The sequence below is a fragment of the Bradyrhizobium sp. RDI18 genome, assembly GCF_043203335.1.
GTDB classification, from domain to species: Bacteria; Pseudomonadota; Alphaproteobacteria; order Rhizobiales; family Xanthobacteraceae; genus Bradyrhizobium; species Bradyrhizobium retamae.
Window position 1 is genome coordinate 392,258 of the sequence record NZ_JBICRN010000008.1, and the last position, 108,480, is coordinate 500,737.

The following is a 108,480-nucleotide window of genomic DNA, read 5'->3' on the forward strand; positions in this document are numbered from 1 at the left end:
GACGGCCAGTGCCCGGTTCAGCTTGATCAGCCTCGGGGCGGCGACCGGGGTAGGGGCCACCCGGGCGAAAAAGTTCGCCGGCAACGCCGAATAGGTGTTCTGGAACGGGAAATGAATGGTCATGACCTAAAGATAGGCGCAGCCCCGGAATAGGCAAACGCTCCAGACGCCGGCCTGCCGAAATGGCCGTTTTTGAGCCGAAAACAGCCCCGCCATTGGTTGCCGCCCCGGCTGCGTCGGGTAAACCCTCCGCAACTTCGGACTGGCTTTGGCCCCCGATTCTCAACCTCCGACATCTGTTTTGGGACTTCCATGCATCGCTACCGGTCACATACATGCGGCGCGCTCCGTGAGAGCGACATCGGGCAGATCGCCCGTCTTTCCGGCTGGTGCCATCGCATCCGCGATCATGGCGGCGTGCTGTTCATCGATTTGCGCGACCATTACGGTATCACCCAATGCGTTGCCGACCCGGACTCGCCGGCGTTCAAGGAAGTGGAAAAGTTCCGCTCGGAATGGGTGGTGCGGATCGACGGTAAGGTGCGCCGCCGTCCCGAGGGGACCGACAATCCGGAACTGCCGACCGGCAGGGTCGAGGTTTACGTCAGCGAGATCGAGGTGCTCGGCCCGGCCGGCGAACTGCCGCTGCCGGTGTTCGGCGAGCAGGAATATCCCGAAGACATCAGGCTCAAGTACCGCTTCCTCGACCTCCGTCGCGAGAAGCTGCACCAGAACATCATGACCCGCGGCGCGATCGTGGATTCCATGCGCCGGCGGATGAAGGAGCAGGGGTTCTTCGAGTTCCAGACCCCCATCCTCACCGCGTCCTCGCCGGAAGGCGCCCGCGACTTTTTGGTGCCGTCGCGCATCCATCCGGGCAAGTTCTATGCGCTGCCGCAGGCGCCGCAGCAGTACAAGCAGCTCCTGATGATGAGCGGCTTCGACCGCTACTTCCAGATCGCGCCGTGCTTCCGCGACGAGGACCCGCGCGCCGACCGCCTGCCGGGCGAGTTTTATCAGCTCGATGTCGAGATGAGCTTCGTCACGCAGGAAGACGTGTTTGCGGCGATGGAGCCGGTTGTCACCGGTGTGTTCGAGGAGTTTGCCAAGGGCAAGCCGGTCACCAAAGGCTGGCCGCGGATTCCATTTGCGGAAGCCTTACGCAAATACGGCACCGACAAGCCGGACCTGCGTAACCCGATTGTGATGCAGGACGTCTCCGAGCATTTCCGCGGCTCCGGCTTCAAGGTGTTCGCGCGGATGTTGGAAGATCCCAAAAACCAGGTCTGGGCGATCCCCGGCGCGGGCGGCGGCAGCCGCGCGTTTTGCGACCGCATGAATTCCTGGGCGCAGGGTGAAGGCCAGCCCGGCCTCGGCTACATCATGTGGCGCGAGGGCGGCGAGGGCGCGGGTCCGCTCGCCAACAACATCGGTGCGGAGCGGACGACGGCGATCCGCGACCAGCTCGGCATGAAGGAGGGCGATGCTGCCTTCTTCGTCGCGGGCGATCCGGAAAAATTCTGGAAGTTCTCAGGCCTCGCTCGCACCAAGGTGGCCGAGGAGTTGAACCTGATCGACAAGGATCGGTTCGAGCTCGCCTGGATCGTCGACTTCCCGATGTACGAGTACAACGAGGAAGAAAAGAAGGTCGACTTCTCGCACAACCCGTTCTCGATGCCGCAGGGCGGCCTCGATGCGCTCAACGGGCAGGACCCGCTGACCATCAAGGCGTTCCAGTACGACATCACCTGCAACGGCTACGAGATCGCCTCCGGCGGCATCCGTAACCACAAGCCGGAAGCGATGGTGAAGGCGTTCGAGATCGCGGGCTATGGCGAGAAGGACGTCGTCGAGCGTTTCGGCGGCATGTATCGCGCATTCCAGTACGGCGCGCCGCCGCATGGCGGCATGGCGGCTGGCGTCGACCGCATCGTGATGCTGCTCTGCGGCACCACGAATCTGCGCGAGATCTCGCTGTTCCCGATGAATCAGCAGGCCGTGGACCTCCTGATGGGCGCGCCATCGGAGGTCACCACAAAGCAGCTCCGCGAGCTCCACATCCGGCTCAACCTGCCGGATAAGTAGTTCACAGCGCCGTAGTGCTCTCGATCCGGAACTTCGAGAGCGCGTCAAGCGGGTCGAGTTTCAACGCCTGGAAGAGCTGCATCGCTGACACCTTGCCAACCGGCGTGAGCTTGAGCGTCAGCGTCGTCCGCGGCGTTTCGATAAAGCGCGCCAGCGCCTCGGCGGCGGCCACAGCATCGGCATCGCTGGCCCCCGACGTCGTTGCGCTGTTTCTGATGTCGTCAACGATCGCTTTTCGTGCCGCGTCGCGGCTGATGTTTTGCGTCCTTGCATAGTGGGCGACTGCGAGATCGACGCCGCCCAAATCGCGCAGCGTGAGCTCGATGGTGCCGGCCTCGATTTTCGTCGCCATGGCGGCTGCCTGAAGCGGATTGATCGAGAAAACCTCGCGCGGCACGTTCGCGAGCGAAACTCTTGCCGACGCTTTCAGCATGCCGCCAAGCTCGACCGTTGCCGGCTCCAGCACGAATGAGCGTGATGCTTCGGTCCACGCCGTGCCGAGATCGAGATCGATCGCCATCTTGTCGAGGCCCGCGGCAATCAGCATTCGCTGGCCGGGATGCGTTGTGTCGAGTGGGCCGGACATCTTCGCGGTCAGGCGCGCCTTGCTCGGGATCGGCCCGACGAACTGTCCCCAATCGAGGCTGACGAGGTCGACGTTGAGCGGTCTACCGGTGTTCTTGTAGGGCGCAGTGAAGCCTTTGAGCTCGGCGCCCTCGATAAGGGAGATCATACCGAGCGCCAGGTCAGGCGATGGCGGTTGCGCCGGATTCGAGAACTGCGCGGTCATTCGCAACAAGCCGGCGATATCCACGCTCTTGAGGGCGAAGCGGCTGAGCTTGACGGGGCCCTGCGGCGTGCGGCCGTCAAAACCCTCGACCGCAAATTCCCCGGTCTTTCCGTTCTCCAGACTGAAGCGCATCGAGGCGAGCTTGAAGCCGCCCTCCGGCATTTCCATCGAAAAGCCGCGCATCTCGGCATTTCCGATACGCACGCCCTCGTAGATTTTGGCCATCCTCTCCATCATTTCGCGCGCCTGCGCCGGCGTGGGCTGGGCCGTGCCGGACGGTATCGTTGCCAGCAGCGCAGCCAACTGCAGCCGCGAGGGCCGCGCCCCGATGTCATCGGCCGTCAGTCCCTCGATACGCACCACCGGACCTTGCCCCGAGGTGATCGTATAGGCGCCGGCGCTAATCTGCCGGTAGACGCGATAGTATTGGTCGTCATTGGCGCGCTTCGGATCGAGGATGGCTGCGGCGGCTAGCGTATCGACGTCCTGCGCAGCGAGATTGGCCAGGTCACCGGTCACCTTCTCGGGCTTGCCCTTCGGTTGCGAGGTCGCTGTGAACGTCATTCGATCGATCGTAGCAGCGGCGATCCTGCCGGCCTTGATGTCGCGCAGCGCAAGATTGGAATAGGCGAATTCTCCCTTCCCCAGCGCCGGGTTTCCGGAGTTCATGGTGCCGGCAACACTAGGTGCCGTGATCGAGGAGGCGGTGAGTGCACCAAACTGTTCGATAAGCAATCGATACAGGTCTATCGTCGACGAGGACGCCGGTGGCCGCGGCAGGCTTGCCGGACCGGAAAAATCTTTCGCCGCGATCCGCGGCATCTTGTAGGTGACTTGCCAATCTGCCCCTGCCGGCATGCTGGCATTGATTTCGAGGTCGATCGCCTCGATCGTATCGGCCGAAAAGCGCGTCGCATCCGGCTGGCCGAGCCCGGAGGCGGTAATGCTGGCAACCTTCACGCGCATCGGCGGCTGCGTTGCCGATTCAGTCGCAATATCGTCTACCCTGAGCGTGCGGCTCTTCAGGTCGAACGACACCTTGCCGTGGCTGGCCTTGCCGCCGCTGGCTCTGATCTGCTCGAACGCGGCGTCGACCTCGCGCGTGATTCGATGCTGGGTGTAGTACTCGAAGCCGAAGAAGCCGCCCACCGCGATCACGACCGCGGCGACCAGGCCCAGCAATATCTTTACCATTAGTTGTGCTCCGGACGCCGACGTTGCAGGAGGCAAATTTGCCACATTGTCGGCCAAGGGGACGGGGTAGGGAGACGAATATGCTACCGGATTTGCCGCTCTTCGTCGATGAGCCCCTGTTGACGGCGGCGTTCTCGGATGTTGCATCCAAGTGGTCGCCCGTGCTTCACATCCCCCTCATTTTGCCGGAAAACTGACCCTGATCTGGAAGTATCAATAAGACAAGAGTTCGGGACCGGAAACGCGGGAGCCTACATGTCGTCCTTTTCTGAAGATCTGCGCTCTGCGGCGCTGGCGTATCATCGGCTGCCTCGGCCCGGTAAACTCGAGATCCAGGCGACCAAGCCGCTCGCCAACCAGCGCGACCTCGCGCTGGCCTATTCGCCGGGCGTGGCGGCGGCCTGCACCGAAATCGCCAACAATCCGGCCGAAGCGGCGTCGCTGACCTCCCGCGCCAATCTGGTCGCCGTGGTCTCCAACGGTACCGCGGTGTTGGGGCTCGGCAACATCGGTCCCCTGGCTTCCAAGCCCGTGATGGAAGGCAAGGCGGTCCTGTTCAAGAAATTCGCCGGGATCGACGTGTTCGACATCGAGATCGCCGCCGACACCATCGAGCGCGTGGTCGAGACGGTCGCGGCGCTGGAGCCGACTTTCGGCGGCATCAATCTCGAGGACATCAAGGGACCGGAATGTTTTGAGATCGAGGCGCAGCTCAAGGAGCGCATGAAGATCCCGGTGTTTCATGACGACCAGCATGGCACGGCCATCATTGTGGGAGCCGCCATCGTCAATGGGTTGCTGCTGAACGGCAAGAAATTACCCGATGTGAAGATCGTCTGCTCCGGCGCCGGTGCTGCGGCGATCGCGTGCCTCAATCTGTTGGTGTCGCTGGGCGCACAGCGCAAGAACATCTGGGTCTGCGACATCGACGGCGTCGTGCATGAGGGGCGCAACACACTGATGGACCGCTGGAAGGCGGTCTATGCGCAAAAAACGAGTGCGCGCGTGCTGGCGGACGTGATCGGCGGCGCGGATATTTTCTTAGGTTTATCCGCGCCCAACGTGCTGACATCAGACATGGTAAAGTCGATGGCGGACCAACCGTTGGTGATGGCGTTGGCCAATCCGACCCCGGAGATCATGCCGGACGAAGCCCGGAAGGCGCGCCCCGACGCGATGATCTGCACCGGGCGTTCCGACTTTCCGAACCAGGTCAACAACGTCCTGTGCTTTCCGTTCATCTTCCGCGGGGCGCTCGATGTCGGCGCCACCGGGATCAACGAGGAAATGAAACATGCCGCCGTCGACGCCATCGCGCAGCTCGCCCGCGATCCGCCGTCGGATGCGGTGGCGCAGGGTTTTGACAGTGGTGAGACGCAAGGCTTCGGCCCGGGCTCGTTGATCCCGAGCCCGTTCGATCCGCGGCTGATCCTGCGCATCGCGCCGGCAGTGGCGCGAGCCGCCATGGAATCCGGCGTGGCGACGCGCCCGATCACGAATTTCGAGGAATATACCGCGCTGCTGGAGCGCTTTGCCTTCCGCTCCGGCCTCGTCATGAAGCCGGTGTTCGCCAAGGCCAAGACCCAGCCGGTCCGCGTGATCTATGCCGAGGGCGAGGACCAGCGTGTGCTGCGCGCGACGCAGGTCGTGCTGGAAGAGAAGCTGGCGCGGCCGATCCTGGTCGGGCGGCCTTCCGTGGTCGAAGCCAGGATCAAGCGGTTCGGCCTTTCGATCAAGGCCGGGCAGGATTTTGACCTCGTCAACCCGGAAGACGATCCGCGCTACCGGTCCTACGTGCAGACCTATATCGACGTGGCTGGAAGGCGCGGCGTGACGCCCGAGGCCGCGCGCACCGTGGTTCGCACCAACAACACCGTGATTGCCGCGCTGGCAGTGGTGCGCGGCGAGGCTGACGCCATGATCTGCGGTGTCGAAGGCCGCTATATGAGCCATCTGCGCCATGTTCGCGAGATCATCGGCTTCCTGCCCGGCGTCAGCGATTTCGCGGCGCTGGCGATGATGATCACCAGCAAGGGTTCCTATTTCATCGCCGATACCCAGGTGCGTCCGAATCCGAGCGCCGAGGAGTTGGCGGAGGTGGCGTCGCTGGCGGCAACCCATGTCCAGCGGTTCAACATGAAGCCACGCGTCGCCTTCGTGTCACATTCCGACTTCGGCAGTTATGATACGGAATCCTCGCGCAAGATGCGCCGTGCCACCACGCTGTTGAAGGAAAAGCATCCGGAACTCGAGGCCGACGGCGAGATGCAGGGCGATACCGCGCTCTCGGCTGCCGCGCGAAAACTCGTGCTGCCGCATTCCAACCTGGAAGGCGATGCCAACATCCTGATCATGCCGAACCTCGACACCGCCAACGTCGCCTACCAGATGATCAAGACGCTGGCGGATGCGCTTCCCGTTGGTCCGATCCTGATCGGCCCGGCACGCCCGGCGCACATCCTCACCCCGGGGGTGACGGCGCGCGGCGTCCTCAACATGACGGCGGTCGCCGCCGTCGAAGCCCAGGAGCGCGCCGGCCGCCAGCAGCCAACCTTGTTCGGATAGATCCGCTTTCAGACTGATTCAAAACCGGGATCCAGCCTTTTGTTCTGACGCGCTTTATTCACACGGGCCACTACCGGCCGCCGGATCAGGCCGGGGGCATGCTTCGCTTGAAAAGCTATGATCAAGAAAGCGCCTTGGTTCTGCTTCTATCAGAAGGTCTGGTTGGGGCGCGCGCAGGCTACTGCGCGGATGGTTTCGATTTGAGCGTTTGAAAAGCGGAGACGAAACGCCCATAATCGTTTCGCGCCGCCTGCTATCTTTGCATGCCATTCAGTGAGGCCGATCCCATGCCAGCGTTAGTTACCTTCGGGCGAGTCCTGTTCGCCGTGCTCTTCATGTACACGGGAGCGACCAAGCTTTTCGCGATACAGCAGACGGCAGACTTCATCGCTTCCAAGGTGACGATTCCGGCGCTGCTTGCGCCCTATACGTCGCAGCTTGAGACCATGGCCGGCATGCCGATGCCGCAATTGCTGGCGGTTGGCGTCGGCGGTTTCGAAATCCTCGCCGGCCTGATGATCGCGGTCAATTTCGGCGCGCGCTTCTTCGCGATCCTCCTGATCTTCTTCGTGCTCGCCACGACCTTCTACTTCCACGATTTCTGGAATCAGCCGGCGCCCGAAAATGCCAAGACGTTGATCGAGGCTCTGAAGAACCTGTCGATCATCGGCGCGCTGTTCATGATCGCAGGCTACGGCAAGGGTCCGCGGCCGAACGAGCCGGCCTACGGGGACATCTAAACCGCGGTCAGAAATTCCGGATCGCAACGCGTGGGCCATCGAGCGCTGCGGCCGCATTCTGCGGCGGCGCGATCTGTTCGATCTGTGCGGTGCGCGCTGCTATCCTGCGCGCCTGCAGCCATTGCGGGAACCACATCGCGATTGCCGGGAAGATCAGCACCAGGGCCACGCAAGCGACCTGCAGCACCATGAAGTCGGCCATGCCGCGGTAGATCAGCCGCAGGTTCCATTCCTTGACGACCTGCTTGAGATAGTAGGCCGACATGGCTACAGGCGGAGACAGGAAGGCGGTTTGCAAGACGACCGCGACGATGCAGCCGAACCAGACCATGTCGTAGCCGAGGCCCTTGGCCACGGGTGCGAGCATCGGCAGGAAGATGAAGACGATGGCCGGCCATTCGAATGGCCAGCCGAGCAGGAAGATCAGGGTCAGGAGCAGGGACATCGTGCCCCAGGAAGGCAGCGGCGAAGCGAGCAGGGCGTTGGTCATCCAGGTCGCCGTGCCAAGCCATGAGAAGACGGCGCCGAATACGTTGGAGGCGACGGCAAGCAACAGCACCATGCTGGTCGTTGCCAGTGTGGCATAACAGGCATCAAGCAGCCCGCGCCATGTGAACCGGCCGTAGGCAATGACGAGGAGGATCGCCCCCAGCGCGCCGAACGCCGCTGCTTCCGCGGCGGTCGTGATACCGGCGAGGATGGCGCCGAGGGTCAGGATCGTCAGGATGGTCACCGGCACCAGGCCGACCAGGCACTCCCACAGCACGATCCGCACCGAATCGGGCCGCTCCTCGACCGGCACCGGCGGACCGAGCTTCGGATTGAAGTAACAGCGGATCAAGGTATAGGCGATGAACATCGCGGACAGCAGGAAGCCCGGACCGAACGCCGCCGCATAGAGATCGATGATCGAGATATCGAGCACCGGCGCCATCACAACCAGCATCACCGACGGCGGGATCAGGATGCCGAGCGTGCCGCCGGCGGCAATGGAGCCGGCCGACATCCGCACATCGTAGCCCGCGCGGATCATCATCGGCCCGGCCATGATGCCGAGCAGCGCGACGGTTGCGCCGACAGTCCCCGCGGCGATCCCGAACAGCGTCGCCGTGAGAATGACGACCACGTAGAGCGCGCCATTGAGCGGCGCAAAAAGGTCGCGGAACGCTTTGAACAGGCGTTCCATCAATCCGGCCTGGTCGCAGACGAACCCCATGAGGATGAACATCGGCACAGCGACGAGTTCGTCCTGCTTCATCAGGCCGATGGTCTGCAGATAGGCGAGATTGAAGACGCGCTCGCCCATGCCGACGTAGCCGAACGACAGCGCCAGGAACAGCAGCGTGAAGCTGATCGGCAGGCCGATGAAGATCGCCCCCAGCATCACGAGGAGCATGACAAGTCCGAGGACTTCGAGTCCCATCATATCTCGATCTTTTCCTTGTGCTCGAACTCGCGCCCGAACTGGACCTGGTACCAGCACTTCAGGACCTCGGACACGCCCTGGATCATGAGAAGAAGGGCCGCCAGCGGGACCGTTGCCCGGAAGGGCCACATGATCGCGCGCCAAACGCTTTCCTGCGACCGTTCGCCGGTGTCATAGGAGTGCAAGGCATCGTCATAGCTGATCAGCATGAACGTGATCATGGCCGGATAGAAAAACAACAGATAGGAGATCAGGTCGACGATGCCCTTCTTCCGCTCCGAGTAATTCTCCCAATAGATGTCGGTGCGAACATGCGCGCCCTTCAACAGCGCGTATCCCGATCCGAGCATGAAGGCCGCGCCGTTGACCATGAAGCTGGATTCGTAGACCCAAACGGTTGGCGCGCCAAACCCGTAGCGCATGACGACCTCGTAGGAGATCGTCACCACCAGAAACAACATCGACATGGCAATGAGTTTGCCGGTCACGTCGGTGAAGCGGTCAATCGCCCGGATGATCGAGTAAAAAGCGTGCGGGAATTCGCCGCCCGGATTGCTGGCGACCGACGCACTGGGGTCCGCGGACATGATCGCTCCTCTTCAGGCAATGCTGGCGTCCGGCGGTTCGGACGCCAGCAGCTCCGCTATTACGGAGAGATCATTTCTTGGTCAGGTAGATCTTGTTCTTCCAGTAATACTCGCCGGCAAAGTTGTACGGCGGGAACCAGGAGAGCTTGAACGGCACGATCTGTTCGGCATAGGCCTTCTGACTGTCGATGACCTTCCGATAGAACGGGTTCTTCGCCGCATGCTCGGCCTGAATCTTTTCCCACTCGTCGAGGAAGTTCTTCAGGATCTCGTCGGGCGTGCGATGCATCTGGACGCCCGCCTTGATCAGGTCCTGGCAAGCATGCGCAGTCTCGCGATTGAAGGCGAAGTTACGTTGCGTCGTGGCATAGACGCTCGCCACCTTGATGATCTCCTGCAGGTCAGGCGTGAGCTTCTTCCAGACGTCACCGTTGATCATCAACTGGCCGCCGGTGACGGGCTCGTGCATGCCCGGCGTGTAGTAGTGCTTGGCCACCTGATGCAGGCCGAGCTTCTTGTCTTCCTCGCAGTTGATCCACTCGGCGCCCTCGATCACGCCGCGCTCCATCGCCGGCACGATCTCGCCACCAGGAATGGTGACGACCGAGACGCCGAGCCGGCCGTAGGTCTCCGCGCCGATGCCGTAGATCCGGTACTTCAGGCCCTTGAGGTCGGCGAGGCTGTTGATCTCCTTCTTGAACCAGCCCATCCCCTGCGGGTAATCGGTCGGGATCGGGAAGCCGACGACGTTGAGCTTGAGGACGTCGCGATAGAACTCGTCGAGCAGCTTCATGCCGCCGCCGTCATAGTACCAGGCCCAGTAGTCCGAGCCGTCCATACCGAACAGCGGACCATGCGACATCGGAATCGTCGCGGTGTTGCGGCCGAGGATGTAGCCGAACGGCCCCATGCCGACATCGAGAACGTTCTTGGAAGTGGCGTCGAATACCTCGAACGGCGGCACGATCGCTCCCGCCGGCAGCGTCTCGATCTTGAGGCGTCCGGCCGTCATCTTTTCGACGGTCTCGGCCCACAATTTGAAGATGAGATGGAAGTTAGAGGATGCAGGGTGGGTCGATTGACCCTTCAGCACTAGCGGCTTTTCGGTGGTTTGGGCCTGAACCGGCCCGGTCAAAGCAGTGACGAACCCAAGAGTCACCGCTGCAAGCATGGTTGAAGCGCGCCTCAACATGTCGTGGTCCTCCCGATGATGACGTATGTTTTTCTTTTTTCTTTTCAGGTTGGAACCGCGCCCGCGTGCTGTCAAGCGATCTCTGGCCACGGGTTGGCTTGCGGCGAGATTGATTGGACGAAAGGATGACGCCCTACGCGCCGCGCCGCCACGGCGTGACGGTGACCTCGTGCGCTGCATCAAGCATTTGCGGCTTGCCGGCGCGCAGTCCGTGCGCGGCAAGGATTTCCTGCGGCGAACGGGCAGGGACTCCGGGGAAGCAGGGTTCGCCGCCGGGTAGCCGGACATGCGGCGCTTGCGAGAGCCAGAACACGTCGTAGCGGTCCATGAACATGCCGAACACGCCGGGACCGCCGATTATTGCGACGGTGCCGGTATCCACGCCTGCATGATGGCAGGCGGCTTCGAACGAAGCGCCCGCGGGATTCCACAGCGTAGCTTTCGGATTGGACGGGTCGGGAGCAATCGCCTCGACCTTGCGCGTCAGGATGACCCGCTTGCGCCGCGGCGAGTTCGGCTGATCCTCATAGGAATTGCGGCCGTGCAGGATCAGGTCGGCACGGTCGAGCGCTGCGGTGAAAAACGCCTTGTCGCCCTCGAACTTCAATTCGTCCGGCATGACGTTGCGCGCGTCCGCCAGCATGCCGTCGGCGGAAACGATGACATAGCCTTCGATGCGTAGCGCCGGCACGGGCCTGCGTCGCGCCGCTACTATTCCGAGATCGTCTGGACGACGCTGGAAACCGGGCGCGAACTCACGGTCGGCAGCTTCAGATCCTTGACGATGTCCTCGTCATACTGGGCGATGGTCTGCACCGGCGTCTTGGCGCGCATCGCCACCACCTTGTAGCCGCCGGCCTTCAGCTTCCTCAGAAGCTCGGGCAGGGCTTCCGCGGTGTGCTTCTGGAAGTCGTGCATCAGGATGATGCCTTTGCCGTTCTTCTCGACCTTGCGCATCACGGTGTCGATGATGGTCTGCGCCTTGCTCGCCTTGAAGTCGAAGGAATCGAGGTCGCAGGAGAAAATCCCGATGTTGCGGTCGCCGAGATAGGTCACCATCTCCGGCGGGTGCTGCAGTGCGGGGAAGCGGAAGAACGGCGCCGGCGCCTTGCCGCCCAGTGCCCATTTCACGGCGCTGAAGCCTTTCTCGATTTCGTCCTTGCGCTGCTGATCGTTCAGCTTCTTGTTGACGAGGGCGGCATGCGACCAGGTGTGCGATCCGATCGAATGGCCCGCCGCCATCACCTGCCTGAGGATTTCGGGATAGTAGGTGGCGTGCTTGCCGATCGGGAAGAAAATGCCGGTGGTGCATTCCTCCGCGAGCGTCTTCAGGACCGCAGGCGTATTCACCGGCCACGGGCCGTCGTCGAAGGTCAGCACAACCTCCTTGTCGCGAAGGAAGTCGAGCTCCTTGAAATGCTCGAAGCCGAAGCCGGGTCCGCCGGTCGTGTCGATCTCCACCGTGCGGCCGATGCCAAGCGCGTCCGGATTGTTGCAAGGCGGACGAGTCGAGACAGGCGCTGGCGGCGGAGCGGGAACTGGTGCCGCTGCTGCCTGAGGCGCGGTCACGCCTTTGGCGGGTGGAACCTGCGACCACGCCGCGCTTGATGCCAGCAGCGAAACTGCTGCAACGATCACCCCCGCCCCAATACGCATCCTGTGTTCCCCAAATTAGAATCCCGCACCCGGTCGGTGGCGCTGCCGTCGTCCGGTCTGCCTCCATCCCCGACGCACAGTAGCCTAGTTGGAGCAGGCGCGCCAATGCAACCGTTGCGACGCAGCGGATTTGTCCCCGAGCCGGTTAATTCAGGAAGCGGCCAATGCCCGAGCGATCGCAGTTTTGACCCGTGTATCTACGGGTTCGATGGATTCCGGAAAGACGTCGGCGATATAGCCGTCGCGGCCGATCAGGTATTTGTGGAAGTTCCATCGTGGAACATCCTTCGGTCGCGCCTCTGCCGCCCATCTGTAGAACGGATGCGCGTGCGGTCCCTTGACGACGGCCTTCGCGGCGATCGGAAAAGTGACATGGTGGTTCTGCGCCGTCGCAGTGATTTCTGTCGCGCCGCCCGGTTCCTGGCCGCCGAAATCATTGGAGGGAACGCCGACGATCATCAGGCCGCGGTTGCCGAACTCGGTCCACAATTCCTGCAGGCCGCCATATTGCGGCGTGAAGCCACAGAGCGAAGCGGTGTTGACGATCAGGATCGGTCGGCCGGCAAATTCGGAAAGCCTGATGTCGCCACTGGCCAATCCCGGAAACGAAAACGCGTAAGCCGTGATCCGGCTCATGGCGGCCTGCGCCAGGGATTGCCTGCTCGAGGCCATGCCTGCGATCGCGGCCAGCGCCGCGGTCATCACGCTCCTGCGGTCCATCATGAAAAGCCTCGGGCTGCGGTCCAACCGTGCCAAGCATAGCGCAACGCACGGGCCTTCGCCCCTCAACAGGCCGTTATGGCTGGACCATGCGCAGCGGGACGATGAAGTCGGTGCCTTCGCCGGTTTCGCCGCCCGTGTTGATGCCGTGATCGGACAACACGATCGAGCTGCCGGTGGTCAGCATCTCGGCGATCCGCGCAATCACCTCGGGAGCGACGGCGATGCGGTCCAGCGCCTCGGCCGCAGTGTTCGCCGCTGGCAGCAGCTTTGCTTCAGCGGGCGCTGTGCCGGGCATCCTGCCGCGCCGCGCGGCACGATCGGTGTTATCGATCCGCGCAGCGTTGCGGGCCGTGACCGGCAGCGAGACCACCGACCAGTGCAACAGGTTGGGATCGTTCTTGTCAGCCGCGACGGTGAACACATGGGTGCCAAGCGGCCGGTCGCTCGGCGCAATCGTCACCGGCAAATCGAACTGCGGCTTGAAGCTCTCGCGGACGTACAGCTTGGAATCCTTGCGGCTGACGAACACCGCGATCTGGCCGGGACGCCTGGGCGGTTCGGCCTTGGGACCCTTGTCCGCGCCTGGCAGACGCGCGGTATCCTTCTTGACGTCAGGCACAACAACCGACGCAGCCGGTGTGTCAGCGATCGCCTTCGTGGGCTCACCGGCTGCCGAGATAGCTGGCTCGGATTTCGGCGCGTCCGCCTTTGCCTCCGCGCCCGATGTATCACCGACAGGCGTTGCGTCGGACATGGTCACGACGGCGCTCGTCGGCAGAGTGCTGCCGGCATCCGCCGTGTGGGTCTGTTCGCGCAACGGCGCCGCGTGGCCGACGGTCGATCGGAGTTCGAGGCTTGGCTCCGCTTGGCCCGCGTCCGCGCCCTTGTCGCCCTTCACCGCGGGCGCATCGGTCGTGGGATCGTCGGCGATGAGTGGCTGCGGAACGACTTTCTGCGCCACCAGCAATGGGTGCGAGAAACTGGCAGGCGTGATCTGGCCGGGCGTGATGATGACGCGCGCCCCCATCCGGGTCCAGTTCCACATCTTCACGGCGAAGGCGGTTGGCATACGAATGCAGCCATGCGACGCCGGATAGCCCGGTAGCACGCCGGCATGCAGCGCAATCCCCGACCAGGTGATGCGCTGCATGTAAGGCATCGGCGCGCCGCTATAGATGTTGGAGCGGTGCATCTTGTGCTTCTGGATGATGCTGAATACGCCCATTGGGGTCGGATGATCCTTCGTGCCCGTCGACACCGGGCTTTCGGCGAACAACCCATTGGCGTCGTAGACGCGGACCTTCTGCTGCTCGATCGAGACGGCGATGATCAGCGGTCCCTGCGGTTTGGCGTTGGTTTCCTTGATGGCCGCCTCGGTCTTGGCTGTCGGCCGGCGCACCTTCGGCTTGCGCGGCTGCGCCGGCGGCATCGGCCGGATAATAGCCGGCGTCGGAATCGTGCCAGTAGAACATGGCGGCGGCATCCGCCTGGGAGGCGGCGGCAAAGCAGCCGGCCGCGGTCAGTATCGCAATCTGCCAAAATCGCCGTTTTGAGATCGTCGCGCCCGCAATCTTCGCACTGAACGCTCGATGCCTGCTCACGCGCATAATCCTCAAATCCGGGTACTCGAATCCACTGTCTTGCCTATTCGTTTGTTGTCGCAAAGGCGAAAAGCGTTCACCAGCATAGGCCTTCTAATTGCAGCGCTTTTCGTCCCAACGTAGCAAAAAAGCCTCACATTCCGTTAAACGGCGCCTGATCAATCTGACGCCATCCATAAGGCGATACTGCGGCCTTCAAATCCGCTGCGGCCTTCCTGTTCCACTTTCCGGCACTACATAGGCGGCGAGCCCTTCAGCGGAGATATCAATGACATCCAAGGCCATCGTTAAGCGTGACAAGAAGTGGAGAAGTCTGGCCTTGGTGGTGCTCGCGCTGACATTGTGGCAGGCAGGCCCGGCATCGGCCGCAGAAGAGCCCGACTTGATCTTCCGTCGCTCGACGGTCTTCAAATGGCTGAGCCCCAACGACAAGCTCGCGACCTACGCGGTCGACGACCCCGAGGTTGATGGCGTCGCCTGTCACTTCACGGTACCGGAAAAGGGCGGCTTCAAGGGCTGGCTCGGCCTTGCCGAGGAAGTCTCGGATATCTCGCTGGCGTGCCGCCAGATCGGCCCCATCAAGTTCAAGCACAGTCTGGAGCAGGGCGACGATATGTTCCGGCAGCGCCGCTCGCTGTTCTTCAAGAAGATGCAGATCGTTCGCGGCTGCGACGCCAAACGCAATGTACTGGTCTACATGGTCTATTCGGACAAGCTGATCGAAGGTTCACCCAAAAACTCCACCTCCTCAGTGCCGATCATGCCCTGGGGTGCCACTGAGGCCGCGGTTCAGAAATGCGGTGAATTCATCCAGTAAGTCCGATACCGCACAGATCCGAGATCGGATCCGGGATGAGGGCATCAAGCTTACCGCTTGAGCGGATTGGAATATTGGCGGGCCTCCAGGCCGGGCCCGACCTTGCGGTCGCGGCAGCCGACCAGATGCACGAATTTCTGCGGCGCAGACACATTGCCGCGAAATTCGCCGCCATGTTGCGACATCGCGCCACAAAGGCTCACAGGATGCTCTGAGGCTTTTCCGTGGCGCTCTGTCTTCAGGGAAGGATTGATCCGCTGTTCGGGGCCGTTACTTCCAGACGAATTTTCAGCCAACGGCTGGCCGGGTTTGCGGGTCGGGGTTGCACTGTTGCCATTGCCCACGACTGCTGTCCTTTGCTGAGGAAGGGTCACAACGCACAGGCACGCGGAAGGTTGCGTGGCTTTCGCTGAGTCGGCCGGATCGAAGTCTCGGTTCATCCGATCTGCCAGCGAGCGAGGCGGTTCTCGTCCATTGGACGGGGGCCACCAAAGTGGCCGCAACGGCCAGCTTGCGGAGTTCAGCCCGAGCATTTCAAGTACGAGCGTCCTGGCTGAATTCATTGGATTTTTCCCGCTATTGTTTCGTCCGACAGGGCCGACGAAACAATTCTCCTGCGCGACGAAACCATTTTTCGTTTTTGGCGCAGATGTGTGGAAACAGCCGACAGTTATCAGGTGGCCAACGAGACGGCGGGCACCGCCGGCCACTGATAACCGGAGACAGTCAGATGCGGACCATCAGCTTCATCCTCGCTTTGGCCGTCATTCTGGCTGGTTCCTCGATGGCTGGTTCTTCGGATCAGGGCCTGCCGGGGGTTGGCACCTTCGCCTATAACGGCTCGCCGGTTGCGGCCCCGGCGCCGCTACCGATGGTCGTGGCCGCCAACTGAGCGGCAAAGAGATCGCCGATAAAGGCTCGGTATGTTCGTACGCATCTGCGCTGCTGTAACCTTTGCGTCCCTTCTTCTCGGCGGCGCGGCACAGGCGCAAGTCCAGTTTCAGCCGCCGCAGACCTCGTTCCGTTCCCTCTTCAAGGTGCCCGACCCGCGCGGCGAGTTCGTGCGGCTCTGCGCGCCCCACATGGTCGGACGCTGGGCGCATCCCGAACGCGTTTGCGGCTGCCTGCACGACTACGCCGCCGCGACCGTGGAAGATCCCGACCTGCGCGAAGCGCTGCTGCGCGGCATCAGCGAGACCGGCGTACCGACGATCGAAACCGCATGGGTGCCGGCATCGAAGCGATCCGAGATCGGCCCGACCTTCACCAAGATCGCCAAGCCGACGCTGCAATGCATGTTCGAGCCGGCGACGAACCAGTAAGCTGCTAGATTAGGCTCCGTATCGAGACCGATTGCACAAGGGAGCTGTCATGAAATCTCTTTTGTCGGCCTGATCGGCCTATTGTCGCTGGCCATATCTCCGGCGTTCGCTGCCGACGCAGCGGTGCAGGAGGCCAATAAGAAGACCGTGCTCGAATTTTACGATGCGGCTCTCAATCGGAAGGATTTTGATGCCGCGGCGAAGTTTTTCGGGCCGCATTACATTCAGCACAATCCGACGGCGCCGGATGGCATCGAGGGCTTCAAGGCATTCCTCGGTTTCCTACGCGAGAAATTTCCGGACTCCCGTAGCGAGATCAAGCGCGCTTTTGCCGATGGCGATTACGTGATCCTCCACGTCCATAGCGTGCGCGAGAAAGGCACGCGCGGCCGCGCCATCGTCGACATTTTCAGGCTGGAGAACGGCAAGATTGTCGAGCACTGGGATGTCGTGCAGGAAATTCCCGAGAAGGCCGCCAACAACAACGGCATGTTCTAGGCCGGCGCGGTCGCCGCTAGCGCTTTTTGGTCCCCAGCCGCGGAATGCATTTGCGGGTGCGGAGCACGCCTGACGTCGTCATCTGCGAGCCCTGGACTTCCTTGATTTGTCCCGTCGGACACGACCCATCATCGACCAGGACGCGTTGGCCGAGCCGCAGGTCGACGATATCCTGCTCGCGCGAGACCGTCTGGGCGAGGGCCGTCGTTGCATAGCCGAGCAGGCCCACGATCAATGCACCGGTGACGAGATACGAGACATTGCGATGGCCGGGCATTGGGTATTTCCGTTCGTGAAGTTGATTTGAGCATCGAGCTTAGTGACGTGGCCGCGATTCTGATAGAGCGCGTGCCGGCGCGAGTGGTCAGGTGGCGGCCTTCAGCCGTTTGACCTTGCCAGTTCCACCCTTGTTCGGCTTGCCGTTTGCCTGCAAGGCGGCCAGCGATGACTTCGCGAGTCGTTCGGCCGACGCGATCAGTTGGGGCAGCTTGTGGCCAGCAAAGCCGAGAACGAAGCCTGGAAGCGGACGTGTGCGGAAATAAGTTTCCGCCAGTAGCCAACCCGCGACGCCGGCTTCGGCCTTTGCCTGCGCGGCGATACGCGGATCGACGGATGGATCGAACTGCGCGACCAGATGCAGGCCCTGCGAGGGCATCGGCACCGAGAGTTTTCCCTGCGATGCCGCCGAGAGGGTCGAAGCCAGCACGTCCCGCGCTTCGCGATAGATCCCGCGCACCCGGCGCAGGTTGGCCGCGAACGCGCCGGAATTCAGCATGTCTGCGACGGCGCCTTCGAGCAGCGTGCCGGGAAAGCGGTCGAGCGCGGCACGGGCTGTCGTCACCGGCCCGACGAGCCGCTCGGGCAGCGCGCAGTAGCCGATGCGCAATCCGGGGAACAATGTCTTTGCAAACGTGCCCATGTAGATGACGCGCGAGAGATGATCGATGCCGGCGAGCGACAAAAGCGGCGCGCCGTCATATCGAAATTCGCTGTCATAGTCGTCCTCGATGACGAAGGCATCCGCGTCCCTGGCCCAGTCGAGCAATTCCAGCCGCCGCGGCATCGACATCTGCACGCCGAGGGGAAATTGGTGCGACGGTGTCACGTAGGCCGCGCCAGCCGAAGGAGCGAGGGCCCGGCCCCTGGCCACGATCAGGCCCGAAGCGTCGACCGGCACCGAGATGGGGCGCAGGCCGCAATGCTCGATCGCCCTTCGTGCGGCGGGATAGCCGGGGTCTTCGCACCAGATCTGATCGCCGGATTTCAGGATCGCGCCCAGCACGATCCGTAAGCTATGCTGCGTTCCCGACGTCAGCATGATCTGGTCGGGATCGCAGCGCAGCCCACGCGCCGACAACAAGTGATCGGCGATCGCGGCGCGGAGTTCGTGGCTGCCCCTGGGGTCGCCGTACTGAAGGTGCTCGGCGCCGAAGGCGCGCATGCGCCGGCCGGCAAACGCCCGGAAGCGCTGCAGCGCCCGTTCATCGATGTGCGTGCAACCGAGCGCCAGCGGGCCTTGTTGCGGCGGCTCGATCGCGATCTTCGTCCTGCGAGCGTCATGGGTGCGGGCGGGAATGCGCGCGGCGACGAAAGTGCCGGAGCCGACGGTGGCTACCGCAAATCCGTCCGCGATCAGGCGCTCATAAGCCGACGTGACGGCGTTGCGGCGGAAGCCGGTCTGCTTCGCAAGCGTGCGCGACGGCGGCAGCGGCTCGCCGGGCTTTGCAGTTCCGCCCGTGATGGCGTGGCACAGCGCCTGATAGAGCCGGTGCTGGGAGGAGGCGCCCGGCGTTACGTGGGGGCCGGAGAGATCGAGCGCGAGCTCGGCCTTGCTTCGCGCCGGCGGCGAATTGGTCGGAATTTTTCGCATGGAATTGGCACTATCGCAGACCAAATTGGCCGGTACAACTCTCAATGACCGCTCACCGATCCAACAGGAGCTGCCGTGACCGAAGCCGTGACCGCCGATGTGTATCCGTTATCGCCGCGCAACCAGGTGAAGCGCCGTCATGATCGCGGCTTCTACGACCACGCCACGGTGCACAGCCTGCTTGACGCCTCGATGCTGTGCCACGTCTCCTACGTGATCGACGGCCAGCCCTATTGCACGCCGACATTCTTCTGGCGGGAAGGGAGCAGGCTGTACTGGCATGGCAGCAGCGCCAGCCGCATGCTGCGAAACCAGTCCGAGGGCCAAAGGGTTTGCCTCACGGTTGCGCATCTCGACAGCCTAGTGCTGGCCCGCTGCGGCTTCAACCATTCGGCGGATTACCGCGCCGTGATGGCCTTCGGCACCGCCTATCTCGTCGCCGACGCGCGCGAGAAGGAGCGTGCGCTCGTCGCCATGGTCGACCGGTTCTTTCCCGATCGGACCGCGATGTTAAGGCAAAGCACGGCGCAGGAGGTCAAGGCGACATCGGTAATCGCGATGGAAATCGAGCAGGCGTCCGCCAAGATCAGATCGAAGGGTGTCGCCGACGACGAGGAGGACTATGAGCTGCCTGTTTATGCCGAGCGTATTCCGGTGCACACGGTGCTGGGCCGGCCGGAACCCTGTCCGCGGCTTCTCGACGGCGTCGAGCGACCGGCCTCGCTGAGCGGCTATTCCGAAGGCCGCCTGCTCGAAGATGCATTGCGGGATGCGCATTTTGCGCATTACGCCGGCGGCTGAGATCGGGGTAGGGTGCGCAGTCCCACCTTCCTGAATTTCCTTCACTGGAGCTGCCGCATGACGACCGATACGCAACAAAGAATCCTCGACGCCGTCGACGCCGGCTTTGATGCCCAACTGGCGACGACGAAGGATTTCGTTGCGATCCCGTCGACCCGCGGCGCCGAGGGACCGTGTCAGGACATGATCGGCGATCTCCTGCGCCAGCGCGGCTACGAGGTCGACGACTGGCATATCGACGTCGAGGATTTGAAGGATCTGCGCGGCTTCGGTCCGATCGAACATGATTTTTCCAAGGCGCGCACGGTGGTCGGCACGTACCGTCCCGCGAACATTTCAGGCAAATCGCTGATCCTGCAGGGCCATTGCGACGTGGTGCCGGCAGGTCCCCTCGACATGTGGGAGACGCCGCCGTTCTCGCCCGCCATCAAGGACGGCAAGATGTACGGCCGCGGCGCCTGCGACATGAAATCCGGCACCATCGGCGCGCTCTATGCGCTGGATGCGATCAAGGCCGCTGGGCTAAGGCCAACGGCGCGCATCCATTTTCAATCCGTGATCGAGGAAGAGTCGACCGGCGTCGGCGCGCTCTCGACCCTGCAGCGCGGATATCGCGCGGACGCCTGCTTCATCCCGGAGCCGACTGGCGAGACCATGGTGCGCTCGCAGGTCGGCGTGATCTGGTTTCGCCTGAAGGTGCGCGGCTTCCCGGTGCACGTGTTCGAGGCCGGCGCCGGCGCCAACGCAATCATAGCGGCGTATCATTTGATCCACGCGCTGCAGAAGCTCGAGGCCGACTGGAACGAGCGCGCCAAGTCGGACCGCCATTTCAAGGCGGTCGCGCATCCGCTCAACTTCAACCCCGGCATCATCAAGGGCGGCGACTGGGCCTCCAGCGTACCGGCCTGGTGCGATGTCGATTGCCGCATCGCGGTCCTGCCGGGCTGGTCGATCGCCGAATGCCAGAAGGAGATTTTGGCCTGCGTGTCGGCGGCGGCGCGCGATCACCGATTCCTCTCCAACAACCCGCCGCAGGTCGAATGGTCGGGCTTTTTGTCGGAGGGTTATGAGCTGACGAACTCGGCCGAGCCGGAAGCCGCTTTCGCAAAAGCGTTCGACGCCGTCTATGGCGGCGCGGTGCCGGACCGCGCGTTCACCGCGCTGACCGATACCCGGTTCTACGGGTTGAATTACAACATCCCGAGCCTCTGCTTCGGCGCGAAGGGCGCCGCGATGCACGGCTTCAACGAATATGTCGAGCTGGACTCGCTCCAGAAGTCGACCAAAGCCACCGCGCTGTTCATTGCGGAATGGTGCGGGGTGGAGAAGGTGTAGGTCATTCTCCCGTCGTCCCTGCGAACGCAGGGACCCATACGCCGCGGCCTATCAGTGGCGCGAGATGGTCGTGACCTTCTGCTCCAATTGGCGTCGGTGGTTGATGGTGTGGACGGCCCCCTACGGCATCAGTGTGCCAGAATGAGGTTGTTGCAAATCTCAGACAAGGGAGCCGTCCGTGAAGCAGATTAGTCGCATTGGAATGGATACGTCGAAGTATATTTTTGTGCTGCATGGAGTTGATGCGGCGGAGCAGGTGGTGTTGCGCAAGAAACTTTCGCGCAAGCAGGTGCTGGAGTTCTTTGCCAAATTGCCGCCGACCGTGATCGGGATGGAGGCCTGCGGGGCTTCGCAATATTGGGCGCGGGAGCTTCGCAAGCTTGGCCATGAGGTGAAGCTGATGGCTCCGCAATTGGTGAAGCCCTATGTGACGCGGAACAAGAATGACTGGCGGGATGCGGAAGGCCTGTGTGAGGCGATGAGCCGGCCGAGCATGCGGTTTGTGCCGGTAAAGAGCGCCGAGCAGCAGGCTGCATTGATGCTGACAGGAATCCGCGATGGATTGATCGCCCGGCGCACCCAGTTGACCAACACGATCCGCGGCCATGCAGCGGAGTATGGCCTGATTGCGCCCAAGGGGTTGGACAAGATCGAGCCGTTGTTGGCGCAGATTGCCCAGGACGAGACGCTTCCCGCGATGGCGCGCGAGCTGTTTACGGTGCTGGGCCGCGAATGCATCAGGCTCGAGGGCGAGCTGGAGGCGATCGAGGCCAAGCTGATGGCCTGGCACCGTGGCGATGCCATGGGCCGCCGGCTGGCAAAGATCCCTTCGGTCGGCCCGATCGTGGCGACGGCGCTGGTGATGAAGACACCAGATCCGCGCGCGTTCCGCTCCGGTCGCACTTTGCGGCCTGGCTCGGCCTCACGCCCAAGGACCATTCCACCGCCGGCAAGACCAGGCTCGGCAAGATCACCCGGGCCGGCGATGAGGACCTTCGTCGCCTGCTGGTGATCGGGGCGACCGCGGTGATCCAGCAGGCCAGGCGTGGCCGCGGCCATCACTCGCGCTGGCTGCTGGCATTGATCCAGCGCAAGCCGCCGAAGCTTGCGGCCGTAGCGCTCGCCAACAAGGTGGCCCGTATCGCCTGGAAGCTGATGGTCATGGGGGAGGCGTACGACGCGACGCGGATCAATGCCACGGCGGCAGTCGCCGCTTAAACAGGTCAAACAGGTTGGCCGGCCGGCGGCTCGTCCGCCGACCGACCCGGAAGCTGCAAGAGCAGATGGAGCGATCGATCGAGCAACGATGCGAGACAATCCGTGGGACCCATTGGCCGCCAACAGGCCGCTAGGTTGTTTGGAACTCGCATCGCGCAACCCATCTTGGCCAGCGGTCAACACAACCGCATTCACAGGCCGGACATATGGATGCAAGCGATCCGATCTCACTCAAAAAGCTCTTGTGCCACGGGGGCCGTCCACATATGGGTCCCTGCGTTCGCAGGGACGACGGTTAGACTGTCGATTCCGGCCACAACGCTCTAACAATCGCATCGAGCCCATCCGTCAGCGCCGCCGGTCCCGGCTGCAGGATGATCGTCGACTTGATTTCGACAATGCGATTGTTGCGCACGGCAGGAATCCCGCCCCAGCCCGGACGCTGCCGGATACGCTCAGGCACGACCTTCTTGCCGCACCAGGACGCGAGGATCACGTCGGGCGCAGCGTCACGCACCGTATCCGGCGCAATGATCCGGTCCTTGGCCGCATGCTGAAACCGCAGCTCCGGCAGCGCGTCCTCGCCGCCGGCAATCTCGATCAGTTCGGAAACCCACCCGATGCCGGAGATCAGCGGATCGTCCCACTCCTCGAAATACACCTTCGGCCTGGGCGAGGCGCGGGGCGTTGCTGCGATCCGCGCGAGCCGCTCCTGGAAACTTCTGGCGAGCTGATCGGCACGCTCCGCCGCACCGACCATAGCGCCGAGCGTGCGGATCATCGCGAGGATGCCCGCAATGTCGCGCTGGTTGAAGACATGGACGGCGACGCCCGCGCGCACGAGATCGGCAACGATGTTTGCCTGCAGATCGGAAAAGGCGAGCACGAGGTCGGGCTCAAGCGCCAGAATCTTTGGAATGTCCGCCGATATGAAGGCCGAGACCCGCGGCTTCTCGCGACGGACGCCCGGCGGCCGCACCGCATAGCCGGAAACGCCGACGATGCGGTCCTGCTCGCCGAGCAGGTACAGCGTCTCCACGGTCTCCTCGGTCAGGCAGACGATCCGGCGGGGCGGGAAGTAGCGCATGCCGACGGTATGCCGAATTCCGCGCGCCATGTCACGGCCGCCATTACCTCGGAGGTCATTGCCTGATTTACCGGCAGCCTCCATTCTGTTCAGGAAATCACTTCAAAGAAAAGCCAGAGGACGAATGACGCCGCTCGAAAAGATCCAGTCGATGAAGATGCCGTTCGCGGAACTGAAGGGGGTGACCTTCACGGAAGCCGGACTGGATCGGGTGGTGGCGAAGATGGTGGTGCGGCCGGACCTCTGCACGCTGCGGAACACAATTCACGGTGGCGCGATCATGGCCCTTGCGGATTCAGTCGGCGCTGCCGCGACCGTCATCAATCTGCCCGAGGATGCCAAGGGCACCACCACGATCGAGAGCAAGACCAATTTTATCGGCGGCGCCAAGGAAGGCTCGACGGTGATCGCCACCGCAACGCCGGTGCATCGGGGACGGCGCACGCAAGTCTGGCAGACGCGGCTGGAGACCGAGGACGGCAAGCTAGTGGCGGTCGTCACGCAAACCCAGATGGTGCTGTAGCCTCAGGCCACCTCGACCGTCTGCACGGCGTTCAGCATTCCGGTTTGCGGATGACAATCCGCATATTCGAAAAACTGTTCGTCGGCGCGGGCGACGGTGACCTCGTGGTACAGCCGCAGCTTCGCGGCCGGCCCGAGCGTCGACAGATATTTCATGGCGGCGCCGAATATCCTGACATGGGTCGGATGCGATTCAGCCCAGCGCTCCAGCGCCGACAGGCTCTTCCACCAGCTCATCCCGTAGGACTTTTCGGCTCTCGCGTTGTCGGGGCCGACAACCGTCATGTAACGGTTGGCGTAGCAGCCGATCGAGCGCCCCTGGTCGCGGAGGAAATCCATGCCTTCGCGCAGCACCGGCTCGACATCGCCGAGGTACATCTTGCGCTCCATGGCTTCGGTATCGCCCCAATCCTGGCCCGACCGGATCAGGCAGATATTGTCATGCGGGATGATCCGGACGCGCGCGCCGTCTCGGATCGCGCGTGCCGAGCCCGACGCCGCCATCTCGCTGGTTTGGGACAACGGGATGCGATCGCGCATGCCGCCCCAATAGGCGTGCTCCAAAACCTCGCCGCTCATGCCGTCGGCGAGAACGGCGACGCCTTCGGGCCTTCCGAGCGAAGAGAACAGCGTCTCATAGCCGTCCACGGACGGATAAAGCGCCTCGATGAAGGTACCAAACCCGTTATTGGTCCGCTGCTCGCCGGTCCAGCGCTCGCGCATGGCGGGAAACCAGCGATCGAATTTTTGCTGGTCGTCCCAATAGGCCACCGTGACGACGTTGGTGAAGCCGGCCTCGTCGATATAGGTCGCGCGGTCCCAATGGGAGGGGCCGTCCGCGGCGGCGAACTCCGATGCAAGCCGGATCAGCGCCTGCTCTGCGGCGGTCGAGGGCGCGCCGCTAGTCTGGAGGCCGAAATAGGCCATCACCACCCGCGTCACGCTTGGCTTGTGCCGTGCCACGAAGGACGGGTAGGGCGGCGCATAATCAGTGCCGACGCGGCGGTGGCGGGTTCGCGCGGTTTGCAGATGCGCAGGGATTGCGGATTCCATGGGCCTGCTCCTTCTCGGAAAATGAAGCGCGTCAGGCCTGCAGCCTGATTTCGCTCATGACCTCGGCATCGACGGGAAGCGAGAAATGCTCGACGCGGTTGGCGCGCGTGGTGTTGAGCAGCAGCCGCGTGACGTCGGGCCGCGAATAATGCCCGGCCGGATCGGCGGCGTTCTTCGCTACCCCAATCATGCCGAGGTCGATGTCGGCGTACAGAATGCCTTCCTGGTCGGGCGGAAGTTTCTCGGCTAGCGAACTGCCGTCCGGTCCGTAGATCACGGCGTGGCCGCCGCCGGCATGCAGGAAGGCATGTTTTTCGGGGGTGTCGCAGAGCTCGTCGATCATCGCCTGTGAGACCACCGCGCAGGGACCGAGAAAGAAGCACGAGCCTTCGACCGCATACACCTTGCTGGCGGCGTTGTTGACCTCATGGCCGAGCGCATGCGCGAACGGATCGTACAGCGAAAAGCTCGGCCAGGCGCCGACATGGACCTGTTCGTTCTGGGCGTACATCGCGTATTTCGACAGCGGCTGCAGATGCTCCCAGCAGCACAAGGCACCGAGTCGTCCGACGTCGGCGCGGTCGTGTACGGCGAGATCGCTACCGTCGCCTTCACCGAACACGGTGCGTTCGGCATGGGTCGGACGCAGCTTTCGACGCTTGGCAATGGTCTCGCCGTCAGGGCCGATCAGCCATTGCGCGATATAGAGGCTTCCGCCGTCGCGTTCGGACAGCCCGAGCACGGCGGTCAGCCTGGCGCGCTTCACGGCTTTGCAGATTTTTTCCGCCTGCGGACTGTTGAAGGCGAGCGAATTGTCGAAGTAGCGCTGCACAAAGCCGCGGCCGATCGCCCAGGCCGGCGCGCCGAGCCAGATCTGCCATGGGTAGCCAGGAATAAAGGTTTCGGGAAACGCGATCAGCTTGGCGTCGTTGGCGGAAGCTTCCTCGATCAGCGTGATCGTCTTGTCCACGGTTGCGTCGAGATCGAGAAAAACCGGCGCCGCCTGAACCACCGCCACCTTGTATTTCTGATGAACCAGACCCATCGCATCATCCTCCCGCATTGATGACTGACACTCGCTGACCCCGAGCCTACAGCCATGGCAGCGCGTGCCGCTTGTCCGCGGCGGAACGAAAACTTGTCTTAACCGGCAGGAGGACAGCGCTAAGCGGCGTCCGATGGGTGGGCGCAACGCGAAGAAGAGGTGAGGTCGAAAGACGTTACTTGCCCGGCTGCTCGCGCCATTCGCGCGGCGAGATGCCGAAACGCTGCTTGAAGATTCGGCTGAAATGGGCGAGGTCGTTGAAGCCCCAGGCGAAGGCGATCTCGCCGATGTGCCGGGCCTGGTAGGCGGGGTCGGCAAGATCTCGCTTGCAGCGCTCCAGCCGTTGCGCCTGCACATAGCCGCGGAACGAGGACTGTTCGGCGGCCATCAGATCGCTGGCGTAACGCGGCGAGATCCCGACCGCCGCCGCAGCGCGCGGCAGCGACAGTTCGGGATCGGAAAGATGCGTCAGGATGTGGTTCTTGAGGCGATAGAGCAGCGCCGACCGGTGGACCGATTGATCCGCCAAGCGGGCATGCAGCCGGTCGGCAAGCGTCATCGCGAGCAGGTCGAGCGCCTGGTCGAGCAGGCGGGTTGCGGCGGCGGGATCAACGAGCTCGATGGTTTTGCTCACATTGCGCGCGAAATCATATGTCAGCCGTTCGAGCGGACGATCGCCCGCAAACGTCGTCGCGGTCAGACTATCGAACGAGCCGACGCGTTGTTGCAGCAGTTTGCGGGGCATCTGGAAGATCGTCTGCGAAAAGCTGTCGTCGAACCGCAGCTCGTAGGGGCGGGTGGTGTCGTAAATGACGAATTGTCCGGCGGAGACGACAGCCTCGCGGCCATCCTGGAACACGCCGTTCACGCCATTGTTGCCCAGCGCCATCAGCACGAAATCTTCGCTGGCGCGGGCTATTCGCGACGGCGTGCGGAATACCCGCTGTGCCGTGGAATCGACCTGCGTGAGCGCGATCGGTCCGATTCTGGATTGCGACACCGAGCCCCAAAACGCGCCGCGCATGTCCGATTTGCAGTCGAGCCCGACGAAGGTGTCGCACACGATGTCCTGCCACACCGCAAGCCGGCGCTCCGGAAGGCAAGATCTGGTGTCGAGCATGACAGCCACAACGGGTCTCCACGAACCATCCGGGCGCGTTGCCTGGGCTTGGCGTATTCAAGAATAAGCAAGCTCCATGCCCACTTTGCGCCGGGTGACGAACCTTAACAATTGGTTAATGGTCGGCCCGCTAAATTGCTGGAAATGCTGCCGTTATTTAAGGCAGTATACGGAGCGATCCGGTCTTGAATTCGATGCTGCGCCGCACAATATGGGTGGTCTAGGGATTCGACGCCTCCTCGAGGGTTTTCTCAGAGGAGTTTTGGACTATGTATCTCACCGTTATTGCGGCTGCGCTTGCCGATAGCAGCGTGCGCACGCTGAGCCAGCAGGAAGAACTGCCGCTATTGCGCGATCACCTGCTGCGGCTCGACCGCACCAGCCGCCGCGATCGTTTCCATGGCTTCATGGACGACAGCTTCATCGAGCGCTACGCCGAGAAATGCGCCAATGACGGCACGACGATCATCGCCTTCTTTGAAAACGGCGTGGTTCGCGGAGCGGCGGAGTTGCATCCGCCGGACCAGTCACCGGATTCGCTTCCTGAGATAGCCTTCAGCGTCGAAACCTCCGTGCGGCGTCGCGGCGTCGGTAGCATCCTGTTCCGCAAGCTGATCAAGGAAGCACGCGCCAAGGGCTATAAAAGTCTGCGGATCACCACCGGCGCGCAGAACGAGGCGATGCGGGCGCTCGCCAGCAAGTTTGGCGCGCAGCTTGTATTCCGCCACGGCGAATCCACCGGCACGATCGATCTGACGAAGTATGATCAGGCCGAACTTGCGACGTCCTGGATCGAGAGCGTGCTGAAGACGACGCGTGCGGTGGTGGCTTTCAACCGCGCTTATCGGCGAATGCTGCTTCGTATGGCCGGGACCGCCCCGTCCGAGTGGGGGCCTCTTAAGCCGATCCGTACGTTCAATCTGGAGAATTGCCCAAAGGCTTGGGCAATTTCTTGGGCAATTCTCTGCGCAAGTCAGGCAATCGCCGGCTGTTCAGGTGCCGGTACGCTTGTCGTTACCGAAGCGCCTGACGACGCGGCGCTCGACCACGACCGAACGCTGCGCGCCTTGCTCGCCCGCAATGACGCGGGTGGCCGATCGCGCCAGCGCGCGGCCGGTCTTCTTCACTTCAGCCAGCACTTCCTCATAGGGCAGGCCCATCAGCGCGGCGGCGATTTCCGCCTGCTGCTGCTGATCGTCGGTGATCCCGACCGCGGCGAAGATTGCTTCCTCCAGCGTCGGCGGATCCCGCCGGACGCGTCGTGTGCCGTATTTCGTGTTCCAGTCTTCGCTCATAAGGCGCCTCGCATTTGATGCGGAGATACCTAGGTGCCCTAATGTTGCATTGCAATATGAATTTCGCTCGGCAATACAGCCATGCGTCTAAAATCTTTCAAGTCCGGTAGCGCTGTACGGTTCGGTGTCACCGTGCTTGCCATCATGGCGAGGGATTGCCGGCGGCAGCCAGATCCAGCGGCTGTTGCGGCCAGCGCTTCAACGCGGCATGGCCGGCATCAGTCAGCAGGTAGATGCCGCGCTCGGCGCGATCGAACCAGCCATAAACATTATGCAAGAGGATTTTTCCGGCATCGGGAATCTCCCCCCGCAAATCCCTGACGCGCCGCGGCCCGCCTGACAGCGCGAAGGCACAGGCCAGCGCCTGCTGGCGGTACGCCGTCATGATCGGCGCGCGCGTCGATCCACCCATGGCGGGATCGCCCTTGCGCTTCTGGTGTTCCGCGATCAGCCGCGAGCGCTTTTTGGGATCGCGGCGGGGCGCTGATGTCGGCGGCTTGACGAGCACTTCCACATCGCCGGTATTGGTGACAGCGAGCATGCCGAAGCCAAGCCGGCGGCAAAGGTTGCGATACCGCGCGTCGCTTTCGCGGCCTTTGCCGCGGGCGGATAATTTAGCCGCAAGCCAGACCTCGTCGGCGGCGCCGGCGCGATCGACTGCCTGCAGGATCAGTTCCAGATTGAAGGAGAGCTTCAGTTCGCCGATCACCACGATCGGCGGATCGTCGCCACTCAGCGCCACGAGATCGCAGCCGCCGACCTCGCCTTTGACGGCGAAGCCGTGCTTTTCGAGGAAGCGTTTGACGGGAAGATAAAGTGCGGTTTCCAAGGCAGGCTCCGGCGGCGCTGGCTGCCGCGACTCAACACGCCGAGCCTAGCCCAATTCCGGCAAAGCGTTTGATCGGATAGCCCCGGAGTGGCTATTGTCGGAGCGGGGACAAGGCCAGCGGCAATTGAGGGAACCTGCGAATCGATCGTTCGCTGGCCAACAGGCATTTGCCGCTCCCACAGCGAGTAGGCGTGTTGCAAGGGCTATACAAATTCCGCTTCACCACGGCGCGCGGCACGGGCAGCGGCGTGATGTTTGCGACATCGGGCGGCAGACTGTATGGCGGCGATTCCGGCTCTTCCTTTGTCGGTCACTTCACCGAAGCCGATGGCATTGTCACTTGCGAGGTTACGATGTCGCGCCATTATCACGATCCCAAATACGTTCCGATGTTCGAAGTTGAACATGCCGTGATGAATTTCAGGGGTGCGCCCCGCGGCGAGGAGTTTCATTTTGAGGGCGGCAGCGCGGCCTTGCCCGGCGTCCATTTCACGACCGTTCTGAGCCCTATCGATGATACCGACGCGCCGCTGCCCGGTGCGGTCGGCCCTGACGGGATCGGAAACGGACTGTATTCCATCCACATCCGTATGCTCGACGGAATCGATGCCGGCAACACCGGTGTCATGATGCTGCAGGACGGCCGCATCAGGGGTGGCGACGCGTTCTTCGACTATGTCGGCGCGTACACGTCGGCGAACGGCAAATGGAAGGGCGAACTCGTCAACCGCGAGCATACCCCGGCCCAGGGCGAACGGCCCGTGTTCGGCGGCCACGAGGTCGGCATCGGCTTTTCAGGCACGTACGATAGCGAAGGCGCGGAAGGCGAAGCCACCGCGCTCGCCGGCAAGCGCAGCATCCGCTTCAAGGCGGTGCTGCGAAAGCTTGTGGATGTTGAGGGCTAAACCCTCCCGTTCACCGGCAGCAGCGCGCCGGTGACGGCGCTTGCGGCGTCGCTGGCGAGGAAAAGGATCACGTCGGCTAGTTCCTTCGGCGTCACCCATTTGGTGAAATCGGCGTTCGGCATGCTGGCGCGATTGGCCGCGGTGTCGATGATCGACGGCAGCACGGCATTGACCGTGATCTTGCCCTTGAGCTCGGCGGCGAGCGCCTCGGTGAGGCGGTGTACGCCGGCTTTTGAGGCGGCGTAGGCGCCCATGCCACTGCCTGCCTGCAGCGCGCCCATTGCGCCGATATTGACGATGCGGCCCGCGCCCGATGCGGCGAGATGCGGGATCGCCGCGCGCGAGGCGTTGAGCGCGGTCATGACGTTGAGCGCATACATCCGTTGCCAGGTCTTGGGATCACCCTCTGCCACCGTCTCAAAGGCAAAGCCGCCGGCGATGTTGATCAGCGCGTCGAGCTTGCCGAAATGTGCGGCCGCGGCGTTGATGGCCTTTTTGGCTACTGCGGCATCGGTGAGGTCGACGCCGCCGAGTTCGAACAGATCCGCCGTGGCCGGTACTTGCGTCGGGGCATGGTCGACGCTCGCAATTCTTGCTCCCAACGCCAGCGCTTCGTCCACGACCACCCGCCCGAGCGCACCGAGCGCGCCCGTCACGACAATGACTTTTCCGTCCATGAAGGGCCTCCGCATGCGGATGAGGGAGCGCACCCTATCAGGAGATTTTCAATTCCAATGCGGCGAATTTCTGCATGACCGTCGGTCTCGCCAGCCCAAATTGTCGCGGCCCGCGCTGGCTGGCGGTAGCGAGCTACGTAGGGGTAGAGCCAAATCGATAAAATTTGCCGGAGTTCTGTAAGCCGTTTGCAGAATCCATTCGGTACAACAGGACTCCAACAAGAAGGCAGGGGGATTTGTCATGGGTTTGCCGGATCATGGTTTACCGCTTGTTCAGCTCAAGGAGCAGCGGCGCGACCTGGTTGTAGCGCTGCAGAATCGCAGCGGTCCGGTCTCAAGCTGGGAATTGATGCAGATCGCAGCGATCCAGCAGGCGATCTCGGCATTCGAGGACGTCATCGCCGATCTCGACGCCGAACTGGAAATGGAAGCGGCGGCCTGAGCCGATAAGCGCGCAGCTTTGGCCGCCACGGTCTGCTTTACGACTTGCGCGTGGCGGATAAGATAGCGCACGCGCTACGCTCTCGCATTTCCATTCGCTCTCATCGCATTGCATATTCAGTCATGCGGGCGAACCGCTACGAACTGATTGCAGCCTGGTCACCGGACCGGATGAAGGCTGACTAGATCAGCGCTGCAGATAGCGCGCTTCGAGGTGGACGCGTTCGGCTTTGCCGAGACCAAGACCATCGCGGAGATAGCTTTCGAGATCACCGTAGTCGGCGTCGATGGCCTCGAAGGCGGCGGCGAGAAACGAGGCCTGCACCGAGCCCAGCACCTGCTTGACGTTTTCGGGCAGGTCGCTGCTGTGATTGGGGTCCCTGCGGTAGAAGCGGTTGGTCAGCAGATAGTCTTCCGAGATGATGTCCTCGGAAACGCCAAGCGTATGCAGGATCAGCGCGCACGCAAAGCCGGTGCGGTCCTTGCCGGCGGTGCAATGGATCACCAGCGGCGCGCGATCTTCCAACAGATGGGCAAACAAGCTCCGGAAGTGCTGCGTGTTGTTCTGTACGTAGCTGCGGTAGGAATCGCGCATCACCTCGACGGCGTGGTCCGTCGACAGCGGCGTGCCGGCAGCGGCGATCGCGCGCAGCGCCGCGACCACCGTCGGCTCGACCGGCAGCGAATGAACAGTGATTTCCGGCATGCCGCACAGGGCGACGGCGCGCTCCTCGGTGCCGCGAAAATCGAACGCGCTGCGGACGCCCAGCTCCCGCAGGACGGAGACATCGCCTTCGGTGAGGTGGCCAAGATGGTTGGAACGAAAAATCTGCCGCCAGCGCACGGTCCGGCCGTCGCTTGTGGGGTAGCCGCCGAGATCGCGAAAATTGCTGGCGCCGGCAAGATTGAGATGGCGGGCAGGGGAATCTGACATCATGCAGCAAGGGTTCGGACGGAGAACAAGGGACGGGTGTCGTTCGGCCCCGTCTCGTCTATACTGAACTCGGAAGAGGGCGAAGCATGAATCGGCGGAACATCACGATTTTTGGCGCGGCGCTAGGCCTCGCCGCGGTTGCAACCATGCCGTCACCGGCGTCGGCGCAGTCCAGCTTCCGGAATTATCGCTGCGCCGACGGCTCGCAGTTCACGGTTGGATTTTTTCAATACGACAAGCGTGCCCATCTGCAACTCGACGGCAAGGCGGTGACGCTGCCCAAGCGTTGGGTCTTGTCAGGGTCGCGTTACCAGGGGAAGGGCGTAACCCTGCGGATCACCAAAGCCGGCATCACCACCCTCAAGCACGCCAGGCGGCCGACCACGACCTGCGAGCAGACATGAAAAAGGGCCGAAACGATTTCGTTCCGACCCTTTTCTAGTTCTCCGTCCGCGCCTCGTTTGTCCGGCGCGTCCCTGTCAAACGCCTCCCGGACATCAGTGGTCGCGCCCGCTCTTTTCGTCTTCGATGGCGGCCGCGTGGTACCAGCTATCGCTGCAGTCTGCGACGTTGACCGGCGGGGCGGCATATTCGGTCTTCGCCTCGCCATAGCGCTGTCCCCCGAGAGCCGCACGACCCCCGGTCGGGAATTGGTAGATCCTTGCAGACCCCTGATTAACACCCGTATTCATCATCCCAGTCTCTCCTTCTGCCGCCGCGCGCCCTCCATGGTGCGCCCGACTCGTTCTCTAGTCCTTACAATCCGGGATATTGTCGGTGCCCTCTCTGGGCACAAGATGACTAAGAGAGCGGCAGCGGATGTCTATTTCGTAGGCATTCTTGACGTTGCTTTTTGCGAGGCAGCGAACGAATGGCCAACGCGAGGGCCGGTCGCTAGGTTGCTGGCGGAAGCCAGCCTTCCGTGCGGAGGAGGCGGGAAGGTGCCGCAGCTTTAATCGCGGAACAGCCCTTTGGCGGAAATGCCGGAGAAATAGGCTGGATTCGGGCCTCGAGTGAGGAGTGTCGCTGCCCGCTTGCGCGCCTCACCGCGCTCCTATGTCGCACCTCTTATTTTCGCTGCTGCGGCCGGCGGCCTGTGGATCGGTGATGCCGCACTGCAGCGATTGGCACGCTACATGCTTAGAAGGGAGCGGCCTGACGTGGCCGGGTACACGCATGCGGAGACCTCCAGGGGCTGGGCGTCAAAATCCAGAATTCAAGGCTTCGGTTTTCCGCATTTCATAGCAACTCAAGAGAGGCTCAATGACCAAGTACAAGCTCGAGTATATTTGGCTCGACGGCTATACGCCGACGCCGAGTCTGCGCGGCAAAACGCAGATCAAGGAATTCGACAAGTTTCCGACGCTCGAACAGCTTCCGCTGTGGGGCTTCGACGGCTCGTCCACCATGCAGGCCGAAGGCCACAGCTCCGATTGCGTGCTGAAGCCGGTCGCCGTCTATCCGGATGCTGCGCGGGAAAACGGCGCGCTGGTGATGTGCGAAGTCATGATGCCCGATGGCAAGACCCCGCACCCCTCGAACAAGCGCGCAACCATCCTGGACGATGAAGGTGCCTGGTTCGGCTTCGAGCAGGAATATTTCTTCTACAAGGACGGCCGTCCGCTCGGCTTCCCCTCGGACGGTTATCCGGGTCCGCAAGGCCCGTACTACACCGGCGTTGGCTACAAGAACGTTGGCGATGTCGCCCGCAAGATCGTGGAAGAGCATCTCAACCTCTGCCTCGCCGCCGGCATCAACCACGAAGGCATCAACGCCGAAGTGGCGAAGGGCCAGTGGGAATTCCAGATCTTCGGCAAGGGCTCCAAGACCGCTGCCGACCAGATGTGGATGGCTCGCTACTTGATGCTGCGCCTGACCGAGAGCTACGGCATCGACATCGAATTCCACTGCAAGCCGCTCGGCGATACCGACTGGAACGGCTCGGGCATGCACGCCAACTTCTCGACCAAGTACATGCGCGAAGTCGGTGGCAAGGAATACTTCGAGAAGCTGATGGCTGCCTTTGAGAAGAATCTCATGGACCACATTGCCGTCTACGGCCCGGACAACGACAAGCGTCTGACCGGCAAGCACGAGACTGCGCCCTGGAACAAGTTCAGCTACGGTGTGGCTGACCGCGGCGCCTCGATCCGCGTTCCGCACTCCTTCGTCAACAATGGCTACAAGGGCTATCTGGAAGACCGCCGCCCGAACTCGCAGGGCGACCCCTACCAGATCGCGTCCCAGATCCTGAAGACGATCGCGGAAGTCCCGACCGGCGCCAAGGCCGCCGCGGCCTAAGGGACCGACGATACAATCCGGGCTTCCCGGGTTGCAAAGCTGATCCGCCAAGGCACCGCCTTGGCGGATCATTGCGTTTTGATGACACCGCTGCCTTGATGGGTTTGATTCAAATACGACGGTTCAAGGCCGTTCCCCTGCGTCATGAACCGCGCTAGACAACGAGCCGGGTTTGCCGGGGTGACGGCATTGTTTGAGGGATTTTACAAAGTCAGGTTTCAGCTTGGCGCGGCGGTCGGCCGCAGCGTGATGTATGCGCGCGGCGGCAAGATGCTGGGCGGCAATTCGGCCTTTGCCCATATCGGCAGTTACGAAAAACGGGACGATGGCGTCGACATCGTGATCCAGACCGTGCGCCACAACCCGGACCCGAATTACCGCGCGATGGCCGGCACCGACGATGCCACGCTGCTGGCGAAGGGCAGGGCGGACGGCAATCTCTACCGCTTCGAAGGGGGCTTGAAGGAGTTGCCCGGCGTGGCGTTCCGTTCGGTGATGACGCCGATCGAGCAGGAGGCCATCCCGATCGCCGGCAGCGTCGGCGAGGGCGGCATCGTCAACGGCCTCTATTCCATCCACGTACGCCTGCTCGACGGCGTCGAGGGCGGCCTGACCGGCGTGATGCTGCTCAATGACGGGCGCATCCTCGGCGGCGACGCATCCTTCTACTATCTCGGCACGTACACCTCGGAGAACGGTCGCTGGAAAGGCCAGATTCTCAATCAGGAGCACACGCCCGCCATGGGCGAGAACCCCATCTTCGGCGGCCATGAAGTCGGCATCGGCTTTTCCGGCTCCTGCGACGAGCAAGGCGCGCTCTTGGAGGCGACCGCGCTCGCCGGCAAGCGCAGCCTTCGCATGACCGCGGTGCTCAAGCTGATGCGCCGGGTATAGCGGCCGATGGCTGATACCGTGCGCATGCTCTCGACGCTGGCGTTGAAGGGCGCCGTGCAAAGCCTGGGCGGCCAGTATCAGGCGGCCGGCGGCGCACGCATCGACGCCGATTTCGCGCCCACGCTGGCGCTGTTGGACCGGCTGCGCGTGGGCGAGGCCGCGGACGCCGTCATCCTGACCCGCGAGGGGCTGGACGAAGTCGCGCGCGAGGGGCGAGTAGTCCCGCAGACTTGCGTGGACCTGGCTCGCTCCTTTGTCGGCATCGCCGTGAGGGCCGGGACGGCCCATCCCGATATCGCGACCGAGGCGTCGCTGCGCGTGGCGCTACTGGGCGCGCGCTCGGTGGCCTATTCGCGGCTCGGCGCCAGCGGCATTCTGTTCGCAAAACTGATCGAGCAACTCGGCATTGCCGCCGAGGTCAATGCAAGGGCGCAGATCATCCCGCAGGGTTTTACCGCTGAGAAGCTGGTGACCGGCGAGGCCGATCTCGCCGTCCAGCAGATCAGCGAGTTGAAGCAGGTCGGCGGCATCGAGGTGGTTGGAGCCATTCCACGCGACTTGCAAACGCCCGCGGTGTTTTCCGCCGGACGTATGGTAGCAAGCGACAAGCCGGATGAAGCGGACCGGCTGCTGCGATTTCTTGCGTCGCCAGCGGTCGCGCCGGCGTTGCGCGAGAGCGGGCTCGAGCCCTGAACTTCAATCCCGGATCAAGACGACACCGGCGATCAACAGCACTGCGCCTGCGAGCCGCGCGGCGCTCACGGGATGCGGCGTCAGCCCGAACGCGCCAAAATGGTCGAGCGTCACCGCAGCGAGCACCTGGCCGGCAATGACCAGCGCAAACAGCGTCGCTGCGCCGAGCGAGGGCAACAACAGGATCGCCAGCAGGATGAAGGCAGCGCCGAACACACCGCCGGACCACGCATACCACGGCACATCGACCATTGTTTTCCAGGACGGCACGCGCTCGCCGAGCGCGATCACCGCGACGATCATGGTGATGAGGCCGCCCGCATAGCTGATCAACCCCGCCCAGGCCGGCGAGCCTAGCGCCGTGCGCAGACTGCCATTGAGCACCTGCTGGGTCGCGACGCTGACGCCAGCCCCGAGCGCAAGGAGATAGAGGAAGAAATGTTGCACGTGATCCCCCGTTCATTCCACGCCGGCCGAACGATCCCGGCACTGGAAGGTCAGACAACGGGAATAGCCGGAGCGGAACAAGGGGACCCGTGGCGTCATTATTGCGGACGGGGCTCGCAACAAAGCGGTGCTGGCCATGATCCGAAAACTGCAATCGGGCGAATACCGGCTCTATTCCCGCAAAATCAATCCGAAAACCGGCAAGCGCCGTAACCTCGGAACCTTCAAATCGCGTGCGGCGGCGGAAAAGCACGAACGCGCCGTGCAGTATTTCAAACGGCATTGAAACTGCGATAAAACGCGCGCTGGTTCCATCGCGGCGGCGGTGCTAAGCCCGCCCGGACGATTCCGATAGTGCAGGACATTTCGTTGCTGAACGGGCTCTACAAGGTCGAGTACGGCGTGAACGACGCGTTCGGCCGCAGCATCATGTGCATGCACAATGGCAAGCTGTTGGGCGGCAATTCCGCCTTTGCCCATCTCGGCACCTACCAGGAGACGGCTGGGGAAATTATCGGCGAGGTTATCACCCAGCGCCATAATGACGACCCCCACTACAAGCCGCTGATGGACACCGACGTCGCCGCCATCAGCGTGCGCGGCAGGCTGCAGGGCAACAGGATTCGTTTTGAAGGCAGCGCCGCGCTGCGGCCTGGCGCCTTGTTCTGGGCTGAGTTGACGCGGCTCGACGACGAAGCGCTGCCGCCGGTCGGCACTGTCGGGCCGGGCGGCATTGTCAACGGGCTCTATTCCCTCCAGCTCCGCGCGCTCGACGGTATCGAGGCCGGTCTGTCCGGCGTCATGCTGCTGCTGGACGGCCGCATTCTCGGCGGCGACGCTTTTTTCTATTACCTCGGGTCCTACGCTTCGGCCGACGGCCGCTGGAAGGGTGAGATCCTGAACCAGGAGCATACGCCGGCGAAGGGCGAAAACCCTGTGTTCGGCGGCCATGAGGTGGGCATCGGCTTTACCGGCACCTGCGACGAAGCCGGCGCTGAACTCGAAGCCATTGCGCTGGCGGGCAAGCGCAGCCTGCGCCTGGCTGCCACGCTGAAACTGATGCGGCCGGTCTAACGTCGTTTGCGCCGCGCGAAAAACCAGCCGGTGAGGGCCACGGGCGCGCCAACCGCGATCCACGAAAAATAACGGCCGGCTCCTTCCGAAAGCAGCGCCGTCAACAACCCAGCGATCGACAGCACCCCGATCAGCAGTGGACCGCCATACACGGTCCACCAGCCGCCACTGGAGCGCAACTTGCGTGCGTCGGTCATCGCGACGGCTGCAACGCAGGCTGTCCCACGATCGCGTGGCTGCGGTGCTTGCGGCGTTTGACCACCCACAGATAGAGCCCGCTGACGATGACGACGATCGTCATGATGTCGAGCAGGGCCCAGATGATCTTCAGCGGCATGCCGCCATAATCACCGAAGTGCAGCGGTTGCGACACGAGCAGCGCCTTGAGATAGACCGGAAGATCGCGCGCGTCGGAAACTTCGCCGGTTTCGCCATCCAGCAGCACCGGCTTCAGCAGCCGCGACGTCAGCGGCGTGTCGCCGCGCATGAACACCGCGAAATGATGCGAGCTCGTGAACGGGGTGCCGGGGAAGGCAACGAAGGAGACGTTCATGTCCGGCGCGGCCTTACGCGCATTCTCAAGCGCTACATCAAGCGAGGCGAGATGGACTGGCGGCGGCTTGCCGGCGTAGGATTTGACCATATCAGTGAGCTCGTTGGCCTTCCACTGGCTCAGCATCACTTCCGCAAGCGTATTGATGACACCGGTGGCGCCGACCACCAGCGCCCATGCGATGGTTACAGCGCCCAGAAGGTTGTGCCAGTCGAACCAGGCAATGCGGCGCGACTTGTCCCTGAGGGTGCCGAAGCTCAGGCGCCGCGTGAACGGCCAGTACAGCACCACGCCTGAGACGATGGCGACCAGGAACAGGAATCCCATGGCGCCGAGGAACAGTTTGCCGGGCTGGCCCGCAAACATATCGACGTGGAGTTTGAGGAAGATCAGCATCGGGCCGCCACCGACCGAGCCGAGCGGCTTGGCGGTATGTGCATCATACGCCCTGAGCGTCGCCGCGTCCGGATTGCCGTCGACCTTGTTGTTGGTGAAGGCGATCACGCTGTTCGGTTCGTCCTTGTCCCACAAGATATATTGCAGGACGCGACCGGGATCGTTCGCAAGCGCCGTGCGGGCGATCTCGTCAATGCTCCGTTTCATCGCGCCCGGCTGTGCGATCTCGGGCTTTGGATCGTAGCCGAGCAGCTCATCGATCTCATGATGGAAGATGAGCGGCAGGCCGGTGATGCACAATAGCAGCAGGAACAGCGTCGATATCAGGCTGCTCCAGGTGTGGACCACCGACCAGATGCGAACCGTTCTGGCTTTCAGGGCTGCCTCCCTGCCGTTCACGCTACCATTTGTACGACAGGCTCGCCGTCGCCCGGCGCCGATCGCCGTAGAAGCAGGCGTTCTCCGACGAACAGTTCGCCACATAGATCGTGTCGGCGACGTTGATAACGTTGAGCGCCGCACGCCAGTTCTGCCATTCGTAGTGAACCGTGACGTCGCCAAGCACGACGGAGGGGACCGGCTTCGTATTGATGTTGTCGGCAAAGGAGCCGCCGATATAGCGTACGCCGCCGCCGAGGCCGAAACCGGTCATCGGTCCCTCCTGAAAGGTATAGTCGACCCAGCCGGAGGTCAGTGTCTGCGGCGTGTTTGTGGGGGCCTTTCCGATCAGCGCCGGATTCAGGTCCTTGCTGACGAAAAGATCGTAGGTCGTGAACGCGCCGACCAATTTGAGCCCGGGGAGGGGGTTTGCCACGGCCTCGAGTTCGAAGCCGCGCGACGTGACTTCGCCGTTCTGGGTCGGCAGGAACACGTTGTTCGGATCGGTCGTCAGCGCGTTCTGACGCTTCAAGTCGAACCACGCGAAACCGAAGTGACCATTGAAGCCGTTCGGCTGGAATTTGAATCCGACCTCGGTTTGCTGGCCGGTCTCCGGCAACAGCAACTGGCCGGCATTTTGGCCAATGACCGGATTGTAGCTGGTCGCGTAGGAGACGTAGGGCGCAAGGCCGAAATCGAAATTGTAGATCAGTCCGGCGCGTCCGCTGAACTTGCTGTCTTCGCGGCTCTGCCCTGCGCCGATATGGTTGTCATTGGTGGTCGCAACCCAGTCGTTGCGGCCGCTTAGCACGAGCGTGAAGCGGTCGAGCTTGATCTGATCCTGTACATAGAAGCCAAGCTGCTTCTGGGTCAGTGTCGTATCGGCGATTATATCGCCGCTGAAGGGGGCGTTATACCCGTAGACCGGATTCAGCAGATTGAGTGGAGGAGCGCCGCCAAAACCCTGCCAATCGTCGATGCGGTAATGCTTGAGATCAAGACCGAACAGCGCGGTGTGCCGGAGAATGCCGGTGTTGAAGCGGTATTCGAGCTGGCTGTCGAGGTTGGCCTGATTGGCGATGCCGTGAGTTAGGAAGTAGCCACGTGAGAGGGTCGCGGTGGAAGCATCCCCGTTGTTGATATATCCGAGACCAAACAGGGTCGACAGCGTAACGTCGACATGGGCAAACCGGGCGTTTTGCCGGAAGGTCACGTCGTCGGAAAGGTTGCGCTCGAACTGGTAACCGAGCATTTCCTGCTCACGCTTGAAGGTATCGACACTCGGATCGCTGGCGAACAAACTTGTCGGAATCCGGCCGAAGGGCGCGGCAGTGACGGTGCCGACATAGGGCAGGAAGTTGAGGCTGCGGGTCTCGTTTTTCGAGGCGGAGGCCAGCAACGTGAAAGTGGTGTCGGCGTCAGGCTTCCATGTCAGCGACGGCGCGATGAAGTAGTTATTGTTGGGCGTGAAATCGACCTGGGTGCCGCCGTTCTGGATCTGGCCGACCACACGGTAGAACAGCTTGCCGTTTTCGGGCGCGGTTGCGACCGGGCCGCCAAAATCAAACCCCAGATAGGCATTTCCGAAATTATTGACGCCGGTCTCAAGGTAGCGGATCGGCTCCACCGGGGGCGTCTTGCTGACCGCGTTGACGATGCCGCTGGGGCTGGAGCCGCCATACAGCACGGCAGAGGGGCCACGCAGCACCTCGACGCGGGCGAGGTTGAATGGCTGCAGCTTCCAGCTCGCGTAGGACGTATAGAAGAGCTGTAGTCCGTCGAGGAACAGGCCGACGTCCTCCGACTTGAAGCCACGAATCAGAAACCAGTCGTTGCGGTTATCAGCGCCGAATGTCCCGGCGAGGACGCCCGGGGTGTAGCGCAGGATCTCGTCGAACTTGCCGGGCTTCTGGTCGCGGATCTGTTCGCTGCCGATTACGGAAAGCGACTGCGGCGTCTCCATGATCGGCGTGTTGGTCTTGGTGCCCGCCATCGAGCGGCCGGCGACATAACCTTGGACTGCGCCGCGCGGGTTTTCGACAAAGCCGACGCCGCGTTGCGGCTGTGGTCTGTTGGTTTGCGCTGTCTGCGTTGCGCGCCGTGTCTGGCGCCGTTCCGGCGCTGCGGCGCGACGGCGAGCCTCTGGCGAGGCGACGACGACGGGAGGTAACGACTGCGCCCCGGATTGCGACGAAGAGCTTGACTGCGCGAACGTCGACTGCGGCCACAACGCCAATACGGACACGGTCGCCAACGCGGCGATCCGGAACAAATCACGAGACTTCAAGGTTCACCCCAACCTGCGAGCACTCACGCCGCGCCTTCGGAAGTCGGCCAACGCAACGCGGTGACGCATACGCGAGGTATTACGATTCCTCTAATGGAATGGTTCTTAGAGAGGCTCTTAGAAAGTTTCTAGCAAGCGCCGGGTGATTGATTGATCTGGCATCGACACTTGAGAGCTGTGACGCGACGCTGCAATGCTGGTTCCACGGTGTGCGCCAGATCGGGAATAGGAACAGGCGTTCTGCTGGGGCGTTAACAGCGTGAGCTGATGTTCGAAGGAGAACTTCCGGCAGCCAATGTTCAAGAGTGTCCGTCGGCTACCTAACGGCGAGGCTTATGCTTGGAGAGACCCGTTCAGCCATGACCCGAATTCGCGAGCCCAATGGCGTCGAACCCGAGAAGTCGGAAGACGATATTCAGCGAGAGCAGCTCGGACCGCGCGGCGTGCCTGGCGCCCCCGATCCTGCGAGAATGACGCCTCAACGGGAGAAGAAGACGCCAAAGCACATCGATCCCGGACACACGGCATAGTGCGAAGCGGGAAGGCTCGCGTCGAGGCAAAAAACTCCCGCGGCCTGCCCATCAGGCTAGTTCCCGAGCGCAGTCAGAACTCCCAGATTGGATTCAACCGATCCAGGAGTTCTGTCATGCCCGACCCGATCGCAGCTATCCTTCCGTCGTTATCCTCCGCCCTTGCCGATGTCGTCGCCCGGACAAAGTCCGCGATCGTCTCGGTGCATTCGCACCGCTCGCGGGCCTCGGGCTTCATCTGGAAACCCGGCCTGATCGTGACGGCTGATGAAGCGCTGGCCGATGAAGGCGAAGTCTCAGTCAAATTTGCCGACGGAACGACGCAGTCGGCCAAGATCGCAGGACGCGATCACACCACCGATATCGCGCTGCTCCGGCTCGATACCAAGAGTGATGCCGGCAACACTGCCTCCGTCGCGTTCTCGCCTGTTGTTCCGGATCTGGGCTCGCTGACCGTCCTGGTCGCCGCCGAGCATGGCGTTCCCACGGCGGCGCTCGGCGTCGTCTCGCTGATCGGGGGCCGCTGGCGCAGCCTACGTGGCGGTGAGATCGATGCCAGGATCGAGCTCGACGTGCGGCTGCGCAGCAATCACCAGGGGGACTTGCCGTCAATGCCTCCTGCGAAGCGATCGGCATGGCCGTCCAAGGGTGCGACGCATTCTCGTGATTCCCGGCGCGACGATCGACCGGATCGCGGGAAGGCTTGAAACCCATGGCCGGATTGCGCGGGGCTATCTCGGGGTTGGACTGCAGCCGGTCAAGCTCGACGATGGCGTCGGAGCGATGGTGATGAGTGTTGACAAGTCCGGTCCCTCGGCCGCCGCCGGTGTCCTGCAAGGCGACGTGATCGTCGGCTGGAACAACGAGAAGCTGACCGGCATGCGCTCGCTGATACGATCGCTTGGGCCCGACAGTATCGGCTCCGTCGTCGACATCACAATTCGCCGCGCCGGCCAACCGCTGCAAGTCAAGCTCACGATCGGTGAAAGGCCAGAACCGTGAGCAAGGAGGCCTCGCAGGTCATTGTGGTGGCTATCGAGATCGCCGATCCGGTGCTGGCGGACCGGCTCGCATCTCTGCTCGGCGTCGTTTCCGGGCTTCGTCTGGCGGCGCCCGGAGAGGCAGCAACGGTCGCGCTCATATCACACGATGCGCCGACGGCCGTCGACGTGTCCGATATCGATCTCACGCCACGCGAGCGCGACGTGCTTGTCCTGATGGCCGAAGGCGCATCCAACAAAGCCATTGCGCGCCAACTCGGAATATCCGTGCATACCGCCAAATTCCACGTAGCTTCGCTGCTTGACAAACTTGATGCCACCGGCCGCACCGATGCCGTGGCACATGCCGCGCGACTTGGCGTGATCAACCTGTGATCTCCACGCGCGGCCGGCAATCTCTCGCCTTATCCGCGGCCCTTGTTTGCGGCGTGGTCTTTCAACTGCTCGGTTTGGGACCATTTGCTGTCCTGGCCACGATCGCGCGAATGCTCGGTCTTGTCGCGGTTGGAAAGCACCGCGTTGTCGCCGATCAGATCGTTCTGCACGTCGGTCATGGCGCCGGTCCCGGCGCCTTTGCCCTTCGCGCCAGGGCCCAGATGCTTGCCGTCTCCGTGTGCTCCACGTGTCATGATACTTCCCTATGGCTTTTGAGGCTTGTGGCCGGACTGGCCCGGACGATTGTGCTTGTTGTGCTGGCTTTCCTGGTTGAGTCCGCCGCGGCTTACCGGAAATTCCGATTGACGTGCTTCGCGCTTCGCGGTTTTGGCACCGCCAGCGTGCTGGGTCTGCGCGATCTCCTCCATCTGTCTCGCGTCGGGTACATCAGGCTTCCGTTCAAGAATGCGCATTTGCTGCTCGTGCGTCTTCTTCCCCTGCAGCGGCATTCTCCGCGGACCGCTATCCCGATCGTTTTGCGGCGGTCCGCGGCGGCGGTCGCGGACTTCCGCCTTGTCGATACCACCCTGCGGGTTGGTATCATTCTCGATGTCGCCCTCGAAGGTATTGGCGCCCTCGAATTCCTCGAGTTCGTCGGACGTGACCTGCGCCATCGTCGTTCCCTTCGAGCCCCCGATCAGCGGATTGCGAACAAGATCGACGTTAGTCGGTCTGTTCAGTTTCACATGCTTGGTGCTCATGACGCGTCCTTCGATGCGGGATGGGTGCCACCGCCCTTTCGTTCCGGATCGTGAGTGTGGTGGGTGTCATGTTCGCCGCCACCGCCGGACACGTTGCTGTGCCGGCGCTGCGGATCGTCGGCGGGCGGCTTGCGGGCGTGAAGCGGCGCCTTGGCGTTCTCATGGGAAGCACCCGGGCCGCCCTGGCGAATGCTCGCGGGCGTCTTGGTTGAAGTCGACATGGTGCTCGCTCCTGATTAGCGGTCCTGCTGATAGCCCTGATGAGTCGTGTTCTGAGCGGTATTGCCCTGTTGCCCCTGCTCGCGGGGATTTTCAACGTGGCCGCGGCCCTTCCGAACCTCATGGGCGTTACCGGATTTGGGATCGCCGGTACCCTTGTGGCTTTGATTGTCCGGCGGCACGGGCGGAGGTCTCGTCATTGCTGGCTCCCGTTGTTGATTGCTTTTGTGCTGCAAGACAACGCCCGGCGAACATCGGGGTTCTTGTCGATCTTTGGAACCGCGATCAGATGCCGCATCAGGCCGCCGATGAAACCCGGTTGTTACGGGGCCACAACGCCTGAACGTCTTCCGGAAGCGCGTGGCGCACCTTCTCGACCTGATTGGGATCGACATGATGGTTCAGAACGCGGAACACCGCCTGCGCTGCATCTTTGGAATCGACCGGTTTCTGCGAACTGAGTTCTGCCGAGACGATGGAAAGAAATTCATCTGCCGATCGCCACGCCTTCGGCGTTTCACTCGGTCGCCATTGGTCGTAATAGGTGCCGCGCACCAGTAGTGGAAGCTGCGCGCCAAGATGTGCGGCAAGATTGACCGGAACCCGGTCGCGGATGGTTCGCAATACCGATCCCAGAATATGCCACGCCAGCTTGCGATCGCGCGGCAGGTTTGCCATCACTTCGTCCAACCACGTGTTGGTAATCTGAAGCGTTCTGTCGAATACTTCGAGACCTGTTGCGCTCATTGGAACTCTCCGTCAGTTCATTTGGAGATGATGACGAGCTAACGATGCTGGTAAAGATCGGTTCGCAGCGCTGGAAGGTTTTACCGCCAATACGCGAGCTCGTTCGGCCCCGGGTATGTCTCCTAAGATGCAGTTGCATCGATAATCCAGAACGCCTTCAGGTAGCGTGGCTTGTTGCGGCGGGAATATCTCGGAACCGCTTCCACAAGCACGCTAGATGTCCTAAGCAGCGGCCACAGTGATTTCCTCCCTTCAGGGCCCAATGATCCGTCTCGATAACGTCAGCAAGCAAGTCGGCCACCAGATCCTCTTCATCGAAGCCTCCGCAGCCCTTCAGAAGGGCGAGAAGATCGGCCTCGTCGGCCCGAACGGTGCGGGCAAGACCACGCTTTTCCGGATGATCTCGGGCCAGGAGCTACCCGACGAGGGCCAGGTCTCGCTCGATCGGGGGATCACTATCGGTTATTTCAGCCAGGACGTCGGCGAGATGTCGGGCCGCAGCGCCGTAGCCGAGGTGATGGACGGCGCCGGGCCTGTCAGCGTGGTGGCAAACGAGCTCAGGGAGCTCGAGGCCGCGATGGCCGACCCGGATCGCGCCGACGAGATGGAAGATATCATCGCGCGCTACGGCGAGGTGCAGCACCGCTTCGAAGAGCTCGACGGCTATGCGCTTGACGGCCGGGCCCGCGAGGCGTTGTCGGGCTTGGGCTTCAGCCAGGAGATGATGGAGGGCGACGTCGGGGCGCTTTCCGGCGGCTGGAAGATGCGGGTCGCGTTGGCGCGCATCCTCCTGATGCGGCCTGACGTGATGCTGCTGGACGAGCCGAGCAACCATCTCGACCTTGAGAGCCTGATCTGGCTCGAGCAGTTCCTGAAGGGATACGAGGGCGCGCTGTTGATGACCTCGCATGACCGCGAGTTCATCAACCGTATCATCAACAAGGTCGTCGAGATCGATGGCGGGACGCTCACGACATATTCCGGCAATTACGAGTTTTACGAGCAGCAGCGCGCGCTGAACGAAAAGCAGCAGCAGGCGCAATTCGAACGCCAGCAGGCGATGCTGGCGAAGGAGATCAAGTTCATCGAGCGCTTCAAGGCGCGCGCCTCTCACGCAGCCCAAGTACAGAGCCGGGTGAAAAAGCTCGACAAGATCGAGCGCGTCGAGCCGCCGAAGCGACGGCAGACGGTGGCGTTCGAATTCCTGCCGGCGCCGCGCTCGGGCGAGGATGTCGTCAGCCTGAAGAACGTCCACAAGGGCTATGGCAGCCGCACCATCTATCAGGGCCTTGATTTCATGATCCGCCGCAAGGAGCGGTGGTGCGTGATGGGCGTCAACGGCGCCGGCAAGTCGACGCTGTTGAAGCTGGTGGCGGGCTCGGCCGAACCCGACGATGGCACGGTGGCGATCGGCGGCAGCGTCAAGATGGGCTACTTTGCCCAGCACGCCATGGACCTGCTCGACGGTGAGCGCACGGTGTTCGAATGGCTGGAAGATTCCTTTCCGCAGGCGGGACAAGGTTCGCTCCGCGCGCTCGCGGGCTGCTTTGGTTTCTCCGGCGACGACGTCGAGAAGAAGTGCCGCGTGCTCTCGGGCGGCGAGAAGGCGCGGCTGGTGATGGCAAAAATGCTCTACGACCCGCCGAATTTCCTTGTGCTGGACGAGCCGACCAACCACCTGGATCTCGCGACCAAGGAAATGCTGATCAATGCGCTGTCCGAGTTCGAGGGTACCATGCTGTTCGTGTCGCACGACCGGCATTTCCTCGCGGCGCTCTCCAACCGCGTGCTGGAGCTGACGCCGGAGGGCATCCACCAATTTGGCGGCGGTTACACCGAATATGTCGCGCGCACCGGGCAGGAAGCGCCGGGCTTGCGGTCGTAGCCCGGACGGAGCCAACGGGCTGCATCCACTATTTGCCCACGAGCGGCGCGATGGCCTCGATCTCATTGGTCCAGATGCCTCCCGAATAGTTTGCTGGCAGCCGCGCGAACTGCTCCGGCGTATCGATCCCGGTCGAGAATTCGCCGCCGCGATAGGGGCCGAGCACGAAGACCTCGCTGTTGGCGGCCTTCATGCGGTTGAGGAAGCGGTCCGGCCAACCCCACATCCACGGCGCGACATTGATCGGCAACATCACCATCGCGTTGTGGCAGGCTTTCGGCACCACGCCGCTCCAGCCGTAGCCGATGTAGCCGAGCAGGCAGCCCTTGATCATGGCGCGCGAGATCGTCCGGACATCCGGAAGGCGCTGGCGCACGATCCCGACCGGCTCGTCGCCGCCATAGACCATGATCTGCGCCCGGCGTTCGGCGGGGAGCTTGTCCAGCACGGCTGCCAGTTTCTCGCCCTCGGACGGGTCGCGGCTCTTGACGTTGATTAGCAGCCGCTGTTGCGGAAAGGCCGCCAGCACCTCGGTGAGTGTCGGCATCAGGCCGATGCCCTTGCCGCGAAACGGAAAGGTCTTGCCACCATCGGCTGTATAGCCATGGCCGATATCGAGCTTCTTCAAATAGGCCATGGAGTGTTCGCGCGTGGCGCCGCGCCCGTCGGTGCGGCAATCCAGCGTCCAGTCGTGAAACACCGCGAATTCGCCGTCGGTCGTCGGGTGAACGTCCAGCTCGACGACATCGGCGCCGGCCGCAAGGCTGGCTCGCATCGATCTGATCGTGTTCTCCAGATAGTGATGGCTTGACGGCAGCATTCGCGCCGCCGTGCAGGTGTCGTTCTTCAGCTCGCGCTCGTCGAAGCGCTGGGCAATGCCGCGATGCGCGAGCAGGACGGGCTTGCCCGGCTGATGGGCGGCGAGATGATTGGTGTTGTTGAGGTAGATGGCTGCGCCAAAGACGGCGATCGCCGCCGCCGCATATTTCAGTTTCTTGTTCAAGGCTTGTCCCCACATGCGAGGCGCAGTGGCTAGACACAATTTCTGGTCGATTTGCGGCGGCGGATGGGAGAGGCGCGAAACGCATGCGTTGCATCGCGCCGGAGCCAACCGCGATTTCGTCCGCAATGTCGGCTTTGCCGATTGACGAGCGAATTTACGCCGCACGCACCTCCGAGAGGAAGCGGTTGACTTGTCCGGCGAGATCCTTGGACTGCGAAGATAATTGCTCGGCCGCGCCGAGCACCTGATTGGCGGCGGCGCCGGTATCGTCGGCGGCCTTCTGGACGCCGGTGATGTTGGAATTGACCTCCTGGGTGCCGCGCGCGGCTTCCTGCACGCTGCGGGAGATTTCCTTGGTCGCGGAGCCCTGTTCCTCGATCGCGGCGGCAATCGCGGTTCCGATCTGGTCGATCTCTGCGATCACGTTGGCGACGTTCTGGATCGCCGTCACGGTTTGATCGCTCGCCGCCTGAATGGACGCGATCTGTTCGGAGATTTCGGTGGTTGCCTTGGCAGTCTGGCCGGCCAGCGATTTGACTTCGGAAGCGACGACCGCAAAGCCACGGCCGGCATCGCCGGCGCGCGCGGCTTCGATGGTCGCGTTCAGCGCCAGCAGGTTGGTTTGCGCGGCAATGCTCTGGATCAGCGTCACGACGTCGCCGATCTTCTGCGCGCCCTCGGCGAGCGAGCGGGCGGTCTCACCGGTGCGCCGCGCATTATCGACGGCGCGGGCGGCGATTTCGGTCGATTGCGCGACCTGGCGGCCGATCTCGGAGATCGAGGAGGTCAATTCTTCGGTGGCGCTGGCCACCGTTTGCACGTTGGCCGAGGTCTGCTCGGAAGCGGCGGCGACGATCGCCGCTTGGCGGTTGGTGGCGGTCGCCGTCGACGACATCGACTGCGCGGTGTCTTCCATGACGGACGAGGCGGCCGAAAGTCCGCCGACCAATTCGGTGACCTTGGCTTCGAACACGCGGGTGAGTTCGTCGAGCACCTGGGCGCGGCGCATCTTGCCGTCGCTCTCGGCGGCCTTCTCGGCGGCAAGACGTTCCGCCTCGATCATGTTGTCCTTGAAGACGCGCACCGCCGATGCCATCGCGCCGATCTCGTCGCCGCGGCCGGCGCCGGCGATTTCACCGGATACGTCGCCGCTTGCCAGCCGCGACATGGTGGCGGTGAGGTCGACGATCGGCTTGCAGACGCGGCGGCGTACCATCACGATCAGCATGGCGCTGGCGGCGACAACCGCGATCAGGCCCGCCAGCGCGATCAGGAAGCTGAAGCGCGCGGAGGAATAGGCCTCACTGAGCACCTGCTCGGCGTTGTCGTAGAACGCGTCGCGGACCGTAATGATGGACGCAAGACCGAGTTGCGTCTCCGCGTAGTAGGTTTCCATATCATGTTCATATTTGCCGCTGATGGCGCCATCCTTGACGAGCTTCAGCTCTTTGCCGAAGCGATCGACATAGGCCGCGTTCATCTTGTCGAGCGCCGCGGCCACATTGGCCGGCGTAGAGGGGTTGCCGCGCAATTCCTGCAGCGACATCAGAATCTGATCGTTTCGCCCCTGCGAGCGGCTGATCTCCATCTTCTCGGCTTCAGTGGCTACCCGGTTGGCACCGATGAGATTCTTGTGCAGGCTGGAGTTGAGACCGCCGACGTCGCGTAGCGTCCAGGCGACATTGGCGTAGCTTGCCTGCCGGTAGGCCGTGCCGTCGAGCAGCGCGATCTTGCGCACCTGCTCGTCGAGCAGCGTCGTGACAGCCTTGTTGAAGACGGAGTTGTCGGAGACGATTTTCCTGGCAGCATCGCGGCGGGCTTCCGGCGGACCGGTGAGGGCCTTGTCGATGGCTGCGCGCAGCGCGGCGAACTGGGTATTCAGGGCATCGATGCTGCTCCCGACGGCAGCACTGTCGTCGATTGCGCCCGCCAGGGTCGCCTTGACCCGGTTCATCTTGTCGCGCGCCCCATCGGTGTTCTTGCGATATTTGTCGAGTTCGGCGAGCAGTTTCGGATCTACGGCAGGAGGTCCGAACATGATGTTGGTGGCAAAGCCGCGCTCGGGATTCATGTAGCGCGGGATGTCGCCGACCGCGCGCACCACCTCCAGCCGGCTCTGCGCGACCGAGACCTTGTCCATGGTCTGGTACTTCGAAACCGCCACATAGACGGCGAGCCCGCCGCCGACGGCGGAAAGCGAGACGATGGCAGCGGTGAGGAGGGTACCGATTTTCATGGGATCTTAGGCCATTTGCGCTGGTAACGGATGTGCGGACTGCCAGTATAGGTGGTGCAAATTAATCCAGGGTTACGGTTGCACGTGTTACACCGGGCCCGTTCCAGTTGGTCTTGGCGATGGCGCGTGGTGCCGCGGCCTTAGCGACAGAGGAGCGAGGAAATGAAGATCGTCATTATCGGCGGTACAGGTCTGATCGGTTCGAAATTGGCCCCGTTGCTTGCCTCGCGCAGTCATGAGGTGCTGCAGGCTTCCCCGAGCAGGGGAATCAACGCCGTGACCGGGGAGGGGCTGCAACCGGCGCTGGTGGGCGCCGACATTGTCGTCGACGTCTCGAATTCGCCCTCGTTCGAGGACAAGGCGGTGCTGCACTTCTTCGAGAGCGGAACACGCAACCTGATTGCGGCGGCGAAACGGGCCGGTGTGCGGCACTGCATTGCGCTGTCGATCGTCGGTACCGACCGGCTCGAGAGCAGCGGGTATTTCCGCGCCAAGCTGGCGCAGGAGCGGCTGATCGAAAATTCCGGGCTGGCCTACACGATCCTGCGCGCCACCCAGTTCTTCGAATTCGTCGGCGGCATCGCGGATTCCGGGCGCAGGGACGGCGAGGTTCACGTTTCCAGCCAGTTGATGCAGCCGTTGTTGTCCGACGAGGTCGCGGAGGCGCTGGCCGACGTGACGCTCGGCGAGCCTGCCAACGGCATATGCGAGGTCGCGGGTCCCGAAGCGGCGTCGCTTGCGGATTTCGTCGGCCGCTGGCTCCGCAAGCAAGGCGAATACCAGCAAGATCGTGGCAGGCGTGGACGTGCCGTATTTCGGTGCGCCACTCGCGTTGCGCACGTTGGTGCCGGCCGACGGCGCGCGGATCATGCCGACGCGTTTCGATGATTGGCTGGGTGGGACTGTCAAAACGGCGTGAGCTGTCCGAGGTTATCATTTCCGCGAAGGCGGCGTGTTGAGCACACACACACACCAATCGTCGTCGTTGCGAACGCAGGGACCCATAGCCACCGCTCTCGTTTGCCGATGGGATAGCGGCCCCAGCTTCGTGTCACAATCAACATTTATGGTTATGGGTCGCTGCGTTCGCAGGGACGACGTGGCATCGCGATCTCGCGACGCGTTGCGCCCGAGCTTTGCTCTTCACTTCCCGCCCTCTCGTTTAGAGGGCGCAGGGAAGACCGGGTGCTTGCTGCACCCGCGGTCTCGTGTGCCATTGCGCATAAAGAACACGCACACGAGCATACAGGTACAGCGGGAGCATCCCGGCCTTCCCTGCGCAATGGCTTTACGGCTTACTTCGTGCTCTTCCCGGAGAACGGCTCTTTTTGCCTCCGTCGCTGCGCAAATAGTTTCACGCAGCTTAGCGCCAGCACCGCGACGCCCGAACCACACGACTTCGCCGTACGCCTCCGGCGCGTACGTCTAGCGCGCCATCAGCGTCCATCGCATCTCACCGCACGTTCGTGACGATCGCGAAGCGCCCCTCATCTCGCCGTGAGACGGACGGAGTTATGCGCGTGATTTGGGTGAGAACGAAAGCGGAATATTTTTGATTCCGGGCCTTGACACCATTTCTGAAAATCAGAAGTGATTTGCCCGCGACGGATTGCACTGGGGGTGCGGCTCGTCCAGTCACCGGCTAAGCACTCAGCGCGTTTCCTCTTCCGCGTTCTTCGATGCGGATTTCGGCTGCGGCGCCTTTGAACCCGTTTCCTGACAGGGCAGTTGCGTCCATGAGCCGTCGGCCGCCTGCTGATAGGCATGGCAGGAGGCGGAAGCGGGCGCTTCACTCGTCTTTGCCGGTTGGGAATTCGTGTTGGAGTTTCTGGCGAGCGTCGGCGCTGCCAAAGTGAGGAGGGCGGCCGCCGAACCGAAGAACATCGCTTGCCCTAACCGCATGGAAATTCTCCTTTGTCGAAAACGATGTGTTCTTCCTAAAAAGGATTGTGGAATTTTTTGGGAATGCTGATGGACGTACCGGCACTTGCTTAACGTTTTGCAAACGCCTGAAGGCCGCCGACGCGCTGCAGCGCAAGGCGGATTCTATTCTCGCGGTATGGAACCAGTTTCTTCGGCCGTGCGTTGGCTTGGCATCATGCCGAGAGGCACGACCTCCATGCGTCGGGAAAAGTCACTCTTCAATGCGCTGCTCACCCATTTTCTGATGGGCGTGGCGCTTGGACTAACGCTGGTCCTGTTGCTCGGCCTCATCGATGCCTTCCATGTCAGAGACCTCGTCGCCAAGAGCGGCGCACCTGTTCAGACCACGGTGATGCTGGTGACAACCTACGGGCTAATGTTCGGCATCGGCGCAGCGCTGACCGGTTTGGTGTTGACGCTGGAAGAAGAGAGCTGAGGTCGGACGAAGCGCGCGATCAGCGGCGCAGGCGTGCGATCGTGCCGGCAGTGATCTGCATGGCGACGCCAACCACCCATCCGGCCATGACCGTCCATATCCATGCCACATGCGGATCGTGGCGGAGCACGATAACGCCGACGGAGGCGAACGCCGAGAACGCCGCGAGGAAGGTCCCGATCGCGCTGAGCAGTTCCGGCGTGTCCACTTTGCCGACCCAGACCTCGTCGGTGGGCCGGCCGTTCGATGCGGTGAAGGGCCGTGGCGGCGTATCGATTCCGAGGTAAAAGCCGATGGCGCCACCGACCATCATCAGCAGCAGGAACGCCTGATTGGTGAGTGCGGCGTGGCTCGTCCCTACCAGAGCCGCCACAAACAACCCGCCCGCCGCGCCTGCCATTGCAAGCCCGAGGCGTTCCAGGACGTGGGCGACCTTTCGAATGCGGGTTTGCATGACGGTGAGCCCACCGGTTATGGAAGGGAGCTTAGGACGGTTTCAGGCAAGGTGTAAGCAACCTAGCGCTGCAGATGGTCGTCGAATTGATCCAGCACAATATGCGGTAGGTCTGTAGAATTGGCTCGGCCTGTTTCGATGGGAGATGCGAACATGAGCCTGTTGGGTACGCCATTCGACCCCGCGCGCGAGGCCGCGCTCGTCACCGGCGCGGGCAACGGGATCGGCCGCGCAATTGCGCAGGCGCTGGTGGGCGAGGGCGTCCGCACTGTGTTTGCCGATGTGAACCGGGACACGGTCACGGCGGCAGCCAACGCGTCGCCGCGGCCGGAGCTGGCGCTGCCCTGGGTCGGCGATCTCGCCGATCCCGCGGCGCGCGAGGCTCTGCTGGTTGACGCCGCGTCTGCCGTCGGGCGCGTGACGCATTTCGTGCACAGCGCCTCGCCACCGCGGCGCGAAGCCGATCATGTGCTCGGCGTCACCACGGAGATTTGGGCGCAGATGCACGCGGTGAATCTGGACGCCGGATTCCACCTCGCGCGCGAACTGGCGCGCAAGCTGATCGCCGACAAAACGCCCGGCTCGTTCCTGCTGCTGACCTCGCTGCATGCCGGCACGCCGCGCAACCTGCCGCATTACTCGACAGCGAAGGCGGGGCTTTCGATGCTGGTGAAGGAATTGGCCAAGACGTTCGGCCGCTTCAACATTCGCGTCAACGCCTTGGTGCCGGGCGCGATTGCGGCCGGCGGCTTCGTCGCCGATCCCGCGCTCGCAAGACACATTCCGCTCGGCCGGCTCGGCCAGGCCGAAGACCTTGCGCCGCTGGCGCTGGCGGTGCTGTCGAACCGGATATCGGCCTATGTCACGGGCGCGGCGATCGCGATCGATGGCGGGCTGTCGCTGACGAACTGGTTCGAGCCGCCGGAGTTGGGGGATTTGTAGGATGGGTGGAGCGAAAGCGATACCCATCCTACAAGGCTCAGAAGGCGCCGCCTTGATGCTTCTCGTACCATTTCGGGCCGGGGCCGCGCATGTAGTGCAGCTCGGGGCGATAGCGGTTGCGGGCAAAGTCGAGCAGAACCTGGCATCGCGCGGCGACCTGGTTCAGGTATCGAAGAAGCGATTGCATGGCCAGCATGGCGACCTCTCAATGCGGCTCGCCGAGCACGGACAAAAACGGCAGGGCGAAGATTTCGACGTCGAGGTCGTCGCTCGCATGCAGCGTCCAGTCGCGCCAGTCTTCCGGGCACTGCGCCGTAATCAGCGACTGCACGACGCGGGCGGCGTGGTCACGCGCTTCGGCCAGATTTCCGACGGCAAGGCCACGCTGAACGATGCGTACGCCCTCGGAATTGGAGCAGTGGAAATAGACCAGTGCCATGTCCGACTCCCGCGATTGCGATTCACGCTGAAAAAATATCAGGCGGAAGGCCGGCTTAATATTCGGGGAGATTGCGGGCGGGATATTACGGGGGAGAGCCGCCCCAGGCGGAACCTCGCGATCCCTAGACTTGTCCTAAAATTATCTACTGCGGCAGGAGGAACGAGGTTTTCGGTTCGGTCGTTTTGACGGGGAAGCCTCGACATTCGAATCGCTGCGGCGAGGACGGATGCAACCCCGGGAGAGCAACATGATGTCGGAAATGCAGATCCACACGATTGCACGCCAGATGATGGAAAAGCACGGCCTCACCGCGATCGCGCAGGCCGCACACAATGCGCAGGCTTGCGAGAGCAGTGGCGACATCGAGGAAGCCAAGGAATGGCGTCATATCGAAGACGCCATGAAGCTGATGCGAGGCCCGCATCAGAGCTAGCGGATTTGTCTCGGATGCGGCGCGGCACAGCGCGCGGCATCCGGGACACGCAGTTACCTACCGCAGCGGCATCGGCGGGCGGACCACCGGCTCGCCGTCATCAGCCATGGTTTGCTGCGGCGGTGCCGGCGGCAGCGGCGCAGGAGCGGCGGCTGACGGCGGAGGGGGGACATAGGCGGCCTGAGCCGGTGGATAGTAAGCCGGCTTCGGCTTCCGGACAGGCGCGACAGGCGCATTCGCGGATCGGGGCGACGGCGGCGCGGCTGTTACCCTCGGGCGAAAATTCTGTTCGGGTCGGACCTCAGCAGCCCTCGCTTCCGAAGCTTTCATTTCGGTAGCCTTGGCAAATTCCCGCGCCATTTGCGCCTGGCTTGCCTTGAGCTGCGCGATAGTCGCCTTCAGGTCCTCGACCTGCTGGCCCATCGCGGCGAGATCCTGTGCCATGGATTGCAACTGGGCCGATTCCACGGAGGGAGCAGCCGCGGCAGTAGCCGTGGGTTCGGGTTGAGCCGGTGCTGCCGTTGCCGCCGGCTCCGCTGCGGCCTGATCGGTTGCGGCGGCGGGAGCGGCCGGCGCGGTCGGTTGCTCGGCCACAGCCGGCTTGGCCGCCGAAGGCAAGGCCGCCAGCACGAAGGGCGGCGCCCACTCGGCAGCCATCGCCTTGGCCTGATCGCCATAATGCTGCCAGGCGGCAGCGCCAATGGCGCCGACCAGGGCCAACAGCGCCATCACCACGCGCTTCGTCCATTTGGCCATCGGCCGCTCGCCGGCGGCGTTCAGGCCATCCAGCTTGATCTCCTCGCCCGGTCTGATGTTGTCGGCTTGGACATCGCGCATCGGGACATCGCGCATGTCGGTGGTGCGAAACGTCGGTTCGACCTGCGCCGTTGGCGCGCTGATCGAAATCGCGGGCGCGACGTGAACCTGCGACTTGGCCGCGGCTTGGACTTGCGGCTTTGCCGCGACTTGGGCTTGCGGCGTTGCCGCGACTTCAGCTTGCGGCGCGACATGAACCTGCGGCGCTACCGGATGGACATGCGGCGCTACGGGAGGGGGTGGCCGGATCGTGGGCCAGCGGCGGTGCCTTGTGGGCGTGCGCGGCCAGCACCGTTTCGATCGCAAAAACGTCGTGCGGATCAGCCTCTTTCAGAGTCGGCGTGGATTGCATTGGCGGTCCCTTGCTCAGTCCAATGTCACCCGGATCGGGGCGGCAAGCATGCTCTGCTGCGTGGAAAACCTCTGCCCTGGCCACCACACGGCCAGCGAGGTTTGACCAAAGCAAGGCGAGAGCGTGGAGAGGTTGGGGCCGCGGATCCCCTGCCGGCCTGGAACCCGGGCGCAGCGATCATACCCGCAAGGCGGCCGGCGCGGGCGCGGAGCCTGTCACCGGGCCGCCACGCTACGCGCGGACCCGTTAGCGCTTCTCACCATGAGGGGCTTGTGACGCGGTAAGGTTAGAGGGCGGCGCCTGCAGCGCCAGGCGGATGCCTGGCGTGCCACTTTGGGCCGGGGCCGCGCATGTAGTGCCGCTCGGGACGATAGGGGTCGCAGGCGCGCTCGATCAGGTGGTGCCACCGTGCCACGATCGCATCCAGGCGGCGGAGCAACATGGCAACCTCTCAGTGCGGCTTGCCGAGGACGAAGGCGAAGGGCAGAACGAAGAGCTCCTCGTCGAAATCGTCGCTGACATGCACGACCCAGTCGCGCCAGTCTTCCGCGTCCCGCCCCATGATGAGCGATCGAACGATGCAGGCGGCGCGGTCGCGCGCCTCGGCGAGGTCGCTCACCGCTTCGCCGGATCGGTCGAGCCGGACTTCCCGGGAGTTTGAGCAGTGGAAATAGACCTGGGTCATGTCGGGCCTCCTGTTGCACGCGATCTTCATTGTTGGTCGCAGGTTAGCCGGACAAGGTTCTGGCGCTCCGTGATGCGCGTCACATCGCGTGGTTAGGATTTTGTTAAGACTGTAATGGTCAAATTTTAGGCATGGAATCGCAGCGGAACCGGACCTCCCGAGCCGGCAGTTGCAAGAGAGGGCCGGCGGCGTAACGCCCGTCGGCCTTTTCTCTTTGCGACCCGCAGCAATCGTCCAGCCACCCGCAGCAAATCGTAGCCGGTACTCACGGCGCTGTGAATTCGCCTCCGGAACCAGCATCTTACGTTGCCCGTTCGCTCTTCATGTTCACATGGAGATTGAGCGATGACGAAACTGACACTGCTCGGCGCGGCCGCCATCCTTGCGATGGGGCTCGCGACGCCTGCGCTCTCGCAGGAAGCCACCCAGGAACCCGGCATGATCGGGTTCTCCCACCCGAACTCTGACTATCTGCTTGGCGGATACGGCGTGCGCACGCCGAGCCGATATGACTATAGCTACTACTACGGGCCTCGCGTCTATTACGGCCCGCGCGTGTATCATCGCCCGGCCTATGTCGGCGGACCGGTTGGCTTGGCTGCCGGCGTAGCGGTCGGAACGGCGGCCGCGATCGCGGGTGCGCCGTACGTCGATTCATATGCCTATTATGACGGGCCCGGCTATTGGTAGAGCCGGACTAGCAACTGCAAAGAAGCGGCCGCATGGCCGCTTTTTTGTTGGCTGCTTGGACCTTCGGCGGGTGGCTGCGGCATAGGACAGCGGCAGCGCGAGGAAGATGATCGTGTTCAGCACGGTCGCGCCGAGGACGAGCTCGATCGTCTTGCCAAGGCCATCAAGGCGGCTCAGGCCTTGCATGAGAATGGCGCGCATGGTTCCAGTGTCATCATCATCCAATGCCTGAGGGTTGAGGTCTCATGAGCAACCGTATTCTCGTCCTTTACGGCTCCTACCGTTCCGACCGCATGGGCATTCGTCTCGCGCAGTTCGTCGTCGAGGGGTTTCGCGCGCGCGGCGATGATGTCGAATTGATCGACGCCAAGGCGATCGGCTTGCCGATGCTGGACCGGATGTACAAGGAATATCCGAAAGGCGATGCGCCCGCGGCGCTCGAAGAACTTGCGGGAAAGATCCGCAGCGCCGACGGTTTCGTGTTGGTGACCGGCGAATATAATTGGGGCATGCAGCCGGGGCTGAAAAATCTCACCGACCATTTTCTGGAAGAATGGTTCTGGCGGCCGGTGGCGATCGCGAGCTATTCGGCCGGCCGCTTCTCCGGCGCACGCGCAGCGCTCGCCTGGCACGGCACGCTTTCGGAAATGGGCATGGTGGTGATTTCGAGTTCGGTCGCGGTCGGGCCGATCGCGCAGACGCTGAGCGAAGACGGCAAGCCGATCGGCGAGGGCGGCAAGGCGCTGGCGCACGCGTTTCCGCGCTTCGCCGATGATCTCGTGTGGTGGATGGAGGCGGCAAGGGCGCAGCGGGAGCGCAAGAAGCCGCCGTACTGAGGCATGCCTCGAATGGAGCGCAATGTTGGCGAAAACGCACCCACTTTTCGCCACGGCTGGACAGCAGATTGCGAATTGTCTGCCATCTTCCGCCTTTCTTGAGCTGCCGCAGGCAGCTCGTCCATTCTTCATGCACGGGTAGAATTGATGTCGCCAACGAAAGCGCGCTGCGGCCTGCTTGTTCTTGTGTTGATGGCCGCGCTCTCCGGCCCGGCGGCTGTCGCGCAGAATCTCGATCAGGGCAAACCGGCGTCGAAACTGTTTCCGAAGGTTGCGCGTCCTGCCATCGCAGCCCGCGTGGGCTCGCCAAGGGCCGCTTTCACCTCACGCTCTATTTGTTTTTGCAAAAGCACTATTCCACCGGCGCGAGCTCGGCCTGGGCGCTGACGTCCTATCTGGAATCCATCGATAGCGGAAAGCACGCCGCGGCGAAGCCGCCGGCAGCGTCAGCCGCGTCGCGATCGTCGATGCGTCCGCCGGCGCCGGTGCCGTCGCGATAGGCTTCGTGCGGCGCCATCGCTTGCTCACGGCAACGCTGCGAAATCTCCCCGGCGCGGCCATCTTTTCGACTTTTGCTGGCATAGCATCATGAGCATGTGTGGTGGCGGGGAGTAATGACGATGGTAGTGGCTGAACTTCAGACCAAGGTGGAGAAGTACGAGAGCCGGGCCGGCAAGTGCGAAGCAAAGGCCAAGGAGGCCACGGACAAGGCGCAGCAGGCCTTCTACGAGGGGCTCGCCGGCTATTACGCGAGCCTGGCCACGGATTTCCGCAAGATTCTCGAGAAGCGAACCGCGTAGGCGGCATGATGTGTCGGGCGGATTAGCGTCAGCGTAATCCGCCGGCCTCTTGCGCGCGTGACGAATTGGCGGATTACGCTGACGCTAATCCGCCCCACGAGATGTCACACGCGTATTCACGCCCCGCCGATCGCGCGGGTGATCGTTCCGCCGCCGCCGCAATTGGGGCAGGTAGAGCCGTTGATGCGGCCCTTGCCGTGACATTCGGGGCAGATGTCGTCGCCGGTGCCGGGCGTTCCGGGAGCTGCTTCATCGCCGGGATTGAGCATTGAGTTGGCCGCCTGCATCTGGGCGTTCGAGCGCGATTTTGTGCTCTGCGAGTTTGGCGCCTTGTTCCGCATGGTGCGTGCCTCCTTGAGAGATTTGCGACAACGCCGTTGCGGGGAGGAGGTTGCGAAGGATGCGCAACCTTCGCCGCTGCGAAAGCGTTGGCACGGCATGACGGAACATCCGACGATGCACCCCATGACGGACTTCAACCCATCGGAGCCCGCCGTCCTGCACGACCGCGCGAGCGACCAGATCATCACCTGGATCGGCGATGAGGCCGACGACTACCGCCGCTTCAGCCGCGCGCGCGACGACGGCACGGTGGCGTGGCGGGAATATGTGTTCGACGGCTGGGGGAATGTGATGGGTGGGTGAGAGCGCGCGGAGCAGTGTGCGCGGCATGCAGCCCGCTACTGCCGTTGCCGCGATATCTCCTTGCCGCGTTCGGCGAGCTTCACCATCACCTGCAGCGCCTGATTGGTCGGCGTCGCGATGCCGAGCTCGGCGCCCTTGCGCACCACGTGGCCGTTGAGGAAGTCGATCTCGCTGGGCTTGCCGCGGGCAAGATCCTGCGCGGTGGACGACATCTGGTTCGGCATCATGGCGGGGATGTTCAGGATATGCTCGAGGAGGTCGTCTGGAATCGAAACACCGCTGGCGCGGGCGACGGATATCGCTTCCTGCACCGCGCTTGTGACGACATCCCGCGTGCCTGCGACGTCCAGCATCGGCCCGTAGGAAATGCTCGCCACCGCAGACAGAGCGTTGAAGGCGCAGTTGATGATCAGCTTGCTCCATAGCGTCCGGTCGATGTCGTCGGCGATCGTGATGCCGATGCCGGCGGCCTGAAGCATTTCGGCCAGCGCTGCGCTCGCGGCCGAGGGGCCGATGGCGAGATCGCCGCCGCCGTGATGCCTGACGTGGCCGGGGCCGGCCATCTCGCTGCCGACATAGACGACGACGGGAATGACGGCGTGGCCGGTGACGGCAGAGAGACGCTGTGCATTGTCGACGCCGTTCTGCAGGCTGAGCACGGAGGTTTCCGGCCGCAGTCGTCCGGCGAGCGAGCGGCCGGCCTGTTCGGTATCGGCCGACTTCACGCAGACCAGCACCAGATCGGGCGAGGCGAGGGTAGTCGTGTCGGTCGCGGCGCGGGCGGGCAGGTACTCTTTGAAACCCTTAGTGTCCAGCAAGAGGCCATGGGCGTTGATAGCGTCGACATGCGGCTGCCGGCCGATGAACGTCACGTCATGCCCGGCTTTGAGCAGCAGTCCTCCATAATAGCATCCGACCGCTCCGGCACCGACGACTGCGACTTGCATGGTTTTCTCTCCCGTTCGGCTGAGTGGGTCGGGTAGCTGATCTGAGCCGATGCCGCAATTCTGTGGCTGACCTCCCAATTCCTGTGACCCAATCGCCACACTCGAACCGAATTGCGCTGAGGAAGCCTTCCCCGATCGGGCCGGCCACTCTTCCGCCCGGATTCGGTCCCGCGATCACCCCGTGTTGATTTTCGGCTTGGGCTGGGGCGCGAGCGGGGATTGCAACATGTCTTCTATTGGCTGCATCAGTACTTCGTGCGTCGACGTCAGAGCAGGCCGTACCCGATTTGAAGCGCCATCAATCACGGCCGAACGCGCAAGCAAATTCATCCGGCTGCTTGCGGTCACGCTGGGAGCGGCATTGCTCGCAGCTTGCGCGCAGTCCTCGGTCGTCACCCAAAAATCCGAGCTTCGCGCCAGCCGGCAGGCGTCGCCGGATCAGGATCGAACGACATCGTCCATGATGAAGCGGCGAGTGGCCGCCGTGAGAAAGCACACCCGGTCTGCGTCGCGCAGGGATGCAGGCGGCACCAAGACGGCCTCGCATGGGGTTGCCAGCTTCTACACCGAGGGAACGAAGACCGCGAGCGGCGAAAAGTTCAACACGATGGAAATGACCGCCGCCCATCCGACATTGCCGTTCGGCACCAAGTTGCGCGTGACAAACGTCGCGAGCGGCCAGTCGGTGACGGTACGGGTCAACGACCGCGGTCCCTATGTTCGGGGGCGCGTTGTCGACGTCTCCTATTCCGCAGCCGACGCGCTGGGAATGGTGGGGAAGGGTGTGGCCAAGGTCAAACTCGACGTCGTGCAGTAGCGGCTACCGGATAGTCGCAATACACTCGAATTTGCGCGGCGGATGCGTCAGCAGTTCGGCGCTCTCGACGATGCGCATTTCCTCCATGCCGCTGGCCGCGGTGCGCTCCAGCACAGCGAAGATGGCGGAGGCGGCGTGGCTGAGCGCTTCCGGCGTGTTTGCGCCGCGGAGGCCGGCGGATACCATCAGCGCGGCAAAGAGATCGCCGGTGCCGTTAGGGCTGATCGGCAGTTTCGGCGTGCGTACGCGCCACGCCTTTGCGCGCTCGACGGCCAGCGTCTCGATCTCGCCTTCGGGCGTATCGGCCAACTCGGCGCTGGTGACGACGATTGTCCCGCGCGCCATGAACGCGCGCGCTGCCTTTACCACCTGATCGATCATCGTGGCTTTCGTTCCGCACAGCCATTCCAACTCGAAATGATTGGGCGTGATGATGTCGGCGAGCGGACACAGAAGATCGCGCACCAGCGGGGGGATGTCGGCGTGAACGAACAGGCCGCGGTCGCGATCCCCTAACACGGGATCGCAGCAATAGCGCAGCGCGGGATTTTTCGCCTTGGCGCGCGCGACGAAGTCCGCGACCGCGTTGGCGTTCTCGGCCGAGCCGAGATAGCCCGATAAGATCATTTGCGCGCTATCTACCGCACCGCGCTCCTCGATGCCGCGCAGGAGATCGGCGACGAGATCTGCATCGAGCACGCGGCCGCGGATGGTCGGATAGCCCGGCCGGTTGGAAAGCAGCGTGGTCGGCACCGCCACCACGTCGATGCCGTGCATCTGCATCGGAAACACCGCGGCGCTGTTGCCGACATGGCCGAAAGCGACCTGCGACTGAATCGAAATCACGTTCATGCGGATAAGTCTGGGAAATGCCGAATTGCCGGGCGGGAACCTGCCGAGATTAACACATTGGTTATTTGTTTGCGGGCATTTTCACGATCCTATTCAACAAAGAGGCACCATGTCTGACATCACCATTCCCGGCGGGCGGATTCGTTCTTTCGTTGAGCGGATCGAGAACATCGACAGCGAATTGCAGGAGCTGAACGAGCAGAAGAAGGAAGTGTTTTCGGAGGCCAAGGGCGAAGGGTTTGACGTGAAGATCCTCAAGGAGATCATCAAGCTGCGCAAGCAGGACCAGGACGAGCGCGACGAGCGCGAAAGCCTGCTCGATCTCTACATGCGCGCCATGGAAACCGCGCCGCCGGAAAAGGAAGCGAAGGCGGCTTGATGCTGCCGGCACATTTCTAAAATGCGCTCACTTTTCGTCATGGCCGGGCATAGCCGTCCAAAGGACGGCGTCGCCCGGCCATCCATGTCTTTTCTTCTTGAAGCAAACACGCTTGTCTACAATTTTATCAGTTCGCGGGAGCCACCGGTAACGCCTCGCGCCTAGGTGTGACACCTTCAAGGGTTACACCAATGTATGTTGTCCGAAATTCCTCGCGCGCGCTGTTCGCGGCACTGATACCGCTCGCGGTGATGCACGCCGTCCTGCTTGCCATGGCCGTGCTCACGACGCAGACTATGCCGGCGCAGGCCATCATGCTGCCGCCGGACAAACTCCTGGTTTCGTACGCCGGCCGTCTGGCGCTGGATGTGGTCCTGCTGTTCGCCGGTCATTCGGTGCTGCGGCAGTTCAAGATCTGCAACCGGGTCGCCTATGCGCTGATCGGCGGCGTCATGGCTGCAACGAGCTACCTGCTGGCCATGCGCAACGGCCTGTTGCTATTCCCGCCGCCGCCCGGCAGCGAAATCACGGCGGGCTTGCTGCCGACCGCGGCAGGTATGCTCGCCGGCTTCCTCTATGGCCAGTTCGCCGGACTTGAGGCCATCGCCGCAACTCCGCAGCCCGCGGCTGCAGCTACCGAGATCGCTGCGAGCCCGCCGCGCGTATTCGACGGTCCGGTCCGTGTTCGCTCTTCGGTTGGCGCGATCGCGATCGCCGTGACCGTGCCGGCTGCGCTTTCGGCCATACTGGCGTTTATGGTCATAGCGCTTTTAGGAGCAGGCCCTGGCTCGATTATCACCGCGGCACTTCCCGCACAGGTGTTCCTGACGGTTTTGATCGCGACCACCGTACCATCGGCTATCCTTGTGCTCGCCGTCCATCACATTGCAAGGGCGTTTGGCCGCAGCCGCGGAGGCGAGTATGCGGCGATCGGAAGCCTGGTAGCCGCAGGATGCGTCGCGCTGCTCACGCCGATCATATCCGGAATGATAGTCCTGCTGCTGCCGGCCGCCCTCGTCAACGGCGCCATCATGGGCGCGCTGTACCGCCACTTTGCCGGAATTGAGCCGGTGCCCTTGCCGGAAGTTGTGATCGCAACCGACGCGCAGGCGTTGGTCGGCGCCGATCATCCGTCCAGACGCCAACACGGCGTTATTCTCTCCAACTAGCGCTACTCGCATTTCAGAGGGATCACGATGAAGGGACTCACCGCCATCGCCGTGGCCGGACTGATGTCAGCAGCCGGCGTACTCTGGTTTCAGACCAGTCCGAATGTGGTCGCGATAAAGACGACCCCGATGCAGCCGAACCCCAACATGCCAACCTTCAAGCAGGTGCAGGACGAGGTGAGGCGGGAGAAGGTGGGGCAGTAGGAAGACTTGGGGGCCGGCGAGATTGCCACATCGACCAAGCAACCGTCGATTGGATGGAAGTCATTTCATCGCGTGGACGGAATCAGCATCGGATCCGAGTGCCGCCGGAACTGGGTGGGACCGACCGGCCGTTTCTCAACAAACAGACGTATCGCGGTACCGTGACAGGTAAAGCGCCCTGATCTCGATCGGCCTGAGTTGAAAATCCCACCGAACCTTTGCGGCTGATCGTGCGACCAACGGCCGGTTCCGCATTCTATCCTCGCATGTGTGCATTGCAACAATGCGCTATTGCAGCGCAGCAAAATGACTATTAGGTCCATATTTCAAGTTACCTATGGAGAACTGAAGTGAAGAAGATTTCCCTGTCCATCGCTGCCGTCGCTCTGCTCGCGATTCCGGCTGCAACCGGCGCTGTCGCGGCCGAGTTGCCGGCTTTTGAAAAAGGCGGGCTTTCCGGTTTCGGCCGTGCAGGTTCAGGCGCTGGGCGCTGAAAACGTCCAGGAAGCATCGCCGGTCGCAGATTCGGCCACGCCGTTTCAGCTCCGCGTCCTGACGCCGCGGAACAGGATCACGACCGCACAAGGCAAGACCGACACCACCGGTCGCGCCATTCGCTGAGCGCAGCCGTTTGATCGGCGCTTGAGCTGGCGCTGACTGAGCGCCTTGCCCCAGGTTTCAAAAGCCCGCGATGTTCTCGCGGGCTTTTTTCGTGATGCGTGAGTAGTGCGGGTCAGCGATAGCGTAACCCGCCGATCGCTTGGGCAACGGCGGATTATGCTGACGCTAATCCGCCCTACGCCTTGCTCCGCGACATCCGGCGCAAGCACGAAGCGAACGTGTTGTTAAGAATTGGCCCGCGCTGATTTATCGCGATTCCGATTCGTTCTTTGCGAACAAAATGGAGTCGGATGGAGAACGAAGCTGTCGTGCTGGGCTCGGACCGATGACCACCAAGAGCGAATAGGCTAGCCTCGCTTGAGCCGACATCCTCCAGCGAGCGCTTGGCCATGCACATTCTTCGCCCCCAGTTTCGCATCGAGGAGAGCCGCGCGCTCGCGTTCGCGGCCGAGCGCGGCTTTGGCGTGATCGTCGCCGCGGACGAGCGCGGTCCGCGCGCCTCGCACGTGCCGTTTGTGCTCAAGCCACGTGACGATGGCGTGATCGTCCAGATCCACCTAACGGCCAAGAATCCGCTTGTCGGGCTCGCCGACGGCAACAGGCGCTTTCTCCTGATCGTCTCCGGCGACGACGCCTATGTCTCCAACGACTGGTATGCCTCGCGCGACAACGTCTCGACCTGGCTCTACGAGGCCGTGCATCTCGCAGGCGTCGCGTACTTGGCCGAGCGCGACGAGAACCGCGCCCACGGCGACGCGCTGCTCGCGGCCGCCGAGGCGCGGCTGCCGAAACCGCCCTGGGACCTTGCTAGAATGGAGCCCACCAAACGCGAGACGATGCTCGCCTCGATCCGCGTCATCGACCTCGTCGTCGATGAGATCGAAGGACAGGCAAAGCTCAACCAGCACAAGAGCGATGAGGATCACGTGGCGGTCGCGAACCAGCTCGCGCGGACGGAGGAGACGGGGAGCAGAAGGCTGTCCGGGAAGATGCGGGCGTTGCGGCCGGGGCTGGGGTATGACGTTGAGCAGTAGCGCGGATGAGTCAACGGGTCGAGCGCGGCATCGGTGCTACGCAAGCACGAAGCAAACGCGTTGTTAAGAATTGGCTCGCGCTGATTTTGCACGATTCCGATTCGTTCCTTGCGAACAAAATAGAGTCGGATGCAGAACAAAGCTGTGTCGCTGCTTGTCTCTCCGCTTCAGGTGAGCATCGGCTGGCGTTATGATCATCCGACAGCGCAGGGCGCGAATTCATGGCGAAGAAAACGGGCAAGCGAGCATCGCGACATACGGTCCTCGTGATCGACATCGGCGGTTCGCGCGTGAAGGTCATGACGAGCAGGGAGCGAACAAGGCGCGCGTTTGCGTCCGGTCCTGATCTTTCCGCGAAAGTTATGGTGAGGAAGGTCAAGGCGCTGACGAAAGACTGGTCCTATGACGTCATCGCGGTCGGATATCCGGGACCTGTGGTCAACAACCGGCCCTTGTCGGAGCCTCACAATCTCGGTCTCGGGTGGGCCGGTTTCAATTTCGAAAAGGCCTTCGGCCGCCCGACCAAAGTCGTCAACGATGCGCTGATGCAGGCGATCGGCAGCTACCAGGGCGGCCGGATGCTGTTCTTAGGGCTCGGAACGGGTCTCGGCTCCGCGATGATCGTGGACGGCATTCTGGAACCGATGGAGCTCGCTCACCTGCCTTACCGCAACGGCAAGACGTTCGAGCAATGCGTCGGCGCCGCAGCTCTCAAGCGCATTGGCAGGAAGAAATGGCAACGCGCGGTCGATGACGTCCTGAAGCGTCTGCTCGCTGCACTGGAGCCGGATTACGTCATGCTGGGCGGCGGAAACGCCGACAAGGTCGACAAGCTGCCGCGCAAGGTCCGGCTCGGCGCCAACACCAACGCGTTCGAGGGCGGATTTCGGCTGTGGAAGAAGGGGGTGGTCAAACCGCGCGGTGCACGCCGATAGAGAATGCCGTCCTGGCGGCGTCAGTGAGTAGGGGCAGGCTATTGAGGGTCAGGGTCCGGTCGTTCGGTCGATTGTTCGACCTCTTGCCCACAAGCGCCCTGAAACGGCCGGGACACTGCCGCCACCTGGTTGCCTGGGATGTCGGATGGCCGCGTGATCCTGCGCTCGTAGTGGGAGGCCAGTTGCAGCAGCCGCCTCTTGACCAACGGGTCAGCTTGTTCGGCGAGGGCCCTGACGGTCCTTGCCCTTTCCCTGCAAAACTCGTCGTCCATATCCGTCCCCGGAATTCGAGCACCATGGGCGAAAGTGTAGGGTAGGTGGCTTGAACCGCGTATGGGCCAGATCACAGATCCGGGTCGAGTGCCCCGGGGGGGTAGCCGCGACATCGTCGGGGCTTTTGTTTTAGTGAGCGGGTTTCCAGCATCGCGCACAGCACGTAAGCTGTGTCAGCCGAACGCGCCCCACCTCTCGTCAGAGATCATTGCGGAACGCCGATCGAAGACCGGAGCGAAGGAAGAACAGCGAAAAGCTGCGACGCGGCGCACAGTCTTGGAAGGGAGGACACCGATGCTGCCATCCGTGAACCGCCGTCGCGCGCTCGCGCTCGTTAGCTCTTTCGTTGCCGCGCCGTGGCTTATGCCGCGTATGGGCCGCGCGGCAGAGGCCTGGCCGATCCGGCCCGTGAAGTATGTCAACGGCTTTCCGGCCGGCGGCGCCACCGACACGCTCTCGCGCCTGCTCTGCCAGAAGCTGAACGAATTGTCCGGCCAGTCCTTCGTGGTCGAGAACAAGGCCGGCGCCGGCGGCGTGCTGGGCGCGGATGCGGTCGCGAAAGCGCCGGCGGACGGCTATACGGTCGGCCTCGGCGGCATCGCCTCCAACGTGCTGGCGATCGGCAGCTACGCAAAACTGCCGTATCGTCCGCGCGAGGATTTCACCTTCATCTCCGGCATGTGGCAATTGCCGAACATCCTGAGCGCGAAGAAGGACCTGTTCTCCGCGGACCTGAAGGAATTGCTCGCGGCGTTCAAGAAGGAGCCGGGCAAATACACCTACGCCTCCGCAGGCTTCGGCACCACGCTGCATCTCTCCGGCGAGATGCTGAACAGCATGGCCGGCGTCCAGGTCCGCCACGTGCCCTATCGCGGCGCAGCTCCAGCGCTGAACGATTTGCTCGGCGGCAATGTCGATCTGCTGTTCGACAATCTGCCGGGCTCGCTGCCGAGCGTGCGCTCCGGCGCGATCCGGCCGGTCGCTGTCACCGCGAAAAAGCGGATCGCGGAGCTTCCCGACGTGCCCGCAATGGCCGAACTGTTGCCCGGCTACGAGATGACTTCATGGACCGCGCTGATCGGCCCCGCCAACATGCCACCCGATCTCGTCGCGCAGATCAACGCCCTCACCGCAAAAGCGCTGAAGGATCCTTGGCTGCAACAGCGCTACGCAGACCTGGGGGCCACAACCTGGCCGACCACGCCGCAGGAGATCTCGGCTTATCGCGACAGCGAGGAAGCGCGGCTATTGCCGATCATGAAGGCAGCCGGGATCAAGCCGGAGGGTGGGTGAGGGGATGGGTGTGGTCTCCGAGGCTCGCCTGCCAAGATCGCGCTGAGAGTTTATCGCGCTGAGAGTTTGCGCAGATGGAGCCCATCCCAAACAGGAGCGCCGCGTCTCGCGCCTGCGAGAAGCCTGCATCCTTCGGCTAACGCGATCACCCCTCAGGGAACGCCTGTTTCGCTACGGCGTTTCTGCTCGTGAGGAGGAACTCGCCATGAAGTTAAGAGCATTGTTTATTGCAGCAGCCGTGCTGCTGATGCCGGCCGCCGCACTCGCGGCGCCGGGCATCGTGACCACCACGGTCAGCCTGAAGGCAGGGCCCGGTGAAGGCTTTCCCACGGTCGACCGCATTCCAGGCGGCACCCGCGTCAACATCCACGGGTGCTTCAGAGGCAAGGCCTGGTGCGATGTGAGCTGGTCGGACGATCGTGGCTGGGTGTCGTCGCGATATCTCCAATATCTCTATCGCAACCGCTACGTCTATCTGCCCGACTATGTCGACGAGATCGACGTTCCCATCGTGCCGTTCGTGCTGACCTCGTACTGGTCGAGCCACTATGCGGCACGTCCCTGGTATCACCGCCGCGCCCACTGGAGCGGCTACTGGCAATCGCATGAGCGTGTCGCGACGCGGTTGACGGTCGACCGCTCGGCGGCCCGGATCGGCCGCGCGGCGGCAGCGCGCGACGCTGCGTTCCCCGAGGCAAGGACGCGTGCAAATGAGCGTATCGGTGTCGAGGAGAGGTCGCGTGCCCGTGTCGAGGAACGGACGCGCGCCGGTGTGACGGAGCGAAGCCGCGCCGGCGTGACGGAGCGTGTGACGCGGGAGAGGGACATCGCGACGCGTGGCGCACGCGAAGGGCGCGAACGCGCGGTGGTGCAGGACCGCATGACGCGCGAGGACGCGCGGACGGCGCGTGAGAGCGCGCGGATGACGCGTGAGAACGCAAGAGCGACGGTGCGCGAGCAGCCGATGGCTCGCACCCGCCCGCAGACGCCACCGGTCATGGCGCGCGGTCATGACGAACCGCGTGCGGCTGCGCCGCGGGTCGAGCGTGCCACGCCCCGCATGACGCAGCCCGATGCGGCGCGCGGTGGTGGCGGCCCGCCGAACGTACGCGCGCAGCAGATGCCGGCCCCGGCCGCCCCGCGCGCAGCAGCGCCCGCGACGCCGCAGGGCGGCGGTGCGCCGCAGATCGCACCGCGCGGTGGCGGCGGACCAGGCGGTGGCGGAGGCCACGGTCAGGACAGGCGCTGATCAACGAAAGCCCGGCCTTGAGCCGGGCTTTTTGCTCAGTCCAACCGCGAAGGAGTATCCGATGAAATCGCTCTTGCTGCTCACGGCGAGCGGTCCGCTGCTCATTCTCACATCGCACGAGTCTTTACGCGATCAGACGCTCCTAGAGGTGCTCAAGCAAAAAGGCATCGGCAAGTTCGTCGCGTTTGAGGTTCCAGTGTCGCTCGCCAGGGAGCGCTACGGCGGGCATTTTCAGGCGGTCGAGAGCAATCTGCACGAGACTGATGATCTGAGGATCCTCGACTTCAACGGCCAGCGGATCTTTCAGCTCTTCCGTTTCGATGAACTCGGTTCACCGATCCTGCAAGAACAGCGAGTGTAAGCCGGATGAGCCAACGGATCGCGCGAATGCGCGTATTACGGTGATACTGTCACCGCATTTTCGGATGCTTGTCCGGGCTACGCTTGGCTGCTTTGTTTCTCTGCTCCAAACGTAATAAGGCGAGTTGGTTAGCGAGCGGGAACCGCCGCGAAATCGCCTCAACTGCCGAAATTTCATGCTGTTCCGCGATCTCTGGTGTCGGAACACATTACCCCTGCCGCTCGTTTAACCGCCGTAACAGCTCAACGCGTTCGACAGGAGTAGTCCATGCGAAATGTCATTCTTCCAATCGTCACTGCCTTGGCGCTTGGCGCAGCGGCACCTGCCGTCGCCTTCGATTCCGGTGACCAGATCTCGATGGAGACCGCGCTCGACGTCGCGACCGGTCTCGGCGTCATGACGGTGTCCTACACCCAGTTCCAAGGCAATCAGTGGGAGATCAAGGGCCGCGACCGCGCGGGCCGCTGGATGGAGGTCTATGTCGACTCGCGAACCGGCGAGGTGCGCCATCTCAATCGCGGATGGTAGTTGCGTTCTCACCGGCGAGTAACGAGTAGCAAGCAGCCTGCATGAGCCAACCGGGTCGCGCATTCACGCGACCCGGTTGCTCGTCCGGCTCCGCTGTTAACGCCACATGCTGCGCATGCGTTCACGAATATCCATCTGCACGCTTTGACTTGGCGTCGGGCGTGCTGCCGTTGTCGCCGCCGGCCAGGTCTGCCGATCGAATAGTTTTACCAGGTGATCCGGGATGAAGCGCGTCCGCGACGCATAGACATGGCGGTCGCCGCGTGCCTGCTGACCGTGCACGAAGAAGCGCTGCGGCACGATCAGATGCAGATCGTCCTTGGCGCGCGTCATCGCAACATACAGAAGACGTCGCTCTTCTTCGAGTTCAGCCGTTGTGCCGGCGCCGAGGTCAGACGGCATGCAGCCATCGACGACGTTCAAGGCGAACACCGACTTCCATTCCTGCCCTTTTGCAGAGTGGATGGTCGACAGGATCAGATAGTCTTCGTCTCGCAGTGGTGGCCCGGAGCGATCGCTGGTCGCGTCAGGCGGATCGAGCGTGAGCTCGGTCAGGAAGCGCTCGCGGGAAGGATAGCCCGATGCGATCTGCTCGAGCTGCAGCAGGTCGGCCAGCCGCACCTCGGCATCCTCGTGGATTCGCTCCAAATGCGGGGTGTACCAGAGCCTGATCCGTTCGATATCGGACGGCCATTCCGAATAGCGGAGGTTGGCAAGCGTTTCGACAAAGGCGGTCCAATCATGGCCGGCCCGGGGCGGCGTGGGAAGCGCTGCGAGCGCGGAAATCGGATCGGCCATTACAGTGGTTTGATCAAGAATGCGTTGGGCCGACGCCGGGCCGATGCCGGGCAGCAAATGAAGCACGCGGAAGCCCGCAACCCGGTCCCGGGGGTTCTCAACGAATTTGAGGAGTGCAAGCACGTCCTTGACGTGGGCGGCGTCCAAAAACTTCAAGCCGCCGAACTTGACGAAGGGAATATTGCGCCGCGTCAGCTCGACTTCGAGCGGGCCGCTATGCGACGACGTCCGGAACAGAACAGCCTGCTCCTTGAGACGCGATCCTTCCTCGCGGTTCGACAGCACCTGCTCGACGATGTAGCGCGCCTGGTCGGCCTCATCGCGAACTGTGACCAGACGCGGCACCCGAACCGAATGGCGCTCAGTCCAGAGATTCTTGGTGAACCGCTCTCTGGCGAGTCCAATCACGCCATTGGCGGCCGCGAGAACCGGCTGGGTGGAGCGATAGTTGCGGTCGAGCGTAACGATCTCCGCTCTGGGGCTGAAATGATCCGGGAAATCCAGAATGTTTCTGACAGTGGCCGCGCGAAAGGAATAGATCGATTGGGCGTCGTCCCCCACCACTGTCAAGCCGCGGCCATCCGGCTTGAGCGCCAGCAGTATCGTCGCCTGAAGCCGATTGGTGTCCTGATACTCGTCGACCATGACATGATCGAACCGGCCGCCGATCTCGTGCGCGATTCCCGGCTCGGATACCATCTGCGCCCACCACAATAGCAGATCGTCATAGTCAAGCACGTTCTGCTTCTGCTTGGCCTCGACGTAGCCGGCGAACAATTGCTTGAGTTCGTCCGCCCAGCCCGAACACCACGGATAATGCTGCCCTAGCACCGCCTCGATCGGCGCCTGCGCGTTCACGCAACGGGAATAGATCGCAAGGCATGTGCCCTTGGTGGGAAACCGGCTCTCGGTCTTTGAAAATCCGAGCTCGTGGCGCACCAGATTGAGCAGGTCTGCCGAATCCTCGCGATCGTGGATCGTGAAGGCCGGATCGAAGCCGATGCTTTCAGCGTATTCGCGCAGCAGTCGCGCCCCGATGCCGTGAAAGGTCCCTGACCAGGTCAGAGCTTCCGTCATGATGCAGGCACGGTCGCCGAGGACGCGGCGCGCGATGCGCTCGACACGCTGCGTCATCTCGGAGGCGGCACGGCGCGAAAACGTCATGAGCAGCATGCGGCGCGGATCGGCGCCTTTGATGATCAGGTGGGCCACACGATGCGCGAGCGTGTTGGTCTTTCCGGATCCCGCGCCGGCAATGACAAGAAGCGGCGAGCCTATGGTTCCATCCGGGCCGATGCCGTGCTCGACGGCCCTGCGCTGCTCCGCATTGAGGCTTTCCAGATATTGATCGGTATTTTCAGCGAGCACGAATCACCCCATGTCGATTTAGAGTCTGCCGATTCGGGGGTGGTCGCAACGACGAATCCGAACAAGCCAAGCCGCGAACCGACGCAGTTCGAAGGCATCGAGATGAAGATCCGACCATCGCCCTACGAGCTTTGCACCTGGATTTGAATGGCCTCTCAACAATCGACTGTCTATGGTGTGCACATGTCCCGCCTTGTGTGTCTGTTGACTGCTGTCCTCCTATCACTGTTGTCCGTCGCCGCGCTGGCTGCGCCGGTGCATAAGCGGCCGGCTCCGCGCTGGCACGGCCACGGCTTCCTGCCGGGCTACCAGCAGCCGCTGAACAACAGCCTTCCGCTCTACAAGCAGAAGGACGCGCTGCGGCGCCTGGCGCGCGAGAACCGGCGTCCCTGGTACATCGACCCGGTCCCAAAATATTATGGGTGGGATGGCAATCTGCGCTATTTCGGCCGGCCCGGCTTCTACGGCGGCCGCTACAATGGCGGCAGCTTCGGCCCGTGCTGGACGCGGACACCGATCGGGCCGATCTGGAATTGCGGCTGATCAGGTCAACGGGGCGCAAGAGCCAACGCGTCGCGCGATTGTGCGCCCGATGATAAATTCCGCGTACTGCGCTGTCTGGCGTGCTGATGGCGGATTACCTAACGCCAATCCGCCCAAGGCTTGCTTCCCCTTGACATGTTGGCCCTCCGTCGCCCGAATGGCGAATAGCGCATAAAGCGCGCGTCGCGGTGTCTTACCCGGCGCATAAAAAACAAAGCGGGAGGGTTTGCGAATGTTTCGCCAAGTGAGAAATCATTTCAGAAATTTCGCGCTTGCGGCGCTTGCGGCCGCAAGCCTGCTCGGCGCCGGCAACGCGCAAGGGGCCTTCCCGGAGCGGCCGATCACGCTGATCGTGCCGTGGGCCGCCGGCGGCGGCACCGACGCGGTCGCGCGCCAGATCGCCCACATGCTGGAACGCGATCTCAAGCAGCCGGTGAACGTCGTGAACCGCACGGGCGGGTCGGGCGTGGTCGGCCACCAGGCGATCGCCACCGCCGCACCGGACGGCTACACGTTCGGTCTCATCACGCTCGAGATCAACCTGATGCACTGGGTGGGGCTCACTGATCTGACCTGGGAGAAGTATACGCCGATCGCGCTGGTCAACCAGGACCCCGCCGCGATCCACGTGAAGGCGGACTCGCCTTACAAGAGCGTCAAGGAGCTGTTCGCGCATATCAAGGCGAACCCGAACAAGGTCGTGGCCTCGGGTACGGGGCAGGGCGGAAGCTGGCATGTCGCGCTCGCCGGCCTGATGCAGGCCGACGGCGTTTCGCCCGGCTCGATCCGCTGGGTGCCGTCCACCGGCGCCGCCACCGCGCTGACCGATCTGGCGGCCGGCGGCGTCGATTTCGTCGCGTGCTCGATGCCGGAAGCCGAGGCGCTGCTCAAGGCGGGGCGTATCCGCAGCCTCGTGTTCTTCTCGCCCAACCGCGCGCCGAACTTCCCTGACGTGCCGACCACCGAGGAGGCGACGGGTCACAAGTGGCACAAGGGTGTGTGGCGCGGCTTTGCGGCGCCCAAGGGCCTGCCGAAGGAGGTTGCCACGCAGTACGAGACCGCGATCAAGAAGATCTGGGACAGCGCGGAGTTCAAGGAGTTCATGAACAGGCGCGGCTTCGACATGATCTATCTGGATTCGGCTGGCTTCGCGGAGTTCATGAAGGCGGACAACGAGGACAACGGCAAGGCGCTGAAGTCGCTCGGGCTGGCGAAGTAGGTGTGAGTGTAGCCCGGATGAGCACAGCGATATCCGGGGCGGTGCTGCGGTTGTCCCGGATGTCGCCGCGCTCGTCGGGGGTGCTTGCTGACGATATCGCCTCCCGGACCCGGTGCAGATACTCTTCCGCAGTACACCGCGGGACCCAGACACAAAATCGCGAAAACAACCCCATGCAAAGTAGCGAGCGAAGGGCGGATGAGCGCCCGTCAGCCCTGCATGGGCGTGGGTTGAACAGGGGCGTGGGCTGACGTAAGCGTCCGCCATGAACCAGCCGACCAGCGGCGGCGATGCTCCAGCCCAAAAACCTGACGCGAAGCCGGCCCTGCTTGGGGTCGCATGCGGCGTAGGTGCCGCGCTGTTCTGGGCGCTCGGCTTTGTCGCGACCCGGCACGGGCTGAAGGTCGGCTTCACGCCGCCGGACCTGCTGATGCACCGTTTCGTGTGGTCCGGGCTGGTGTTCCTGCCGCTCGTGCTTCGCGCCGGCATCGCCAATCTCAGCGGCATCGGATGGGGCCGCGGACTGGTGCTGATGGTGCTGGGCGGGCCTGTGATGTCGCTCATCAGCTATACCGGCTTCCTGTTCGTGCCGCTCGGCCATGGCAGCGTCATCCAGCCTTCCAGCGCGACGCTCGGCGGCCTGCTGCTGGCCGCGCTGTTCTTGCGCGAGCGGGTGCCGCCCTCGCGCGTGCTCGGGGCGTTCGTCATCGTCGGCGGGCTTGCGGTGATCGGCGCCGAGTCGATCGGGCATATCGGCGCCGATGGCGTGCTGGGCGATCTGCTGTTCGTGATGACCGGATTGATGTTCGCCGTGTTCGGCACGCTGCTGCGCCATTGGCGCGTCTCCGCGTTCTCGGCCGCCACCGTCATCAGCGTGCTGTCGCTGGCGCTGCTGCCGCTCTATGCGGCTTTGGGCGGGTTCGCCCGCGTGGCGGCGCTGGGCCTTGGCGAAAACGCGCTGCAGGCGCTGGCACAGGGCATCCTGGCCGGCCCCGCCGCGCTGTACCTGTTCGCATTCTCGATCCAGACCATCGGCGTCGCCCGCGCCGCGGTGTTTCCCGCGACCGTGCCGGCGCTGACGGTCCTCTCTGGCTGGCTCCTGCTCGGCGAACCTCCGACCGCGCTGCAGGCAGCGGGACTGGTCACGGTGCTGTTCGGATTCTATCTGGCGCAGAGGCAGCCGTAAGGCGGAAAACCCTTGAGCCTGAACGAGAGGAGGCCTCGCAGCGACAAAGGCTTATCGAGTTGGAGAAAGCATCCCGGCAAGTCCGAAAAGGAAATCGCTGCCATGGCGACCGAAATGACAAGGCTTCGGCTCTTTGCCGTCCTCGGGCCGCTTCTTGCCTGGCTGTACTGCATCGCGTTTCTCGCCGCCCGGACTGACGGGCCGATTTTCGAGGATGGGCGGTATTGGCTTCCGTCGCTCATGGTCTGCTACGCGTTCTCGATTCTTCCCATGCTCTTTACGGCGTGGGTGGACCGCCGACTGTCAGACAGATGGTGGCGTTCACTCGCCTGTGGCTTGGGGGCTTCGGAATCGCTTTCGTCCTGTACTACGGTCTCATGCACGAGGGCCCCTCGGCGGCAGAGAATGCGAAAATCTTCCAGCAGGACTGGTTCTATGTGGGACTTGTGTGGGCGTTGCCCGCCGTTCTCTGTTCGTGGGCAATGGGACTGACGAATCCTAGGGAAAGCGTAGATGCGTGATAACCGTGAGCATATGGATTGATGGGCAACCGCTGTACACGCGCTCAGCCGTGAACAGGACAAGGACAACATCGGGCGGACCATCTACAATCTAGTCGATGGAAGCCAGTTTGCACATCTGCGGGAGGACGGCGCGATCCCGCTGGCGAAGGCCATGCTCGGCACGGTTAAAGAGCCGAAGTCGCGATGGGTGAGCAAGCCTGGCGCCTCCGAAAAGCAATACCTCCGCGTTCTCTATGAGCGCATGGGGTCCGGAGACATCGATCGGTCATCGATTACGGCGACAATGCACTAAACTGCACTTCGCCATCGGCAGATTAAGTGCACTGGCACCGTAATTCGAAGGAGGAGCTTGAGGAGCTCGCGCTGGAATCGTCGTCGCTCAACGAACTCGGCGCATTTGCGCGATTTAATACGATTGCCGCAATGAAGAGGAGTGTTGCATATTTACTATAGCTGAAACTTGCACGCGCAAGTTGCGGCGTGCCGCGATCGATCGTATGCTTCAATCGTTCGAACAACAGCGGGGCGCGGGGGCCTGAGCCGCTGAGGGAGAACGCCATGCGCCACGGTGGGGCACGATCGCTGCTGGTGTTGTCGAGTTTGGTGAGTCTTGCCCTCGCTACCGACGCGCGTGCGCGCTGCGTCAATACGACGACCGGAGGCCAGGCCACTGATGGCGTCGATATGCCGACATCCGGCCAATCCATCGTGTGCGATCCCGGACAGCCAAACCCCTCGACCACGACGGTGACGTCGACCCCAGGTAGCGCGGGCGTGAGCGTCACGGTGTTGCCCGGGGCAATCGTGACCACCACCGTGCGCACCATCGGCCTCAATGGAGATGCCAGCAGCGTTCTCAATCAGGGCTCGGTCAACACGATCGGTGGTAACAACGCTTTTGGCATCTCCACAAGCGGTGCGGGCAACACGCTGACGAATGCCGGCGCGATCACCACTACCGGACTGCGCGGTCATGGCATGAACGCATCTGGCGGCAGCAGCAATAGTACCTTGATCAATACGGGCACCATCAACGTCTCGGGTTCGGGAGCCAGCGGCATCCGCTCGACAGATACGACGACGAGCACGACCATTACCAATAGTGGCAGCATCACTGCGAGCGGGCTCCCCAGTACGTCACCGGCACCGACGCTCTTCGGCAACGGTGTCTCGTTGACGGCCGGCACCTTCCAGAACCTTGTAGGCGGCACGGTAACAAGCGCGCAGGCGTTTGGCGTGCTCGGTGGCGATAGCAACGTTGCGGTGCGCAACGCCGGGACGATCACCGGCGGAAACGGCACCGCGATCCGGTTGGGTAACGGCAACAATATCATCGAGATGACGGCGGGGCAGCTCACCGGCGCGGTCGTAACCGGAACCGGCACCGACCAGTTTACCTGGAGTGGCGGTAGCATCAATGGCGCCATTGGGCTCGGTGCCGGCAACGACACCGCGACGCTGCGCAATCTTGCGGATGCTCAACTCGCAACTACACCAGTGATAGACGGCGCCGCCGGCATCGACCATCTGGTGTTCGACAACTCGGCCGTCACGGGCTTCGGTCGTTTCACGAACTGGGAAGCCGCCGACCTCATCAACGGCACGCGACTGATGCTGGACTCCAGCGGAGTCCGGCTGGGCGATGCCGGGACCGGCACGGGCGCGCTGACGATCGACGGTTCCAGCGCGCTGTTGGCCGGCAACGGCGTCAACGCCACGATCCAGTCCTTCACTGCGGGACAACTGGTCACGGTGAGCAATGCCGGGATCATCGATCTCACCAATGGTGGCTCCGTTGCCGCCGACACGTTGACCATCGCAGGCAACTATATCGGCGTGGGCGGCACGCTGCGCCTCAACACGGTGCTTGGGTCGGACGGTTCGGCGTCCGATCGCCTGGCGATCGCGGGCGCGGGAGCATCAGCAAGCGGCGCGACCACGATCTTGGTCAACAACGCGGGCGGTGGTGGTGCGGCGACGCTGAGCGATGGCATCGCGGTGGTGCAGGCGACGGGTGGTGCGACCACCGCACCTGGCAGCTTCTCGCTTGGGGCGCCAGCGGCTGCGGGCGCTTTCGAATACATGCTGTTCCGCGGCGGATTGAACGGTGCCAATCCGGACAACTGGTATCTGCGCTCGGCGCTGCTCGTGCCGGTGACGCCTGCACAGCCCGATACTGTGCCCGTGCCTGTGCCGCTGCCCGCTCCGCCGCCGCCCGGCATGACGGTCATCGAGTTGATCCGTCCCGAAGTCGCAGTGCAGACCGTCGTGCCTGAGATCGCCCGTACGCTTGGACTCGCGGTCCTCAGCACCTTCAACGAGCGACGTGGCGATCAGACGTTGCTTGACAACGCGCCGGCGGCCTGGGGCCGCATATTCGGCCAATCGCGCAAGCAGGAGTTTTCCGGTGGCGTGCTGCCGAGTTTCAACGGGAGCTATGGCGGCTTCCAGGCTGGTCTCGATGTGTTGCGATTTGACACGTTTGACGGTGCCGTCCGCAATTTCGTCGGCTTCGCGGCGGCGCGCAGCCGCGCGACCGGTGACGTCAGCGGTTTCGCGCTCGGTGTCCTGGGTGCCCATGTCGGCGTCATGGATCTCAACGCCACCAGCGTCGCCGGCTATTGGACCGTGGTCGGCAGCACAGGCTGGTACGTTGACACGGTGCTCCAGGGCGATTTTTTTGACGGGACGCCGCACTCGGATCGACAGGTCGGCGCCAGTATTTTGGGTTCGGATTTTCTCGCCTCGGTCGAAGCCGGTCTGCCGGTTGCGCTCGGCCCCAGCTTCGCCATAGAGCCGCAGGCGCAGTTCACTTACCAGCATCTCGGGCTGGACAACACGCGGGACGTGTTCTCGAGCATTGGCTTTGCCCCGTCGGATGTCGTCAATGGCCGCGTTGGGCTGCGCCTCAAAGGCACGTTCGGCAACGGGGCCACAACTTGGATGCCCTATCTGCGAGGGGATGTATGGTGGCGCACCTCGGGGATCGATGATGTGGCGTTCGCGACCAACGTCGTGTCGACGGTGCGCAACAGCGGGCCCGCTGCGCAGGTCAGCGTTGGCATCAAGGGGCGTTTCACGGAGTTTGTCAGCCTCTATGGGGAGGGCAGCTATCTCACCGCTTTCGATGACAGCCTGAGGGTCTACAAGGGCAATGTCGGCCTGCGGGTGACGTGGTGATAACTGCCGAGCACACCGGCACGAAAGGTTAGCTGAAAGGATCGAGCCGCGCGGCAATTCACGCTAAAACGTAATTCGCACCACGCTGGGAATGACTTAAGTACGGCAGATCATACATCGTCCGGTTGTCCATGTCCGCTTGCCCATTACGCCCCTGTTGACGAGAGAACGCGAAACACGGCTGTTCAATTTATTCGTTCCGTCTGAAAGATCCCAAGATCCAATCGAGCCACGACCCGCTCCGTATATCTTTGGAAGGGCTCTGATTGTCCGCCTCAATCGCAGGGGAGCTCGAGCGCATTTCCCTTACGGGAACGGCAGGGGCGAGAGATCCAAGGTAAACTGCTCGTCAAGCTTCCCGCCATTAGCCTACGTCCAGGAATGTTCGCGATCGTGGCCGAATCAATCCGGCGACGCCGTCCTTTAATTTTGATCTCCTGGCGCCAAATTGAACGCCAGGAGATTGTTTTCTATTCGCGGGTTAGTCCATCAGAAATGGACACCAAACCACCTTGGATGGCCGACTTGGCGTGAACGTCACAGACGATCGGTCAAATCACGAACACCCCGTCGTGGATCCACACGTATCGCACTTCATGCAGGTCCCGTTCCGCACCAAGGTGAAGTTGCCGCACTCTGAGCACATCTCGCCTTCGTAGCCTTTGGCCTTGGCTTCCGCGCGGCGTTCGGCCTTGCTTGGGGCGACCGCGACGGCCGCGCTGCCGGCCTTGCTCCACTGCATGGCTCCCAGCTTTTCTGTCGGCGACAGGTCGTGTTGGGATTCCTGCCTTAAGGCCACCGCGCCTTCGTGCGCGTCGGAGGCGCGGGCGCTGGGGCCGTGGCCGGCGATCGCGGTGACGTTGTGGGAGCCGCGGGCATCCACGTCGCCGCCGCGCATCACGACCAGATTATCCGTGCGCGAGCGGGTCAGGCCCTTGGACAGATACTTGGTGGCCTGCTGGCCCTGGTCGCTCGGCTCCTTGCCTTCCTCGACGCCCTTGCCGAGCGCGTCGAAATTCGATTCGGTCGGATCGACATGGGCGAGATCGAAGCGCGACATGTAGCTGACCGCGAGCTCGCGGAACACATAGTCGAGGATCGAGGTCGCGTACTTGATGCTGTCGTTGCCCTGCACGGGGCCCGCCGGCTCGAAGCGGGTGAAGGTGAAGGCGTCGACATATTCCTCCAGCGGCACGCCGTATTGCAGGCCGAGCGAGACGGCGATCGCAAAGTTGTTGATGAAGGAGCGGAGCGCCGCGCCTTCCTTGTGCATGTCGATGAAGATCTCGCCGAGACGGCCGTCGTCATATTCGCCGGTACGGAGATAGACTTTATGTCCGCCGACGACCGCCTTCTGGGTATAGCCCTTGCGTCGATCCGGCATCTTCTCGCGCTCGCGCATCACGACGATGCGCTCGACCAGCTTCTCGACGATCTTTTCCGAGACCTGCGCGGTGCGCGCGGCCATCGGCTTCTCGTAGAGCGCCTCCACCGCATCGTCCTCGTCGTCATCGTCGGCGATGAGCTGCGAGTTCAAGGGCTGGGACAGCTTCGAGCCGTCGCGGTAGAGCGCGTTGGCCTTCAGCGCGAGCTTCCAGGACAAGAGATACGCCGCCTTGCAATCTTCCACCGTGGCGTCGTTCGGCATGTTGATGGTCTTGGAGATCGCGCCCGAGATGAACGGCTGCGAGGCCGCCATCATGCGGATGTGGCTCTCGACCGAAAGGTAGCGCTTGCCGATCTTGCCGCAGGGATTGGCACAGTCGAACACCGGATAGTGTTCGGCCTTCAGATGCGGGGCACCTTCCACCGTCATCGCGCCGCAGATGTGCACATTCGCGGCCTCGATCTCGCGCTTGGTGAAGCCGAGGGCTGCGAGCAGGTCGAAGCCGGGGGCGGCGATTGCTTCCGGCGCAAGGTTCAGCGTGTCGCGCAGGAAATCTTCGCCAAAGGTCCACTTGTTGAAGGCGAACTTGATGTCGAACGCGGTCGGCAGCGCCTTTTCCACCTTGGCCAGCGCTTCGTCAGTGAAGCCTTTGGCCTTCAGTGTCGAGACGTTGATGCCGGGCGCGTTGGAGAGCGAGCCGTGGCCGACGGCATAAGCCTCGATCTCCGCGATATGCGCTTCGCTGTAGCCGAGCGTCCGCAGCGCCACGGGGACGGCCTGGTTGATGATCTTCCAGTAGCCGCCGCCGGCGAGCTTCTTGAACTTCACCAGCGCGAAGTCAGGCTCGATGCCGGTGGTGTCGCAATCCATCACGAGGCCGATGGTGCCGGTCGGCGCCACGACGGTGGTTTGCGCGTTACGGAAACCGTTGGCTTCGCCGAGGGCGAGGGCGTCGTCCCAGGCCTTGGTCGCATGCGCGATCACGTCTCCTTGCGGGCAGGAGGCATGGTCGAGCGGCACCGGGTTGACCGACAGCGCCTCATAACCCGAGGCGTGGCCATGGGCGGCGCGGCGGTGGTTGCGGATCACGCGCAGCATGTGCTGGGCGTTCTTCTTGTAGCCGGGGAAGGTGCCGAGCTCGGCCGCCATCTCGGCCGAGGTCTTGTAGGCGATGCCGGTCATCACGGCAGTCAGCGCGCCGCACAGCGAACGGCCTTCCTTGGAGTCATAGGGCAGGCCCATGGTCATCAGGAGGCCGCCGATGTTGGCAAAGCCGAGGCCCAGCGTGCGGAACTCGTAGGACAGTTCGGCGATCGCCTTCGACGGGAATTGCGCCATCATCACGGAGATTTCGAGCACGATGGTCCAGAGCCGGCACAGGTGCTCGTAAGCCTCGACGTCGAAGCGCTTGGTGGTGGTCGAATAGAATGTCAGCAGATTGGCGGAGGCGAGGTTGCACGCCGTGTCGTCCAGGAACATGTATTCCGAGCACGGGTTCGACGCGCGGATGTCGCCGGACGCCTTGCAGGTGTGCCAGTCGTTCATGGTGGTGTTGAAATGCAGGCCGGGATCGGCCGAGGCCCAGGCGGCGTGGCCGATTTTTTCCCAGAGCTCGCGCGCCTTCAGAGTCTTGGTGATCTTCTTGTTGGTGCGGCCGATCAGATTCCACTCGCCGTCGGTTTCGACGGCGCGGAGGAAATCGTCCCTCAGCGAGACCGAGTTGTTGGAGTTCTGGCCGGAGACGGTCAGGTACGCTTCCAGATCCCAATCGGTGTCGTAGATCGGGAAATCGATGTCCTTGTAGCCCTGCTTGGCGAACTGGATTACCCGCTTGATGTAATTGTCGGGCACCAGCGCGCGGCGCGCGAGCTTGATCTCGCGGCGCAGCGCTGGGTTTTTCTCGGGGTCGAAGCAATCGTCGCCACTGCCTTCGCAGTTCACGCAGGCCTTGAGCACGGCCTTGAGGTGCTTCTGGTTGATCTTGGAGCCGGTGACGAGAGCGGCAACCTTCTGCTCCTCCTTCACCTTCCAGTCGATATAGGTCTCGATGTCGGGGTGATCGACGTCGACCACGACCATCTTGGCCGCGCGGCGCGTGGTGCCGCCGCTCTTGATCGCGCCGGCGGCGCGGTCGCCGATCTTGAGGAAACTCATCAGGCCGGACGAGCGGCCGCCGCCGGACAGGCGCTCGCCTTCGCCGCGCAGGCGCGAGAAGTTCGAGCCGGTGCCGGAGCCGTATTTGAACAGGCGCGCCTCACGCACCCAGAGGTCCATGATGCCGCCCTCGTTGACGAGGTCGTCCTCGATGCCCTGGATGAAGCAGGCGTGCGGCTGCGGGTGCTCGTAGGCCGATTTCGACTTGGTCAGCTTGCCGGTCTTCCAGTCGACGTAATAGTGGCCCTGGCCGGGGCCGTCGATGCCATAGGCCCAGTGCAGCCCGGTGTTGAACCATTGCGGCGAGTTCGGCGCGACCATCTGCTTTGCGAGCTGGTAGCGCAGCTCGTCGTAAAACGCCTGCGCGTCTTCATCGCTCGAGAAATAGCCGCCCTTCCAGCCCCAATAGGTCCAGCAGCCGGCGAGGCGATCGAACACCTGTTTTGCGCTGGTCTCGCCGATATAGCGCTCGCTTTCAGGCAGCAGGGCGAGGGCCTCGGTATCCGGCACCGAGCGCCACAGCCACGACGGGACGGTCTCTTCCTCGACCTTCTTCAGGCGCGCGGCGACGCCGGCCTTGCGAAAATACTTCTGGGCCAGGACGTCGGAGGCGACCTGCGACCAGAACTGGGGCACTTCGACATTCTCGAGCCGAAACACGACCGAACCGTCGGGGTTGCGGATCTCCGATGTCGTCAGCCTGAAATCAATCCCTGCATAGGGTGACTGGCCGGAAGTGGTGTTGCGCCGTTCGATTCGCATAGTTGTCGTGCCCCGTCTTGCCCGGTCCGCATTTCCTGCGGTTGCCGGATGTTTCAGTGAGCGAACTTTCGGCACCAAGGTTGAAGGCAACCTTGGGCCGGAGATCCGCAAGCTCTACCGGTGGACCCGGCCCTGTTTCTGTCTTCGCCACCCCAAGGGCTCGTCCCGCCGTTTCGGCAAGGCCAGCCCCTTCCAACTCAACGCCGCGACTCGTCGCCTTGAGCCATTCGGCTCGTTTTTTAAGGCCCGGATCGCCCCCGAATTTTGGGCAGACAAGCCCTCTATCCGTGCCTCAACCGGCTGACGGAGTGTTCGTTCGGAACCCATTTGGGAGCGATCGGCGGGACCCAGAACTTAACTCGCGCCGTCCAGCAATAAGGCTAGGCCAAACCCGTTGCGCCCGTCAAGGAGTAGTACGAGTTCCTGAATCAAATACTAAATATGGTGGAAAATGAGGGATAACAGGGGTGTTCCCGCGCCTGTGATGGTGCCAAGTATCGGTGAGTCCTCAGGGATTCCCAACCAAAAATTTGTTCCTCGCATGTGGAAACAGGCTTCGTCCCGCTGTTCACAGGGCAGGTATTTTTTCAGCTTTCGGGATTGCGTTCGAAAGACTCACGTAACGCTACGGAACGGGGAGGGCTGGCATGCCGGCGAGCCCGTGGTCGCGCCCGCCGATAAGCGGCAAGGTGAGGCCGATTCCACCGTTTTCCGTCCCTGCCGGGCTCCATGACAGAATCAAAACCGACCAGCGCGCCGATGCGGATCGCGCCCGCAGGCCTGATGTTCCTCGCCATCACCTCGGTGGGCTGGGGGTTTAACTGGCCCGTCACGAAGTATCTCCTGAGCGAGCTGCCGCCGCTGACGCTGCGGGGCTCGACCGGCGTGATCGGCGCGGCGCTCCTGGCGGTGCTGGCGCTGGCGCGCTCGCAAAGCCTCAAGGTCGAGCGGCATCTGTGGCCGCGGCTGATGCTCTCCGCGCTGCTCAACGTCACCGGATGGATGGTGCTGATGGGGCTGGCGTTGTTGTGGCTGCCGGCCAGCGAAGCGGCGCTGATCGCCTACACCATGCCGGTCTGGGCCTCGCTCTTGGCCTGGCCGGTGCTCGGCGAGCGTCCGACTATTCTTCGCGCGGTGGCGCTGGTGATGGCGTTCGCCGGCCTCGCCGCCATCATGGGCGGCAACGGGTTTAGCGCGACCGCGGCAAAGCTGCCGGGCATGGTGATGGCGCTTGGCGGCGCGTTCGGCTTTGCGCTCGGCACTGTGCTGGCGAAAAAGCTGCCGGTGCCGCTGCCGCCGATCCCGGCCGCGGCCTGGCAGATCGGGCTGGGATGTTTTCCGATCGTCATCATCGGTCTCGCCGTCGAGACCACGCACATCGAGAAGGTGACGGAGCTCGGCTGGTGGCTCCTGATCTATTCCACCGTGATCCAGTTCTGCATCGCCTATGTGAGCTGGTTCGCCGCGCTCGCCCGCCTGCCGGCATCAGTCGCCGCGATCGGCACCATGGCGGTGCCCATGATCGGCATCGTCGCCTCGGCAATCGCGCTCGGCGAGCCGCTCGGCCTGATCCAGATCGTGGCGCTGGTGTTTACGCTGGCGGGTGTAGTGCTGGCGACAAGGTCGTGAGCTTCTCCCTCTCCCGTTCTTGACCGCCGGCGGGGAGCGGTGCAAGCCGAATTTGCGGGACGCTATCTGATTGTAACGCCTATCAATTCGTTGTATGCCACGGACGAAATTTTCGGCCCGCCCGGGTCGTCGGGGCAAATTCCAGTTTCACCTGTGAAAGAGAGAGTATGGCGCGCAACATCCTGATCCTGGGGGCCTCGTATGGCTCCCTGCTGGCGACGAAGCTTTTGATGGCCGGTCATAACGTGACCCTGGTGTGCCGGAAGAAGACGGCCGAGCTCATCAACCGCGACGGCACCGAAGTTCGCATCAAGCTGCGCGACGAGGCTGTGCACCGCGCGATCTTCTCGCACGACCTGCCGGGCAAGCTGGATGCGACGACGCCCGCCGAGGTCGATCTTTCCCGCTATGACCTGGTCGGCCTTGCCATGCAGGAGCCGCAATACACCAACCACACGATCCGGGTTCTGATGATCAAGATCGCCGAGGCGAAACTGCCTTGTCTGTCGATCATGAACATGCCGCCGTTACCCTATCTCAAGCGGATCCCGGCGCTGGCCGACATGGACCTGGAGGAGGCCTATACCAACGCGCAGGTGTGGGAACGCTTCCAGCCCGGGCTGGTGACGCTGTGCTCGCCCGATCCGCAGGCCTTCCGCCCGCCGGAAGAGGCGGCAAACGTGCTGCATGTCGGATTGCCCACCAACTTCAAGGCTGCCGCCTTTGCCGACGAGAAGCACAACAAGCTGCTTCGCGAGCTGGAAGCCGACATCGATGCGGTGACGGTGGATGGCCACGATGTCCCGGTGAAGCTGAAAGTGTTCGACTCGCTGTTCGTGCCGCTCGCCAAATGGTCGATGCTGCTGACCGGCAATTACCGGTGCATCACGCCGAACGATCCGCAGTCGATCCGCGACGCCGTGCACGGCGATCTCAAGCTTTCGCAGTCGATCTACGATCACGTCGACGGTATCGCACGGCGCCTCGGCGCCGATCCGCAGGACCAGGTGCCGTTCGGGAAGTACGCCAAGGCGGCCGAAAGCCTGCTCAAGCCGTCATCGGCGGCCCGCGCGGTCGCCGCCGGCGCGCCGTTCATCGAGCGCGTCGACCTGCTCGTGAAGCTGATCTCGCATCAGCTCGGCGCGCCCAGCGCCGAGATCGACCGCACGGTCGAGATCGTCGACCAGAAGCTGAACGAGAAGATCGTGGCGGGGGGATCGGGGACGCAGTGAGGGGCCTTAAGCGCGGTTCGAGGATCGCGTGCCACGACGCAACCTGCGGAAACGCCCAGCACCGCAGGCCGGTTACAACGCTCATCTTGATCGTATCTCAAAAATGAGATATGGTCGCTCGTGGCTTGGCGGGTAGAAATCCTCAACGAATCGGTCGCTGCGGAAATTGCTTCCCTTCCGAGTGACATGCAGGCGCGATTTCTGCGACTCGCAGAGCGCATCAGCTTGGCCGGGCTAGAAAGCCTGAGCGAGCCGCACGTCAAACATCTCGAAGGGAAGTTATGGGAATTGCGGCTTACAGGTCGTGACGGAATTGCTCGCGCGCTTTATGTCACCGCGATCGGCCGACGGGTGGTGATAGTTCGCGCATTTGTAAAGAAGACTCAAAAGACCCCACGCTCGGAGATCGAGCTCGCGTTGCAGCGAGCAAAGGAGGTCAGATGACAATTCCGTTTGAAAAGATCAAAGCTCGCCTCTTGGCCAATCCGAAGGTGAAGGCGGAGTATGAGGCACTTGCTCCAGAGTTCGAAATTGCCGCCGAGCTGCTTAGGGCTCGCCTGCGCGCTGGTCTTTCGCAAGCCGAACTGGCTACCCGGATGAGGACTAGCCAGTCCACGATAGCTCGACTTGAAAGCGGTCAAACGTTACCGAGCACGAAGACACTGCTGCGCTATGCCGAAGCAACGGGTAGTAAGTTTCACGTGCGGCTGTCGGCCGCTTGATACGGCGTGCGCCTGCGGCACGCTTGGACAAGATCCAAAATTACAAAGCGCACTGCCACAGATCAGATCATCGCATGGAAACGTAGAAGAGGCCGATCGAGGATCGGCGCGGAGCTCCTAGGGCGGGTCGATGACCTAGTAAGGGCGTGGAACGCGCACGAAAGACAAGCGGAAGAGTTCACCGATTTTGTACCCATGAGACTTTCCACGATCATGGAAGTCTACGTTCATGAAACGGTGCGGCAAGCTATCGACCTCGATTTAAAGTACGCAGATCGAACAGACCCGCCGCCCCGAAGTCGTCCGTGAACGCGTGATTAGGCTTCGCTGGTGGTTAGAGCGAGAAGAAGGAGAGATGTGACCAAGCTGTACGCAGCCCGCCGTGGGGAAAGATCAACGCGGTCCTTCGGATTCGGCTCACGCCTCCATGCCAATTTGTTTCACCAATTCCGGAATAAGCTGTCTGAGCTTGCCGTGGCTTAGGAGCGGCGTAGCGGCGATCTCCGCGAGGCGCTGTTCGACGTGGCGCCATTGGTTCGTCTCGCGTGGGTCGGTGTCGCCCTTGGCGAGGTTGCAGGGGTAGCAGGACAGCACGCGGTTGCTCCTACCATTCTGACCTCCCTTTGAGAGCGGGATGAAATGGTCGATGCTGGCCTTGACCTTGCCGCCCGTCTTCATCCGGGAGAGTCCAATGTCGCAGTAGGCGCATCGTCCGCCCCAATCGAAATAGCAGCGCTTGTAGATCACGTCGGCCATTGGCCTTGGCTCTTCCCCGAATCTCTTTGTCCAAGTCGCACCCTTTCATACATCAAGTCGGCATTGAAAACGACGCCGCATGAGGGGAGGCTTGCGCCTTGTTTATCCCGACAGCGCACGGCGGACCATGTTCGCCAACTGCGACTGCCGGTACGGCTTGGTCAGCAGCAGCACGCCGGGATCGAGGCGGCCCTGGTGCACGATCGCGTTGTCGGTATAGCCGGACGTGTACAGGACTTTGACGCCGGGCCGGAGCTTCAACACCTTGTCCGCCAGTTCGCGGCCGGTCATGCCGCCGGGCATGATGACATCGGTGAACAGCAAATCGAACGCCTGACCGCCTTCGATCAGGTTCATCGCCGCCGGTCCGTTGGCAGCGGCCACCGTGCGATAGCCGAGGTTCTGCAATTGCGTGGTGACGAAGTTGCGCACCAGCGCGTCGTCTTCCACCACCATGATGGTTTCGTGGCCATGCGGCAGCGCCGTTGCCGGCGGCGGCGCGGCCTCGACCTGGCCGCGGGCAGGGGGCAGATAGAGCTTGATCGTGGTGCCGTGGCCGACCTCGCTGTAGATCCGGATGTGCCCGCCGGACTGCTTGACGAAGCCGTAGACCATGCTCAAGCCGAGGCCTGAGCCCTTGCCAACCTCCTTGGTGGTGAAGAACGGCTCGAACACCTTGTCCAGCACGTGCTGCGGCATGCCGGCACCGGTGTCGCTGACCGCGAGCATTACATAGGGACCTGGCTTTGCGTCCGGGTTGGCCTGCGCATAGGCCTCGTCGAGCACGACGTTGCGCGTCTCCAAAAGCAGCTTGCCGCCGTTCGGCATCGCATCGCGCGCGTTGATCGCCATGTTGAGCAAGGAGTTGGCGAGCTGCGATGCGTCGATATGAGCAATCGCCACTTCCTGTTCGAGAATGGAGTTGACCTCGATCTGCTCGCCGAGCGTCGGGCGAAGCAGCTTTGCGATATCGAGCACGGTCGCGTTGATGTCGACATTGCGCGGCTGCAACGGCTGGCGGCGGGCGAAGGCGAGCAGATGCTGGATCAGCTCGCTGCAGCGCTCCGCCGCCTGGTCGATCAGTTCGGCGGTCTTCTGCAACGCCGGCTCGTGCGCAAGGTTGGCTACCAGCGTTTCGGTGGTGCCGGTGATCACGGTCAGCATGTTGTTGAAGTCGTGCGCGACCCCGCCGGTGAGCTTGCCGATGGCGTCGAGCTTTTGCGCTTGCTGCAGCTTGTGCTCGGTTTCGCGCGACCCCGTGATGTCGTGGTAGACCAGCGCTGCTCCGCTGATGGCACCCGAGGCATCGCGCAGCGGCCGGCCGCTGATCACGAGGTGAACCGGCGGATCGCCGCTAACCGGGCGCAACACGATTTCGCTGGCGTCGAACGCTTCGCCGCGCAGCGCGCGCGAGGCGGGCATGTCACGGACAGGTAGCGGCGTGACGCCGTCGGCATGGAAAACCGCGCTGAGCGACCGTATTTGCTCGACCGTCATGCCCGGCCGGTAGCGCAGCATCTTCTCGGCGGCCGGGTTCGAGAGCAAAACCTCGCCCCTGGTGTCGATGACGAGCACGGCCTCCGCCATGCTGTGAAAGGTGCTGCGCAAGACGGCGGCCGAAAGCCTGAGTTCCTCATGCGCGGCAACCAGATGTTCGGTGCGCTCGGCGACCGCGGCCTCCAGCGCCTCGTTGGTGGCCTTGGTGGCGCTCAGCGAATCCTGCAGTTCCCGGCGCGAGCGGCGGGTTGAGATCGTCAGAAGAGTGGCGAGGAACAAAATCAGCAGGACGCCGGCGAGATCGATCGCCAGCAGGAGCGTCCCGTTGGTTTCGGATTCGGCGCGTCTAGCATAAAGCAGTCTGCGCTCTTCCGCGACCGCTTTCTCGAGGTTTCCGGTGATTGCGGCCGTCGCCGCACGGTCCTCCTGGTTGACGAGCGCCGCGACAGCGGCGCCATCTCCCGCGGTCCGGAGCCTGATCAACTCGCCATTGAAGGCAATCTGCCGCTCGACCAGTGCCTTGGTTTCCTCGATCAGCCGCTTTTCGGTGGGATTATCCTTGACCGCCTCGACCAGTGCCGCCAGCGCCGGCAGGGTCGCGTCGCTGGCCTCGCGGTATTCCCTGGCGAATTCCTGATCGCCCGATAGCGCAAAGGCGCGCGCCGCGCTTTCCGTCCGGCGCAGCAGCGGGCGCATATCCGAGATTTTGCTGAGAATTCCAAGCGCACGGTCGACCGAGGCTGCGTCGGACCGCGACTTGAGATCGAGACCGATCGAGGCAGCGCCGATAATGAGGAGGATCGCGAGGCCAATTCCGAGAATGATACGCTGCGAGGGCATTGCCAGTTGTTTACTTCACGATTTCGACTGCTGCGCGGAAGCTTTCGGCTTGGTGATGCATTGATTGACCGAGGTCAACAACGCGTCCGGCGTGAACGGTTTGCGCAGGCAGCATGCCGCGCCGAGCTCGATGGTCATCCGCAGGAAATCCGGTGCGCGTTCGGTGTTGGCGAAGGCGTAGCCCGACATCGCGATAACAGGTACATCCGGCTTGCGCTCGTGGAACATCCGGATCGATCTCGAAGCCGCGCATATGCGGCATGAACACATCGATCAGCATGACGTCGAAATCGGAAGTTTCGAGCGCGCGCATTCCCGCTTCACCACCGTCGGCAACGGTGACCTCGAAACCCTTGCGCGTCAGACAAACCTCGATGGCAACGCACACCACCGGGTCGTCATCGACCACGAGAACGCGCGGCACGATGATTCCCTCTTCCTCGGGGCGCGGCGGCAAGTCGCACGTCCCATGTGACGATTAAGTCGAAACATCGACAGGTCGTCTGCATGGCAGAGTGCCCATAAAAGCTGCCGAGGGCAATTCCGTTTCGCTGTATCAGAACGATAACAAATTCAACCGCCGGTTCCGGACCCAATCCCGTCATGTCGCCAATCAACCATGCGAGGAGCCGAATGGCCGCCGTTGTCCGCGCGCGGCGCCTGTGCGGCATCGTTCGGCGCCGCGGCATTGGCGCTGTTTGCGCTCGCAGCGGCAGCGATGCTGGGCGAGCCGCTCGGCCTGCGCGAGATCGCGGCGCTAGTATTCACGCTCGGCGGCGTCGCGGTGGCGCTGCGCTCGTAAGTAATTTCAACAAAAAAAGGGCGGCGCACCGGAATGCGCCGCCCTTCGAACTCACGATGTCCTGCTATGGCGCCGGGCAGGGATGACGTTGCCCGTCATAACCGAGATACGTTCCTGACGCCGGGTCGTAGGACTTGTACCTCCGCATGCAATACGCGACGGCATCATCATCGGCCACGGGCGCTGCGGCGACTACGGCGTCGTCGTAATAATAGGGGTCATCGTAATAGGTGCTACCGTAGTAGCCGTAGGCCGACCCGATACCGGCACCGATCGCGAAGCCCGGCCAGAAGCCGTGACGGTGGCGATGAAAATGACCGCCGTGCCAGCGGCCGCCAGCATAGTAATTCCCCCGACCACCGCCGCCCACGATGGCTGGGCCGCCGACGCCTGGACTCGGGCGGAATCCGGCAGAAGGTGCGCCTACGGCAACAGCTCGATCGCCCCCAATCGCAGCGCCGCCGGCTCGAACGCCGCCGCCACCGACCGCCAAGCCGCCGCCTCTCATGCCGCCGCCGCCGATAGCTGCACCGCCACCGCCGCCACCTCTCATGCCGCCACCGCCACCGATAGCTGCACCGCCGCCACCGCCACCGATAGCCGCGCCGCCACCGCCGCCGCCACCCCTCGCGCCACCGATAGACTGCGCCTGAACGGCGCTGAGGCTTGGCGCGAGCAGCGGCAACACAAGCGCCATCGCTGCCGCGGTACTCAAAACCCTTAGACTGATCATTTTAGGCTCCATTTCCGGGATATAGGCCCTAACCAGCTTAAGGGGCGGACGTTCCAGAGCCCGCGCGTTGATTGCAGGTGAATTCAGCCTGTCGGATCGCGGAACTGTATCGGGATGAACGGATTGCGCCGATTCCGCGACCATGGACGGGCGGCAAGCGCCGTCCGGCAGGGCCGGAATGTCAGCCTCTGTCTGGACAATCCGTCCGGCCGGTGGCATCAGAGCGGCACGATATCTCGAACCGGCCGAGCCCTCATGAAGCTGTTTCTGCTGAAATTTTTCACTTGGTGGAACGGCCAAACGTTCGGCACGCAATTGTGGACGTGGCGGTTCGGCGAATTGGTCGGCCAGGACGAGCAGGGCAACCGCTACTACCGCACCAAGGGCGGCAAGATTGATCCGACGCTGGGTTTCGAGCGTCGCTGGGTGATCTACAACGGGCTTGCCGAGGCGAGCCGGGTGCCGCCGTCATGGCATGGCTGGCTGCATCACGTTGTCGATACCGCGCCGACCGAAGAGAGCTACACGCCGCGCGAGTGGGAGAAGCCACACGTTCCGAACCTGACCGGCACGCCCGCCGCCTACCGCCCCTCCGGCTCGACGCTGGCAAGCGGCCGCCGCCCCAAGGCGACCGGCGACTATCAGCCCTGGACGCCGGGAAGCTGAGACGATCGTCATTCCCGCGCGTCGCGGGCATGCCGCGGTTGCAGGCGCCTTAGACCAGAATCATCGACCCTGTGAATAATGGGATCAGCGGGGACATCCGCCGCAGCCGCCTTGCGTCATCCGCGTTATCGAGGCTCAATGTAGCCATCTTACGGAGATGGGAAACCATCGCGTCGGTGTCGGGCTCCAGTCGCGACTGCCCCGATTTGCAGCGGTCACCGAGTAGGACACGGCCGGGAGATAGGCCCCCGGTGCAGAGGTTCTGAAATCGCCCGCTAATGTGTGGCTGCCGTAGGACAGGAAAGGCCGTCTGGGAAACCAGGCGGCCTTTTTCTTGTTACTGCCAGTTGCTCCGTGTCGCGGACGCGGTGCAGCGTTCTCCCGGCGATGCGAAGCATCGTCCGGTACGCTGCTCCGCAGAGCCGGGACCTATTCAGACGGGTCCCGGCTCTGCGTCGCGTCACTTCGTGCCGCGCCGCGTCCGGGACACGATTGCAGAGGCACAGCGCTACCCCAGCCGTGCGGCGGCGCGGTCGATCATCTCGCCGCGGCGGATCTGCGCTTGCGCAATCCGGTCCTTCATGACGGCCAGCACTTCCGGCGGGGCGGTGTCGGGTGAGCCGGAATTGAACGGCGGCGCCGGGTTGTATTCGAGCCGGAGCTGGATCGCCTCCGCGGTCTTCTGATCGTGCAGCAGCGCAACCAGCGTCAGCGCGAAATCGATCCCCGCGGTGACGCCGCCGCCGGTGACGCGATTGCCGTCGACGCAAACGCGCGTCCTGGTCGGGATCGCACCGAACGCGCTCAGAAAATCCATCGCCGTCCAGTGCGTCGCTGCGCGAAAACCCTTGAGCAGGCCGGCGGCGCCCAGCACCAGCGATCCCGTACAGACGGAAGTGATATATTTCGCGCCAGGCGCCTGCTTGCGCAGGAAGGCAAGCATCTCCTCGTCGTTGATCATGTCGTCGGTGCCGAACCCGCCGGGCACGCAGATCACGTCGAGCTGCGGACAGTCGGCAAAAGTCGTGGTCGGCGTCAGCACCAGCACGGAATCGCTCGTCACCGGCTCAATCCGTTTCCAGATCAAATGCACGTTGGCACCGGGCAGGCTGGAGAACACCTGCAAGGGACCGGTGAAGTCGAGCTGGGTGACGCGCGGAAACAGCACGAGACCGATCTGAAGTGGCGTGGACGGTTGAGATGGCGCGGACATCGTGACCTCCGGAAAATTTGGCTTGACGAAGGGCATCCTGCCATGGTCGCTTCTTGTCCGAAATGGCATAATTCCCTCATTTCAGGACATCTCATTTCATCGGCCCAAAACAGGCAAGCATCATGATCGGCGTTCTCGTGTTTCCGGATTTCCAGTTGCTCGACGCGGCCGGGCCGATATCGGCGTTCGAGATCGCGGCGCGCTTTGCCGAGGGGGCGCCCGCGATCCGGGTTCTGGCGGTGACGCCGGGGCCGGTGCGCTCGTCGTCGGGCGTCGAAATCGTTGCGAGAGGTTTGAAGTCGGCATCTGCGATCACGACGCTGATCGTCGCCGGCGGCGAGGGCGTGCGGCAAGCCGCCGCCTGCGAGAAGACGATCGGCTTCGTGCGCATGATTGCCAAACGCGGCATCCGCATCGCCAGCGTCTGCTCCGGCGCCTATGTCCTCGCAGAAACCGGCCTGCTCGACGGACGCCGCGCCACCACGCATTGGCAGCGCACGCGGCATTTTCTGAAAACCTATCCGCAGGTGAAACTGGAGCCCGACCGCATCTTCGTGCGCGACGGCGATGTCTGGACCTCGGCGGGAATATCGGCCGGCATCGATCTGTCGCTGGCGATGATCGCGGAGGACTATGGCGACGAGATCGCGCAGAAGACCGCGAAGCAACTCGTGCTCTATCACCGCCGCAGCGGCGGCCAGTCGCAATTCTCCTCGCTTCTCGAACTGAAGGCGCCGAACGGCCGCTTCGGGCCGCTGCTGGCCTGGGCGCGCGAAAACCTCGATGCGCCGCTCACCGTCGAGGATCTTGCCGAGCAGGCCGGCATGAGCTCGCGGCATTTCACCCGCGCCTTCATGGCCGAGACCGGCACCACGCCGTCAAAGGCGGTGGAGCGGCTGCGCATCGAGGTGGCACGGCAACGCGTGCAGTCCTCCAGCGAGGCGATCGAGCGCGTGGCGCAGACCACCGGCTTCCGCGACCCCGAGCGGATGCGCCGCGCCTTCATCCGCGCCTTCGGCCAGCCCCCGCAATCGCTGCGCCGCGCGGCGCGGGCAGGGTAGGTGAACGGAAGCCGCTACCTCCGGAAATCCACCCGGCCTTGCGCAAAGTAGCCGTCTATTCGCTGATCGCTCACCACCAGGCCGACCCAAGGCACCGTGATCTCCGGGTTGTTCAGGTTGATATACTTGCCCACAAGCCGTCGCGGACCTTCGCGCCGTGCCTCGATCAGTCCCCGGCGTGCGCCGGAATTCCAGTCGAACAACAGGTACACGCGGTCTCCCACGGTTCTTGCTTCGCCCCGGCCCTGTTTCCATTTATCGGGGGCATCGCCAGGTATGGTTGGGTCCGCAGCACCCTTCCAGCGGCTCGACCACTCACCATCGATCGTGCCGCGCTGGTAGCTCGCATCTCCAGGGCTCCATGGCTTTGCATTCTCGTCGGTGGCGGATTCGTCCGGCATCGTGATGCGGGCGAACTGCATCACGTCGTCATCACCGGGATTTGGAACGTCCATGACGCCGAACGGATTTCGGGTCGTCAGATCGCTTTCGGATTTCATGGGCCTTCTCCAACTGCAATCGCCTTGCCTTGGTTCAGCGGCACGGCTTGGTTCGTGAGCGTTCGGGATCGCAGGATGAAGGCGTCGCCGCCGCCCGATTCCCGAAGGAACCGCGGTGGTGATGCTGCCAGAGCCGATTTCGAACAGTGCCCAGCGGCAAGGGCCAGGGTAACCTCCTCACGCGGAGGGAGCGGCGCTGATTTCCAGATCGGCCACGACGCCGAAATGGTCGCTGGGCCAGATGCCGTCGACCGCCAGGTCGAATGCGAGCGAGGCGGCCTGAACCTCGCAGCTCGCGTTCGGGTGGACGTCCCAGGAGCCCACGAACACGTAATCGACTCTGCGCTGATGACGCGGCTGACGGACGATCCTGCCGATCTCCGACTGTGCATTTGGATTGTCGATGCTCCAGGTATAACCTTGACCTTCGCCTGCGACTTCCCAGGCGTCGTGATACTTGACGCTTCGTCCGCCGAGCGACTGCAGTCCGGTAAGGTAGCGAATGCTGGCTGCGTCAGGCGTTGCGTTGAAGTCGCCGGCGATGATGGTGGGAAGCGGCTGCCGGTGACGCGCGTCGAGATCCGTCAGCGCAACGACCTGCCGTTCCCGGGCCGATTCCGCGCAGAGCCGCCACGAGGTCGTAGCGGCGATGAACAAAAGATCGCCTTCGCCGGGCAGCGGCACCGTTACTGCCAGCGAACACCAGGGGACATCGTTCGCATCCGACATGCGCAGATCGAGGACTTCCTCGACGCGATGCGGCCATCGCGTCGCGATGGCGCTTCCGCCAAAACGATCGGCATGGGGCGGGACGGTGCGCAGCACGTCAGCCTGATGCGTTCCATGCAGACCGGTGTCGTGGATCAATTCGTCGAGTTGCGAATGGTCCGGCGTTTTGACCACTTCCTGGAATGACACGAGATCGGGAGCCAGCCGGCGCAGTTCCAGATTGATCAAGCCGGTTCGCTTCGGATCGCCCTGCCGATTCCAGACGTTGAGCGTGACGACGCGTAGCCGCATCCTCGTAAGCCGGCTTCATGAACCAAGCAAGATGAACCAAGCAAGATGAACCAACCAAGACAACGTCCGCTGGAGCGGTTGGTTCAGCGCTTGTCGGCGGCCGTCTGTGCTGGCTCAGGCAACGTCGGCTTGCGCGCTCTGCGTTTCCTCGGTGAGCAGGGCGTCAAGATCGACAAGCTGCGGATCGTCGTCCTGCGGTTCGCCGTTTCCTGCGCTGCCGTGAAGATGCATCAACGTCTGCACGCGGCGGGCATTGAGATGGTCTACGTGCTGATGCTGCAGCGCTACCGGCAGCAGCGCCTTGGGCAACCCAACCAACGCAAAGGCGGGAACTTTGCGCACCTTGCCGTCCTCGCGCCAACGCAGGGGATGGAGGGTGTACATCAATTGCCGTTCGGTCTCTCCCGATCGCGGCTGCTCCGAGAGGGATGGCGCGGGGTTGGCGAGGTTGGCGTTGCCCGCGCGCGTGCGCACCGCGGCGGAACGCAGCTCCCAGCAGATCAAGTCCGCCGCCGCGCGGACTTCGCTACGCACCGCATCCACGCTGGCCGAGAACCGGGTGGCTTCGGGTATCGACAGCGAGCTTTTTGTAACGGCTTCGACGAGCGTTGTGGCGCCGGCTTCGAATCCGGGCGCAGCCCGCTCGATCGCCGCAGCCATCGCCTCGATCTCGTCAGCCAGCGCGTCGCGGTCGCGCTGGGTCTTGGCATCAGCGAGCGCGCGCTCGGCCGAGGCGACCTGATCGTCAAATTCCACCAATTCGGCGCGCAACGTCTTGGCGCGGTCTTCGACGGCGCGCATGCTGGCTTCGGCTCGATCGAGCCGGGAATTGTCGGCACCGGCTACCGCCAGCCGTTCGGCGGCGGCACGCTTTTCCGCAAGTTCCGATTCGGCGACGCTCAACCGCTCGGCCAACTTCTGCCGCGCCGTCAGCTTGTCCTTCAGCGCAACCTCGAAGCGCTCGATCGGGCCGAGCTCGCGCCTGAAAAATGCCATTGCATTCACCTCGCGGATTGCTGCCGAATCACCGGCAGAGTTGTTGCGTGCGAGAGCTAGTCGGAAACTTGGATAACATTGCGGCCTGAGTCGGTACAGCCCAGCCGGCCAATGGATGATCGCCGACACAAGGCCGGCAACCACCTTCGACCGCGCTAAACCCGCGCGTCGGGACGCCAGCCAAGGATAGCGAGCATCACCAGGAAACCGACGACGTAGGCTACCGCCACCGGCCAGCCATGCCTAACCCAGCGTCCGACGGACTTCGCCTCCGGATACATGTTCGACAAGGCGACGCCGGCCGATGAACCGAACCAGATCATCGAACCGCCGAATCCGACGGCGTAAGCCAGGAAGCCCCAGTCATAGCCGCCCTGTTTCAGGGCGAGCGCGGTGAGGGGAATGTTGTCGAACACCGCGGAGACGAAGCCCAGTCCAAGCGCGGTCGGCCATGACGCCACCGGCAGCCGCTCGACCGGCATAAGGGAGGCCGCCGTGACGAGGGCGAGCAGGAAGATGGTTCCTTTGAAGGTTTCCGGCATCACCTTCCAATCCGGCGCGCGTAATCCTGCCGTGAGCAGGATAGCCGCCCAGACCGCGATGCCCAGAACCGGAACCGTATCGAGCAGCGCGGGAAATTTCAGGTTTGCCGTGACGTTTGCCACCAGCGCTGCGGCGAGGATGACCGCGACAATGAACACCCGGGTCGGGTCGATCCTGAGCCCCCTCGGCGCCTCTTTCTGAATTGGCGAATAGCGGTGCTGCTGGATCGACGCCGGCACCGCAAAAATCAACATCGCGACGATGGCGGCGATGTAGGCTTCGACAACGGCGAGCGGACTGACGCCGGCGATCCACATCATGGTGGTGGTGGTGTCGCCGACGACGCTGCCGGCGCCGCCGGCGTTCGAGGCCGCGACGATCGCTGCGAGATAGCCGATGTGAACCTTGCCGCGGAACACGTGGCGCGCGACGGTGCCGCCGATCAGCGCCGCGGCGATGTTATCCAGGAAGCTCGAGAGCACGAACACAAGGACGAGCAGCACGACGCCGCCCTTCCAATCGTCCGGCAGCAATGCCGGCATCTCGTCCGGAATCCGGCTCTCTTCGAAATGCCGGGACAGCAGCGCAAAGCCCATCAGCAGCAGGAACAGATTGCCGAGCGTAACCCATTCATGGACCATGTGGTGGCCGAGGCCATTGAGACCCGCACCGTATTTGAAGCCGGTGAAGATCAGCTTGTAGATCACGATGGCGGCCAGTCCCGTCAGCGCAACGGGCAGCGTGTGATGATGGAACAGCGCGACGCCGAGCAGCGTCAGCGCGAACAGTACAAAATCGACGGGTATGCCAAATAGGAGAATTGGTTCGATCACAGCGGCCCCAAATGTGCGCAGGAGAGAGTCACGGTTTACGGATAGCGTTGCGCAATGTGCATTATTTCAACGTTTTCAGCCAGCCGGCGATTTCGCTGACGGCGACATTGGCCTGCTGCAGCAGCTTGCCCATGGTGAAGAAGCCGTGGAATTGGCCCGGGAAATGCCGGTAGGTCATGGGCACGCCGGCTTCCTTCAGCCGCGCGGCATATTCGGCGCCCTCGTCGCGCAGCGGATCGGCGCCTGTGGTCAGCACATAGGCCGGCGGCAACTCTGCCAGCGTTTTCGCGCGCGCGGGCGAAGCCTTCCAATGCTCGATGTCGGCCGCGCCGTTCAAATAATGGTTGCAGAACCATTTGATCACGGAGTGCGTCAGCAGGATGCTGGTCTCAGGCTCGCTGTGCGAGGGATGCGTCATCGCAAAATCGGTGGCGGGATAAATCAGCACCTGGCCGGCGAGCTTCGGGCCGTCGCCGTCGCGTGCGGCGAGCGCCACGACCGCGGCGAGATTGCCGCCAGCGCTGTCGCCGCCGACCAGCAAGTGGCCGGCGTCGATGCCGAGCCGGCTGGCATTGGCGGCAACCCACTTCGTCGCCGTGATGGCGTCGTCGGCAGCAGCGGGGAATTTGTGCTCCGGCGCCAGCCGGTAGTCGACCGAGATCACGATCAACTCGCCCTCGTGGGCAAGCTTCTGGCAGACCACTTCATGGGTATCGAGGTCGCCGATCACCCAGCCGCCGCCGTGAAAGAATACCAGGCACGGCGCAAGGCCGTTGCTCTTGCGCAGCGCCTTCGGCGTGTAGATGCGCGCCGGAATCGTGCCGTGCGGCGCGGGAATCGCGAGCGGCTTGGTCGATTCGAGCGCGGGCGGTTCGGGATTACTGACGACGCGGGCGCTTCGATAATATTCGCGCGCTTCCGGCGCGGTCAGCGTCTCATAGGCGGGACGGCCCGCCTCCTGGAAAGCTTTGTAGACGGCAGCGGCATCGGGATCGAGCGTGACGGGCATGAAACCTCTCGTTTTGAGTTGTCATCCCGGGGCGCGCAGCGAACCTGGGATCTTGAGATTCTCTGATGTGCAATTGCACATCATAGTTCGGTCCTTCCGGACCGCCCCGGAATGACGATGCTAAGCCGCGGTGCGGCCGCCATCGACGGTATAGGCGGAGCCGGAAACGTAGCTGGCCTCGTCGGAGGCCAGGAACGCCACGATGGAGGCGACTTCAGAGGCTTGTCCGAGCCGCCGCGCCGGAATCCGGTCGACGATCTTTTCGGTCGGCGGCGGCTCATTGCCGGGATTGCGGCCCTGCAGAATCGTGCTCAGCATCCGGCTGTCGATCAGGCCGGGACAGACGCAGTTCACCCGCACGCCGGTGCCGGTGCACTCCCATGCGGCGCTCTTGGTGAGACCGATCACCGCGTGCTTGCTGGCGCTGTAGACGGCGATCATTGGCGAGCCGATCAAGCCGGCGATGGAGGCGGTGTTGATGATGCTGCCCTTGTTCTGCTTCAGCATCACCGGCAGCACGTGCTTCATGCCGAGAAAGACGCCGACCACGTTGACGTCGAGCACGCGCCGAAAACTCTCCAGCGAATATTCCGGGATCGGCTTGATATCGCCCTCGACGCCGGCGTTGTTGTAGAAGACATCGATCGTGCCGAACCGGTCGACGCTGGCGCGGACATATTCCGCGACTTCTTCCTCCCGGGTAACGTCCGCCGCGACCGCGAGCGCTTCGGCCGAGGCCGGCAGGTCCTTGATGGCGGTCGCAAGATCCTGCTCCTTGCGGTCGATGGCGACGATGCGGGCGCCGCGCTCGGCCAGCAGGCGGATGGTCGCGGTTCCAATGACACCGGCCGCGCCGGTCACGACGGCAACCCGGCCATCGAGGCGAATTCGATCGGGCATAGCTTGAGGTTTCCTCTGGCTCGTCCGGTTATCCCGGATTTTGGTGGTTTTCGCGCGTGGCCGCGCGACGGGAGCGACTATTTCATCGGAAACGGGGTGTGGCTAGATATATGGGACGAGCACAGAGAACGGTTTCCGCCTTCCAGGCCATGTTCACTGCGGCGGGATGAGGGCAAACCGCCCTTTCCCCGCCGTATTCACCGTGTTAACCGGGAGGGACGCGAGCGGCGGACAAGTCTGTACTATGTCGCGAGCCCGATTCGCCTGTTAAAGCCGCGCGAGATGCTTCGAACCATTGCCCTGACCGGTCTTGCGGCCCTGATTGCCGCCACCACGACCTCGCTTGCGCCGCCCGCGCAGGCGCAGATCGGCAATATCTTTTCGGATCCTCCGCTGCGGCCGCCGGGCGCCATTCCCCGCGGCAATCAACAGCAGCAACAATTTCCCGACGACGACGAGGAAGTACCGGAACTGCCGCGCGGCCGTCTGCTGCCGACCCCGAACCGTCCGCCGCCGGGGCAGGGCGCTCCACCGCCGGGAAGCTTCCAGTCGCAGCCGCTGGCGCCGCCGCCCGGCACCACCGCTCCTCCGCAGGGGACGCAGCCAGGCGTCGCGGTTCAGCCGCCGCAGCCCGGAGGTCCAGGCGTCGCCAACGCGCCGCCGGGACAGCGCCAGCCCCCGGCCAAGGGCGTGCCCAATTCGCCGGCGACCCTGCAGCCGGGCGACGAGGTCGTGTCCGAACCGCCGGCCACCAAGATCACCAACAAGAAGGCGAGCTTCTCCGGTCTCGACAAGATCACCGGCCGCATCATCAATTTCGACGAGGACATCGGCGAGACCGTGCAGTTCGGCGCACTGCGCGTGAAGACCAGCGCCTGCTACACGCGCCCATCGACGGAAGCTGCCAACACCGATGCGTTCGTGGAGGTCGACGAGATCACGCTGCAAGGTGAGGTGAAGCGGATATTCTCGGGCTGGATGTTCGCCGCCAGTCCCGGCCTGCACGGCGTTGAGCACCCGGTCTACGATATCTGGCTCACCGACTGTAAAGGCCCTGACCAGACCATCGTCAGCGCACAGCCCGATCCGGCCAAGTCGGCCGCGCCGCCGCAGGCTGCGAAGCGTCCGCCGCCGCCGAAGCAGGCGGCGCCGCGCCCACCGGGACCGCCGCCGCAGCCGCAATTCCAGCAGCAGCCGCAGCAGGCCCCACCACCTCCGCCGCAGCAGCGGCCGGGCGGGTTGTTTGGTGGATTGTTCGGGAATTAGCGGCGTCCATGCCCCGCGGGGCACTTATCACTCAGTATCCGCCGTGCAGCTTCCACTTGCCGTCGGCCGTGCGCCTTAGGGTGGGGTCGCACATCCGGATGTGCGTTGCGAGGAAATCGATGAAGGTGCGCACGCGCGCCGGCAGCGGTCCGGCGTGGCCGACGTAGATCGCATGAATGTCTTCGCGGTCCCCGGGATTGTAGTTCTGCAGCATTGGGACCAGGCGCCCGGCCTCGATGTCGGGACCGATGTGGAATAGAGCCAGGCGTGCGCAGCCAACGCCGCCGAGGGCGAGCCGGCGGACCGCTTCGCCGTCACTGGCGCGCGCGGCCGGCGGCGGCAGCACCTCCTCGATCCGCTCGCCGCGCCGGAATGGCCAGCCGCGAATGCTGCGCGGAAAAGTCCAGCCGATGCCGCGATGACTGGCGAGTTCTGCCGGTGTCTTCGGCTCGCCGAAACGGGCAAGATAGGACGGCGCGGCTACCACCGCCATGCGGCTGGTTCCGAGCTTGCGCGCGACGAGGCGCGAAGCCCCCAGCGGCCCGACGCGGATGGCTACGTCGGCGCGCTCCTGCATCAAGTCGATGATTGTGTCGGTGAAGACAATGTCGACCGTGATCTCCGGATGCTCGACAAGGAAGCGCGGCAACAGCGGCATCACGTGCTGCATGCCAAAGGGGATGTTGCTGTTCACCATCAGATGCCCGCGCGGCGCTGCACCGGAGCCGGCCTCGCGCTCGGCCTCCTCGATCTCGCCGAGGATGCGCAGCGAGCGCTGGTAGAAGGCTTGGCCTTCCTCAGTCAGTTGGAGTTTGCGCGTCGTCCGGTTGACGAGCCGCGTGCCGAGCCGGGCTTCCAGGCGGGATACCAGCTTGCTGACGCCGGATGGGGTCAGGCGAAAGCTCTTGCCGCGGCGGTGAACCCGCCGAGGTCGACGACGCGGACGAAGACCTCCATCTCGGCGGAACGATTGGTGTCGAGCCGGGCCATGATTTCACGTCACAAATGATTGGACTACCGGCACTCTAATTCTTCTGCCGCCCTTCCGCTATTTGCGTTGCAGCAACCCTGTCCTGATCCGGAGCAACGCATGCCTGCCGCCGTCCTTGCGCTGACCGCCGGTGCCTTTGGCATCGGCACCACTGAATTCATCATCATGGGTCTCTTGCTGCAGGTCGCCGCCGACATGCAGGTCTCGGTCTCCGCGGCAGGTCTCCTGATTTCCGGTTATGCGCTCGGCGTGTTCGTGGGTGCGCCGACCCTGACGCTGGCGACGCGGCGGATGCCGCGCAAGGCGGTGCTGCTTTCTCTGATGGCGATCTTTACCCTCGGCAACGCCGCCTGCGCGCTGGCGCCGGACTACGGGCTGTTGATGGCGGCGCGGATCCTCACCTCTCTCGCCCATGGCACATTTTTTGGCGTCGGTTCGGTGGTGGCTACGAGCCTCGTCGCCGAGGACAAGCGCGCTTCGGCGATTGCCACCATGTTCATTGGGCTGACGGTGGCTACTCTGCTCGGCGTTCCCTTCGGCGCGTGGTTCGGCCTGATGCTGGGATGGCGTGCCGCGTTCTGGGCGGTGACCGCGATCGGTGTGGTCGCCTTCGCGGTGCTTGTCGTTCTCGTTCCCAATCATGTAGGCGGCAATGAGAAAGCTCTTTCGCTGCGCGAGGAACTGGCGCTGGTCGGCCGTCCGCAAGTCCTGCTCGGCCTCGCCATGACCGTGTTCGGCTTTGCCGGCCTGTTTGTGGTCTTTACCTATGTCCAGCCGATCCTGACGCGACTGACCGGCTTCTCTGAAGCGGCGGTCTCGCCGATTCTTCTCGTGTTCGGCGTCGGCCTGTCGATCGGCAATCTTGCGGGTGGGCGGCTCGCGGACCGCGGTCTCGGACGCGCCCTGATCGGCACGCTTGCGGCGCTTGCGCTCGTGCTCGTCGCGCTTGCGGCGGTGCTGTCGATCAAAGGCCTCGCGGTGGCGTTTATCTTCCTGCTCGGCGCCGCCGCCTTCGCCACCGTGGCGCCGCTGCAGCTTCGCGTGCTCGAAGCAGCCGGCGCGGAGGGGCGCACGCTCGCATCCAGCCTCAACATCGCGGCCTTCAATCTTGGCAATGCGCTCGGCGCCTGGGCCGGCGGGCTTACGATCGATCACGGCTGGGGCCTTGCCGCGCTTCCGCTCGTCGCGGCGGCGATCACCGCGGCAGGACTCCTGCTGGCGCTATGGAGCATGCATCTGGACCGTCCGGTACCTTCCGCTGCGGCGTGCCCGGCGGAATGAAAGCAAGGGATCAAAAGGGAGAACAATGATGGAATATCGCAACCTCGGCGCCTCGGGCCTGAAGGTCCCCGTTATCAGTTTCGGTACTGGCACGTTCGGCGGACAGGGGCCGCTATTTTCGGCCTGGGGCCGGAGTGGTGCCGAGGAGGCGAGGCGGCTAATCGACATCTGCCTCGAGGCCGGCGTCAATCTGTTCGACACCGCCGATGTCTATTCGAACGGCGCGTCGGAAACGATTCTGGGCGCCGCGATCAAAGGCCGCCGCGACAGAGTGCTGGTCTCTACCAAGACGAGCTTGCCGACGGGTGACGGTCCATTCGACGCCGGCTCATCGCGACATCGCCTCGTGTCGGCGGTGGACGCTGCGTTGCGGCGGCTCGGGACCGACTACATTGACTTGCTGCAGCTCCACGCCTTCGATGCCTTCACGCCAATCGAGGAAGTGCTGTCGACGCTTGATGGGCTCGTTCGTGGCGGCAAGTTGCGCTACGTCGGCGCCTCCAACTTCTCGGGCTGGCAGTTGATGAAGTCGCTCGCCATTGCCGCGCGTCACGGCTGGACGCGCCATGTGGCGCACCAAGTCTATTATTCGCTTGTCGGCCGCGACTATGAGTGGGAGCTCATGCCGCTCGGCCTCGATCAGGGCGTCGGCGCGCTGGTCTGGAGCCCGCTGGGTTGGGGGCGTCTCACCGGCAGGATACGACGCGGCCAGCCGCTGCCGGCTGGTAGCCGCCTGCGCGAGACAGCGCAGTTCGGTCCACCAGTCGACGAGGAGCGGCTCTATCGCGTCGTCGATGTCCTCGATGCCGTCGCGACCGAGACCGGTCGCACTGTGCCGCAGGTCGCGATCGCATGGCTGCTCACCCGCCCAAGCGTGTCGTCCGTGATCATCGGCGCGCGCGACGAAGCGCAACTGCGCGACAATCTCGGCGCCGTCGGCTGGTCGCTGACCGCCGAGCAGGTCGCGCTCCTGGACAAAGCGAGCGCGGTGATGCCGTGCTATCCCTATTATCCTTATCGTGTCCAGGAAGGCTTTGCGCGATTGAACCCGCCGCCGGTTTGAGCCAATTGGAAGCGGGCGACACGACGAGCCCAGTCGCTCTCGATTGCCCGGCGCCGCGCGCACAAGGTTTGGACCAAATCAATTGCGTTTGGCAATGATCGCGAGTGCATCGGCACCGCTGATGCTGGGCGGCAAACGCGTAAAATCCGCTGGCTCTCCGGCAATCGCCTTGTCGAGCAAGGCGCGATAGCGGCGCCTTGGAATTTCGATCGCGCCGAAGCTGCGCAGATGTTCGGTGACATATTGCGTGTCGAGCAGCTCGAACCCGCCTGCGATCATCCGCGCCACCAGATGCACCAGCGCCACCTTGGAAGCGTCGCGGGCGCGGTGAAACATGCTCTCGCCGAAGAAGGCCCGCCCCAGGCTGACACCGTAGAGGCCGCCAGCGAGGTCGCCGTCATGCCAGACCTCGACGCTGTGGCAGTGGCCGAGCTCGTGGAGCCCGAGATAGAGATCGCGGATGCGCTTGTTGATCCAGGTGTCGTCGCGGCCCGGCTGCGGCGCCGCGCAGCCCGCGATGACCGCCTTGAAGGCGGTATCGACGGTCACGCGGAAAGTGTCCGAACGCACGGTGCGGGCAAGCCGCGAGGCGATGCGGAAGCCGTCGAGCGGAATGACGCCGCGCATTTCCGGCTCGACCCAGAACAGCGTCGGATCGCCGGCACTCTCGGCCATCGGGAAGATGCCGCAGGCATAGGCCCGCAGCAGCACTTCGGGCGTGATTTCGGAAGCAGCAGACTCGCGCGAGGTCATGTGCCGATGATAGCAGGACGCATGGGGCGTATGCTACGTTCCATGACAAATTGGTGCGCAGTATAGCCGCATCCATACGAAGCGGATGACGACGGGGTATTCGCCCGGCCGAATTTCCAAGATGAGTGCGGCATGAGCGCAGTATTGATCGTCGTTCCGGTGTTCGCCTTGATTGCGGCGGGTTATGCGGCAGTCGCGCTGCGTTTCATCTCCCCGATGGCGCATAAGGGCATTGCCGAGTTCGCCTTCAGCATCGCCATTCCGGCACTGCTGTTCCGGATCGTGGTTGTCGCGGAATTTCCCGCCGTGAGCGCCTTCTCGGTGTGGGGCGCCTATTATGGGGCAACGGCGGTCACGTGGATCGCCGCGCTGCTGGCGTCATCTCTTCTTAGGCAATCCCGGGCGGATGGCGTGGTGCTCGCGATCGGCTCGATCTACGGCAATATCGTGATGCTCGGCATTCCCCTGACGTTGTCGGCGCTGGGAAGTCAGGCCGCCGGCTCGATGGCCTTGATCCTGTCGGTCAACACGCCGCTGCTCTGGCTCTGCGGCACGCTGCAGATGGCCTGGGCGGAACGAAAATCGTCCGAGACGGCGCCGCTGCTGGTGCTGCGGGCCGTGCGCGAAATCGCGCGCAATCCGATCATGCTCGCGCTCGGCTTCGGCTTTCTCTGGCGCCTCACCGGATTGGGGCTGAACCCTGTCGCGGACAAGACTCTGGAACTGCTGGCGCAGGCGGGCTCGCCCACGGCCCTGATCGCGCTCGGCATCAATCTCTTTGGTTTCAGGATCAAGGGCCAGGCGCTCGCTATGGCGGTGATGTGCGCGCTCAAGCTTTTGGCGATGCCGGCCGCTGCGGCGGTCCTCGCGTTCCACGTTCTGGCGTTACCGCCGATTTCCGCGGCCGTGGTCGTTCTTTTCGCCGCGATGCCGACCGGCGCCAATGCCTATATCTTCTCGGCTCAGTACGGACGGCTCACCGAAGCCGTCTCGGGCGCCGTCGCGCTCGGCACGACGTTGGCGGCGGTAACGTTGCCCGTTGTCGTGTTATTCGTGACGTCCGCCCTGCGCTAGGCGCTATGCGGCCTAATCCCCGTAGCCGAATAGTTTGGCCGGGTTAGTGACCAGGATCCCCTTCAGCTCCGCTTCATCGGCCACATAGCGGTAGAGAAGTTCGAGCAGGTCGGCATCGTTGGGCGGCTGCACCACCGAAACCGGGTGCGGCCAGTCGCTGGCCCAGACGCAACGGTCCGGCACCGCGTCGATATAGGCGCGCGCGATCGGGATGACGTCGTCCCACGGCGGGCCCTTCTTAGAGGTCTTTTCGCCGAGCGACAGCATCACCCAGAAATTGCCCTTGGACAGAAGCTCCAGCATCTTCTGCAAGTTCGGGTCATCCTTGCCACGCGTTGGGTCAGGGCGCGCCATGTGATCGATCAACACGGGGACGTCGAGATTTTCGTACTTCGCGACGCTGGAGACGATGCCGTCCTTCTCCGGCTGGATCTTTGCATACCAGCCGAGTTCGCGAATCTTCGCGATGGCGCGCGCAAAATCCTTGTCCGAGAGCACGGCGCCGAGTTCCTGCCGGAAGCTGAAACGGGCGCCGCGGACACCGGCATCGTGCAGCTTGGCGAGATAGGCGTCATCGGCTTCGGCAAACACCAGCGCGTTGGCACAGCCGCGATAGTTCGGTCCCATCGCGGCGAGGCCATCGAGCACCACTGAATGATCGGCGCCATAGGTCGTGGTCTGCACGATGATGCCGCGCTCGATGCCGAGCGCCTTGTGGACGCGAAGCGCAGCCTCCCAGGTCGCAGTCGGCATCTGGTAGGCGGCACCCGGCCGCACCGGATATTTTTCCAGCGGCCCCAACACGTGAAACTGGCTGTCGACGCTCTTCGGCGGCGGCAGTTTCGAGGGGCGGCGCGGGTTCGGATCGAACGGAAGATAGGTCGGCATCTCGGGTTCCTGTCTGATCGCGGTCAGCCGATCACGGCGGTGAAATCGCATTGCACGAGCGCGCCATTCTCCATGTCCATCTGCAGCGCATGGCGGGCAGGGCGGGAATGCTCGTCGGGAAACATCTTCAGCCATTCGGTATTGACCGGCGCGCGCTGCTTTCGATCCTGCAGCCATACCGTCATCTTGATGATGTCATCGGTCGTGCCGCCGCCGGCTTCCACGGTGGCCTTCATATGCGCGAACATGTTGGCGCACTGGTCCTCGATGCGTTCGGGCATTGCGCCGGTCGCGGGGTCACGGCCGAGGATGACGCCGGACATCAGGAGATTGCCGATACGGCAGGCGTTCGGAATGGGATTGGCGTGCTTGAATTCGCCGATGTGAATGCTCTTGCGCCTTGTCATGGCTGCTCTCCCTCCGGGATGCTTCTCGTTCAGACGAACTGGCAGGACACCGATCCGAACCGGCCGTAATCGGCATGAAACGTGTCGCCCCTGGTGATCTCGACCGGGCGCGTAAACGATCCCGCCAGCACCACTTCACCGGCCTCGAGATACTCGCCTTGGGCGGCTAGCCGATCTGCAAGCCAGGCCACGCCGTTGGCAGGGTGGTTGAGCACGCCGGCGGCGATGCCGGTCTCCTCGATCTGGCCGTTGCGAAACAACAGCGCGCCGATCCAGCGCAGGTCGGCGTCGAGCGAGCGAATGGGCCGGCCGCCGACGACCAGTGCGGCGTTCGCGGCATTGTCGGAGATCGTATCCATCACCTTGCGCGGCGCCTTCGTCTCGGGATCGACGCGATGCATCCGGGTTTCCAGGATTTCGAGCGCCGGCGTGACGTAATCGGTGGCGTTGAGCACGTCGA

114 protein-coding genes and 6 pseudogenes (2 of these 120 only partly in view) are annotated in these 108,480 nt (G+C 63.2%); 59 read left to right on the plus strand and 61 right to left on the minus strand.

Annotation, left to right across the window (positions count from 1 at the left end):
* Window positions 1-123 carry the 5' portion of a YdiU family protein gene (locus ACFXS9_RS10600; RefSeq protein WP_392688420.1) on the minus strand. 1,350 nt of this gene lie to the left of the window's left edge, so the window shows 123 of its 1,473 coding nt (coding positions 1-123); the start codon lies at window positions 121-123; its stop codon lies off the left edge, out of view.
* Window positions 124-312: 189 nt separating this feature from the next.
* Between ACFXS9_RS10600 and aspS the strand changes: the two genes are divergently transcribed.
* Window positions 313-2,085, plus strand: coding sequence for an aspartate--tRNA ligase (gene aspS, locus ACFXS9_RS10605; protein WP_392688423.1), 1,773 nt, complete (start codon window positions 313-315; stop codon window positions 2,083-2,085).
* Between the two features lies 1 nt (window position 2,086).
* Here aspS and ACFXS9_RS10610 read toward each other — a convergent pair whose 3' ends face one another.
* The gene (locus ACFXS9_RS10610) at window positions 2,087-4,069 is read right to left on the minus strand and encodes a hypothetical protein (RefSeq protein WP_392688426.1); all 1,983 of its coding nucleotides are present in this window, start codon (window positions 4,067-4,069) and stop codon (window positions 2,087-2,089) included.
* Window positions 4,070-4,324: 255 nt separating this feature from the next.
* On the opposite strand from ACFXS9_RS10610, the gene ACFXS9_RS10615 reads away from it, so the two are divergent.
* Complete coding sequence (locus tag ACFXS9_RS10615; protein ID WP_392688428.1) at window positions 4,325-6,634, plus strand: NADP-dependent malic enzyme; 2,310 nt, start codon at window positions 4,325-4,327, stop codon at window positions 6,632-6,634.
* Between the two features lie 287 nt (window positions 6,635-6,921).
* Window positions 6,922-7,374 carry a DoxX family protein gene (locus tag ACFXS9_RS10620; RefSeq protein WP_028346415.1) on the plus strand — a complete coding sequence of 151 codons (453 nt, stop codon included), beginning with the start codon at window positions 6,922-6,924 and terminating at the stop codon, window positions 7,372-7,374.
* A 7-nt stretch (window positions 7,375-7,381) separates the two neighbouring features.
* On the opposite strand, the gene ACFXS9_RS10625 is transcribed toward ACFXS9_RS10620, so the two are convergent.
* The 7 genes from ACFXS9_RS10625 to ACFXS9_RS10655 all read right to left on the minus strand — a co-directional run bounded on the left by ACFXS9_RS10625 (window position 7,382) and on the right by ACFXS9_RS10655 (window position 14,387).
* On the minus strand, window positions 7,382-8,800 hold the full coding sequence (locus ACFXS9_RS10625; RefSeq protein WP_392688432.1) for a TRAP transporter large permease subunit: 1,419 nt from the start codon (window positions 8,798-8,800) through the stop codon (window positions 7,382-7,384).
* Entirely contained in the window at window positions 8,797-9,387 is a 591-nt protein-coding gene (locus tag ACFXS9_RS10630; protein WP_057851400.1) for a TRAP transporter small permease subunit, read from the minus strand. The genes ACFXS9_RS10625 and ACFXS9_RS10630 overlap by 4 nt, the downstream gene beginning before the upstream one ends.
* Window positions 9,388-9,457: 70 nt before the next feature.
* On the minus strand, window positions 9,458-10,579 hold the full coding sequence (locus ACFXS9_RS10635) for a TRAP transporter substrate-binding protein (protein ID WP_392688436.1): 1,122 nt from the start codon (window positions 10,577-10,579) through the stop codon (window positions 9,458-9,460).
* Between the two features lie 133 nt (window positions 10,580-10,712).
* Window positions 10,713-11,222 (minus strand): dihydrofolate reductase, encoded by a 510-nt coding sequence (locus ACFXS9_RS10640; RefSeq protein ID WP_392699719.1) that lies wholly within the window; start codon window positions 11,220-11,222, stop codon window positions 10,713-10,715.
* A gap of 68 nt (window positions 11,223-11,290) precedes the next feature.
* Window positions 11,291-12,235 (minus strand): polysaccharide deacetylase family protein, encoded by a 945-nt coding sequence (locus tag ACFXS9_RS10645; protein ID WP_392688439.1) that lies wholly within the window; start codon window positions 12,233-12,235, stop codon window positions 11,291-11,293.
* Between the two features lie 150 nt (window positions 12,236-12,385).
* A complete protein-coding gene (locus tag ACFXS9_RS10650) occupies window positions 12,386-12,958 on the minus strand; it encodes a glutathione peroxidase (RefSeq protein ID WP_392688442.1) in 573 nt (190 codons plus the stop codon).
* A 73-nt stretch (window positions 12,959-13,031) separates the two neighbouring features.
* Window positions 13,032-14,387 carry a L,D-transpeptidase gene (locus ACFXS9_RS10655; protein WP_392688445.1) on the minus strand — a complete coding sequence of 452 codons (1,356 nt, stop codon included), beginning with the start codon at window positions 14,385-14,387 and terminating at the stop codon, window positions 13,032-13,034.
* A 440-nt stretch (window positions 14,388-14,827) separates the two neighbouring features.
* On the opposite strand from ACFXS9_RS10655, the gene ACFXS9_RS10660 reads away from it, so the two are divergent.
* Window positions 14,828-15,376 (plus strand): CreA family protein, encoded by a 549-nt coding sequence (locus tag ACFXS9_RS10660; protein WP_392688448.1) that lies wholly within the window; start codon window positions 14,828-14,830, stop codon window positions 15,374-15,376.
* Window positions 15,377-15,426: 50 nt separating this feature from the next.
* On the opposite strand, the gene ACFXS9_RS10665 is transcribed toward ACFXS9_RS10660, so the two are convergent.
* Complete coding sequence (locus ACFXS9_RS10665) at window positions 15,427-15,816, minus strand: hypothetical protein (protein ID WP_392688450.1); 390 nt, start codon at window positions 15,814-15,816, stop codon at window positions 15,427-15,429.
* 290 nt (window positions 15,817-16,106) lie between these two features.
* Between ACFXS9_RS10665 and ACFXS9_RS10670 the strand changes: the two genes are divergently transcribed.
* The 3 genes from ACFXS9_RS10670 to ACFXS9_RS10680 all read left to right on the plus strand — a co-directional run bounded on the left by ACFXS9_RS10670 (window position 16,107) and on the right by ACFXS9_RS10680 (window position 17,196).
* Window positions 16,107-16,268 carry a hypothetical protein gene (locus tag ACFXS9_RS10670; RefSeq protein ID WP_392688453.1) on the plus strand — a complete coding sequence of 54 codons (162 nt, stop codon included), beginning with the start codon at window positions 16,107-16,109 and terminating at the stop codon, window positions 16,266-16,268.
* A 31-nt stretch (window positions 16,269-16,299) separates the two neighbouring features.
* The gene (locus ACFXS9_RS10675; RefSeq protein WP_392688454.1) at window positions 16,300-16,698 is read left to right on the plus strand and encodes a hypothetical protein; all 399 of its coding nucleotides are present in this window, start codon (window positions 16,300-16,302) and stop codon (window positions 16,696-16,698) included.
* Between the two features lie 72 nt (window positions 16,699-16,770).
* Entirely contained in the window at window positions 16,771-17,196 is a 426-nt protein-coding gene (locus tag ACFXS9_RS10680; RefSeq protein WP_392699721.1) for an ester cyclase, read from the plus strand.
* 16 nt (window positions 17,197-17,212) lie between these two features.
* On the opposite strand, the gene ACFXS9_RS10685 is transcribed toward ACFXS9_RS10680, so the two are convergent.
* Together ACFXS9_RS10685 and ACFXS9_RS10690 are read right to left on the minus strand one after the other, a co-directional pair.
* Window positions 17,213-17,473, minus strand: coding sequence for a DUF6719 family protein (locus tag ACFXS9_RS10685; RefSeq protein WP_392688456.1), 261 nt, complete (start codon window positions 17,471-17,473; stop codon window positions 17,213-17,215).
* 87 nt (window positions 17,474-17,560) lie between these two features.
* Window positions 17,561-19,066: a PLP-dependent aminotransferase family protein gene (locus ACFXS9_RS10690; RefSeq protein WP_392688459.1), complete on the minus strand. Its 1,506-nt coding sequence runs from the start codon at window positions 19,064-19,066 to the stop codon at window positions 17,561-17,563.
* Between the two features lie 75 nt (window positions 19,067-19,141).
* Between ACFXS9_RS10690 and ACFXS9_RS10695 the strand changes: the two genes are divergently transcribed.
* The 3 genes and pseudogenes from ACFXS9_RS10695 (at window position 19,142) to ACFXS9_RS10705 (ending at window position 22,420) form a co-directional block, all read left to right on the plus strand.
* Window positions 19,142-19,867 carry a pyridoxamine 5'-phosphate oxidase family protein gene (locus ACFXS9_RS10695; RefSeq protein ID WP_392688461.1) on the plus strand — a complete coding sequence of 242 codons (726 nt, stop codon included), beginning with the start codon at window positions 19,142-19,144 and terminating at the stop codon, window positions 19,865-19,867.
* A gap of 57 nt (window positions 19,868-19,924) precedes the next feature.
* Window positions 19,925-21,202, plus strand: a complete 1,278-nt coding sequence (locus ACFXS9_RS10700; protein WP_392688463.1) for an ArgE/DapE family deacylase — start codon at window positions 19,925-19,927, stop codon at window positions 21,200-21,202.
* A 178-nt stretch (window positions 21,203-21,380) separates the two neighbouring features.
* Window positions 21,381-22,420: pseudogene (locus tag ACFXS9_RS10705) on the plus strand (IS110 family transposase).
* Between the two features lie 295 nt (window positions 22,421-22,715).
* On the opposite strand, the gene ACFXS9_RS10710 reads toward ACFXS9_RS10705, so the two are convergent.
* Window positions 22,716-23,507, minus strand: a complete 792-nt coding sequence (locus ACFXS9_RS10710; RefSeq protein WP_392699723.1) for a cobalamin-binding protein — start codon at window positions 23,505-23,507, stop codon at window positions 22,716-22,718.
* A gap of 124 nt (window positions 23,508-23,631) precedes the next feature.
* Between ACFXS9_RS10710 and ACFXS9_RS10715 the strand changes: the two genes are divergently transcribed.
* Window positions 23,632-24,030 (plus strand): PaaI family thioesterase, encoded by a 399-nt coding sequence (locus ACFXS9_RS10715; RefSeq protein ID WP_392688466.1) that lies wholly within the window; start codon window positions 23,632-23,634, stop codon window positions 24,028-24,030.
* 2 nt (window positions 24,031-24,032) lie between these two features.
* Here ACFXS9_RS10715 and ACFXS9_RS10720 read toward each other — a convergent pair whose 3' ends face one another.
* The 3 genes from ACFXS9_RS10720 to ACFXS9_RS10730 all read right to left on the minus strand — a co-directional run bounded on the left by ACFXS9_RS10720 (window position 24,033) and on the right by ACFXS9_RS10730 (window position 27,256).
* Window positions 24,033-25,082 carry a phenylacetaldoxime dehydratase family protein gene (locus ACFXS9_RS10720; protein WP_392688469.1) on the minus strand — a complete coding sequence of 350 codons (1,050 nt, stop codon included), beginning with the start codon at window positions 25,080-25,082 and terminating at the stop codon, window positions 24,033-24,035.
* Window positions 25,083-25,113: 31 nt separating this feature from the next.
* Window positions 25,114-26,127: a carbon-nitrogen hydrolase family protein gene (locus tag ACFXS9_RS10725; protein ID WP_392688472.1), complete on the minus strand. Its 1,014-nt coding sequence runs from the start codon at window positions 26,125-26,127 to the stop codon at window positions 25,114-25,116.
* Window positions 26,128-26,302: 175 nt separating this feature from the next.
* A complete protein-coding gene (locus ACFXS9_RS10730) occupies window positions 26,303-27,256 on the minus strand; it encodes a helix-turn-helix domain-containing protein (protein ID WP_392688474.1) in 954 nt (317 codons plus the stop codon).
* A 260-nt stretch (window positions 27,257-27,516) separates the two neighbouring features.
* Between ACFXS9_RS10730 and ACFXS9_RS10735 the strand changes: the two are divergent.
* A pseudogene (locus ACFXS9_RS10735) lies at window positions 27,517-28,033 on the plus strand (GNAT family N-acetyltransferase); the annotation flags it as partial.
* 206 nt (window positions 28,034-28,239) lie between these two features.
* On the opposite strand, the gene ACFXS9_RS10740 reads toward ACFXS9_RS10735, so the two are convergent.
* Entirely contained in the window at window positions 28,240-28,542 is a 303-nt protein-coding gene (locus ACFXS9_RS10740) for a hypothetical protein (protein ID WP_028346396.1), read from the minus strand.
* Between the two features lie 142 nt (window positions 28,543-28,684).
* Window positions 28,685-29,371 carry a DUF2161 domain-containing phosphodiesterase gene (locus ACFXS9_RS10745; RefSeq protein WP_392688477.1) on the minus strand — a complete coding sequence of 229 codons (687 nt, stop codon included), beginning with the start codon at window positions 29,369-29,371 and terminating at the stop codon, window positions 28,685-28,687.
* A gap of 191 nt (window positions 29,372-29,562) precedes the next feature.
* Between ACFXS9_RS10745 and ACFXS9_RS10750 the strand changes: the two genes are divergently transcribed.
* The gene (locus ACFXS9_RS10750; RefSeq protein WP_392688480.1) at window positions 29,563-30,276 is read left to right on the plus strand and encodes a GrlR family regulatory protein; all 714 of its coding nucleotides are present in this window, start codon (window positions 29,563-29,565) and stop codon (window positions 30,274-30,276) included.
* Here the strand turns inward: ACFXS9_RS10750 and fabG are convergent.
* A complete protein-coding gene (gene fabG, locus ACFXS9_RS10755; protein ID WP_392688483.1) occupies window positions 30,273-30,953 on the minus strand; it encodes a 3-oxoacyl-ACP reductase FabG in 681 nt (226 codons plus the stop codon). The two genes, ACFXS9_RS10750 and fabG, sit on opposite strands and share 4 nt — an antisense overlap.
* A 241-nt stretch (window positions 30,954-31,194) precedes the next feature.
* Here fabG and ACFXS9_RS10760 point away from each other — a divergent pair, with 241 nt between their 5' ends.
* The gene (locus ACFXS9_RS10760; protein ID WP_028346392.1) at window positions 31,195-31,395 is read left to right on the plus strand and encodes a hypothetical protein; all 201 of its coding nucleotides are present in this window, start codon (window positions 31,195-31,197) and stop codon (window positions 31,393-31,395) included.
* Window positions 31,396-31,581: 186 nt separating this feature from the next.
* On the opposite strand, the gene ACFXS9_RS10765 is transcribed toward ACFXS9_RS10760, so the two are convergent.
* A complete protein-coding gene (locus ACFXS9_RS10765) occupies window positions 31,582-32,328 on the minus strand; it encodes a tyrosine-protein phosphatase (RefSeq protein WP_392699725.1) in 747 nt (248 codons plus the stop codon).
* A gap of 86 nt (window positions 32,329-32,414) precedes the next feature.
* Between ACFXS9_RS10765 and ACFXS9_RS10770 the strand changes: the two genes are divergently transcribed.
* The gene (locus ACFXS9_RS10770; RefSeq protein ID WP_392688487.1) at window positions 32,415-32,732 is read left to right on the plus strand and encodes an MliC family protein; all 318 of its coding nucleotides are present in this window, start codon (window positions 32,415-32,417) and stop codon (window positions 32,730-32,732) included.
* 93 nt (window positions 32,733-32,825) lie between these two features.
* Here the strand turns inward: ACFXS9_RS10770 and ACFXS9_RS10775 are convergent, their stop codons facing one another.
* Window positions 32,826-33,023: a DUF2735 domain-containing protein gene (locus ACFXS9_RS10775; protein WP_392688490.1), complete on the minus strand. Its 198-nt coding sequence runs from the start codon at window positions 33,021-33,023 to the stop codon at window positions 32,826-32,828.
* A 568-nt stretch (window positions 33,024-33,591) separates the two neighbouring features.
* Here ACFXS9_RS10775 and ACFXS9_RS10780 point away from each other — a divergent pair.
* The 3 genes from ACFXS9_RS10780 to ACFXS9_RS10790 all read left to right on the plus strand — a co-directional run bounded on the left by ACFXS9_RS10780 (window position 33,592) and on the right by ACFXS9_RS10790 (window position 36,216).
* A complete protein-coding gene (locus ACFXS9_RS10780) occupies window positions 33,592-34,629 on the plus strand; it encodes a glutamine synthetase beta-grasp domain-containing protein (RefSeq protein ID WP_057846503.1) in 1,038 nt (345 codons plus the stop codon).
* Window positions 34,630-34,818: 189 nt separating this feature from the next.
* On the plus strand, window positions 34,819-35,523 hold the full coding sequence (locus ACFXS9_RS10785; protein WP_392699727.1) for a GrlR family regulatory protein: 705 nt from the start codon (window positions 34,819-34,821) through the stop codon (window positions 35,521-35,523).
* A gap of 6 nt (window positions 35,524-35,529) precedes the next feature.
* Window positions 35,530-36,216 (plus strand): substrate-binding domain-containing protein, encoded by a 687-nt coding sequence (locus tag ACFXS9_RS10790; protein WP_392688493.1) that lies wholly within the window; start codon window positions 35,530-35,532, stop codon window positions 36,214-36,216.
* 3 nt (window positions 36,217-36,219) lie between these two features.
* Here the strand turns inward: ACFXS9_RS10790 and ACFXS9_RS10795 are convergent, their stop codons facing one another.
* Window positions 36,220-36,663 (minus strand): DMT family transporter, encoded by a 444-nt coding sequence (locus ACFXS9_RS10795; RefSeq protein ID WP_065744974.1) that lies wholly within the window; start codon window positions 36,661-36,663, stop codon window positions 36,220-36,222.
* Between the two features lie 136 nt (window positions 36,664-36,799).
* Here ACFXS9_RS10795 and ACFXS9_RS10800 point away from each other — a divergent pair, with 136 nt between their 5' ends.
* Together ACFXS9_RS10800 and ACFXS9_RS10805 are read left to right on the plus strand one after the other, a co-directional pair.
* A complete protein-coding gene (locus tag ACFXS9_RS10800; protein WP_141686549.1) occupies window positions 36,800-36,949 on the plus strand; it encodes a hypothetical protein in 150 nt (49 codons plus the stop codon).
* A gap of 83 nt (window positions 36,950-37,032) precedes the next feature.
* A complete protein-coding gene (locus tag ACFXS9_RS10805) occupies window positions 37,033-37,737 on the plus strand; it encodes a GrlR family regulatory protein (RefSeq protein WP_392688497.1) in 705 nt (234 codons plus the stop codon).
* Here the strand turns inward: ACFXS9_RS10805 and ACFXS9_RS10810 are convergent.
* Genes ACFXS9_RS10810 through ACFXS9_RS10820 form a run of 3 tightly spaced genes read right to left on the minus strand, consistent with a single transcriptional unit; the run spans window position 37,734 to window position 41,336 of the window.
* Window positions 37,734-37,934 (minus strand): hypothetical protein, encoded by a 201-nt coding sequence (locus tag ACFXS9_RS10810; RefSeq protein ID WP_392688500.1) that lies wholly within the window; start codon window positions 37,932-37,934, stop codon window positions 37,734-37,736. The genes ACFXS9_RS10805 and ACFXS9_RS10810 overlap by 4 nt on opposite strands.
* Window positions 37,931-39,085 carry a PepSY-associated TM helix domain-containing protein gene (locus tag ACFXS9_RS10815; RefSeq protein WP_392688503.1) on the minus strand — a complete coding sequence of 385 codons (1,155 nt, stop codon included), beginning with the start codon at window positions 39,083-39,085 and terminating at the stop codon, window positions 37,931-37,933. The genes ACFXS9_RS10810 and ACFXS9_RS10815 overlap by 4 nt, the downstream gene beginning before the upstream one ends.
* A 1-nt stretch (window position 39,086) precedes the next feature.
* Window positions 39,087-41,336: a TonB-dependent siderophore receptor gene (locus ACFXS9_RS10820; protein WP_392699729.1), complete on the minus strand. Its 2,250-nt coding sequence runs from the start codon at window positions 41,334-41,336 to the stop codon at window positions 39,087-39,089.
* Window positions 41,337-41,710: 374 nt separating this feature from the next.
* On the opposite strand from ACFXS9_RS10820, the gene ACFXS9_RS10825 reads away from it, so the two are divergent.
* From ACFXS9_RS10825 to ACFXS9_RS10835, 3 genes and pseudogenes are all read left to right on the plus strand, one after another.
* On the plus strand, window positions 41,711-41,881 hold the full coding sequence (locus ACFXS9_RS10825; protein WP_392688506.1) for a hypothetical protein: 171 nt from the start codon (window positions 41,711-41,713) through the stop codon (window positions 41,879-41,881).
* 116 nt (window positions 41,882-41,997) lie between these two features.
* A pseudogene (locus ACFXS9_RS10830) lies at window positions 41,998-42,883 on the plus strand (S1C family serine protease).
* Window positions 42,880-43,257 (plus strand): response regulator transcription factor, encoded by a 378-nt coding sequence (locus ACFXS9_RS10835; protein ID WP_392688509.1) that lies wholly within the window; start codon window positions 42,880-42,882, stop codon window positions 43,255-43,257. Before ACFXS9_RS10830 ends, ACFXS9_RS10835 begins: the two are co-directional and overlap by 4 nt.
* Before the next feature lie 29 nt (window positions 43,258-43,286).
* Here the strand turns inward: ACFXS9_RS10835 and ACFXS9_RS10840 are convergent, their stop codons facing one another.
* The 5 genes from ACFXS9_RS10840 to ACFXS9_RS10860 all read right to left on the minus strand — a co-directional run bounded on the left by ACFXS9_RS10840 (window position 43,287) and on the right by ACFXS9_RS10860 (window position 44,984).
* Window positions 43,287-43,511: a hypothetical protein gene (locus ACFXS9_RS10840; RefSeq protein ID WP_065744967.1), complete on the minus strand. Its 225-nt coding sequence runs from the start codon at window positions 43,509-43,511 to the stop codon at window positions 43,287-43,289.
* Between the two features lie 9 nt (window positions 43,512-43,520).
* Window positions 43,521-44,018, minus strand: coding sequence for a hypothetical protein (locus ACFXS9_RS10845; RefSeq protein ID WP_392688512.1), 498 nt, complete (start codon window positions 44,016-44,018; stop codon window positions 43,521-43,523).
* Window positions 44,015-44,239, minus strand: coding sequence for a hypothetical protein (locus ACFXS9_RS10850; RefSeq protein WP_392688515.1), 225 nt, complete (start codon window positions 44,237-44,239; stop codon window positions 44,015-44,017). Before ACFXS9_RS10850 ends, ACFXS9_RS10845 begins: the two co-directional genes overlap by 4 nt.
* 15 nt (window positions 44,240-44,254) lie before the next feature.
* Window positions 44,255-44,437 carry a hypothetical protein gene (locus ACFXS9_RS10855; protein ID WP_392688518.1) on the minus strand — a complete coding sequence of 61 codons (183 nt, stop codon included), beginning with the start codon at window positions 44,435-44,437 and terminating at the stop codon, window positions 44,255-44,257.
* A 97-nt stretch (window positions 44,438-44,534) separates the two neighbouring features.
* Window positions 44,535-44,984: a DUF2267 domain-containing protein gene (locus ACFXS9_RS10860; protein WP_213286211.1), complete on the minus strand. Its 450-nt coding sequence runs from the start codon at window positions 44,982-44,984 to the stop codon at window positions 44,535-44,537.
* A gap of 262 nt (window positions 44,985-45,246) precedes the next feature.
* On the opposite strand from ACFXS9_RS10860, the gene ACFXS9_RS10865 reads away from it, so the two are divergent.
* Window positions 45,247-46,869 carry an ABC-F family ATP-binding cassette domain-containing protein gene (locus ACFXS9_RS10865; protein ID WP_392688521.1) on the plus strand — a complete coding sequence of 541 codons (1,623 nt, stop codon included), beginning with the start codon at window positions 45,247-45,249 and terminating at the stop codon, window positions 46,867-46,869.
* Window positions 46,870-46,897: 28 nt separating this feature from the next.
* On the opposite strand, the gene ACFXS9_RS10870 is transcribed toward ACFXS9_RS10865, so the two are convergent.
* A complete protein-coding gene (locus tag ACFXS9_RS10870; protein ID WP_392688524.1) occupies window positions 46,898-47,872 on the minus strand; it encodes a glycerophosphodiester phosphodiesterase family protein in 975 nt (324 codons plus the stop codon).
* A gap of 154 nt (window positions 47,873-48,026) precedes the next feature.
* Entirely contained in the window at window positions 48,027-50,108 is a 2,082-nt protein-coding gene (locus tag ACFXS9_RS10875) for a methyl-accepting chemotaxis protein (protein WP_392688527.1), read from the minus strand.
* A gap of 162 nt (window positions 50,109-50,270) precedes the next feature.
* On the opposite strand from ACFXS9_RS10875, the pseudogene ACFXS9_RS10880 reads away from it, so the two are divergent.
* A pseudogene (locus tag ACFXS9_RS10880) lies at window positions 50,271-51,027 on the plus strand (SDR family oxidoreductase).
* Window positions 51,028-51,758: 731 nt separating this feature from the next.
* Here the strand turns inward: ACFXS9_RS10880 and ACFXS9_RS10885 are convergent.
* Window positions 51,759-51,992 carry a hypothetical protein gene (locus ACFXS9_RS10885; RefSeq protein WP_392688530.1) on the minus strand — a complete coding sequence of 78 codons (234 nt, stop codon included), beginning with the start codon at window positions 51,990-51,992 and terminating at the stop codon, window positions 51,759-51,761.
* A gap of 235 nt (window positions 51,993-52,227) precedes the next feature.
* Between ACFXS9_RS10885 and ACFXS9_RS10890 the strand changes: the two genes are divergently transcribed.
* Entirely contained in the window at window positions 52,228-52,467 is a 240-nt protein-coding gene (locus ACFXS9_RS10890; protein ID WP_392688533.1) for a hypothetical protein, read from the plus strand.
* 19 nt (window positions 52,468-52,486) lie between these two features.
* On the opposite strand, the gene ACFXS9_RS10895 is transcribed toward ACFXS9_RS10890, so the two are convergent.
* On the minus strand, window positions 52,487-52,921 hold the full coding sequence (locus ACFXS9_RS10895) for a hypothetical protein (RefSeq protein WP_392688535.1): 435 nt from the start codon (window positions 52,919-52,921) through the stop codon (window positions 52,487-52,489).
* 153 nt (window positions 52,922-53,074) lie between these two features.
* Between ACFXS9_RS10895 and ACFXS9_RS10900 the strand changes: the two genes are divergently transcribed.
* Window positions 53,075-53,863, plus strand: coding sequence for an SDR family NAD(P)-dependent oxidoreductase (locus tag ACFXS9_RS10900; RefSeq protein ID WP_392688538.1), 789 nt, complete (start codon window positions 53,075-53,077; stop codon window positions 53,861-53,863).
* 37 nt (window positions 53,864-53,900) lie between these two features.
* Here the strand turns inward: ACFXS9_RS10900 and ACFXS9_RS10905 are convergent, their stop codons facing one another.
* Window positions 53,901-54,059, minus strand: coding sequence for a hypothetical protein (locus tag ACFXS9_RS10905; protein ID WP_392688541.1), 159 nt, complete (start codon window positions 54,057-54,059; stop codon window positions 53,901-53,903).
* A gap of 9 nt (window positions 54,060-54,068) precedes the next feature.
* The gene (locus tag ACFXS9_RS10910; protein WP_392688543.1) at window positions 54,069-54,302 is read right to left on the minus strand and encodes a DUF6894 family protein; all 234 of its coding nucleotides are present in this window, start codon (window positions 54,300-54,302) and stop codon (window positions 54,069-54,071) included.
* A 250-nt stretch (window positions 54,303-54,552) separates the two neighbouring features.
* On the opposite strand from ACFXS9_RS10910, the gene ACFXS9_RS10915 reads away from it, so the two are divergent.
* Complete coding sequence (locus ACFXS9_RS10915; RefSeq protein ID WP_028346367.1) at window positions 54,553-54,738, plus strand: hypothetical protein; 186 nt, start codon at window positions 54,553-54,555, stop codon at window positions 54,736-54,738.
* Window positions 54,739-54,795: 57 nt separating this feature from the next.
* On the opposite strand, the gene ACFXS9_RS10920 is transcribed toward ACFXS9_RS10915, so the two are convergent.
* The 3 genes from ACFXS9_RS10920 to ACFXS9_RS10930 form a co-directional block, all read right to left on the minus strand.
* Window positions 54,796-55,860 (minus strand): hypothetical protein, encoded by a 1,065-nt coding sequence (locus tag ACFXS9_RS10920; protein WP_392688547.1) that lies wholly within the window; start codon window positions 55,858-55,860, stop codon window positions 54,796-54,798.
* Between the two features lie 332 nt (window positions 55,861-56,192).
* A complete protein-coding gene (locus ACFXS9_RS10925) occupies window positions 56,193-56,348 on the minus strand; it encodes a hypothetical protein (protein ID WP_392688550.1) in 156 nt (51 codons plus the stop codon).
* A 9-nt stretch (window positions 56,349-56,357) separates the two neighbouring features.
* Window positions 56,358-56,591, minus strand: a complete 234-nt coding sequence (locus ACFXS9_RS10930; RefSeq protein WP_334375707.1) for a DUF6894 family protein — start codon at window positions 56,589-56,591, stop codon at window positions 56,358-56,360.
* Between the two features lie 345 nt (window positions 56,592-56,936).
* Here ACFXS9_RS10930 and ACFXS9_RS10935 point away from each other — a divergent pair, with 345 nt between their 5' ends.
* Window positions 56,937-57,281 carry a hypothetical protein gene (locus tag ACFXS9_RS10935; protein WP_392688554.1) on the plus strand — a complete coding sequence of 115 codons (345 nt, stop codon included), beginning with the start codon at window positions 56,937-56,939 and terminating at the stop codon, window positions 57,279-57,281.
* Between the two features lie 245 nt (window positions 57,282-57,526).
* Entirely contained in the window at window positions 57,527-58,117 is a 591-nt protein-coding gene (locus ACFXS9_RS10940) for an NADPH-dependent FMN reductase (protein ID WP_057845185.1), read from the plus strand.
* A 391-nt stretch (window positions 58,118-58,508) separates the two neighbouring features.
* Here ACFXS9_RS10940 and ACFXS9_RS10945 read toward each other — a convergent pair whose 3' ends face one another.
* A complete protein-coding gene (locus ACFXS9_RS10945; RefSeq protein WP_392688557.1) occupies window positions 58,509-58,634 on the minus strand; it encodes a hypothetical protein in 126 nt (41 codons plus the stop codon).
* A 103-nt stretch (window positions 58,635-58,737) separates the two neighbouring features.
* Between ACFXS9_RS10945 and ACFXS9_RS10950 the strand changes: the two genes are divergently transcribed.
* Entirely contained in the window at window positions 58,738-58,917 is a 180-nt protein-coding gene (locus tag ACFXS9_RS10950; protein ID WP_028346363.1) for a hypothetical protein, read from the plus strand.
* Between the two features lie 116 nt (window positions 58,918-59,033).
* Here the strand turns inward: ACFXS9_RS10950 and ACFXS9_RS10955 are convergent, their stop codons facing one another.
* Complete coding sequence (locus tag ACFXS9_RS10955) at window positions 59,034-59,258, minus strand: hypothetical protein (protein WP_392688560.1); 225 nt, start codon at window positions 59,256-59,258, stop codon at window positions 59,034-59,036.
* A gap of 124 nt (window positions 59,259-59,382) precedes the next feature.
* Here ACFXS9_RS10955 and ACFXS9_RS10960 point away from each other — a divergent pair, with 124 nt between their 5' ends.
* On the plus strand, window positions 59,383-59,562 hold the full coding sequence (locus tag ACFXS9_RS10960; protein WP_392688563.1) for a hypothetical protein: 180 nt from the start codon (window positions 59,383-59,385) through the stop codon (window positions 59,560-59,562).
* Window positions 59,563-59,597: 35 nt separating this feature from the next.
* Here ACFXS9_RS10960 and ACFXS9_RS10965 read toward each other — a convergent pair whose 3' ends face one another.
* Window positions 59,598-60,509, minus strand: a complete 912-nt coding sequence (locus tag ACFXS9_RS10965; protein WP_392688565.1) for a ketopantoate reductase family protein — start codon at window positions 60,507-60,509, stop codon at window positions 59,598-59,600.
* A 226-nt stretch (window positions 60,510-60,735) separates the two neighbouring features.
* Here ACFXS9_RS10965 and ACFXS9_RS10970 point away from each other — a divergent pair, with 226 nt between their 5' ends.
* The gene (locus tag ACFXS9_RS10970) at window positions 60,736-61,326 is read left to right on the plus strand and encodes a septal ring lytic transglycosylase RlpA family protein (RefSeq protein WP_392688568.1); all 591 of its coding nucleotides are present in this window, start codon (window positions 60,736-60,738) and stop codon (window positions 61,324-61,326) included.
* 3 nt (window positions 61,327-61,329) lie between these two features.
* Here the strand turns inward: ACFXS9_RS10970 and pdxY are convergent, their stop codons facing one another.
* Complete coding sequence (gene pdxY, locus ACFXS9_RS10975; RefSeq protein WP_392688570.1) at window positions 61,330-62,178, minus strand: pyridoxal kinase PdxY; 849 nt, start codon at window positions 62,176-62,178, stop codon at window positions 61,330-61,332.
* 109 nt (window positions 62,179-62,287) lie between these two features.
* Here pdxY and ACFXS9_RS10980 point away from each other — a divergent pair, with 109 nt between their 5' ends.
* The 10 genes from ACFXS9_RS10980 to ACFXS9_RS11025 all read left to right on the plus strand — a co-directional run bounded on the left by ACFXS9_RS10980 (window position 62,288) and on the right by ACFXS9_RS11025 (window position 70,224).
* Window positions 62,288-62,557 carry a DUF2312 domain-containing protein gene (locus ACFXS9_RS10980; RefSeq protein WP_028346359.1) on the plus strand — a complete coding sequence of 90 codons (270 nt, stop codon included), beginning with the start codon at window positions 62,288-62,290 and terminating at the stop codon, window positions 62,555-62,557.
* Between the two features lie 191 nt (window positions 62,558-62,748).
* The gene (locus tag ACFXS9_RS10985; RefSeq protein ID WP_392688573.1) at window positions 62,749-63,726 is read left to right on the plus strand and encodes a hypothetical protein; all 978 of its coding nucleotides are present in this window, start codon (window positions 62,749-62,751) and stop codon (window positions 63,724-63,726) included.
* A 27-nt stretch (window positions 63,727-63,753) separates the two neighbouring features.
* A complete protein-coding gene (locus ACFXS9_RS10990) occupies window positions 63,754-63,930 on the plus strand; it encodes a hypothetical protein (protein ID WP_392688576.1) in 177 nt (58 codons plus the stop codon).
* Between the two features lie 350 nt (window positions 63,931-64,280).
* Window positions 64,281-64,424: a hypothetical protein gene (locus ACFXS9_RS10995; protein WP_392688578.1), complete on the plus strand. Its 144-nt coding sequence runs from the start codon at window positions 64,281-64,283 to the stop codon at window positions 64,422-64,424.
* Between the two features lie 516 nt (window positions 64,425-64,940).
* Complete coding sequence (locus ACFXS9_RS11000) at window positions 64,941-65,585, plus strand: FMN-binding negative transcriptional regulator (RefSeq protein WP_392688580.1); 645 nt, start codon at window positions 64,941-64,943, stop codon at window positions 65,583-65,585.
* Between the two features lie 221 nt (window positions 65,586-65,806).
* Window positions 65,807-66,520, plus strand: a complete 714-nt coding sequence (locus ACFXS9_RS11005) for an ROK family protein (protein ID WP_392688582.1) — start codon at window positions 65,807-65,809, stop codon at window positions 66,518-66,520.
* A 567-nt stretch (window positions 66,521-67,087) separates the two neighbouring features.
* Window positions 67,088-68,086: a Bug family tripartite tricarboxylate transporter substrate binding protein gene (locus ACFXS9_RS11010; RefSeq protein ID WP_392688584.1), complete on the plus strand. Its 999-nt coding sequence runs from the start codon at window positions 67,088-67,090 to the stop codon at window positions 68,084-68,086.
* Window positions 68,087-68,291: 205 nt separating this feature from the next.
* Window positions 68,292-69,335 carry an SH3 domain-containing protein gene (locus ACFXS9_RS11015; protein WP_392688587.1) on the plus strand — a complete coding sequence of 348 codons (1,044 nt, stop codon included), beginning with the start codon at window positions 68,292-68,294 and terminating at the stop codon, window positions 69,333-69,335.
* A gap of 61 nt (window positions 69,336-69,396) precedes the next feature.
* Window positions 69,397-69,696 carry a cytosolic protein gene (locus tag ACFXS9_RS11020; protein ID WP_392688590.1) on the plus strand — a complete coding sequence of 100 codons (300 nt, stop codon included), beginning with the start codon at window positions 69,397-69,399 and terminating at the stop codon, window positions 69,694-69,696.
* 267 nt (window positions 69,697-69,963) lie between these two features.
* A complete protein-coding gene (locus ACFXS9_RS11025; protein ID WP_392688593.1) occupies window positions 69,964-70,224 on the plus strand; it encodes a PepSY domain-containing protein in 261 nt (86 codons plus the stop codon).
* A gap of 96 nt (window positions 70,225-70,320) precedes the next feature.
* On the opposite strand, the gene ACFXS9_RS11030 is transcribed toward ACFXS9_RS11025, so the two are convergent.
* Entirely contained in the window at window positions 70,321-72,318 is a 1,998-nt protein-coding gene (locus tag ACFXS9_RS11030) for an ATP-dependent helicase (RefSeq protein ID WP_392699731.1), read from the minus strand.
* Here ACFXS9_RS11030 and ACFXS9_RS11035 point away from each other — a divergent pair.
* The 5 genes from ACFXS9_RS11035 (at window position 72,238) to ACFXS9_RS11055 (ending at window position 79,042) form a co-directional block, all read left to right on the plus strand.
* Window positions 72,238-72,537: a hypothetical protein gene (locus ACFXS9_RS11035; RefSeq protein WP_392700327.1), complete on the plus strand. Its 300-nt coding sequence runs from the start codon at window positions 72,238-72,240 to the stop codon at window positions 72,535-72,537. The two genes, ACFXS9_RS11030 and ACFXS9_RS11035, sit on opposite strands and share 81 nt — an antisense overlap.
* A 36-nt stretch (window positions 72,538-72,573) precedes the next feature.
* The gene (locus tag ACFXS9_RS11040) at window positions 72,574-72,933 is read left to right on the plus strand and encodes a hypothetical protein (protein ID WP_392688595.1); all 360 of its coding nucleotides are present in this window, start codon (window positions 72,574-72,576) and stop codon (window positions 72,931-72,933) included.
* A gap of 232 nt (window positions 72,934-73,165) precedes the next feature.
* Window positions 73,166-74,152, plus strand: a complete 987-nt coding sequence (locus ACFXS9_RS11045) for a tripartite tricarboxylate transporter substrate binding protein (RefSeq protein ID WP_392688598.1) — start codon at window positions 73,166-73,168, stop codon at window positions 74,150-74,152.
* 265 nt (window positions 74,153-74,417) lie between these two features.
* A complete protein-coding gene (locus tag ACFXS9_RS11050) occupies window positions 74,418-75,338 on the plus strand; it encodes a DMT family transporter (RefSeq protein WP_392688601.1) in 921 nt (306 codons plus the stop codon).
* 1,082 nt (window positions 75,339-76,420) lie between these two features.
* A complete protein-coding gene (locus tag ACFXS9_RS11055) occupies window positions 76,421-79,042 on the plus strand; it encodes an autotransporter outer membrane beta-barrel domain-containing protein (protein WP_392688604.1) in 2,622 nt (873 codons plus the stop codon).
* A 556-nt stretch (window positions 79,043-79,598) separates the two neighbouring features.
* Here the strand turns inward: ACFXS9_RS11055 and ACFXS9_RS11060 are convergent.
* Entirely contained in the window at window positions 79,599-83,345 is a 3,747-nt protein-coding gene (locus tag ACFXS9_RS11060) for a vitamin B12-dependent ribonucleotide reductase (RefSeq protein ID WP_392688606.1), read from the minus strand.
* A 729-nt stretch (window positions 83,346-84,074) separates the two neighbouring features.
* On the opposite strand from ACFXS9_RS11060, the gene ACFXS9_RS11065 reads away from it, so the two are divergent.
* The 4 genes from ACFXS9_RS11065 (at window position 84,075) to ACFXS9_RS11080 (ending at window position 86,928) form a co-directional block, all read left to right on the plus strand.
* On the plus strand, window positions 84,075-84,974 hold the full coding sequence (locus ACFXS9_RS11065) for a DMT family transporter (RefSeq protein ID WP_392688608.1): 900 nt from the start codon (window positions 84,075-84,077) through the stop codon (window positions 84,972-84,974).
* 167 nt (window positions 84,975-85,141) lie between these two features.
* Window positions 85,142-86,206, plus strand: a complete 1,065-nt coding sequence (locus ACFXS9_RS11070) for a ketopantoate reductase family protein (protein WP_392688609.1) — start codon at window positions 85,142-85,144, stop codon at window positions 86,204-86,206.
* A 120-nt stretch (window positions 86,207-86,326) separates the two neighbouring features.
* Window positions 86,327-86,650: a type II toxin-antitoxin system RelE/ParE family toxin gene (locus ACFXS9_RS11075; protein WP_392688611.1), complete on the plus strand. Its 324-nt coding sequence runs from the start codon at window positions 86,327-86,329 to the stop codon at window positions 86,648-86,650.
* A complete protein-coding gene (locus ACFXS9_RS11080; protein WP_392688614.1) occupies window positions 86,647-86,928 on the plus strand; it encodes a helix-turn-helix domain-containing protein in 282 nt (93 codons plus the stop codon). Before ACFXS9_RS11075 ends, ACFXS9_RS11080 begins: the two co-directional genes overlap by 4 nt.
* A gap of 417 nt (window positions 86,929-87,345) precedes the next feature.
* Here the strand turns inward: ACFXS9_RS11080 and ACFXS9_RS11085 are convergent, their stop codons facing one another.
* The 3 genes and pseudogenes from ACFXS9_RS11085 to ACFXS9_RS11095 all read right to left on the minus strand — a co-directional run bounded on the left by ACFXS9_RS11085 (window position 87,346) and on the right by ACFXS9_RS11095 (window position 90,445).
* Window positions 87,346-87,684, minus strand: a complete 339-nt coding sequence (locus tag ACFXS9_RS11085; protein ID WP_392688617.1) for an HNH endonuclease — start codon at window positions 87,682-87,684, stop codon at window positions 87,346-87,348.
* Between the two features lie 102 nt (window positions 87,685-87,786).
* Entirely contained in the window at window positions 87,787-90,021 is a 2,235-nt protein-coding gene (locus tag ACFXS9_RS11090) for a CHASE3 domain-containing protein (protein ID WP_392688620.1), read from the minus strand.
* 15 nt (window positions 90,022-90,036) lie between these two features.
* Window positions 90,037-90,445 (minus strand): annotated as a pseudogene (locus ACFXS9_RS11095) (response regulator).
* Between the two features lie 195 nt (window positions 90,446-90,640).
* On the opposite strand from ACFXS9_RS11095, the gene ACFXS9_RS11100 reads away from it, so the two are divergent.
* The gene (locus tag ACFXS9_RS11100; RefSeq protein WP_392688623.1) at window positions 90,641-90,823 is read left to right on the plus strand and encodes a hypothetical protein; all 183 of its coding nucleotides are present in this window, start codon (window positions 90,641-90,643) and stop codon (window positions 90,821-90,823) included.
* Window positions 90,824-90,887: 64 nt separating this feature from the next.
* Here the strand turns inward: ACFXS9_RS11100 and ACFXS9_RS11105 are convergent, their stop codons facing one another.
* Window positions 90,888-91,556, minus strand: coding sequence for a BA14K family protein (locus ACFXS9_RS11105; RefSeq protein WP_392688625.1), 669 nt, complete (start codon window positions 91,554-91,556; stop codon window positions 90,888-90,890).
* Between the two features lie 255 nt (window positions 91,557-91,811).
* Between ACFXS9_RS11105 and ACFXS9_RS11110 the strand changes: the two genes are divergently transcribed.
* Window positions 91,812-92,222, plus strand: a complete 411-nt coding sequence (locus tag ACFXS9_RS11110) for an NADH:ubiquinone oxidoreductase subunit NDUFA12 (protein ID WP_028346327.1) — start codon at window positions 91,812-91,814, stop codon at window positions 92,220-92,222.
* A gap of 508 nt (window positions 92,223-92,730) precedes the next feature.
* On the opposite strand, the gene ACFXS9_RS11115 is transcribed toward ACFXS9_RS11110, so the two are convergent.
* Window positions 92,731-93,435 carry a DJ-1/PfpI family protein gene (locus ACFXS9_RS11115; RefSeq protein WP_392688629.1) on the minus strand — a complete coding sequence of 235 codons (705 nt, stop codon included), beginning with the start codon at window positions 93,433-93,435 and terminating at the stop codon, window positions 92,731-92,733.
* A 122-nt stretch (window positions 93,436-93,557) separates the two neighbouring features.
* On the opposite strand from ACFXS9_RS11115, the gene ACFXS9_RS11120 reads away from it, so the two are divergent.
* Window positions 93,558-94,496, plus strand: a complete 939-nt coding sequence (locus tag ACFXS9_RS11120) for a GlxA family transcriptional regulator (protein ID WP_392688632.1) — start codon at window positions 93,558-93,560, stop codon at window positions 94,494-94,496.
* Between the two features lie 14 nt (window positions 94,497-94,510).
* Here the strand turns inward: ACFXS9_RS11120 and ACFXS9_RS11125 are convergent, their stop codons facing one another.
* The 6 genes from ACFXS9_RS11125 to ACFXS9_RS11150 all read right to left on the minus strand — a co-directional run bounded on the left by ACFXS9_RS11125 (window position 94,511) and on the right by ACFXS9_RS11150 (window position 100,297).
* Window positions 94,511-94,996 carry a hypothetical protein gene (locus ACFXS9_RS11125; protein ID WP_392688635.1) on the minus strand — a complete coding sequence of 162 codons (486 nt, stop codon included), beginning with the start codon at window positions 94,994-94,996 and terminating at the stop codon, window positions 94,511-94,513.
* 177 nt (window positions 94,997-95,173) lie between these two features.
* Window positions 95,174-96,016 (minus strand): endonuclease/exonuclease/phosphatase family protein, encoded by an 843-nt coding sequence (locus ACFXS9_RS11130; protein WP_392688638.1) that lies wholly within the window; start codon window positions 96,014-96,016, stop codon window positions 95,174-95,176.
* Window positions 96,017-96,130: 114 nt separating this feature from the next.
* Window positions 96,131-97,012, minus strand: a complete 882-nt coding sequence (locus ACFXS9_RS11135) for a hypothetical protein (protein ID WP_392688640.1) — start codon at window positions 97,010-97,012, stop codon at window positions 96,131-96,133.
* A 155-nt stretch (window positions 97,013-97,167) separates the two neighbouring features.
* Window positions 97,168-98,388, minus strand: a complete 1,221-nt coding sequence (locus ACFXS9_RS11140) for an SLC13 family permease (RefSeq protein WP_392688643.1) — start codon at window positions 98,386-98,388, stop codon at window positions 97,168-97,170.
* A gap of 61 nt (window positions 98,389-98,449) precedes the next feature.
* Window positions 98,450-99,397 (minus strand): alpha/beta hydrolase, encoded by a 948-nt coding sequence (locus tag ACFXS9_RS11145; RefSeq protein WP_392688646.1) that lies wholly within the window; start codon window positions 99,395-99,397, stop codon window positions 98,450-98,452.
* Between the two features lie 120 nt (window positions 99,398-99,517).
* The gene (locus ACFXS9_RS11150) at window positions 99,518-100,297 is read right to left on the minus strand and encodes an SDR family NAD(P)-dependent oxidoreductase (RefSeq protein ID WP_392688649.1); all 780 of its coding nucleotides are present in this window, start codon (window positions 100,295-100,297) and stop codon (window positions 99,518-99,520) included.
* 282 nt (window positions 100,298-100,579) lie between these two features.
* On the opposite strand from ACFXS9_RS11150, the gene ACFXS9_RS11155 reads away from it, so the two are divergent.
* On the plus strand, window positions 100,580-101,563 hold the full coding sequence (locus ACFXS9_RS11155; protein ID WP_392688652.1) for a DUF2155 domain-containing protein: 984 nt from the start codon (window positions 100,580-100,582) through the stop codon (window positions 101,561-101,563).
* Window positions 101,564-101,594: 31 nt separating this feature from the next.
* Here the strand turns inward: ACFXS9_RS11155 and ACFXS9_RS11160 are convergent.
* Window positions 101,595-102,553 (minus strand): annotated as a pseudogene (locus ACFXS9_RS11160) (LysR family transcriptional regulator).
* A gap of 100 nt (window positions 102,554-102,653) precedes the next feature.
* Here ACFXS9_RS11160 and ACFXS9_RS11165 point away from each other — a divergent pair.
* Both ACFXS9_RS11165 and ACFXS9_RS11170 read left to right on the plus strand, forming a co-directional pair.
* Window positions 102,654-103,835 carry an MFS transporter gene (locus ACFXS9_RS11165; RefSeq protein WP_392688655.1) on the plus strand — a complete coding sequence of 394 codons (1,182 nt, stop codon included), beginning with the start codon at window positions 102,654-102,656 and terminating at the stop codon, window positions 103,833-103,835.
* A gap of 28 nt (window positions 103,836-103,863) precedes the next feature.
* Window positions 103,864-104,898 carry an aldo/keto reductase gene (locus tag ACFXS9_RS11170; RefSeq protein ID WP_392688658.1) on the plus strand — a complete coding sequence of 345 codons (1,035 nt, stop codon included), beginning with the start codon at window positions 103,864-103,866 and terminating at the stop codon, window positions 104,896-104,898.
* Window positions 104,899-104,976: 78 nt separating this feature from the next.
* Here the strand turns inward: ACFXS9_RS11170 and aat are convergent, their stop codons facing one another.
* Window positions 104,977-105,651 (minus strand): leucyl/phenylalanyl-tRNA--protein transferase, encoded by a 675-nt coding sequence (gene aat, locus ACFXS9_RS11175; protein WP_392688661.1) that lies wholly within the window; start codon window positions 105,649-105,651, stop codon window positions 104,977-104,979.
* A gap of 132 nt (window positions 105,652-105,783) precedes the next feature.
* Here aat and ACFXS9_RS11180 point away from each other — a divergent pair, with 132 nt between their 5' ends.
* Window positions 105,784-106,725 carry an AEC family transporter gene (locus tag ACFXS9_RS11180; protein ID WP_392688664.1) on the plus strand — a complete coding sequence of 314 codons (942 nt, stop codon included), beginning with the start codon at window positions 105,784-105,786 and terminating at the stop codon, window positions 106,723-106,725.
* Between the two features lie 12 nt (window positions 106,726-106,737).
* Here ACFXS9_RS11180 and ACFXS9_RS11185 read toward each other — a convergent pair whose 3' ends face one another.
* The 3 genes in view from ACFXS9_RS11185 to hpaH are tightly spaced (at most 29 nt apart) and all read right to left on the minus strand, a layout consistent with a single transcriptional unit that may run on beyond the window.
* Window positions 106,738-107,613, minus strand: coding sequence for an amidohydrolase family protein (locus ACFXS9_RS11185; protein ID WP_392688666.1), 876 nt, complete (start codon window positions 107,611-107,613; stop codon window positions 106,738-106,740).
* 23 nt (window positions 107,614-107,636) lie between these two features.
* Complete coding sequence (locus ACFXS9_RS11190; RefSeq protein WP_392688669.1) at window positions 107,637-108,020, minus strand: RidA family protein; 384 nt, start codon at window positions 108,018-108,020, stop codon at window positions 107,637-107,639.
* A gap of 29 nt (window positions 108,021-108,049) precedes the next feature.
* Window positions 108,050-108,480, minus strand: partial view of a 2-oxo-hept-4-ene-1,7-dioate hydratase gene (gene hpaH / locus ACFXS9_RS11195; RefSeq protein ID WP_392688672.1) — the 3' portion only. It continues 373 nt past the right edge of the window; the window shows 431 of its 804 coding nt (coding positions 374-804); the start codon falls outside the window, past its right edge; it ends in the stop codon at window positions 108,050-108,052.

Excerpts from the sequence above, each read along its gene's own strand:
- aat (WP_392688661.1), bottom strand. The coding sequence starts at position 105,651 with ATGACCTCGCGCGAGTCTGCTGCTTCCGAAATCACGCCCGAAGTGCTG.
- ACFXS9_RS11020 (WP_392688590.1), top strand. The coding sequence starts at position 69,397 with ATGAAATCGCTCTTGCTGCTCACGGCGAGCGGTCCGCTGCTCATTCTC.
- ACFXS9_RS10985 (WP_392688573.1), top strand. The coding sequence starts at position 62,749 with ATGTATGTTGTCCGAAATTCCTCGCGCGCGCTGTTCGCGGCACTGATA.
- ACFXS9_RS10780 (WP_057846503.1), top strand. The coding sequence starts at position 33,592 with ATGACCAAGTACAAGCTCGAGTATATTTGGCTCGACGGCTATACGCCG.
- ACFXS9_RS10890 (WP_392688533.1), top strand. The coding sequence starts at position 52,228 with ATGCGTCGGGAAAAGTCACTCTTCAATGCGCTGCTCACCCATTTTCTG.
- ACFXS9_RS11005 (WP_392688582.1), top strand. The coding sequence starts at position 65,807 with ATGGCGAAGAAAACGGGCAAGCGAGCATCGCGACATACGGTCCTCGTG.
- ACFXS9_RS10685 (WP_392688456.1), bottom strand. The coding sequence starts at position 17,473 with ATGCCCGGCCATCGCAATGTCTCGTATCTCGTCACCGGTGCATTGATC.
- ACFXS9_RS10885 (WP_392688530.1), bottom strand. The coding sequence starts at position 51,992 with ATGTTCTTCGGTTCGGCGGCCGCCCTCCTCACTTTGGCAGCGCCGACG.
- ACFXS9_RS10775 (WP_392688490.1), bottom strand. The coding sequence starts at position 33,023 with ATGATGAATACGGGTGTTAATCAGGGGTCTGCAAGGATCTACCAATTC.
- ACFXS9_RS10720 (WP_392688469.1), bottom strand. The coding sequence starts at position 25,082 with ATGGAATCCGCAATCCCTGCGCATCTGCAAACCGCGCGAACCCGCCAC.
- ACFXS9_RS10915 (WP_028346367.1), top strand. The coding sequence starts at position 54,553 with ATGATGTCGGAAATGCAGATCCACACGATTGCACGCCAGATGATGGAA.
- ACFXS9_RS10910 (WP_392688543.1), bottom strand. The coding sequence starts at position 54,302 with ATGGCACTGGTCTATTTCCACTGCTCCAATTCCGAGGGCGTACGCATC.
- ACFXS9_RS10935 (WP_392688554.1), top strand. The coding sequence starts at position 56,937 with ATGACGAAACTGACACTGCTCGGCGCGGCCGCCATCCTTGCGATGGGG.
- ACFXS9_RS11145 (WP_392688646.1), bottom strand. The coding sequence starts at position 99,397 with ATGCCCGTCACGCTCGATCCCGATGCCGCTGCCGTCTACAAAGCTTTC.
- ACFXS9_RS11065 (WP_392688608.1), top strand. The coding sequence starts at position 84,075 with ATGACAGAATCAAAACCGACCAGCGCGCCGATGCGGATCGCGCCCGCA.
- ACFXS9_RS10740 (WP_028346396.1), bottom strand. The coding sequence starts at position 28,542 with ATGAGCGAAGACTGGAACACGAAATACGGCACACGACGCGTCCGGCGG.
- ACFXS9_RS10620 (WP_028346415.1), top strand. The coding sequence starts at position 6,922 with ATGCCAGCGTTAGTTACCTTCGGGCGAGTCCTGTTCGCCGTGCTCTTC.
- ACFXS9_RS11110 (WP_028346327.1), top strand. The coding sequence starts at position 91,812 with ATGAAGCTGTTTCTGCTGAAATTTTTCACTTGGTGGAACGGCCAAACG.
- ACFXS9_RS10610 (WP_392688426.1), bottom strand. The coding sequence starts at position 4,069 with ATGGTAAAGATATTGCTGGGCCTGGTCGCCGCGGTCGTGATCGCGGTG.
- ACFXS9_RS11105 (WP_392688625.1), bottom strand. The coding sequence starts at position 91,556 with ATGATCAGTCTAAGGGTTTTGAGTACCGCGGCAGCGATGGCGCTTGTG.
- ACFXS9_RS11050 (WP_392688601.1), top strand. The coding sequence starts at position 74,418 with ATGAACCAGCCGACCAGCGGCGGCGATGCTCCAGCCCAAAAACCTGAC.
- ACFXS9_RS10710 (WP_392699723.1), bottom strand. The coding sequence starts at position 23,507 with ATGCGCTACTTCCCGCCCCGCCGGATCGTCTGCCTGACCGAGGAGACC.
- ACFXS9_RS10660 (WP_392688448.1), top strand. The coding sequence starts at position 14,828 with ATGACATCCAAGGCCATCGTTAAGCGTGACAAGAAGTGGAGAAGTCTG.
- ACFXS9_RS11120 (WP_392688632.1), top strand. The coding sequence starts at position 93,558 with ATGATCGGCGTTCTCGTGTTTCCGGATTTCCAGTTGCTCGACGCGGCC.
- ACFXS9_RS10765 (WP_392699725.1), bottom strand. The coding sequence starts at position 32,328 with ATGTCAGATTCCCCTGCCCGCCATCTCAATCTTGCCGGCGCCAGCAAT.
- ACFXS9_RS11045 (WP_392688598.1), top strand. The coding sequence starts at position 73,166 with ATGTTTCGCCAAGTGAGAAATCATTTCAGAAATTTCGCGCTTGCGGCG.
- ACFXS9_RS10635 (WP_392688436.1), bottom strand. The coding sequence starts at position 10,579 with ATGTTGAGGCGCGCTTCAACCATGCTTGCAGCGGTGACTCTTGGGTTC.
- ACFXS9_RS10630 (WP_057851400.1), bottom strand. The coding sequence starts at position 9,387 with ATGTCCGCGGACCCCAGTGCGTCGGTCGCCAGCAATCCGGGCGGCGAA.
- ACFXS9_RS10810 (WP_392688500.1), bottom strand. The coding sequence starts at position 37,934 with ATGACCGACGCACGCAAGTTGCGCTCCAGTGGCGGCTGGTGGACCGTG.
- ACFXS9_RS11025 (WP_392688593.1), top strand. The coding sequence starts at position 69,964 with ATGCGAAATGTCATTCTTCCAATCGTCACTGCCTTGGCGCTTGGCGCA.
- ACFXS9_RS10940 (WP_057845185.1), top strand. The coding sequence starts at position 57,527 with ATGAGCAACCGTATTCTCGTCCTTTACGGCTCCTACCGTTCCGACCGC.
- ACFXS9_RS10930 (WP_334375707.1), bottom strand. The coding sequence starts at position 56,591 with ATGACCCAGGTCTATTTCCACTGCTCAAACTCCCGGGAAGTCCGGCTC.
- ACFXS9_RS10855 (WP_392688518.1), bottom strand. The coding sequence starts at position 44,437 with ATGACGAGACCTCCGCCCGTGCCGCCGGACAATCAAAGCCACAAGGGT.
- ACFXS9_RS11185 (WP_392688666.1), bottom strand. The coding sequence starts at position 107,613 with ATGCCGACCTATCTTCCGTTCGATCCGAACCCGCGCCGCCCCTCGAAA.
- ACFXS9_RS11060 (WP_392688606.1), bottom strand. The coding sequence starts at position 83,345 with ATGCGAATCGAACGGCGCAACACCACTTCCGGCCAGTCACCCTATGCA.
- ACFXS9_RS11015 (WP_392688587.1), top strand. The coding sequence starts at position 68,292 with ATGAAGTTAAGAGCATTGTTTATTGCAGCAGCCGTGCTGCTGATGCCG.
- ACFXS9_RS10700 (WP_392688463.1), top strand. The coding sequence starts at position 19,925 with ATGACGACCGATACGCAACAAAGAATCCTCGACGCCGTCGACGCCGGC.
- ACFXS9_RS10965 (WP_392688565.1), bottom strand. The coding sequence starts at position 60,509 with ATGCAAGTCGCAGTCGTCGGTGCCGGAGCGGTCGGATGCTATTATGGA.
- ACFXS9_RS11125 (WP_392688635.1), bottom strand. The coding sequence starts at position 94,996 with ATGAAATCCGAAAGCGATCTGACGACCCGAAATCCGTTCGGCGTCATG.
- ACFXS9_RS10875 (WP_392688527.1), bottom strand. The coding sequence starts at position 50,108 with ATGAAAATCGGTACCCTCCTCACCGCTGCCATCGTCTCGCTTTCCGCC.
- ACFXS9_RS10980 (WP_028346359.1), top strand. The coding sequence starts at position 62,288 with ATGTCTGACATCACCATTCCCGGCGGGCGGATTCGTTCTTTCGTTGAG.
- ACFXS9_RS10645 (WP_392688439.1), bottom strand. The coding sequence starts at position 12,235 with ATGCGTATTGGGGCGGGGGTGATCGTTGCAGCAGTTTCGCTGCTGGCA.
- ACFXS9_RS11190 (WP_392688669.1), bottom strand. The coding sequence starts at position 108,020 with ATGACAAGGCGCAAGAGCATTCACATCGGCGAATTCAAGCACGCCAAT.
- ACFXS9_RS10825 (WP_392688506.1), top strand. The coding sequence starts at position 41,711 with ATGACCCGAATTCGCGAGCCCAATGGCGTCGAACCCGAGAAGTCGGAA.
- ACFXS9_RS10900 (WP_392688538.1), top strand. The coding sequence starts at position 53,075 with ATGAGCCTGTTGGGTACGCCATTCGACCCCGCGCGCGAGGCCGCGCTC.
- ACFXS9_RS11180 (WP_392688664.1), top strand. The coding sequence starts at position 105,784 with ATGAGCGCAGTATTGATCGTCGTTCCGGTGTTCGCCTTGATTGCGGCG.
- ACFXS9_RS10945 (WP_392688557.1), bottom strand. The coding sequence starts at position 58,634 with ATGGCGCCGCACGAAGCCTATCGCGACGGCACCGGCGCCGGCGGACGC.
- ACFXS9_RS10905 (WP_392688541.1), bottom strand. The coding sequence starts at position 54,059 with ATGCTGGCCATGCAATCGCTTCTTCGATACCTGAACCAGGTCGCCGCG.
- ACFXS9_RS10770 (WP_392688487.1), top strand. The coding sequence starts at position 32,415 with ATGAATCGGCGGAACATCACGATTTTTGGCGCGGCGCTAGGCCTCGCC.
- ACFXS9_RS10840 (WP_065744967.1), bottom strand. The coding sequence starts at position 43,511 with ATGACACGTGGAGCACACGGAGACGGCAAGCATCTGGGCCCTGGCGCG.
- fabG (WP_392688483.1), bottom strand. The coding sequence starts at position 30,953 with ATGGACGGAAAAGTCATTGTCGTGACGGGCGCGCTCGGTGCGCTCGGG.
- ACFXS9_RS10790 (WP_392688493.1), top strand. The coding sequence starts at position 35,530 with ATGGCTGATACCGTGCGCATGCTCTCGACGCTGGCGTTGAAGGGCGCC.
- ACFXS9_RS10970 (WP_392688568.1), top strand. The coding sequence starts at position 60,736 with ATGTCTTCTATTGGCTGCATCAGTACTTCGTGCGTCGACGTCAGAGCA.
- ACFXS9_RS10665 (WP_392688450.1), bottom strand. The coding sequence starts at position 15,816 with ATGAACCGAGACTTCGATCCGGCCGACTCAGCGAAAGCCACGCAACCT.
- ACFXS9_RS11165 (WP_392688655.1), top strand. The coding sequence starts at position 102,654 with ATGCCTGCCGCCGTCCTTGCGCTGACCGCCGGTGCCTTTGGCATCGGC.
- ACFXS9_RS10925 (WP_392688550.1), bottom strand. The coding sequence starts at position 56,348 with ATGTTGCTCCGCCGCCTGGATGCGATCGTGGCACGGTGGCACCACCTG.
- ACFXS9_RS10845 (WP_392688512.1), bottom strand. The coding sequence starts at position 44,018 with ATGAGCACCAAGCATGTGAAACTGAACAGACCGACTAACGTCGATCTT.
- ACFXS9_RS11040 (WP_392688595.1), top strand. The coding sequence starts at position 72,574 with ATGTCCCGCCTTGTGTGTCTGTTGACTGCTGTCCTCCTATCACTGTTG.
- ACFXS9_RS10850 (WP_392688515.1), bottom strand. The coding sequence starts at position 44,239 with ATGTCGACTTCAACCAAGACGCCCGCGAGCATTCGCCAGGGCGGCCCG.
- ACFXS9_RS11115 (WP_392688629.1), bottom strand. The coding sequence starts at position 93,435 with ATGTCCGCGCCATCTCAACCGTCCACGCCACTTCAGATCGGTCTCGTG.
- ACFXS9_RS11100 (WP_392688623.1), top strand. The coding sequence starts at position 90,641 with ATGCGAGGAGCCGAATGGCCGCCGTTGTCCGCGCGCGGCGCCTGTGCG.
- pdxY (WP_392688570.1), bottom strand. The coding sequence starts at position 62,178 with ATGAACGTGATTTCGATTCAGTCGCAGGTCGCTTTCGGCCATGTCGGC.
- ACFXS9_RS10715 (WP_392688466.1), top strand. The coding sequence starts at position 23,632 with ATGACGCCGCTCGAAAAGATCCAGTCGATGAAGATGCCGTTCGCGGAA.
- ACFXS9_RS10655 (WP_392688445.1), bottom strand. The coding sequence starts at position 14,387 with ATGCCGCCGGCGCAGCCGCGCAAGCCGAAGGTGCGCCGGCCGACAGCC.
- ACFXS9_RS10615 (WP_392688428.1), top strand. The coding sequence starts at position 4,325 with ATGTCGTCCTTTTCTGAAGATCTGCGCTCTGCGGCGCTGGCGTATCAT.
- ACFXS9_RS11135 (WP_392688640.1), bottom strand. The coding sequence starts at position 97,012 with ATGGCATTTTTCAGGCGCGAGCTCGGCCCGATCGAGCGCTTCGAGGTT.
- ACFXS9_RS10990 (WP_392688576.1), top strand. The coding sequence starts at position 63,754 with ATGAAGGGACTCACCGCCATCGCCGTGGCCGGACTGATGTCAGCAGCC.
- ACFXS9_RS11150 (WP_392688649.1), bottom strand. The coding sequence starts at position 100,297 with ATGCCCGATCGAATTCGCCTCGATGGCCGGGTTGCCGTCGTGACCGGC.
- ACFXS9_RS10725 (WP_392688472.1), bottom strand. The coding sequence starts at position 26,127 with ATGGGTCTGGTTCATCAGAAATACAAGGTGGCGGTGGTTCAGGCGGCG.
- ACFXS9_RS11090 (WP_392688620.1), bottom strand. The coding sequence starts at position 90,021 with ATGCCCTCGCAGCGTATCATTCTCGGAATTGGCCTCGCGATCCTCCTC.
- ACFXS9_RS10675 (WP_392688454.1), top strand. The coding sequence starts at position 16,300 with ATGTTCGTACGCATCTGCGCTGCTGTAACCTTTGCGTCCCTTCTTCTC.
- ACFXS9_RS11155 (WP_392688652.1), top strand. The coding sequence starts at position 100,580 with ATGCTTCGAACCATTGCCCTGACCGGTCTTGCGGCCCTGATTGCCGCC.
- ACFXS9_RS11170 (WP_392688658.1), top strand. The coding sequence starts at position 103,864 with ATGGAATATCGCAACCTCGGCGCCTCGGGCCTGAAGGTCCCCGTTATC.
- ACFXS9_RS10960 (WP_392688563.1), top strand. The coding sequence starts at position 59,383 with ATGACGGACTTCAACCCATCGGAGCCCGCCGTCCTGCACGACCGCGCG.
- ACFXS9_RS11055 (WP_392688604.1), top strand. The coding sequence starts at position 76,421 with ATGCGCCACGGTGGGGCACGATCGCTGCTGGTGTTGTCGAGTTTGGTG.
- ACFXS9_RS11130 (WP_392688638.1), bottom strand. The coding sequence starts at position 96,016 with ATGCGGCTACGCGTCGTCACGCTCAACGTCTGGAATCGGCAGGGCGAT.
- ACFXS9_RS10760 (WP_028346392.1), top strand. The coding sequence starts at position 31,195 with ATGGGTTTGCCGGATCATGGTTTACCGCTTGTTCAGCTCAAGGAGCAG.
- ACFXS9_RS10950 (WP_028346363.1), top strand. The coding sequence starts at position 58,738 with ATGGTAGTGGCTGAACTTCAGACCAAGGTGGAGAAGTACGAGAGCCGG.
- ACFXS9_RS10640 (WP_392699719.1), bottom strand. The coding sequence starts at position 11,222 with ATGCTGGCGGACGCGCGCAACGTCATGCCGGACGAATTGAAGTTCGAG.
- ACFXS9_RS11080 (WP_392688614.1), top strand. The coding sequence starts at position 86,647 with ATGACAATTCCGTTTGAAAAGATCAAAGCTCGCCTCTTGGCCAATCCG.
- ACFXS9_RS11010 (WP_392688584.1), top strand. The coding sequence starts at position 67,088 with ATGCTGCCATCCGTGAACCGCCGTCGCGCGCTCGCGCTCGTTAGCTCT.
- ACFXS9_RS11000 (WP_392688580.1), top strand. The coding sequence starts at position 64,941 with ATGCACATTCTTCGCCCCCAGTTTCGCATCGAGGAGAGCCGCGCGCTC.
- ACFXS9_RS10670 (WP_392688453.1), top strand. The coding sequence starts at position 16,107 with ATGCGGACCATCAGCTTCATCCTCGCTTTGGCCGTCATTCTGGCTGGT.
- ACFXS9_RS10955 (WP_392688560.1), bottom strand. The coding sequence starts at position 59,258 with ATGCGGAACAAGGCGCCAAACTCGCAGAGCACAAAATCGCGCTCGAAC.
- ACFXS9_RS10690 (WP_392688459.1), bottom strand. The coding sequence starts at position 19,066 with ATGCGAAAAATTCCGACCAATTCGCCGCCGGCGCGAAGCAAGGCCGAG.
- ACFXS9_RS10895 (WP_392688535.1), bottom strand. The coding sequence starts at position 52,921 with ATGCAAACCCGCATTCGAAAGGTCGCCCACGTCCTGGAACGCCTCGGG.
- ACFXS9_RS11035 (WP_392700327.1), top strand. The coding sequence starts at position 72,238 with ATGCGCGAGCGTGTTGGTCTTTCCGGATCCCGCGCCGGCAATGACAAG.
- ACFXS9_RS10865 (WP_392688521.1), top strand. The coding sequence starts at position 45,247 with ATGATCCGTCTCGATAACGTCAGCAAGCAAGTCGGCCACCAGATCCTC.
- ACFXS9_RS10625 (WP_392688432.1), bottom strand. The coding sequence starts at position 8,800 with ATGATGGGACTCGAAGTCCTCGGACTTGTCATGCTCCTCGTGATGCTG.
- ACFXS9_RS11070 (WP_392688609.1), top strand. The coding sequence starts at position 85,142 with ATGGCGCGCAACATCCTGATCCTGGGGGCCTCGTATGGCTCCCTGCTG.
- ACFXS9_RS10800 (WP_141686549.1), top strand. The coding sequence starts at position 36,800 with ATGATCCGAAAACTGCAATCGGGCGAATACCGGCTCTATTCCCGCAAA.
- ACFXS9_RS10860 (WP_213286211.1), bottom strand. The coding sequence starts at position 44,984 with ATGAGCGCAACAGGTCTCGAAGTATTCGACAGAACGCTTCAGATTACC.
- ACFXS9_RS10650 (WP_392688442.1), bottom strand. The coding sequence starts at position 12,958 with ATGATGGACCGCAGGAGCGTGATGACCGCGGCGCTGGCCGCGATCGCA.
- aspS (WP_392688423.1), top strand. The coding sequence starts at position 313 with ATGCATCGCTACCGGTCACATACATGCGGCGCGCTCCGTGAGAGCGAC.
- ACFXS9_RS11085 (WP_392688617.1), bottom strand. The coding sequence starts at position 87,684 with ATGGCCGACGTGATCTACAAGCGCTGCTATTTCGATTGGGGCGGACGA.